Raw genomic sequence first — 115,343 nt, forward strand, 5'->3', positions numbered from 1 at the left:
GATGTGGTGCTGGGTGGTTTACGTACTTATATTTTTTCACACACAACCAGCCGTATAGATGTAGAGCTAGGTGCCAAGTTATTTAGGCATATGCTGGCCTTGCCTATTAGTTACTTTGAAACACGCCGTGTGGGTGAAACCGTAGCGCGTGCGCGCGAGCTGGAGCAAATCCGTAACTTTTTAACGGGGCAAACATTAACTTCTGTTTTAGATTTGATGTTCTCTTTCATTTTTATTGCAGTCATGTGGTACTACAGTGGCTGGCTTACCTTAATTGTGTTGGCATCGCTGCCTTGCTATGCCTTATGGTCTGCCAGTATTAGCCCTATTTTGCGCGCACGCCTAAACGATAAGTTTGCACGTAACGCTGACAACCAATCCTTTTTAGTCGAATCTGTTTCTGCGGTAGGCACTATTAAGGCCATGGCGGTTGAGCCACAAATGACACGCCGTTGGGATAAGCAATTAGCCGCTTATGTTACTTCAAGCTTTCGAGTAGTACGTATTGCTACGATTGGTCAGCAAGGCGTGCAGTTTATTCAAAAGATAGTGACGATTGCTATTTTATGGTTAGGTGCCCACTTGGTGATTAGTGGCGACCTGACTGTTGGCCAGTTAATTGCTTTTAATATGTTAGCGGGGCAAGTAGCCGCACCTATCATTCGCTTAGCCCAGTTATGGCAAGACTTTCAGCAAGTGGGTATTTCTGTAGCGCGCTTAGGCGATATTTTAAACACCCCGACAGAAGCGGCTAAATCTCGCTTAGCCTTGCCACCGATTAAAGGTGATATTCAATTTGAGCATGTAAATTTTCGTTATCGCCCTGATGGCCCACAAATCATTAAAGATTTAAATCTGACGTTTAATGCAGGTGAGGTAATTGGCATTGTAGGACGTTCAGGTTCAGGCAAAAGTACAGTCACTAAATTAGTACAGCGTTTAAGGGCGGTGCTTAATATCTTGTCGTTTCATCATGTACACAGTAGTAATAGGCATCACTGCTGGTGCATAACACATGTAACACACGCAAATGCAAAGATGCTGAAATGAATTTAGCCTCAGCCATCTATGTACACTGAGTGTTATTTATAAATTCAGTGTACAAGAATGTCTGTTATATGTCTGGTTATGTTTGGGCATGTAAAAGCAAAAATACCCGCCTAAACGAGTATTTATAAGGGTTTTAATGTATGTCTGAGGATGTTAAAGCTTAGAAATGGCGCACCCGGCGGGATTCGAACCCACGACCCCTGCCTTCGGAGGGCGGGAGTCATCCATTAAATCAATACTTACAGCGGTGGTCATTTTGTGTATAATGCGCGCCACGCACCAGTAGCTCAGTTGGATAGAGCGTTGCCCTCCGAAGGCAAAGGCCGTGGGTTCGACTCCCGCCTGGTGCGCCACATCTACTTATTTTTACGTCCATTTTATGACCTCCCCCTGTCTTGGTCACAATCTCTTAAAATTGCCGCGGTGACCAAACGGTGACCAAAGTGTGACCAAGTAAAGAAATCTCCAGAATTTCCCTTCCCAAATATTGACCACCACTCAAACTCAGTCACTTTTCTAGTGCCAGCTGTTTTAAGCTGTAAATTTTGAATATATAGCTTACTTTTCTGAGCTGAACTCTTCCTCCGCCCCCTGCGGTTCTTCAATGTACTCAGCCACCTCATTGGTGTTAACACCGAAATAAGCACACAGTTTATCGAGCACATCCGTATTGGTAACGTAACCCTTGATATTTGCAATCCTAGATAAGGTAGTACGGTGTATTCCCGTTTTTCTTGATATTTCCTCGTAAGTGATATTTCTTCCTTCCTGAAACTCTTTTTCAGCCACGAGTTCTTTAAGTCTAAATCTGATCATTACAGCTCTCCTGTTATTCGCTTTATTCTATCCTGACGACCATATTTTCGCACCTATAAAACCTCCTCTGCAGCTTCAGTGGCATCAATGTCGCTTAAAAGCTACAAAAGAGCTTGACAGGCACATTTTTAGCTATTAATGTAGCTTCAACGCTACAGAAGAACCTCGAAAGGAGCTTGGAATGAAAAACACATACTTAACCACTGATGAACTTGCTGCGCGCATTAAATATGACGCACGCACCATCCGTAACCAGCTGAAAGACTCTGTTTTGCTGGAAGGCATTCATTACATTCGCCCGTTTGGAGGGCGGAAAATTTTGTACTTGTGGGAAAAAATCGAACAGGACATGTTCAAGCCACCCGCGCTCGATGTGGCGACGGGTTTACAGTAACTGAGAGGAGGGGGAACTATGGCTTCTATTAATGTTAGAAACGGCAGGCTCCAAGCAGATTTTCGCTATAAGGGCCGTCGATGCCGTGAACTGACCCGGTATACAGACACTGCAGCCAACCGCAAAAAGCTAGAGAAAATCTTAGAGCGCATGGAAGCAGAAATTTTGCTAGGCACATTCGTATACCGAAATTACTTTCCTAAGAGCGCTCGAGCTGACTTGTTTGATGAGCTTGAAAGCAAGCTGCATGCAGCCCGTCAAGGAGCAAACGGTCAGGCTGGCAACATTCCAACCTTCGCTGAGTTTACCGAAATTTGGCTATCAGAGAAGCAGGTGGAGTGGCGAGACAGTCACTACAGGACTGTAACGGGATCCCTTAAATCCTACGCTCTACCTTTTTTCGGGGATAAAAAACTCAGCGACATCACCAAAGCTGAAGTTCTGCAATTTCGTACAAATCTCGCCAAAGAACCGTTACGAAAAGACAGCCCATTAAAAGCTTCCACTGTAAACAAGGTAATCACCCCAATAAGGATGATCATGAATGAAGCCGCTGAGCGTTACGATATTAACTCACCTTTCCGTGGAGTTAAATCATTAAAAATTCAACGCACGGATATAGAGCCCTTTTCATTAGAAGAGGTGAGTAAGTTTTTAACCCATGTGCGTAAGGATTTTCAAGCGTATTACACCGTGCGCTTTTTCACCGGCATGCGTACCGGTGAAATCGACGGGCTACGCTGGAAGTATATCGATTTTGAAAGACGACAAATCCTGATCCGAGAAACAGTGGTCAACACCCAAATGACCTACACCAAAAATGATGGCTCACAACGCGAGATCCACATGTCGCAACCCGTTTTTGATGCCTTGCAGGCTCAGCGTGAAGTGACCGGTGATAAAGAGTTCGTGTTCTGCAACCGTGACGGTAATCCACTGTACCACCGCAATGTGACACGCAGAGTTTGGCATCCGACACTGCGTTACTTGGGGATAAAACGTCGACCCCCTTATCAAACCCGTCATACCGCAGCCACTCTTTGGCTGGCTGCCGGTGAAACACCTGAATGGATTGCGCGGCAAATGGGTCATACCACCACAGAAATGTTGTTTCGAGTGTACTCACGCTATGTGCCTAACCTTACCCGTCAAGACGGTTCGGCATTTGATCGCCTGCTTGCCAGTGAGCTCAATCAAACTGCAAAGGAAGAGGAAAAGGAGACTGCTGATGCTTAACTTGAATGGACAAACTCACCGACGTTTAGCTGAAGCCATGCAGCAAGCCATGCTGATTCCTGAGGGCGATGAACTTGTTTTTGTAATTGGCAGGGGTAATGAGAGTAGCAACCTTGAAGCACTAGAGACATGGGTTAAAGAGTCACTTGATGTGCTCGAAGATGATCTGGCATTAGCCGTGCTACCTCTTTTACTTAATCGTTTAGGGCAAACAATCAATCACTGGAGTCCCGTCTGATGAGCCTATTTGAATGTGGACAAGATGGCCCAGTATTTGAGCATCTAATTCAATCTGAACTTCTGCTGGAGGGGTAGTGTATGCAACAGGTACTCACTAAAAACGAACGAGCGCCGCAATTAACTGCCAGAAATGTTGCGATTTGGCTTATCAACTATTACAGCATTGTGCGCGGCAATGAGCTGTCTCTGTACTGGGGGCTTCCGTACTGGGTAGACAATTACGAGGCTATCAGAATATGGGTAGAAAACTTAATGCAAGAGCCTCGACCTGCAGGGCGCACATTAGGGGATGTGCGGCTGCAGTTTGAAGACAGGCTGCCCATTTAATAAAGTAGACTGTCCTTGCGCCCTGCAACTCACTTACCGCAGGGCGCAGATACTTGTCACAGCAGTTAGGTATTAAACCGCAAAGCTAACAAGAAAAACAGCATGACGCTTTGTAGCCGACATCACTCAGGTAGATCTTGGCTACAAGCGTCATACTCACAAAGGTGCCCGTATGGAATCTACGCAACTAATCAAACTCATTGAGATATTGGCATGGCCGCTTACGGTGCTTGCTATTGCTTCCGTGTTAAGGTCGCCAGTGATAAAGCTAATCGCACGAATTAATGCCGTTGAAGCAGGAGGTGTTCGAGCTGAGTTTGGGGTGGGTATGATTGAAGTGCGTCAGATTAATCAAGAGAATAAATTTGGAAAAAAACCAGGCGTTTATGATTCAAAAGGAAGTCAGTTACAGCGTTTAGCCGAGCACTCTCCTAACGGTGCGGTGGTAGATGCTTGGCGTGAAGTCGAGCTTGCAACAATATCCGCGGCATTGCATAACGGTTTAAATGTCAGAGGTGGCACAGGTCGCGTATCTGGAAACGCAGCAGCGAAACAACTCCAAGCCCAAGGGCTCATAAGCCAATCAGCCTACGACCTGTATACAAAGCTTAAAGACCTTAGAAACAAAGCTGTAAACAGTGCCCAAATAATCGAAACATCGTAAGCGCCCTTAAATCAGCATCTTTTAAGCCAACCTATACAGCTTCACACTAATACCTGTCTTTTTCAAAGAGGTATTAGCGATGACATCACAAGAACGTCAGCAGTTTTGGCAGCAACATATTGATGCCTGGCAAGCATCGGATTTATCCGGTGCTGCGTTTTGCAAACAGCATGATTTGAATTATGCACAATTTAATTATTGGCGTAGAAAGTTTCAGCCGGTAGACGCGGTTGCAAAGTCTGCTGGTTTTGCTCAGGTTACGCAGCTAGCGACCTCGACTAGCAGTGCTGATGGGTTGGGTGTTCATCTGCCCAGCGGCATAAGTTTTTCTGGAGTGAATGCAGGTAATCTCGATGTAGTGCTGGCGATGCTGAGGCAGTTGTAATGAAGGTGCGTTATTTACGGCCAGCCAAGCAGATGCCGGAAATTTATCTGTACCGTGCGCCGGTGGATTTTAGGAAGCAAGCCAATGGCTTGGCTTTGCTGGTTGAGCAAGAGCTTGGTCATAACCCGTTCAGCGGTGCGTTATATGCCTTTACCAATCGCCAGCGCAACAAAATCAAATGCGTGATGTTGGAAGACAATGGTTTTGTCATGTACTACAAGGCGCTGGCCGAGGAAAAATTCAAGTGGCCTAGGCCTGCCGATGAGCTGTTAGCCTTAACGGGCGAGCAAATAAATTGGCTGCTGGATGGTTACGATATCAGCCTCTTTAAAGGCCATAAAAAACTGCACTACAACAGCCTTGGCTAGCCTGATTTCACTGGGTTTTGGCTGCTTTTAAGGGTGCTTTTGGTGGCGGGTTTTGCTATAATTTCGGCATGAAAAAACAGCCCAAACCGACCATTAAAACCCCAGATTTAAGCGGCCTTAGTGCCGCTGAATTGCGTTTGGTTGTGGCACAGTTTCAAGCTGTTATTGATGAGCAGAACACTGCTTTGCAAGATGCCCATCGCCGTATTGAACTGCTGGAAGAAATGAACCGTCTGCTGAAAACACAGAAATTCAGTGCCAGCAGTGAAAAATCTAAATTTCAGCTCAACCTCTTTGATGAAATCGAGCTCGAAGCCCAACTCGATGAGCTGTTTGAGTCCCTGCCTGAATTGCCAGATGAGGGCGAAGGCATTGCCCAGCAACGCAAAGAGCGCCAGACACGCAAGCGTGGTTTTTCTGCAAGCCTTGTGCGTGAGCGCATTGAACATAAGCTCACTGAACTAGAAAAAGCCGGCGCTAGTAAAACCTTCTTCACTAAAGTAAAAGAAGAGCTGCACTACATTCCAGCGCAACTCAAAGTGCTGGAGCACTGGCAAGAAAAAGCCGTGTTTCCCTCTGAAAACAACGCATCAGAAGAACAGATCGTAGCTGCGCAGCGACCAGTGCACCCCTTTGGTAAGTGCTCGGTGACCACTTCGCTGATTGCCCATGTGATTGCCGACAAATACCAATACGGTATGCCGTTATATCGCCAAGAGAGTAAATTTAAAGGCTTGGGCCAGCCGATTTATCGCAATAACATGGCGCAATGGTGCATACGCTTTGCTGACGAAGCCAAGCCTCTGTTGCACTTAGTGCGCGAGGTGCAAAACAGCGGTAATTACTTGCAAGCGGATGAAACCCGTCTGCAGGTGCTGAAAGAAGACGGTAAAACAGCACAATCGGATAAATGGATGTGGGTTATCCGTGGCGGACCGCCCGAAAAACAGAGTGTTCTTTTTGAATACGATCCTTCACGTGCAGGCAGTGTGGCTGTGCGCTTGCTGGATGATTTTGAAGGCGTGCTGCAAGCCGATGGCTATTCTGGTTATAGCACGGTCTGCAAAGCCAATTCGATTACGCGCATTGGCTGCTGGGATCACGCACGACGTAAATTTGTTGAGGCCGATAAAAGCGCTGATTCTAAGGCTAAAGCCAAGACAGGCACCGTAAGCAAAGCCGATGTAGCGCTTAGTTACCATCCGCAAACTCTATCGCATAGAAAGCAACATAGCTGACAAAACCGATGAAGAGCGTTTAAAGGCACGGCAAGAAATCAGCCTGCCAATACTCAACGAGTTTAAACAATGGCTTGAGAAAAACGCTGGCAAAGTGATGAAAGGTAGCGCGCTCAGAAAAGCCATCGACTACACCTTAAACCAATGGCCATACCTGGAAGGCTACTGCGAACGCGGCGACCTTAAGATCAGTAACGCCTTGGCAGAAAATGCCATCCGACCCTTCGCCATTGGCCGTAAGAACTGGTTATTTGCCGACACTCGTAAAGGCGCAGAAGCCAGCGCTGCTTGTTACTCACTGATAGAAACCGCCAAAGCAAATAGCATCGATCCACAAGGCTACATCAAGCATATCCTTGACCACATTGGCGAGGCTGACACATTAGAAAAGCTCGAAGCTCTGCTGCCTTGGAACGTGGAACTGGGTTAAGCTAAGCGCCCGTTTACTGGGGTGCTGATTTAAGGGCGCTTACGAAACATCAGATGCGAAAGAATACTCTTTGGCTGCATTAGAGTTGGCCTCAAAGTTTCGAGAGTTCAGCCATACGCCTGATTAGCACCGTTTGAATCACATTGGCGGTTAATTAAGTCGAACCTATCGGGTTAGGTTGTAGATCTGCGTGGGTCATTGTTAAGGACTTTCACAAGAAGAAAGTGTATCCTCTTCTTTTTTGGTAAATTTCTATACAGTTTTCATTATATCAATGTCTTAGGCTATTTTTTGCTCAATATGCTGGGCTCAACGTAGGCCGCTAGTACTTAATAAATGTCTGGTCTAAATCAGGTCTTGTTCAGGAGGAAAAGTTGAAACTAATACCAGTTATTTTGTCAGGTGGAGTAGGAACTCGACTCTGGCCAGTTTCGCGTAAGGCACACCCTAAGCCATTTATGAATCTTCCAGATGGTGAAAACCTTCTTAGTAAAACATTCAAGCGCGCTTGTGCGCTTAATAATGTTACCGAAATACTGACGGTAACCAATAAAGAGCTTTTCTTTAAAACCGAAGATGAATACAACAAGGCCAATGAGCGCAACTGCTCGCTTAAATATATTTTAGAGCCCTTTGGTCGTAATACGGCCGCAGCTGTTGCCACCGCTGCTCTTCAGGTGCAGGAAATCCACGGTGATGATGCCCAGATTTTAGTTTTAGCTGCTGACCACTTAATTAAAGACGAAGCTAAGTTTGGTCAAGCAGTTGCCAAGGCACAAGTACTTGCTGGGCAAGGTTGGCATGTGACCTTTGGAATCGAGCCAGAATACCCAGAAACAGGCTTTGGTTACATTGAGGCTGACGCAAGCAAGTCACTTGAAGGTGGCTTTGAAGTGACATGCTTTGTTGAAAAACCAGACTTGGATACCGCCAAGCAATATGTTAGTGCAGGCAACTACTATTGGAACTCAGGAATGTTCTGCTTCAGGGTGGGTACGCTATTACAAGACCTTGAAAAGCATGCGCCAGAGATTCTGTCTAAAACCCGTAAAACGATTAGTGCATCAACAACAAGTAATAACGATAATACGGTACTTCACCTTGACGCAGACAGCTTTGCCACGGTGCCTGATACCTCAATTGATTACGCACTGATGGAGCGCTCAAGTAAAGTTGCAATGGTACCGTGCAACATCGGCTGGAGTGATATTGGTTCATGGAATGCGATGAGTGAGCTGGTAGCAGAAGATGACATTCAAAACCGTCTCGTAGGTGAAGTCCTCACCATAAATTCCAGTAACAACTACGTGCACTCTCCTAAGCGCTTAGCGGCATTGGTCGGGGTTAAAGATTTAATTGTTATAGATACTGAAGACGCGCTGCTTGTTGCCCATAAAGACGAAGCGCAAAATGTTGGTTTAATTGCTAAAGAGCTTAAGACTCGACAGCACGAAGCCCACTTGCTACACCAAACTGTTCACCGCCCATGGGGAACCTATACCACCCTAGAAGAAGGTGAGCGCTTCAAAATCAAGCGCATCGAAGTCAAACCCGGTGCCTCGTTATCTCTGCAAATGCATCACCACCGCAGTGAGCACTGGATTGTCGTCAGCGGTATGGCAAAAGTAATTAATGATGTGAAGTCGTTCTACCTCAACACAAACGAATCAACTTTTATTTCTGCCGGTCACAGGCATCGTTTGGAAAACCCTGGTGTCATCGACCTAGTCATGATTGAAGTGCAAAGTGGTGATTACTTAGGTGAGGATGACATTGTACGCTTTGAAGACATTTATGGTCGGGTTGATGCAAATGAATGAACTGACCTGTTTTAAGGCCTACGATATTCGCGGCAAAGTACCGGAACAATTAAACGAAGACATCACCTACGGTATTGGCCGCGCCTTAGTGGCCGAACTGGGTGGCAACAGCTACGTGGTCGGCCGCGATATGCGCCTAGAAAGCCCGGCGTTGGCGCAAGCGCTCATTAATGGCCTTACCGATGCCGGCGCCAATGTCATTGATATCGGTCTGTGCGGCACGGAAGAAGTGTATTTTGCTACCAGCCACTATCAGGCGGATGGTGGCATTATGGTAACTGCCAGCCATAACCCCAAAGGCTACAACGGCATGAAGCTGGTGCGTGAAGGTTCACGCCCCATCAGTGGCGACAGCGGTCTGAATGCAATTCGTGATCGTGTTGCCAATAATAAGTTGGGTGAACCAGCCAGTAATAAAGGCCAGGTTCATCACAACGCTGATAAAGCAGCCTACTTGCAGCATCTTCTTGGCTATGTAAACACCGCCAATTTAAAGCCGCTGAAAATATTGGCCGACCCCGGCAATGGTGCCGCCGGCCCGGTCATTCAGGCCTTACAAAATCTGCTGCCTTTGCAATGGGTGTTGATTAACACAGAGCCAGATGGCGAATTCCCCAACGGGGTTCCTAACCCATTGTTGCCGGAAAACCGTGAACTAACCCAAAAAGCCTTGCTGGAAAACCAGTGTGATATGGCGCTGGCATGGGATGGTGACTTTGATCGTTGCTTCTTCTTCGATGCCAACGGCCGCTTTATCGAAGGCTATTACCTTGTGGGTTTGCTGGCCGAAATGCTGTTAAAAAAACACCCTGGCAGCAAAATTATTCATGACCCGCGCTTAACCTGGAACACCATTAACCAGGTGCAACAGGCGGGTGGTATTGCTGTACAAAGCAAAACTGGGCATGCCTTTATTAAAGAACGCATGCGCAGTGAAGATGCCATATACGGCGGTGAAATGAGTGCCCATCATTACTTCCGAGATTTCTTCTACTGCGATAGTGGCATGATCCCGTGGTTACTGGTCGCCGAACTGATGAGTACCAGCGACAAAACACTGGCTGAATTAGTGGACGAACGTATGGCAGCCTATCCCTGCAGCGGTGAAATTAACTTCACTGTCGCCAACAGTAACGAAGTGCTGAAAAGGGTAGAAACTTACTACGTCAACCAAAAACCGGTAACAGACCGCACTGATGGCCTGAGCATGGAGTTTGCCGAATGGCGTATTAACCTGCGTGCCTCTAATACTGAACCCTTACTGCGGCTCAATATTGAAACCCGCGCTAATCCGGCATTACTACAACAAAAAGTGGCGGAAGCCACGGCATTAATACAAGGTTGATATGTTTACTTATATGCGCAATCTCTGGGCCTACCGTGGGTTTGTATCGTCATCCATTCGCAACGAGTTTGCTGCGCGTTTTGCCCGTAGTCGCCTAGGTGGCTTATGGATGATCATTCATCCGTTGGCACAAGTTGCTATTTACGCCCTGATATTATCCAACGTACTGGCCGCCAAGTTACCCGGCATTGATAATCCCTATGCTTACGCACTGTACTTAACCGCGGGTATTACTGCCTGGAGCTTGTTTGCCGAAATAGTAGGGCGCTGTCTTACGCTGTTTATAGACAACGGCAATCTGATGAAAAAAATGCGTTTCCCCCGCATAACCATGCCTGCTATTACCACGGGCTCCTGCTTGCTGAATTACAGCCTGCTGCTGCTTTCAGTGCTGGTGGTATTTGCTTTGTTGGGCCATACGCCCGGTATAGAAGCCCTGTGGTTATTTCCACTAACGATAATCACCGTCATGCTGGCACTGGGAGTAGGGTTAATTCTGGGCGTTATTAACGTATTTGTGCGTGATATTGGGCAGGTAACCCCCATTGTTATACAAACGCTGTTCTGGTTTACGCCTATTGTGTATCCGCTGGAAATTGTACCGGACTCACTACAAAGCGTTATTGCCTACAATCCCATGCTGCCCATCGTCAGCGCTTACCACGACATCTTGGTGTTTGGAAAAACACCGGCCATGGAACCCATGCTGATAACCTTTACCGTAGCTGCCGTTTTACTGCTGGTAAGCCTGTTTATGTTCCGCCGGGCAGCCCCGGAAATGGTGGATGCGCTATGACCCTGTTAAGCGTACAAAATCTGGGCAAAGCCTACCGCAGTTACCATTCCGAATGGCAACGCTTTGCCAGCTGGTTTGGTATTAAATCGCGCCCAAGGGAAGAGCACTGGGTACTGCGGCATGTCAGTTTTGAAATTCGGCCCGGCGAAGCCATTGGCATAATGGGCCAGAACGGTGCAGGTAAATCCACCCTGCTGAAAATGATAGCCGGTACGCTGCAGCCAACAGAAGGCAGCGTACATATTAACGGTCGCATTGCCGCCATTCTTGAACTGGGCATGGGCTTTAACCCCGAACTGACAGGGCGGCAAAACGTACTGCACTCAGCCGGGTTAATGGGCTATGGCCATGACCATATTATGCAAGCCATGCCCGACATTGAAGCCTTTGCTGAAATAGGCGAATACTTCGACCAGCCGGTACGAACCTACTCCAGCGGTATGCAGGTTCGCGTCGCGTTTGCTGTAGCCACCGCTTTCCGGCCAGAAATTTTAATTGTGGATGAAGCGCTGTCGGTAGGCGACAGCTACTTTCAGCACAAAAGCTTTGAACGCATTCGCCAGTTTCAGGAACAAGGCACAACCCTGCTGATTGTTACCCACGACCCATCATCCATTCTTACCCTGTGCGATCGCACCTTACTGCTGGAAAATGGCACTGTAATTAAAGACGGCCCGCCGCAAGAAGTGATCGACCTGTACAACGCCATTATTGCGGAAAAAGAAAACAGCACCGTGCAAGTAAAGCGTCTGGACGATGGCAGTGCCCAAACCGTATCGGGAAGTGGCGAAGCAAAAATAACCGAAGTAAGTCTGCGCAACAGTAACCACGAACCGGTGGAATACATTGCCGTAGGCGAACCCGTAACTCTGTGCGTTAACGTCACGGTAGAACAAGACATCCCAGAATTGGTCCTAGGCTACCTGATAAAAGACCGCCTGGGCCGCCAGGTTTACGGCACCAACACGCACCACCTGAAACAAACCCAACACAACCTGAATACCGGCGAAACCCTGCAATACCGTTTCAGTTTCCCTATGGCACTAGGCCTGGGTTCCTATTCCGTAACGGTGGCGCTGCATACCGCCGACACTCATCTTGAACGCAATTATCACTGGCTGGATATGGCCTTGCTGTTCAATGTAGTTAACCCTGTGCACCCGCCATTTGTGGGTGTAGCATGGATGCCTCCTGAATTGGAGTGTGCCCGATGAGTTCCGGATTTTATCGCGCCTTTGAAGACCGTCACCGTGGTTCGCGAGAACTGATACTGGGCCGGTTGGAAGTGTATTTGCCCTTTATTGAAACATTGAAGGCATGGCATACGCCCTGTACCGCGCTTGACCTCGGTTGCGGGCGGGGCGAGTGGCTGCAGCTGTTGCAAAATAATGACGTGCAAGCCCGTGGCGTTGATCTGGACGAAGGCATGTTACAAGCCTGTCACGAATTGAACCTGCAAGCCGAGCAGGGCGATGCAATAGCCGCGTTACAAGCCCTGCCCGATAACAGCCTGAGCGTAGTATCGGGTTTTCACATTGTAGAGCACATTGAATTTTCACAGGTTCAGCAAATAGCAGAAGAAGCCCTGCGCGTATTAAAACCCGGTGGGCTGCTGATTCTGGAAACCCCCAACGCCGAAAACCTGGTGGTAGGTACACACAACTTTTACCTGGACCCAACCCACATCAGACCGGTGCCCCATATTTTGCTGGCTTTTGTTACCGAGTTGGCAGGTTTTGCAAGAAATAAAGTACTGCGCCTGCAGGAAGACCCAGCCTTATACCAGCTGCAGCGGCCGGGGTTAATTCAGGTATTAGCTGGTGTAAGCCCCGACTACGCCGTAGTAGCCCAAAAGCCGGCTACTGATGAACTGATGCAAGATTTCGACCCAATGTTTGCAGTGGAATACGGCATTTCCATTAACCACATAGCAGAACGCTACGAACAAGCACTGCAAACCGAACTGAACGAGATAAAGCACCGCATGGAAGAGTTAGCTCAAAAAGAACAAAGGCTGCGCGATACACTGGTTGAAACCGCCGAACGTGTTATGGCTATTGATCAGAATAACCAAAACCTTACCCCGGAACTGTACAAAGCCGAATTACGTGCTGTACAGCTGGAAACCCTTAGCGAACAACTGCGCCAACAATTGTTGCAGGCAACCCAGCGACTCTATCAGGAAGAGGCCCGCACCCGGCAGGAAGAAAACCGCGCCCGCAAGGCTGAAACTGAACTGCGTGAAATCAGTACACGCACCGCTCAGCTGGAAGCGCGCTACGAAATTGCACAAAACCAGCAACAACTGCAAAACGAACAGCAAAACCAGCTTAATCAACAACTGTTGGCTCAAACCCAGCGCATACAAGAACTGCAATACCAGCTTCATATCAGTGAAAAACAATTGGCGGAAACCGCCAAAGAAATTGCTCAACTTTCTGACCAACTAGCCGAAGCTACTGATTGTATCGCGCAACTAAAAAATCAGGCCGAAACCGATGCAGAAACCTGGGCCAAGCAACTTACCGAAAAACTGGCGGAACAAGCCACTGCATTAGAGGCGCAGTATGCAGAACAGCTGAATAGCACAACAGAACAATTCAACCAGCAACTGGAGCACACCACCCAGCAGCTGAACGAATCACTCGGTAACGCACACAATTGGTATATGCGCGCTACTGAACTGGAAGCCGAGCTGAACAGCACAAAAGACGAACTGCACAACGTACACCAGGCCAACCATCAGCATTGGACACAACTGCAGGAATCGTTAGGCAACGCCCATCACTGGTACCTGCGTGCTACCGAAGCCGAGCAACACCATGCAGCAGCCCAACAACGCATCAACGACTTACTACACAGCACCTCATGGAAAATTACTGCACCATTGCGTGGGCTTCGTCGCTTAATAGCCTGGCTGTTAGCCTTACCTTTTCGTGCCATAAAAGCCCTGCTGCGACCGGTGCTAAGCAGAGCAATTCGCTTTGCACTAAACCGCCCCGCATTGCGGCAACGTTGGGCAAACCGCTTGCGTAAATACCCTAAGGTGTTTGCTCACCTGAGACAGTTTGCGATTAACCGAGGGCTTGTGGTCGAACCAGCAATGCCCACGTTTGCTTCTGTGCAAGAGTCGGCGCCAGTGCAAACGGCACAAATTTCGGTAGCTTCAGTAGCTAGACAGAAACAAGAAACTACTAATATTCCACTGATGGAAAACCATATCACTAGACATAGTGAAGGTTATTATTTGAACTTTGATCGAAATGAAGATGGTAATGTTACAGTTGATCAGATTCTTTCTGGTATCCGTCGTGAGCTTATTGATTACCGGGAGGAATCAGAATAATGAATAATAATAAGCATTTTCCAGAAAGCTTTACTGGATTGCGAGTAGCTGTGCTGGCTGCTATGCCAACTACTGGTGTTATCGGTGGTGCAGAAAGATTTTATGACGGTTTAGTTGGTGGCTTGAATAAACTTGGTTGTAAAGCTGAGATTATTTCAATTCCTGCAGATGAGCCTGATTTTGAATCTATTATCGACAACTATGATCGTTGTGCCAAGCTTGACCTGTCTGAATTTGATGTGGTTATTTCAACAAAAGCTCCTACCTATGTTGTAGACCACCCTAATCATGTTCTTTATCTTGTGCATACCGTCAGAGTTTTTGATGATATGTTTGAACGTGTATTTAATAATCCAACGAAAGTGCATTATGAGCAACGAGCCAAAATTCATGCCCGCGATTTTGCAGCATTGAGTAAAGTTAAAGCTCGTTTTGCCATTGGCCATGAAGTGGCGGAACGACTCTTTCGCTGGAGAGGCCTCAATGCTGAAGTATTGCATCCTCCGCTAGGATTCTCGGAATTCAAGTGTAATAAATCTGAGGACTATTTTTTCTTACCAGGTCGTCTACATGATTGGAAGCGTGTCGATCTTGTAATAAAAGCAATATTGCAATCGAAATTACCAATGCGGCTAAAAATCGCTGGAACTGGTGAGGCTGAAGCAAAATTAAAAGATATAGCGAATGGCGATCCACGAATAGAATTCTTGGGTCGTATTGATGATGCTAATTTGGTTGAGCTTTATTCGCGCTGTATTGCTGTTCCATTTACACCAGTTCATGAGGATTATGGCTATATTACACTTGAGGCTTTTGCCAGTAAAAAGCCAGTTATTACGTGTAATGATTCTGGTGAGCCAGCACGAATAGTTGAAAATGGTTTATCGGGCTTAATTTGTAATCCGGATCCGTTTCAGATCTGTCAGGCAATGGAGTACTTATTCACTAATCGTGAAAGTTCAGCAAGCATGGGTGATCGTGGTTTTACCTGGGTTTCAGGCATGGATTGGTCTCGAGTTGCTAGTAAGCTACTAAAAGCGGCGCTTGAGGAAAAAAAAGAGCATAACGATATTAAGCAAGTTGATAAAAAGCTTAAAGTGGCAGTATTTGATATGCAGCCAATAGATCCTCCTGTTGGTGGTGGTCGTCTAAGGTTGTTAGGACTGTACCATAACTTAGGCGATAATATCGACTGCACCTATGTTGGTAGCTATGACTGGCCGGGTGAAAGTTTCCGACAGCATCATATTACTTCCGGATTGCAAGAAATTGATGTCCCGCTTAGTGAAAAGCATCATAAGGCGGCTAGAGAATTATCTTCTCGAGCTGGTGGAAAAACAGTCATTGATATTTCATTCAGCAAGCTCGGGAATCTATCGTCCGACTATTTGAAAATCGCGCGGGAAAATATCAAGGTAGCAGATGTTGTTGTTTTTTCTCATCCGTGGGTATATCCCTTACTTGAACATGATATTCGGCCAGGGCAAACGGTTATATATGATTCGCAAAATGTAGAGGGCTTCTTAAGAGCTCAACTACTTGACGAAGCTAATTCGGTTGAATCAGAACTCTTGCGCAATGTGATTGAAGATGAGTTGAATTTGTGCCGACGGGCTGACATTGTTTTTGTGTGTTCTTATGAAGATGGTTTGAGGTTTAATCGTCTTTATAGGATAAATGCATCTAAGTTGCGCCTTGTACCAAATGGCGTAATGGCTTTCTCATACGATCCCCCTGATCAGACTAAACGTTTACAAGCTAAGCAGACACTTCATATTCAAGACTGGCGGCTGGTAGCGGTTTTCATAGGCAGTGCATACGGGCCAAATGTTGAAGCTGCAAATTTTATTATTGATGATATTGCCCCTAATGCACCTGATGTTTTATTTGTAATTGCTGGTGGGGTTGGCAGTCAGGTTGCAGCAAATCGTAATAACATTCATATAACTGGAATGCTTAGTGAAGAAGAAAAGGCATTGTGGCTCACTGCATCGGATATAGCCATTAATCCAATGTTTTCAGGATCAGGCACCAATATAAAGATGTTTGATTTTATGGCATTTTCATTACCTGTTATTACAACACCTACAGGTGCAAGAGGAATAGATGTCGGCACCACGAGTCCATTTTTGGTTGCTTCTAATGGATTGTCATCATTTTTAGAGTGTATTATTAAGCTAAGTGATGAGGCGGTGCGACAGACTGTGGGGTGTAGCGCAAGAAAGTTTGTTGAGAATAACTATGCTTGGGAGCGTATTAGCCATAGGGTAGGTAAGATAGTTGCTAATAGGCACGTTTATGTCAAACAACCGTTGCCTTTATTTTCTCTTGTTCTAGTAATATCTGATAGTTATGGAGAGTTTGAAAATTTAATTCGTTCGATTTCCGGGCAAATTGATCGTGATTTTGAGTTGATTATAGTTGATTTAAACTCTCAATATAATTCTTCAGTATGTAATGGTTTTGGTTTTCCTGTTAAATATCTAAACCTACCGTATTTGAGTCATGGAGCAGCTAGAAATGCAGGGGCAGAATCTGCCTCTGGCAAGTTTATTGTTTTACTTGATAGTGATTTTTGTCCGGATGATTATTGGCTTCTAAATTTACGATCTCTAGTTTCTGTCGCTAAAGAAAATCAAAATCTAATTGCTTGGGTTCCGTCTTCCTGTAATGGGGGTGGCTTATCTCCATTAAATATAATGATCAGGCAAGACGCGTTATTCTTGGCTAAAGGGTTTGATGGTAACGAAATTATTGATCTCGAAGACCCTAATGCATTTTTATCTCGCTTGCGTATGTTAGGTAGTATTTCTCACACCCATTTCCTGGACTCCAGTGTTAGAGGTAATAGTGGGCGATTACGTATTGCCATGATGTCTACATTTGGTCATAAGTGCGGCATAGGAGAATATTCCTCTTCATTAGTAAAGTGCTTTCGGGACATGGATATAGATGTCAGTGTTATTAGCTGCCGGACAGCTAATGCAGGTTTACCATTGTATTCATTGGGTAAGGAGATGATTGTTGGTTGGTATTACGATGATCTGAACTATGTTGATAGCAGAATTTTTAGTGAAACGGCAAACTTTATTGGCATGCAAAACCCAAGGGTTCTAATTGTTCAGTATCATCCTGCTTTTTATAGTATGGATACGCTCTTTTTGTTTGTTCTTGATTTATCAAATAAAAACGTAAAAGTTATTGTCGATAATCATAAGTATCGAGTTGAAGACAGTCAAGCGCTTATCAAACTTTGTGAAATGGGTGCATCTGTTGTTTTTCATCAGCTGTCAGAGGTTAAATTAGCATATGAGAATGGATTAAGTGCTATTCATAATCCAATCGGTCTTGATAACAATCTCCCAATTAATAAACGAACTATTTATGATAGAGATTGGGGAAGCAAGCCGCCACTACTTATAACCACTGGTTTTTTGCGTGCTCACAAAGGTGTAAGAACACTTTTGAGAGCTATGCCTAAGGTGGTTGATAAATTTCCGGGTTGTAAGTTGAGGATTCAGTGTTCTCTCTATCCAAGTGCTGATTCTTCAGAAGAGCTTGAGTTATGCCTTAAGCTGATTGATGAGCTTGATTTATCATCGAATGTTGAGTTGGATACTTCTTTTTACGAAAAAGATGAAATGCTGAAAAAGTTGAGTGATGCTGATCTTGCTCTCTTGGCTTATGAGAATAGTGATGAAGGAGGAAGTGCAGCAGCTGCAGATTGCCTATCTGTTGGTCTGCCACTTATCGTATCGGATGCGAAGATATTTCATGATATTTCTAATTATTCCACTTCGATATATGGTGACTTTAATGTGTGGGCGAATGCCATTGTTGATACGCTTGTTTGTGCGGAAAAGTATTTATATTTGAGTGCGAGAGCGCATGAATATTCAGAATTAAATGACTGGCGAGTTGTTGCAAAAAATCTTTTAAATAAAACGATAGGTTATAAATAATGATCAGACTGTTGATTGCATTCATTTTGCCTTTTCAGGTTTTTGTTGTTGCGCCTTTTACTTTTTATTTTGGTAATCGTGCGGAGATTAATCTCAGTTTTCAGCAGGTGCTGATTTTCCTTGGTTTTTGTTTTTTCGTATTTAGTGTATTTTTTTATGTTGCTCTTTTGGTGTTGGAGAAATATAGATATGTATCAAGGATTTCTTGGTTTCATAAATTTGCACTTGTTTATATGAAAGGCTCCTGAAGGTTTTGATGCTTTTACTTATTAATTGATTCAGGTCTTGCTATGTCTGGTGTTAATGATAAGTAAAGGTGTGGATAATTTCTATTTTTATAGGAAAGATCTGTATATTTTATGACAATACCTTAACTGATTAAAGTTAGGTGTTGCACTCAAAGTTAGCGCCTAAGAAATTACAAATAATGTTTAAAGATCTAGTTGTTTTAGGTGGTGGTGAGCAGGCTTCTGTAATTGCTGAGATACTTCTAAATGAAGGTAGTAATTTAATTGCGGTTGTTTCACCTGAACCAATTAAAGCTAATAGCCCTTTATCAGGTGTAAAACAACTGGTTAGTGATCAGAGTTTACTGTCTAGCTACTCCCCAGAAGAGGTTGAGCTAGTGAATGGTCTCGGTGCTATTCCTGGGCAAGACTTACGTTGGAAGCTGTTTGATTTTTATTCCAATCGCGGATACCGTTTTGCTAGCGTAATCTCGCCTCATGCTATTTTGTCTAAACACCTAGCATTAGAAGAGGGTGTGCAAATAATGGCTGGTGCAATCATTCAAACCAACGCCACTATCGGAAAAAACTGCTTAATTAATACGGGTGTAATTGTAGAGCATGATTGCAAAATTGGTAACCACAACCACCTTGCGCCAGGTGTCACGCTTAATGGTAGTGTTACTACTGCAGACAGGGTACATATAGGTACGGGTGCAAATATTGTTCAGGGAATAAAGATTGGCCATGGCGCTGTCATTGGTGCTGGTACAAGCATTGTACGAGATGTAGCAGCTGGACAGGTTGTTATACCTGCAGCTAATCGAATTCTACTTTAGAACCTCATTCTGGATGTACCTAGTTAATAGCTTAGTATTGTCCGTTTAATCTTTTAGACCATAGGAAAATGAAATGAAAAAAGCAATTGTTACAGGTGTTACAGGGCAAGATGGTGCCTATCTAACAGAGTTATTACTTGATAAAGGCTACACAGTTTATGGTACTTATCGCCGCACAGCTTCAGTAAATTTTTGGCGTATGGATGAATTAGACGTTACTAAGCATCCTAATTTACATCTAGTTGAATATGATCTGACTGATCTTTCATCCAGCATTCGTTTATTGCAAAAAACAGAAGCTACAGAAGTTTACAACCTTGCCGCGCAAAGTTTTGTGGGTGTTTCTTTTGAGCAACCCATAACTACAGCGGAAATATCTGGCTTAGGTGCTGTTAATTTGCTTGAAGCTATTCGTATTGTTAACCCTAAAGTTAAGTATTATCAGGCTTCTACTTCTGAGATGTTTGGCGAGGTTCAAGCGATTCCACAGCAAGAAGATACGCCTTTTTACCCACGTAGCCCCTATGCCGTTGCTAAACTTTATGCGCACTGGATGACAGTTAATTACCGTGAGTCTTATGGGATTTTTGGTGCTAGTGGTATTTTGTTTAACCATGAATCACCTTTGCGCGGCCAAGAGTTTGTAACCCGTAAAATTACAGATTCTATTGCTAAAATTAAGCTTGGTAAGTTAGATGTGCTTGAGCTAGGCAATATGGATGCTAAACGTGACTGGGGCTATGCCAAAGACTATGTGGATGCTATGTGGCGTATGCTGCAAGTAGATGAGCCAGATACTTTTGTAGTGGCTACTAACCGAACTGAAACAGTACGTGATTTTGTGACCATGGCCGCAAAAGCTGCTGATATTAGTCTTGAGTGGCAAGGTAAAGGGGAAGACGAAAAAGCTATCGATACAGCTACCGGGAAAACCATTGTTCAGGTGAACCCTAAGTTTTATCGCCCAGCCGAAGTTGAGCTGCTCATTGGCAATCCTGCTAAGGCTAAAGAGTTGCTAGGTTGGGAGCCTAAGACTAGCTTAGAAGAACTCTGCAAAATGATGGTTGAAGCTGACTTGCGTCGCAACAAGCAAGGGTTCTCGTTCTAATGACTTTGACAGATTCAGGTAAACGCGTTCTGGTTACTGGAATCAATGGCTTTACTGGCCGCTATCTTGCGGCCAGTTTGCTTGAGGTGGGTTATCAGGTATTCGGAACATCAACCCAGACTGTGCATGAGGCTGGGGTGTTTCAGCTGGATCTCTGTGATAGAGAGGCTGTGTCACGGGTGGTTCAAGAAGTGCAGCCGCACCGTGTCATCCACTTAGCTGCTGTATCTTTTGTTGGTCATGGTGATCCCGCTGCCTTTTATGGGGTGAACCTAGTCGGTACACGCAACCTGCTTTCTGCGCTGGCTGATCTAGATAACCCGCCTGAGGCGGTATTACTGGCGAGCAGTGCTAATGTGTATGGCAATGCGCAGTCTGGAGTATTAGATGAGTCTGCCGCAGTAGCGCCAGCCAATGATTATGCTGTGAGTAAACTGGCCATGGAGCACATGGCCAGTTTATGGCATGACAGGTTGCCTATCATCATTACGCGCCCTTTTAATTACACCGGGGTTGGGCAGGAAGAAAAGTTTCTAATCCCCAAAATAGTCGCCCACTTTAAAGACCAAGCCCCGGTGATAGAGCTGGGCAACTTAGATGTTTGGCGTGATTTTAGTGATGTGCGTGCTTTGGTGGCAGCGTATCTAGGCTTATTGGGCAATCCTTTGGCTATTGGGCAAACGGTGAACGTTTGCTCTGGGATAGCCTTATCTTTACGTGAGGTTATTACTTCATGTGAGTCAATTACCGGCCATAGTATTGAGGTGCAGGTGAATCCGGCTTTTGTTAGAGCTAACGAAGTGCGCTCCCTGTGCGGTAGCCCTAAACGCTTGCAAAGCTTAGTGCCTAATTGGCAGCCTATGCACTTTGTAGAGACTTTAAAATGGATGATTTTAGACAAGTGATAGTTACGTGAAGGTTATAATTTCCATTGACCCGATCCGCTTTCCTTTAACGGGCATTGGTCGTTATACCTATGAGTTGATTCGTCATCTTAAGAAAAATGATGCGATTGCTGACTTAGCCTATTTTTCTGGCAGAAGAGTGGTTAATGAGCTGCCTATGGCCAATCAAACGTCTGCTGGTGTTGAAGGGGTCGATTTTTCTACGTTGAAGCGCTGGGTGCAGCGCAATCCTGTAGCATCTGAGGCTTATCGCCAGTTCCTACCTTTTATTCAGCGTCATGCATTAAAAAACTACGCTGATTACTTGTATCATGGTCCTAACTTTTATTTGCCAGCAACGCCTGGCTTAAAAGTGGCGACCTTTCATGATCTTTCTCCCTTCACTTGGGCGCACTGTCATCCACCCGAACGGGTGCGCTTTATGCAGAAAGAGATTGGCAGAACACTGAAAACTGCAGATGCTTTGATTACTGACTCTGAATATACCCGTAAGGAGTTAGCCGAGTATTTTTCTTGGCCGCTCGAGCGTATTCATACCGTTCCTTTGGCGAGCTCTCCTGAGTTTTTTCCGCGCGCTGCCCATGAAGTTCAGCCTGTGTTAGCTGAGTACGGTTTAGAACCCGGTGAATATTCGCTTTATGTGGGCACTATAGAGCCGCGCAAAAACTTGATAACACTGCTGGATGCCTATTCACGCTTGCCGGTTAATTTGAGGCAACGTTGGCCTTTAATTTTGGCGGGGTATAAAGGTTGGCAGAGTGATGCTATCCATGCGCGGATTCATCAAGCCGAGCGGGAAGGCTGGGCAAAGTACCTAGGTTTTACACCTGCAGAACACTTGCCTTTGCTGTACTCTGGCGCGCGCTTATTTGTTTTCCCATCTCACTATGAGGGCTTTGGATTGCCAGTGCTTGAAGCCATGAGTTCGGGGGTTCCTGTTGTGTGCTCTAACAGCTCTTCTTTGCCAGAAGTAGTCGGTGATGTTGCCTTAATGACTGCTCCAGATGATGTGGCAGGGTTCACTGATTTACTTCGCCGTGGTTTAGAGGATGATAACTGGCGCAGTCAAGCGAGCGCACAGGGTATTGACCGTGCTGCTTTATTTTCTTGGGCTGGTTGTGCTCAAGCAACCACAGATGTGTATCGTTCGGTATTGCAGCACTTATGAAAATTCTACATTTTTACAAAACCTATCAACCGGAGAGTTTCGGTGGCATTCCACAGGTCATTTTCCAGTTGGCGGAAGGTTGTAGCAAGCAGGGTGTTGAGTCGGATGTGCTTTATTTAAGTAAACGAGGGGCGGCACGTAATGAGCCCTTGGGGCAGCACATGACGCATCGTTCCAAGTTAGATATTGAGATCGCCTCTACTGGTTTTTCTTTCTCTGTTATTCGAGATTTTACCGAGCTGGCCAAGCAAGCGGATATTATTCATTATCATTTTCCTTGGCCATTTATGGATATAGTGCATTTTTTATCACGCACTAAAAAACCAACGGTTATTAGCTATCATTCAGACATTGTGAAACAAAAACACCTGTTAAAACTGTATCAGCCACTGTTGCATAAATTTCTGTCTACTGCAGACGCTATTGTTGCAGCATCACCAAACTACGTCTCTTCAAGCGAAGTATTACAACAGCATAAAGACCGTGTTCAGGTTATTCCATACGGTCTTGCGCAGGAAACCTATCTCGCGCCCACTACAGAAAGGCTGGCTTATTGGCGAGAGCGCTGCGGTGAAAAATTTTTCCTTTTTGTTGGTGCCTTACGTTATTACAAAGGACTGTCTTGGTTGCTTAAAGCTGCCGCTATTAGCAAGTTACCCCTAATCATTGCCGGTGATGGCGGTATAGAAGTGCAGTTAAAAGAAGAAGCAGACGCATTAGGCATAAAGCACGTGCAGTTCGTCGGCCGTATTGATGATGAAGATAAAGCGGCATTACTTACTCTTTGTTATTCTTTAGTATTTCCATCTCACTTGCGTTCTGAGGCGTTTGGAATTTCGCTATTGGAAGGCGCAATGTATGGCAAGCCGCTAATTTCATGCGAGATCAGCACCGGAACAACTTATGTAAACCTAGCGGATAAAACAGGTTTAGTGGTCCCCCCTGAGGACTCCTCTGCTCTGTCTATTGCTATGGTAAAGCTGTGGAATGATGAGGATATGGCCAGTGAAATGGGTGCCAATGCTCGTTTACGCTATAAAGAGTTGTTCAGCTCGGAGCAGATGGTATCAGCTTACATCGATCTGTATCATAGTTTGCTTTAAATGCCGGCATGCGTTAGTTACAAGGTAGTGCAACATGCCTGTTGAGTTTTATGGCAAGTCCTATTTTATTTATTGCGGCGGCGCTTAAGAAGCTTTAGCGATTGTTCCATTTGTGAGTATGCTCCCATGCTACGAGTGTTAGATATCTTCTTTGCTCTACTTGGCCTGATCGTTGGAGCGCCTGTGTTAGCGCTGTTATTTATTCTTGGGATGTTCGATACCGGCTCACCATTATTTTTTCAGCAGCGCATGGGGCGCAATCAAAGGGCTTTCACCCTGGTTAAATTCCGTACCATGAAGGTTGGCACACAATCAGTCGCGACTCACCTAGCCCCAGCAGCATCTATAACTCGGCTAGGGAGTTTTCTGCGTAAAACTAAACTGGATGAGCTTCCGCAACTTTGGAATGTGCTCAAGGGGGATATGAGTTTAGTGGGTCCTCGCCCCAATCTGTTTAACCAATATGAGTTGATTGAACAACGCCAGTTACGGGATGTTTACCAAGGCCGACCTGGCATTACTGGCTTGGCCCAGGTACGCGGCATTGACATGTCACAACCAGAAAAACTGGCGATTACAGACGCCAACATGTTAGCCAGTATGAATGTGCTTAAGTATTTCAAATACATTCTACTGACCCTAACCGGTAAAGGCAGCGGCGATCGAGTTAGTTGATAACGCAGTACAAATATTGCTAGAGCCTAAGAGTAGAGTAGCTTTAAAATAAAACCACGGTAGTTACTCTGCAGTGCTACATACATACTTGGACTGTGCGGCTATTTGTCCTGATCAAAAAAACTCACCGCCCAAGTATTCATTGAGAACCTCATCGATGGAGCGTGTTTGCTTTTGTTCTTGTTGATTACGATTGTTTAAGTCCAGTTCGCTGGGCGAACTGGACTGAGCTGTATCATCTGGTCTACTACTGCTATCACTATATGAGTCCGCCTGAGTGGTTGTCTCGACGGATGGTTGCGTCTCTTCACTTGCTGACGTATCAACACTGACAGCCGCATCATTGATGGCTAATTCTCGATCTTCTTCTGGGCCAATCCCAATCATTATCGCCAACATATGGAACACGTACTTCAGCAACGTTGATGAATACTGGTTCATACTTTTCTTGTGGCTTGCAAGAATATTTTTCTCATCCGCGTGGCGTAGTGTTAGGTACGCTTGGATCGTTTTACCGGTTTTTACAGGTTGCTCAACTGGATTGTTTATTCTTCTAATTCGCCATTCTTCTAGGTCTGCCAGTGTTGACTGAGGTGTGACCAGTAACCGGAGATACCAGCGACTGTAAGGAATGACGCTGTGTAGCGTCTTTATAAAACGCTTAAGGTCTTTTGGGTCAGTAAATCGAATGCCTGCTCTGGATTGGCTCGTGTTGTAAATCCAGTATTGCATACACCACAGCATTTCATCGCGGTCATCAATGTATAATTGTCTCAGCTGATTAATCGTTTTATCAACCTCATTGGTTGTCGCTTTATCTTGCACTCTAGCTGGAAGTAGAGGTATACCTAGCACTGTTGCTTTTAAGTTTTTAGGAAACAATCGGCGATTGCCGCGGCTTGTTTTTAAACTTTGTAGCCACTTAGCTGCTTCAAACCAGTTGGTAATTTGTCTTTCTGCTAGGGCATAACGAATAGCGGTGACAGCAATCGAGTCGCCGTCCTCAATATCTTTTAAAGCACTGTAGCAATCGGTGACAGTGGCCTTGTGTCTTTTGCTAGCCTCAATACTTTTTTCAGCAACTGTATGTTCAAGCTCAGTGGCTGCATTGATTACATCGGTAGCGGATGTCAGCCTAGCAATAATCTCAGGTCTTAACTCAGAGAGTTTAAGTGACTGCTCTGATTGTGAAATATGTTTATTAATAAACTCTGTGGACAGACCACTAAAATATCGTGCCTCACTGATATTCAGCTCAGGGTTGTATTGTTTTAGGCGCTCCCAAAGCAGTAGACTGGTTTCATGGATGTAGTGCAGAAAAGTTGTTTCTGGCGTTAAGTGGCCTGCAAGTCCTGCAATAGCACTATAAATATCGCGCTGACTATTCGGGTTTGCACAATAAAGCTCAGCCCGAATCAGTTCTGCATGCTCTAGGCTATACCCAGTCAGTTGTGAGGTAAGGCTATCGCTGCCATGCATGACAACCATTAAATTGGTTAGCGCGCTGTGCCTGAGATGATGAAAGGTTAAATCGCTGAGCCCGTATAAGGTGAGCAGGTACTTAACTAGATTGCTCACCATTGATCCGCTATGAGGAGTAGTGACTGCGTGCGGATCTGAAAAAGCAAGGGTGTTAGTTATATGCTCATTTTGACTGCGACGACGTCCGATATAATTTTGAAACTGCTTAAATTCTCCCTCCTGTAAAAGCAGATAGGTGGGTATTTTGCGTCGAGCAGAATCTGTTTTGTTATTGCCATACCGATTGTTTACCACATAAATCCAAGCCTCAGCTGACTCTTCAATATCGGATAGCCGGATTTTAAGCAGTTCTCCGCGACGCATGCCCGTGCGGTATGCCAAGATCAGTAAAACTTTCAGACCTTCTACTGTGTCTTGTTCTAGGCCAGTCAAAGCATCCATACTTTTTAGCATAGATTGGTAAAAGGCTTCTGGTATATAACCCGCTCGAACTTGAGTTTGTTTTTCAGCAACACTTGTTGTTGAGAAGAAGCTGTTTAGTGGGGGTAGGCCGTAGTGCTCACTAGCGAATTGGTGCATGTCTTGAAGGCGTCCTTGCAAATAGTTGCGAGACTGAGCATCGTCTTTACTTGCTAGAATTTGCCCATAGATATGCTCTAGCTCGCTTTCATCTAGCTCATCAAGTTCTTGCCCGCCTAGTAATTGCTCATTTGTATGGTAAAACCACAAGCTCGATACTTCGATGTGGTAACGGTACACCGATGACAGTTTTAGCGGCCCGATACGGTTGATGAGCCAATGAATAAGAATTTGAGCATTCAAAGATGTGCATTCAGCCAATAAGTCATTGAGCTCATCAATAGCCTGCTCTAGCGAACGCTTCAACCCGTTGTCCTTTGAGCGTAACGCCCGCCTTGTTGCTACGAGAAGAGGGTCGATAATTGCATCTGATACCCTGTGTGGAGCCTGCTCTTTTTTTACTTCTCTGGCTCTCCTCGAATTAAATAAGCTGCTAGCAATAGTTTGAAAGTCAAACGCAGTGGTGTGCTGTTCAGGTTGAACCTGCAGCAACCAGTCCCGCTGCTGTTCTGGCAGTAGTGAGGTGCTTGCGACACGACCAGAAGCGCACTCTAAAAGGGCTTGTGGTATATCCACGTCCTGCAGCATTTCAGTAACAGATTGTGCGCCACTACAAAATGCACGAAGACTATTAATGCTTGTTGTGTGCTTGCCATCAAGCAGTCTTGTTTTAATCAGTGACCACACATCATTCTGTTCTAGTGGCTTATTATGAGCCGCTTGTTGTTCACGTTTGTTTTTATGGTTTTGCAGCGACAATATTAGGCCGAGAGTACGGTTGTCAGGGTAAAAACGATACAGTGTCTGCCAGCCTACGCTGCTGTCCTGCTGGATCTTATAATTTAGGGGGTCTCGGCCACCGCTCCAGACTAAATCGAGCCAAATTATTTCGCCGATTCTTTGCAGAGGCTTGCTGTTGGTTTGCAGCAGGTTAGCCAAGCTTGTAAGAGCTCGAGGGTTGCCTATGCCACCATAATAGGCTGCGGATATCAGCACATCTGCCAATCGACTCTGGTAAGGACTCGGTACTCTAGGACTACGCTCAATTATTCCTAACCAAGATCGATGTAACTTTGCTGCCTCAATCCCGTTTTTGAAGAACTGGTGATTGCGACTGCTTCGTGATCTCGGCACGCTTACAATCGTGGAGGGTATGTCTAAAGCCCAGTAACCTTCATCATTGCCGCGAGCCACTGTTCTTGCAAGGTATTCATAAGCAAGCTTTAGGCGTTGTAGATCATTGTATTGTTCTCGAAGAAAAGCCCTGAAGAGGCGAACTTGGACTAGAAATACGGTGTTATCTGCGTGTTGTCCTTCCAGCAGTACAGGTAGATGCTCTGGTATCCAAAGCTCCATTTGCCTGCGTACTTGCCCTGAGTATCTTTTATGTGCGGTCTTGCTGTCTGTGGCACGTTGTCTTGAACCATACAGTTCTGCTTTATCATTCATAGGCTATGACCACCCCAACCATGCACAGGCTGCACATCCAAATCTTTCATTATTTGATCAATTATATCTGCAATTTTATTTAAGCTCTGCATGCTGAGGCCACTGTACTGGCTGTAGCCTTCTTGTCCTATTTTGGCGTGCCCCATCCAAGAGTCGATGAGCTCTCCGGAGATCTTATTTTTGGCCAGCATAGTTCGTAAAAAATGACGATGCCAGTTTGTAGGGATATCAAACAAAGCACCTAAGTACGCTTTAACTTCCTTAGGTCCAAGTGATTGTATTTGATAGCTACCAAGCTGATTTTCCTGCAGTAAAAACAACAAACGACTGTTTCCTGACAACGTCATTTCCACTGCATCCGCTAATTGGGGGTCTATGCTGTGCAGTAGTAATTGAATGTTTTTTAAGTGTTCTAGATACAACTGAATTTGCTGTATTGCTGCTTCAGGCAACACAAGCACTCGAGCTGAGGATGCAGTTTGACGAGATTCTTTATCTGAAATGTAAATCTTTTTATTTAAAAGATCGATATGACTTAGATCGTCAAAAGCGTCGCGCACAGGCCTGTGACCAGTAGCCAGATTTAACAAATGCAGAATGTAAAAGGTGTACGCATTGTGAAATTCAGCGATACCTTTGTTGGCGTGGACTTTAGCAGTCAAGTGAGCAAACAATGCGGACACAGCTTGATGTTTAACAATAAGCTGAGAGCCGCCACCATCACGATTTATAAGAGGTGTTTTAATGTCATCAGGGATTGCGTTAGAGAAAAACTCTTTTGTAAATAGCTCGTATGCGCTGAGTATTTCTGTGTGGTCGAACTGATGGTAATAGGTACCCGCTTCTTGAATCTCTGGATTTCCCGTTACCAGTGCATTAACAACATCATCCACGCCCTGATGGTGCAGATAATTGCTTAAAAAATCACCTATGCGGTTGCTTGTCAATTTAGTTTTGTAATCACGGTTCACGTCATTAATAAAATCAGCGATGGCCTGCCGTAGCGACTCTGTATTGTCTGGAAGGTATCTAGCCCAGTCCATCGCCGGAGAGAATGGCAGCGGTAAAATCACTGGGTTTTTTTGCTGGTCAACCAATAAGCCTAGGTTACCTGCTAGCTCATGCCTCGGTAGATCAGGTTTGTACATCCAAAAAGCCTTACCGTTTTCCTGAAATGCGATAGCATCCCCCGGCTCGCTTAACTCGTTTGAGTGCTCAACCTGCTGCGCTCGTAAAATCTGTTCCATGCGCCGCCCAGTTGTAAACATTAAATGCAAAACGAGCATCACTTCCGGCTGGCTAGGCGGGTATACCTGCACGGCTTTTTTCAAACTATTGATGTCATGCCGCGTCAAGTGGCTCGTCATCGTAACAAGCCGCTTTTCATTTCGTTCAATATGGCCGGCTACTGTTTTAGCGCGTATTGCGCTCAGCATAAAAGAGCGTTTTAAGCTGGCGGGGGCTGTTTCATCTGGTGCGAGGGTAATGTATGACCGCTCAGGAGCATTGTCAGATGCAAATTCCACATTATTTAATGTGCTATCTGTTTTATCAGGATATTCCTGTACTAGGGTATGTTCAGCTTGATCATCATCTACTCTGGCGCTTTTACTAACACTACTAAACTGCCCTCGTTTGACTGGAGACAGGGGAATATCAGGCTGCTTTACTTCCTGTTTAGGCGTTTGTTTTTCGCTGCTGCTACGTTGCTCCCGCGAGCGTACGTTCTTTTGCTCCTCTTCTTGCACATCCGCTAGTATTCGCCGAATTGGCAGCAGGCGTTGCCGTATATATGTCTCGTACGCGACTGGTGGAGCATCTAAAAACGCTGAAAGTTGAACTATAATCAGACCTGACCATTGTAGTGGGTCTGGAAGATTTCTCTCAATAAGCTCAATTTCCTGGGGATTCTTATTTTCCTGCTTATCCTGCAACAGCAGCCTAAAAGAACTCATTGCACGCAGACTGCGAGCAGTTTCACCAAACAGGCGTTTATGTTCTAACGAGGTAAATAATATAAGTGACTGCCAGTTAGCAAGAGCGTTGCTTTGAATGGGAGGTAAACATAAAAAAGCTTCTGTCTGCGCCAGGGTAATTTGCTTGCTATCTCTCAGATCTTGGGATATTTGGTCAAGTTTTTCATGGTCTGTAACGGCAGGAGTGGTTCGTTCATCAATGAGCGAATAATGCCTATAAATCCTGTTTTGCAGAAACTCATCATCGCTGGCATTTAGAATTCTGATCACAAGTTGAGCAGCACGTAACTCTAATGCATCCCGTACTTCTTTCGGGTGTTCTAAAGTGAAGAAGCTGCTGATCATTGCTTATCCTCTTGCTTATCTGAGCTGCTCAATAAAAGCTCGAGTGGGCTGACCGTCGACTCATCAGAGGCATGCCGCTCCTTAACGCCTCGAGCATAGCCTCGCCCTACATTACAAAGCCGTTGTAAAGCTGCAACGGTTGTGCGGGGTTTGGGAGTGGAAAATATTCTTCTCCAGAGGGGCTTATTTTTATTCAGTAAATCGTAAAAACACTCATGTCTTGAGCTAAGATTTCCCCGAATATAAATCGCTTTACTGAGCTGACTTTGTAGTGCCCACAGCTCAATTTGATCCGGAACTTTTTTATGTATTACAACTTGGGCAGTTGCAATATTTCTACGCCTCAACTCACTGAGCAACTCCCACCCAGCAAAAAACAACAACTGATTAGTGTCGGTTTTAACTGCATGAGCAGGCATACTTTTCTGCATGATTAAAAGCATCTCATCGCTAAAAAACGCGAAGTTTTCCTGCTTATAATCCGCTAGAGACCTGGTCAGAATTTGACCAATGCCTGGATGGGGAGCTAGATTTTTAATTGCTACAGAAGCGTACGTGCCAGCCATTGAATTTACCTCATAAAACCCTACTGGCAGTATGTTAGTAAATTAGGCGGTAGTCAAAAGTGGCTCATATCTGAGCCAGTCTATTGTGACCAAATTTAGTATTGACTTGCTCGATTGGCCTTATATTGCATAGATGTACGTTATGCGTGCTCGCCATTAAGCGGTTGTAAGTTGCTGATATATAAGGGGATATAGGTTAAGGTAGAATGAAGTGGTTTAATATAATTAGGCGGTACCACCTTCGGAGGGCAGTACTCTATCCAGCTGAGCTACGGGTGCGTAGCAGCGCGGCAATGATACCTAGATTAAAGTTCTGCGTCCATGCGCCTGAGATAATTCTGGCGCATTTCGTTATTAGAAAAAAGCTTGGATGCCTGTTTGCGCGCGACCTAGTATTAACGCATGGATATCATGCGTGCCTTCGTAGGTATTCACCACTTCAAGATTAACCAAATGGCGTGCTATGCCGTATTCATCACTAATGCCATTGCCACCCAGCATGTCGCGGGCTAAACGTGCTATTTCAAGGGCTTTGCCGCAGCTATTGCGTTTCATGATGGATGTTATTTCCACGCTGGCACTGCCTTCATCTTTCATACGCCCTAAACGCAAGCAGCTTTGTAGCGCTAAGGTAATTTCTGTTTGCATATCAGCCAATTTTTTTTGAATTAGCTGGTTAGCAGCTAAAGGACGACCATATTGCTTGCGATCTAAGCAGTATTGCCGTGCAGTATGCCAACAGGCCTCAGCCGCACCTAAAGCGCCCCAACTAATGCCGTAGCGAGCAGAATCTAAACACGTAAAAGGTCCTTTTAAACCACGTATTTCAGGAAAAGCATTTTCTTCTGGAACAAATACATCCTGCATTAAAATTTGCCCAGTGATAGACGCACGCAAGCCAACTTTACCTTGAATACTTGGCGCACTTAGCCCTTTGAAGTTTTTTTCTAAAATAAAACCACGGATTTTCTGTTCTTCATCTTTAGCCCATACAACAAAAACGTCAGCAATTGGGCTATTGGTAATCCAGGTTTTACTCCCTGAAAGGCTGTAGCCACCTTGTACTTTTTTTGCGCTTGTGAGCATTGAACCAGGATCTGATCCATGATCTGGTTCTGTTAAGCCAAAACAACCAATATATTCACCACTAGCTAGTTTTGGCAGGTATTTCTGCTTCGCTGGTTCACTGGCAAAACGGTAAATAGGCAAAATAACCAGCGAGGCTTGGACGCTCATCATAGAGCGAAAGCCTGAATCTACACGTTCAATTTCTCGTGCGACTAGACCATAGCTAACATAGTTTAAAGCGCTACCACCATAGCTTTCTGGAATCAAAGCGCCTAATAGGCCAGCCTCACCCATAGCGCGGAAAATAGCCGGATCGGTCTGCTCATGACGAAAAGCTTGCAAGATCCGAGGCGCGAGTTCTGTTTGTGCAAAACGTGCTGCACTGTCCTGCACCATGCATTCTTGTTCAGTAAGCTGTTGGCGCAGCAACAGCGGGTCGTCCCATTGAAAGCTAGTATTTTTTGTCATTGTCATTGCTCATTTTAAATAACTCAAAACTGCTATAGCCTTACCTTAACGTCAAGTTAATTACGACTATTGAGCTACCTTATTGCGCCAAATTCATGAAAGTTCTAAAAACCTGCATTAGTTGTCCATGGCTTAGGCGATGGCCATTGATGGCTAAGTTTCCATTATTGACTGTTATTTCTATCTGAAATTTACCTTGTTCTGGCGACTGAATTAGCCCTGCCTTGATCATACTTTGCATACTGTTGGCATAGGCCGTTAAGTCCATCTCCACGGCTAACGCCTGGCTGATATCCTGCACTGTAGTAAGCGACCAATCTAAGCTAAGTTGCAGTTTATTTGGTGTTTGTTGTTGCAATCTATGTTGAGCAAGCAAGGGCAGTTCAGCTAACAACATATGGCCTTGTAATTGACTGTAAATTTGCTGCGCACGATTGGTTAGACGTAGTTTTACAATATCTACTGTTGGATTGTGCTGAATGAGCTGCCGCCAAAGTTGATCGATATTGATGTTATTGAGTACCCAACTTGGCTCAAGAAGCAAAACAGGTAAAGCATCTAACCGCGCCTTTAACTCAAAAGTGCCAATGCCATTTTCACCAGCTGCAATATCACTCACTAGCAGATCCAAATCTAAGCCAAAGATTTGATTTTGATGAGGTTTTAACATGAAAGAAGCCGAAAAGTGATCAAATCGCCAACCTGCAAAGGTTACTTCATCTGCCTGTATAAATATTAACTGTTGCTGATTATGAAGTGGCTTATAGCTTATTTGTAAGTTCTGTAATCTAAGAAGATGCTGTTGAGCTGATAATTCTAAGTAAGGAATATCTATATTCAACTCTTGCAAAGTTTGGCTTGCAGCCCATTTTATTTTTAATCGACTACTGGCTAAGGCAAGCTTATTATTGTGCTCAATTTGTGCTGTACGAGCTTTTATTTGTCGCGAAAAATCTAAATTTAACCAAGTTAACTGTGCAAATAGGGTTTCAGGAGCATGCTCTAATGCTGTCTCCCGTACATGCTGAGTCTCTGTGGTTAAATCTTGCGGGTTCACACCAATTTGTGAAATGCGCGCTAGCCGAGGTGTAAAATTTCCTGTGCTGAGATCGCTCCATGGAAAAGGCCCGTGCTCTATCTTTGCCTGTATTACTTGGTTAGGAGCCAGCTTAGACTGCCAGCTATTCATTTGAAAATAAGCTGTAGAGGTAAAGATACCGGCTTCAAATCCCAATAGCTCTGCTTCTAATACATTGGCAGGTAGGTTTTGATAAAACTCATGGGTTTTATAACCAAAATACCAACTACAGCCAGTGTATAAGATGGCAAACGTACTTAAAAAGTAAAGCAGTTTACGCATAATCTTTGTGCCCTAAACAAGCTCAGCCTTAAGTAGAACTGAGCTTGAGTGAAATCACTCCTCTGTATAATGTTCCATATCAAGATTCGCTTCGTCTTGTTTAGAATAATCAATTACTAAGCTTTGCTGTAAGCTTGCCTTTTGCATTAGTAAAATAAACGCATCTACAGGAATATCCTGCTCTTGGCTGGATAATACGCCTTCTTTAAATTTCCAGTGAATAGATAAAACATCCTCTTTGTTACTGGCTAGATTTTGACTAACCAAATGCTCTACCCAGAAATCATAATACCGCATTTTTTCTTTAACACTCGCATTATCAGCTACCACTGCTTCTAGTAATTCTTGCACTTGTTCACGCACTAATATTAAGTCAAGTTGCACTGGAGGAAAGTTATTTTTAATTACATCTGGCCCTCCTACCTTCCAGAGCATAAGGGTTTTAGGCGTAAACTCAGTTATCGAAAGTACTAAACTAGATGAACCTTTACTATTAGTCCAAGTTAAAGGGTCAATAATAAAACTTACTTCACTATTTAAAATTTTATCTAAATCTACTACATATTGCGAAGATGGGCTTCTAAATACATTTTGCTGCATTGAGTAAAACTGATAATAAAGATTTGGCATCTGATAGTTAATTAGCAGACTTCCTGAATTATAATTTTTTATTTTAATATTATCTATTTTTAAGCTATGTTTCAAATCAACTAGGGTGCCATTTTTATCTGCTTCAAATGAAAGTAGTGGTTTAGATAACACAGCATCACCAACAATAATTTCATCTCCAGTAATACTGTATTTAAGACTCGCTTTCGATTCTTCATCATTAATAAGATTAAAGTCAGTCATAGCTATACTAACACGAGGATTAATTAATCTAAATTTTAATTCCCCAAATTTTTTAAAAACTATCTCTTTGGCGCTAGCATTTAAATTTAGTTTACCATTATCTATATTAGAATTAAGCCTAATATTATTAGTTTCTAATTGTTCTTCTTCTCCAGAGAACATAGAAAACTGTGATATTGCAGTTTCATCCTTCCCCTTACTAAACCCAAAGTTAAATTCGTATTTATATTCAGCACCAGAAAGATATAATTTTTTATCTTCTGAGCTAAACTCAGAAACAGCCATAGAACCTTTAACTGCCTTAGAAAATGAAAGCGCTGCGCTGTAACTAATAGCCGTAGGGTTATTTTTACTTTTAAGATAAGAGAACCAATGTTGCGTGTCTTCTGTTTCTAATAACTTTCCCTGTATATTCGCCAGCTGTAATAAAAAGCCATCGCCATGCCAAATGAGCGGGCCGTGCTCAATTTTATCTTGGAAGCGTAAAGACAAGGATTCATCTGTAAGCGGCAACAGATGCATAGTCATATCTATAGTTACTGTTGAGCTAAAAATACCACGCTTATACTCAACTATCTTAAATCCCTCTAATCCATAGGCCCCTAGTTCTTCAGCAATTTTAGTATTGCCCTTTTCCAGCATAGCTTCATACCATTGCTGCGTTTGATAACCTGAATACCAAGCAGCACCTGTATAGGCCACTGCACTGGCTATGACTAAATAAGCGAGTGTTTTAATTTTCATACAAATCCCTATGTCCTAGTAATTATGAGCTTTTGAAGAATGACAGTGCTAATTTATACCTGTATTCGTTTTATGCTAGTCAGTTAGCTTTTTGTCTACTGAGTCTGTCAGGCTACGTATTTTTTCGCCCACAGTTTCGATAAATGCGAGGTACTCTTTTAGTGCCATTGTTTGCTCATTAAAGTAAACAGTACCCGATTTTAGTTCCCACTGTGTAGAAATTGAGTTCTCATGTTTAACAACTAGTTTTTCTTGGCTTAATAAATCTACTAATTGGTCATATTTAGCCATAAATTGGTCAATATATTCTGGCGATTTATCTTTTTCTAACAGTTGTGTTAGCTCTTGGATTTGCGCTCTTGATAAATCGAACTCAACTCGCAAATAGGGAACAGTGTCTTCAATAGCTGTACTGTAATCACTCAATGCGGCTACATTTAAATTTTTTAAATTTGTTTCTAAAATTATTGTCGATTTACCTTTTTCATTTTTCCAAATTAAAGGATCAATCGCAACGGATGGATTATAATTAAGTAGTTGCAATGCACTTAAATATGAAGATTGCTGATTACCTTTTTGCTCACCTAGTTTTTTTGCTAGTTGGTACTGAATATTTTTAGTCTTAAGTGTTAAGTCAACTAAACCCGAGCTGTAATCATTAAATAATAAGTTATCTGCTTTTATGCGTAAAATAGAGTCTACAAAGTCATTATTTCGCTTAATATTAACTTCCAATAATGGATCAGTAATATAAGAATCATCTAATCGTGCATTTTTAGAATTGAAATTAAAGGAAAATTCACCATTAGCCAAATCTAAATCAGTCTCCTTTAACTTAATATCTATATTGTCTAGCTCTAAATTTAATTTTTTGCTGCTAAAACTAAATTTACCTACAGTGAACCCTAAATTTTTTTCTATCTTATTTTTAGCAAAGTTAAAGGTTAAATTTTTAATAATAACCTGGCTATAATCATTGCGCTTATCAGTAATATTTTCTACTGCGCCACTACCAAATAACTCAGTAAAGTCAGCATTAGCAGTAACTGTTAGTGTCCCTCCCGAAAACTGCTCCGTATCAACGGCTAAGTTTGACTCGGCAATAGTCACCTTGGTTTCACTTTGTTTATTAAAGCTAAGTGTACGACTGTAAGTAATAGGGTTGTTGTCTTTGGTTCTGGTAAATAGTTTTTGGACTTCCTTATCCGTTGTTTTAAGTAGCTCACCTTGGCTACTGGATAATACTAAAGATATGCCATCATCATTCCACATAATAGGGCCATGTTGAATGCGCTCTTGAAAGCGAAAACTACTTGCTCCGTTTAAATTTGATTCTTGCTTAATTTCAAGAGTAGCTGTAGCACTAAAAATACCTGCTTGATACTCAACAATCTCTACGCCTGTGAAATCTTTAGCCTTTGCTTGGTCGAAATGTTTGTTAATTATTGCAACTGATTGCTCGTACCATACTTTGGTTTGTTGCCCTGAGTACCAGCTTGTACCTGTATATGCTAGTGCAACTGTCGCTACGAGCAAAAAGAGTTTTTTAATTTTCATAGCATTCCCTGTTCTTTATATGTGTAAAAAAGCCACGTTATATAACGTGGCTTTTGTTTCTTATTGCAGAGGCGCTTGCTCTATTGCTTCTGTTTCTGTCATTGGCTCGTCGTAGCCTTCCCAGTCCTCGAAGTCTTCAACCGTTTCAGCACCTTCAGCAGCCTGGTCCAATTGAGATAAACCAGCCATTCTCTGTAGTTTGTCGGCCAACTCTTGTAGCGTCATTTCTACACCATTGAGCGTTACCTTGCCGTTATCTAACGTAAAATCGACCAGCACTTTATTGTCTTTTAACGTGACAAGTTTTTCCTCGCTTAAAATAGCAGTAAAAACATCAAACATTGCCAATTGCGCTTCAGCACTTTCACCTGTTTCTTTTTCTGCAAAAGCTAAAAGATCAGCTAGCATATCACGTGAAAACTCCATTTTATAGCTAGCATGAGGTACTAACCCCATGACAATACCAACGATGGAGCTCTCTACCTTAGCCAAGTCAATCATAGAAAACTGTACTGATAAGCTTGAATTTATTTCGCCTGAGTTATTTTTCCAGTGAAAATTATCAAGGCTAAACTCAGGTTTTGGTGTCAACAACTCGCCCACTATATTCATCGCGGCTGCATTATCCGCAGATCTCATGTAAAGGCGTTGTAACTTATCGACAGCTGCTCGATTAAAGCGAGAAATTCTAATACCAGCTTTCATTGAACCCACGTCATATTCTTTAAACTTTACGTGTTCAATATTGTAGTTAGCTACTATGTTAGATATGCCATCAATAACTTTTTCAGTGCTGTCCACTGTTAGATTGGTTAAAACAGCGGTGTTGTCTAGCTGTATTTTATCAATTTGAAAATCAGTAACATTATGTCCGTTGGGTAATCCATAACCAACGGCAGCTGTGGTTAACTTAATATTCTCAATTGTCATATTAACCTTGGTTTCATCATCACCTTTTACTTCGTTCATGACAAAACTAGGCAATGCACCATCAATATTAAAGTCACGTGCTAATAAATCATAATTAATCGTGAAATGTGCTGGGCTTAACTTTACACTACTGAAGTTTTCTTCAACGTCAATTGGCGAAAAATTAATTTCTGTACGGCCTTTGGTATTAAAACCAATATAAGTAACTGTATTAACTGGGATATTTCCTTGCTTGGCCACAAGATCAAACCATTCTTTAATACTTTCATTTTCAACTAACTGACCTTGCGCACGCGCCAGTACAGGCATTAGTTCTCCACGCATTACACCTTCAAAAGGTAACGGGCCATGCTCAATATGCTCTTTATATTCAAAGGAGCTTTTATCATTACCATTGCCTACACCGATCTCAAAGACAGCATCAGATGAAAAAAAACCGCGGTTGTATTCTTTAATTTCAACAGAAAATTGAATTTCTGGCGTAATGCTGGCGAAGCTAGCCAGCTGTTGGTTAACCTCACCTATTGTTTGCCGGTATGCTTCTTCTGTTTTTTCACCTAAAAACCATGTAGTACCTAAATAACCTGCAGCAACCACAGCTAACGCGACAATTGATTTCTTGCCCATGTACGCCTCAATATGTAACAATTTTTAAAGTACTTAGTATAAACGCTAAGCTGACAAATACTATGCTTTTTAAGCTGCCATACAGCGCGTGATTAATCCACTTAAGAGTAGCTAGCACATTAGCTATGCTAATTAATTTTGGAGTTGTCCTAGATAAGCTTTTTATCTATGTAGATTGAACCTTTACATTGCTTTGAGGCATAAAAAAGCCAGCAACTGAATGCCGGCTTTATACTTCTTATCCTAACCGCCTAACGCAGCTTGGTATAAAGACTAATAATAAAATCTTCAAAACCCATAGTCTCTTTATTGTAGGTGACTTGCTCGTTATCGAGCGCAAAATCCACTGAGACTGTTTTGCCATCCCAAACGACTAGCTCATCTTCTTGTAGTTTTGCAACGTAGTCATCAAAAAAGCTCATATCTACGACAGCGCTGTATTGATGAAATTCATTCTGTTTTTTGAGCAGATCTTCTACCAAGTCTCGAGATAAGCTCAGCTTCAAGTGCGCCTTGGGCGTAAATTTACCCAGTAGTGTAATCAAGTCGCCTTTGGCTTTTTTATCCAGTATGAAGTTGGCATCGGCTTCTAGTACAAAGCGTCCTGAGCTACTTTCCCATACATTAGGCCCTACACTAAAGCTTGGTTTGGGCACCAAGAATGCGGCTACATCACGCTGTTCGGCTTGGTCGGTAGCTATTTTAGTTAAAGCCGTAATATTTAAGTTATCCGCTTTAAGTGAGCTATACGAAGTACCTAAATCAGCTTCACCTAAAAGAATTTTTTCAATCTTGTGCGATGCCTTAAAGGATGATAATCCTTCTTTAACTTGTTCGCTGGCGTTAAATTCAAAGTTATTTAGCATTAGCTTTTTATCAACAGCTAATTGATCAAACTTGATAGCTAAGGTAGTTTTTGGTGTTTCTCCACCATAGCCTGTTATCTGTAATTGCCAAGCCATATTTTTAATGTCAGTTTCATACTGACGCGCCATTTTTTTGGCTAAATGTAATTGCGCAATATACCCTTTAATTTCAAGATTATGCGCCAGCAAGTCGTAGTTTAACTCGATGTCAATTGGAGTTAGTTCTGCTAACTCATTTAGCATTAACACTTTAATTTGACTTTTACCTCTAGCATTAAAACCTATGCGTGTCACACTTGTTAAGGGTAAGCCACCTTTAGCCTCTATTTCTTCAAACCATTGTTGACTCACTTGTGATTCAGCCAATACACCTTGAGCTCTAGCTAAAACGGGCATCAACTCACCACGAATTAAACCTGAAACAGGTAATGGGCCGTGACTAATATGCTCTTTATATTCAAATCCAGGGGCTTCACTGCCTTGTGTTGTAATATTCACTTTTAGTAAAGCATCGGATGAAAAGAAATGACGTGTATAACTATCTAAAACAATAGTCACCTTGGTGCCTTCAGGTAAAGCTAAGCCCGCTAATTGCTCATTCATTTGTTCAATGGTTTTGCCATACGTCTCTTCTGTTTTTACACCGAAAAACCACGTTGCACCTATATAACTCATAGCTACCAAACCTAATGCAACAATAATTTTTTTGCTCATCCTTTGCTCCACATGTTAAAACTAGTCAGCATAACTACTGATATTAAATAGCTGTTTAAAGGCATTCTTTATAAAAATTGCTTATATTTACTCACGAAAAGCAGCTAGTCGATCACCTAATTTAGCGTACAATACTGTGAACGATTGTGAAACAATCGATATTTAACTCTTAATTACCTTCCACTACTTATTACTATGTCATTTTTAAAGCGCTTCGTGCTGTTATTTGTAGGTACCTGCCTTTTGGCCGGCTGTGCTGGTGTAAAAGTAGGCTCTGTTAGTAATAAAGACTACATTTCAAGCCGTCGAGGCGATGTCTTAACCACTAACCAGCTTAGTGGGGCCACTATTAATGCCCTAAGAATTATTGATGTAACAACTGATGTCTGTTTAAAAAACATCCTTGATTGCCAAGCTAAGATTTTAAGTAGTGCTGGTTTAGCCAATGAACAGCGTCTGTCCTCACTTTCTGAGATTTGGCTAAATCTGGCGCTGAAAAACAATACGAACGCCTCTTTAAGCCATGCTGCTCAAGTTGATGCTTACATTGAAAGCGCTCGTTTTGCCTATGCTTATTTATTTATGACCCAGCGTGATACACGGGATAGAGCCTTAGAAGATCGCCAAACACAGGTGCGCGATTACTATAACTTTGCCTCACAACAAGCCTCCACTGGCCTATTTAAGTACTACTACAAGCAAATTGATAAAGACTTTGGCAGCCGTCAAGAATTTGCCTTAGACTCTGGTCGTTGGTCAATTATTGGGCGTTTAAATTACAGTCTACCTGAGGGGCAAGAGCTGCCTAGTGAGCTGATCCCTGCTGGCTCACTGACGTTTCAAGGTTTACGCAATCAATATCGGCGTGATGGCGTAGGCGCCGAGCTGGTGGCTGTAACAGCTAAGAAGGTAGTTTCTAATCAAAATGCAGATATACCTTATAGTGAAACCCCTTTTCCAGCAGTGACTACGGTATTGCGTTTTACTGGTGAATCCTTAGCTGAAGTGTTAAACACCCACGAGGTTATCTTAGAAGTATTTGACCCATACCAAACCTCGCATATTGTTTTGGCTGGCAAAAGTGTACCTCTTGCGGCTAACTTTACCTCAGGTTACGGTTTATGGCTGGCTCGTTCTGGCTTCTCTAGCCAAGCATTATTGACGCTCATTGGCCGTGGCGAAGCATTAGAAAGCCCAAGGGTTTACTTAATGCAGCCCTATGATCCTAATCGTAAGGTGTTAATTATGCTGCACGGTTTGGCCAGCAGCCCAGAAGCCTGGATTAACGTTGCCAATGAGATCTTAGGTGATGAGCAACTTCGTCAACGCTACCAGATTTGGCAGGTGTATTATCCAACCAATATGCCTATTCCAATTAACAATTTGGAAGTGCATCAAGCCATAACAGCTACTTTTAAACACTTTGACCCACAAGGCACAGCTCCTGCATCACAAGATATAGTGCTGCTAGGCCATAGCATGGGCGGTATTTTAGCGCGCTTGCTATCTTCATCTTCTGGCGATGGTGTATGGAATGCATTACTAGAACAGTACCCTAAACGCGCCAAAAAAATAGAAAAAGAGCGAGCTAAAATAGAGCCTTATCTGTACTTTGAGCCTTTAACAGGTGTTACTCGTTCTATTTTTGTAGCGGCGCCGCATCAAGGCACGCCTTTTGCAGAAAATCGTATGGCGCGTTGGGCTTCCAATATTATTAAATTACCTGTTTCAGTAATGGGGCGCCTTAAAGAGATAGGGCAGATTTTAGTATCACCGACCTCAACCAGTACTGAACCATTGAACCGTTCTTTCAATAGTATTGATAATTTAAGCAATCAAGACTTTTTTATCCGTGTGTCTAGCCAAATTAGCATTTCACCTAAAGTGACTTATCATTCTATTATTGGCAACTACACACCAAAAGTTCCTTTAGAAGAGAGTAGTGATGGCGTTGTACCTTACCAAAGTTCACATTTGCCAGGTGCTGCTTCAGAAGTGGTGATTCCGTCATGGCACAGTGTGCAAGAAACGCCGCAGGCCATTATTGAGATTCGACGTATTCTGCATGAACACCTACTCCAACTTACTCCTCCTAGCAACCCTTAAATATGAACATCATGGCTTTGATACTTCGCATTTTGCTGTCACTCACCCTCCTAGTAATGAGTATATGGGGCGCTTTAGCCTTGCATTATCAAGAACCTTTGGAGCCTATTTGGACGCGTGCGTTAATTGCACTATGGTCAATTCTTAGCCTGCTGTCTTTATTTAGTTTGTGGCGTAAACGTTATCTGATTAACTTCGGCTATTTCTTACTGATGTTCTGTATGTTGTTGCTCTGGTGGAGCAGTATTAAACCAACACACGAAAAAGATTGGGCTGACGACGTGATGCACATGGCCTCGGGGGAAGTTAAAGGCAATCTAGTTACTGTGCATAACGTGCGCAACTTTAAATGGCGTGCGGAAGATGCCTATATTCCCAAATGGGAAACACGCACCTATGACCTTACTAAAATTCAATCTATTGACCTCTTTACCTCACACTGGGGAATCGAGGCCATTGCCCATGTTTTGGTAACCTTTGGTTTTAGTGATGGGCAGTTCATTACCTTTACCGTTGAAATTCGCAAAACCAAAGGGCAATCTTTTGATTCGCTTGCTGGATTTTTCAAAGCTTACGAACTTAGCATTATTGCCACGGATGAGCGTGATGCGGTTGGTGTACGCCCTAATGTGCGTGGCGAAGATACCTATTTGTATCGCCTCAATATGCCAAAAGAAACCATGCGCCAACTATTTACGGCTTATATTAAGAAAGCCAATGATTTGGTCGAACAACCACAGTTCTATCATACCATCACAGCCAACTGCACAACGATAGTGTTTGACATGATGGAGCATATCTCTGGAAAAATGCCTTTTGACTATCGTGTGTTGGCGACAGGTTACTTACCTGAGTATGTGCAAGACCTTAACGGTTTTTACGCAAAAGACGTACCATTAGAAGAATTAACACAAAAAGGCTTAATTAATACGCGTTCTAAAGCCGCTATGAATTTAAATACTTATTCACAGGACATTCGCCGAGATGTACCTGGCTGGCAAACGCCTTAATCAAAAAAGCCCAGTTCATAGAGCTGGGCTTTTTATACAAACACCTTAGAAGTTATATTTAATCTTCCACTGCCCATTATCTTTAATCAACATCCCTTTTTCGGTATGGGTTTTATTATTTTTATAGATTATAAGCAAAGTAACATCGGCGCTCAGTTTATCTTCACTGTATTCAATACTGCTGAGCTTCATTGACTTAATACCACCATTTTTACTATTTTCATACTCAATATTTTCTGAAAAAGCCCTTTCAACATTTTGCAGTACCTCTTCTGAAGTACCTTCAGGAAAGTAAATTAATCCGAGCACATCCTTGGTATTATTGTTGATCACTCTAGCTTCTAAATCGCTAAATAGTTGTTCTGGCGTATCTTGATTCCCACCACAACCTGTTAATACAAAAATAGCCACTAACGCACTTACAAACAGTTTTAATTTCATCTTTACTTCTCGTTCAAAAGTTAAACAACGGTTAGTTATTCAATCTTTATTTTCCAATTATTTTGACTTTTTTGCAGTAGCCATTGTTCCTTAATTTTTTTATCGTGGGCATAAATAAAGATCACTTGAGCAATAGCCTGAGTATTGTCGGCTGCATACTGAATATCAGCTAACTCAATAGAAGCTAACGGCCCATGTTCAGCCAATAGCTGGTTGAATTTTAACTGTAGCCCTTGGCTAATTAAGCCAATTAACTCTTGGGGTACATCTTTATCTGAAACATAGAAAAGCAACGCAGCTTTTTGCGTATCCTGTGTCACAACGGCTTCTTGATAAGCCTGAACTAAAGCTTCAGGTGTTTCTGTTACAGGCTGTGAACATGCACTCAGCAACAGCATTAAAAACAAGCTAATAAAGATTTTGCTTTGAGTTAACACACAACTTCTCCCTTGTTTGCAGCCCGCTGACATAACAGCCTATCAGCGAGCCTGACCACTTCAACAAAATAGTTTAAATAGCGTTAGATTTAGCGAGCTGCAACTTTTCGTAGGCGGCAAGTAACGCTGCGTGCATGGGTAAATTGCTAAAATCCTCATGGATAGCGAATAATCCATGGAAACGTTGCTCACCTTCTATATGATCAAGTGCAGTTTCTAATACATCTTCACCATACATTCTGGCAAAAGCAGGTAAGTACTGCTGATAATCACGCTCTTCATCCAAAGCTAAGTTTAAGAGCTGAATTAGGCAGCGATAATAATTGTGGCGCTGCGCACTAAAGACTGATTCATTAAATGCCTGCGCCCATTCTGCCCATGACAAAGCAGTGTCAAGGTCACCACCGGCTAAAGCCAGCATGGATTTTAGCTCACCGATGCGTAAGCTACTCCACGCATTATCTGAACCAAACGCCAGCCCTAATAATTCACCGATAAGCACAGCATCATCAAAGCCTTCTGCATCTAGCTGCTCAATTAAAGCTAAATACTGCTCTTCATCCCACGCTGTAGTCGGCAAATTTAAGAGCGTTTCACGTAAATGCTGCCCCATATTATTGTTTGCTAGGGTGAGGTCTTCTGTCAGATAGATTTCTGACAGGCTAGGCACCAGAATACGGCAAGCATCTACGCCCAGATGGTTATAATCAGCAATATAGACTTCGGCATTATTAGCCGAAAAAATCGCCATTAAGTTAGCAAACTCTTCTTGCGTTGAACCTTTAAAGCTCCAGTCAACAAATGGATAATCAGCTTCTTCTTTAAATAAATCCCAAGATACTAAACCACTAGAATCCGTAAAGTGTGTTTCAAGGTTGGTGTAGTCGGCTACTTGCTCGTTATCAAAGGTAGGCTCAGGGAACACATCCAACTGTTTCAAGCTACGCCCTTGCAGTAACTCAGTTACGCTACGCTCTAAAGCAACACCAAAGTCTGGGTGGGCACCAAAAGAAGCAAAGCAGCTGCCATTATTTGGGTTGAACAGCACAACACAAATAACTGGAAACTCGCCACCTAAAGAGGCATCGTAAGCAAAGATAGGGAAACCTTGGTTTTCTAATGCGGCTATTGACTCTTGTACCTGTGGATAACGCGCTAAAACAGCTTCTGGAATTTCAGGCAGGCTAATGCCTTCACATAAAATACGGTTTTTGACACTACGCTCAAAAATTTCAGACATAGCTTGCACATGAGCTTCCGTAGGATTATTTCCCGCCGACATGCCGTTTGACACATAAAGATTACCAATAATATTCATTGGAATATAAATCACTTGCTGATCACTTTGGCGCACAAAAGGCAGCGCACAAATACCCCGCTGAGCATTATTCGATTGAATATCTACTAGGTTACTGGCTGTTAGTTCATTTTCTGGATCATAGAACTCACGTAGAGCCTCGTCTAAAATGCCTTCTGGCAAACTATCATCAGCAGGAATAGCAAACCACTTTTCTTGGGGATAGTGTACAAAATCCCCTTCTGCAATTTTTTTGCCTAAATAATAATCTGCAAAGAAATAGTTACAGGAAAGACGCTCAAGATACTCACCCAGTGCTGACGCCAGTGCAGCCTTTTTGGTCGCACCTTTACCATTGGTAAAGCACAAAGAGCATTGCGTATCACGAATATGCACTGACCACACATTAGGCACAGGATTCAGCCATGAAGCTTCTTCAATAGTAAAGCCCAAGGCTGAGAGCTGAGATTGGAAACGGGCAATACTATCTTCTAGGGCGGCATCTTTGCCAGGGATAAACGTCTGCATGCGAAAGGCACTCTCAGCTAAAATAACAATAAGCTCAGAGTATATACGTAACCCTCGTGCGGTGGATTAAATTTCCACTTTCCATTGCCCTTGAATATTAACTAAACGTAGTGAGTCGCTATCACGTGTGCCGTCTGCAAACTCAAGTTGAATTTGCGCACGAGCGCGTTTGCCTTCTTCAATATAAGTAACTTGGCTAGTTTTAATACTGGTTAAGCCGCCTTTACTGGCAGATACGGCTTGGGCTTTTTGCACCATAACATCAACAATTTTGGCAATAGGCAGCGTTGTGAGTACGCCTGCTTCTGTGTTTTGCATATAGACAAAACTTTCGGCAGTAGCGGTATCGCCAGCGGCGGCTGCACGGATAAAGCTTTCGGAGACAAACTCAGGTGAAGCAAGTACCTGTCCTGTTAGTAGGAGCAACACAAATACAAAGCACGATTTCAGACGCAGCATAAGACTGTTCCCCTGACAGACTATTCACCTGAACTCTAGCATAAGGATTATATATAAAACTTGTCACAGTCTATCTTTCTGTAACGCAGAGTAAAGCATATCTAAAAAGGCGCGTGTTTTGGCTGGTAGTAATTTACGTCCAGGATAAACAGCCCATGCTGGACTACTGGGAAAACACCATTTAGGCAGAATACGTACTAGTTTACCTTGCAGTATGTCAGGCGTGACATAGTCTTCTGGCACCGCAATAATGCCTCGCCCTGCTTTGCCCAAACGCATAAGAATTTCTAGTGAATTAGCGGTTAGTTGCCCTGGCGGAACATGTTTCCAACGTTCTTCACCACAGCACAAGTCCCAAGCAGCTGGCTCGCCAGTGCGGGCTAGCAGCCGCACGGCCTGATGATGAAATAGCTCATCTGGCGTTTGTGGCTCACCATGCTCATAAATATAGCTAGGAGCTGCATACAAACCAAATGACACATCTAACAGATGCTTGGCTACTAACAGTGAATCATCAGGTAACGCGCCCATACGCACGGCGACGTCAAAGCCCTCACTGAGTAAATCAACCCGACGGGCCGAAAGATCTATTTCTAACAGCACCTTAGGGTGCATGGCGGTAAAGGCCGCTAACATGTCAACCAACATTAAATTGGCAAAATCACTCGGCATAGACACGCGCAACCGACCGGAAGGCTGTGCTTGACGATGCAAACCTAAATCTTGGGCTGCTTGTAATTCATGCGCGATATGTTTGGCATGTTCTAGTACTTGCTCTCCTAGCTCTGTTACCGATAGACGTCTGGTAGTGCGTAATAATAGCCGCTCCCCCATCTGCTCTTCTAGCAGACTGATACGACGAGAAACCGTCGATTTAGGCATTTTTAGCTGCTCACTGGCTTGTGTAAAGCTACTGGCTTCCACCACAGCGGCAAAAATAATAAGGTCATCCGCACTTAATTGTTCCAAATTTGAAACATTGATACCCATTTAGACCCTCTAATCAAGTGTTAAATCCAGATATAGAATAATCCCAAGTTTTACACAGAATCGAGATCATTGAATGAAAATTTTACAAATCAACTCCAGCGCTCAAGGCAATAACGGCAATTCAACAAAGTTAGCTAATCAAATCAGCCAAGCCTTGCTGGCTAAAAACAGCCAAGCTACACATAGTGTGCGCGATTTAAGCATAACACCTGCTGATGTCGTTGATCCTGCGGGGTTGGCTGCGTTATTTACACCAGAAGAACAACGTACTGCTGAGCAACAAGCACGTGTTGCCCGCGATGACGTATTGATTAAAGAAGTGCAAGAGCATGATGTCTATGTAATTGGCGTGCCTATGTATAACTTTGGCATACCTGCACAACTGAAAAGCTGGATTGATGCTATTTGCCGTGCCCGCGTAACTTTTCGCTATACCGAAAATGGCACTGTAGAAGGCTTATTAAAAAACAAAAAAGTGTATTTAGCCTTTGCTCGTGGTGGTGTTTACCGTGATAGCGATCGTGACTCACAAATTACGTATTTACGCGCAGTGCTCGCCTTTGTTGGCATTACCGACGTACAGCCTATCTATGCTGAAGGCTTACAAATGGGCGATGAAATGAAAGCCAAAGGCTGGGCAGTTGCTGAGCAAGAAATTGCTCAATACGTTGCCTAATTAGCCTCTGCACCTCAGGAGAACAGCATGAAAACTCAAGCTGAAGTCGTTACACAAGCTCGCACCATAGAGCAAATTGTTCAAGGACAACTTACTTCCGATGGTGCAGGTGTAAAACTGACCCGTTTCTTTGGCCACCACTTACAACGGCGTTTAGACCCCTTTTTAATGCTGGATGCCTTTGGTAGTGATGATCCTGATGACTACATTGCAGGCTTTCCTGATCATCCTCATCGTGGTTTTGAAACCATGACCTACATGATTAAAGGGCGTATGCTCCATCGCGATAGCCAAGGTAATGAAGGGTTGTTAGAAACAGGTGGCATGCAGTGGATGAGTGCGACCCGTGGCGTAGTGCACTCGGAGATTCCACAGCAAAAAGAAGGCATAATGCAAGGTTTTCAACTGTGGACCAACCTAGCCGCCGCTAACAAGATGGATGCGCCTTGGTATAAAGATTTCCAAGCGCAAGATTTACCACGCTTTGCAACTGCAAACGGTGGTGAAGTCATAGTCATCGCGGGCCAAAGCCATGGCGTGCAAGGGGCGGTTTCTCGGCCAACCACTGAGCCTTTAATTTTAGATATCCATCTAAAACAAGGTGAAACATTCACCCAAGCCATTGGTAGCGCATTTACTATTTTCGCCCAAGTTTACGAAGGTGAAATTGATGTACAAGGGCAACCCCTTAAAGCACAGCAAATGGGCATTTTCGCCCCAGCTACACAAGCTGATGGTGTGGTTTTTACGGCAAAAGAAGACAGTCGAATTTTGTTAGTGGCAGGTAAACCGCTAAACGAGCCTATCGAACAATATGGTCCGTTTGTCATGAACAATAAAGAGCAGATTTACCAAGCAGTAAATGACTATAGAAACGGCTTGTTCGGCTAATTAGCAAGGGGCTTAAAGCCCCTTTTTTACTTTAATAGCCTTACCCAGTGCAAATAGAATTTCATCTACACGCCTTAAAAAATCAGGTTGTTGCACCTGAATATTTTGTTTGATCCAATCTTTATACTCTTGTATGCCCCTTAAATTACTTAAAGAGGTGCCCTGTTTACAGAAACCAACAAAGACTGAATCTTCTTGATCTATATGACGAAAGCAAACAAATGCACGTAATACATGCTGGTCAACAATAACTTCTAGCTCATTTACTAGGTGGCGTCCCAATTGGTTAAACACTAATCCTGTTTTTGCATTTAGTGGTTGATTATGCCCTGCCTCTTTAGCGCCTCGCACAATATGTTTTATTTTTACAAGATCACCATTTTTCCATAGGACAGCATAGAACAGCTTTTCTAGAGGCGTTATCAGCTGTGTCTTAACATCCAATTTTAAAATGCCCTCAACAAAATACTCATCGCATAATGTCTCTATCTCTTTATCACTAAGCGTAAGACCTTCTAGCTCTGGGTATTTAGTGCGATCTAGTTGATTATTTTTTAACACACTATGTACATCCATAATGCTGTCTAAACAGGCTAACGTATTAGCTGTTTTCAGCTTACCAAAAACCGTTGCTAGTAACTTTTTTGCTTCATTTATTTGCATCTTTTAATACCTTTTCCCTAGCTACTTGCAATGATTAGAATTGAACAACTACATTAGTATTCTTTGCGTGTCGCAGCGCTGTGCGCTACTATTCGCCCACTTTTATAAAAGCAAAAGGACGTACGATGACCCGCGTACTCTATCCTGGCACATTTGATCCTATTACATTAGGGCATGCCGACCTTGTTGAACGTGCTGCTCGTTTGTTTGATGAAGTGATCATTGCAGTTGCAGCTAGCCCCAAAAAGAAACCACTATTTAGCTTAGAAGAACGCGTTGCTTTAGCCAAAACGGTAACAGCACATCTGCCTAACGTGCAGGTAGTAGGTTTTAGCAACCTATTAGCGCATTTTGTTAAAGACATTGGTGCAACTGCTTTTGTTCGTGGTTTACGGGCTGTTTCAGACTTTGAATACGAGTTTCAATTAGCGAACATGAATCGCAAACTTGTACCCAATGTTGAAAGCATGTTCCTAACCCCATCAGAAAAGTATTCCTTTATATCTTCGACATTAGTGCGCGAAATTGCCGCACTTGGTGGCGATATTACGGAATTTGTTCACCCCGAAGTTGAGAAAGCGCTTCGCGATCGTTTTAAAAACTGATGTAAAACAAGCATGCCCAGAACTTTAGGTGTGTTTTTTCTCTAGTTGAGGGATAATTTGCTTGTTGATATCTATTTCTTGTCTCATTGTTGAGACACGAGGAGTTTGAGCATGTCTCTCACAATCACTGACGACTGCATTAACTGCGACGTGTGCGAGCCAGAATGTCCGAATAACGCTATCTCTCAAGGCGAAGAGATTTATGAGATTGATCCAAATCTCTGCACCGAATGCGTTGGGCACTATGATGAGCCGCAATGTCAGCAAGTTTGTCCTGTCGATTGTATTCCACATGATGAAAACAACGTGGAAAGCAAAGATGAACTGATGCAGAAGTACTTGATTATTACTGGCAAAGCCTAACCAGTAAGCAATAAAAAATGCCTTCTTAACGAAGGCATTTTTGTTTCTACTCAGCGGTCAGTGGGTCAATTTCTTGTTGAAGAGTTTTATCTGAGGTTTTTGCCGTTGCGCCAGCAGGCGTTCCTCGTAAGAAGCTTTCTTGGTCAAAGCCCAGCTTCATCACATTGCGTAAACCTTGAATAATACGGCTGCAATAGCCTAAGTCATTCATTAATGAACTGGCTTGCATACTGCTAATTTTTTGTTCACGCACATCCGTAAATAAATCTGCGCGGAATTTAGCATCAAAATTAGCAGCTTCTGAGTCCACCCATTCCAGACGGCTTAACCACATATCTTCTGGCATATCTTCACTCACGCCAAGCTCACGAATTTGCCGTAATACCCACATTAAATGGCTGCGTAACTCTATGTATTCATTGTGAATAACAGCCTCTCCCTCACGTAAATAATGCCCAAGATTTTTCTGTAAGTGCTTGGCATCTTTCACTGCATCCACCAACTGTAAAGCCGCTATTTGACAGGTAACCCAAAAACGCTGGTGATCTTCGTCGATTTCAAAATCAATATTCACGCGGCTCATAAAATCTAAGATATCGGCATAAACGCTTTTAATGTATTGCTGATACAAGATTTGTGCATCCACCCCTTGCGCATGAGGCCGAGCATGTAAAATAGCATCATCAATACTAGGGTTAGTGAGCTGCTCAACAGGCTGATAGAGTGCGTGGCAGATCACCTCAAGGCTTAAGCGCCCTAGATGTTTTAACTCCATGACAATAGCACGCATGGCTGTATCTACTGAGGACAATGCCGCTTTGTCTAAATAGCGTGCATGTATTGGCTCCGGCATGGCTACCACTGACTCTGCACTTTCTGCCGCTTGGCTAGCAACTTCTGGCTCAATAAGTACCGCAGGCTCTTCTTTGTTTGGACGTATACGCTCCAAAAAGCGTACTAACATATCTTGCGTTGGCCAAAATAACATAAAGCCAATAATGCCAAAAAAAGTTTGAAACAGTGCCAGTTGCAGCAAGGTATTTTCACCTAGCCCTAACAAACTCATAAGCCAGACACATAGCCAAGCAAGAGGCGTCAGCAGCGCAAAACAGGCAATGCCTGTAATAAGGTTAAAAATCACATGCGCTAACACTAGCTTTTGCCCACTACGATTGCCACCCAGCCAGCCCATAATGGCAGTGGTCACACTACTACCGAGGTTGCCACCAATAGCCGCTGCCATGCCTTGGGTTAAATCAATTTGATTAGTTGCCAGCGCTGCCAAAATTAAAATCATAGTGGCATGGCTAGACTGCAAAACAGCGGTTAATAAAATACCAATGCCCACAAATAAGAGGGAGCCTAACCAGCCTGTTTCAGAGACAGAAGTAAGATCTATTGCATCGCCCAGTTCATTAAAACCATTTTTAATGTTTTCAATGCCAAGAAAAATAAAGGCGATCCCTAATACAATGCGCCCGGCAGCTTTTCCTTTGCTCCCTGTAAAACCAGCTAATACACCAAAAACTAATAGCGGTAACGCTAGCACACTCAGGCTAAAGTTTTGCCCTGCAGCGGCCAGCAACCACATGCCAGGCACTGTGCCTAAGTTAATACCAATTAAAATAGCGATAGAGCTAGAAAAGTGCAGCAAGCCTGTACTTAAAAAAGCAACTGTCAACAACGACATTAAGGTGGTTGATTGCAAAACACTGGTACCACCAGCGCCAAATAAAAAGCTTTTAAACTTGGTTTCAGTACTTTTTGCCAGCAATATTTCTAATTTGCCACCTGCTAGCTGTTTTAAACCTTCCTCAAGGCATTGCATGCCAAATAAGAACAGTGCTAGACCCGCACATAGCGTCATCCATGATGTGCTATAGAAAAAACTCAGGGATAAACCAATAAGAATAATTAACGGCAATACGAGCGCTTTAACTTTCTGCATACATGCATTCCTGCCCAAATTAGCAAGCCGAAATCGCATGATTATTCATGCGAACCAAAGTTTTTTATTTTTGGCAGTTTGGACAGAATACGCTAGAGCGTTGCCCTAGTTTCACTTCACGAAGTGATCGAGCACACACTAGACAAGGCTGATTTGTGCGTCCGTAAACATTAAGTTCCTGTTGAAAATAGCCAGGCTTACCATCGCCCCCTACAAAATCGCGTAATGTAGTGCCACCACGTTCAATGGCTATGGCTAAAATACGCTTTATTTCTTCTGCCAAACGTACATAGCGTGCCTTGGAAATACTTTTTGCTTCACGGCGTGGATCAATACCCGCTGCAAATAATGCTTCAGATGCATAAATATTTCCCACACCCACTACAATAGCGTTATCCATAATAAAGGGTTTAACTGACATTGTTCGCTTGCGCGATAACTGATACAGACGTAGCCCTGTAAACTCCTCAGATAGAGGCTCTGGGCCTAAATTGGCTAGCAAGCTGTGCTTGAGAGGCTCATGATCCCACAGCATGGCACCAAAGCGGCGAGGATCGGTATAACGCAGCGCCATACCGTTATTTAAAACAATATCCACATGTTCATGCTTAGCCGCTGGCGTATCTGCACTCACCATACGTAAACTGCCAGACATGCCTAAATGGCAAATCAAAGTACCCACTTGCGCGTGAATCAAAAGATATTTAGCGCGCCGTTCAACCTCTGTAATAGACTGGCCAGAAAGGCGAATATCTAAATCTTCAGGAATTGGCCAGCGTAAGCGACTATTACGCACAATCACCTGCTGCACACGCTGACCAATAAGATGCGGCGCTATTCCGCGCCGCGTTGTTTCTACTTCAGGAAGTTCTGGCATTAACTGCGCGCCAACACTTTCATTTGCGTTTCAGTATGACCCACTAAAGACAATGCCAAAGTATCGCCTATGTTGAGTGGACCAACACCTACTGGCGTACCTGTAAGCACCACATCCCCAGGTTGCAAACTAAAGTTGCCTGCAATGTGCTGAATTAATGGGATGATTGGGTTAAGCATATCGCGGCTATTGCCGTCTTGACGCACTTCACCGTTAATGCTTAAACGAATACCCATATCGGTTAAGTCGCCTACTTCATCACTATGAATAAACGCAGTTAACACACAGGCACCATCAAAGGATTTTGCCAGCTCCCAAGGTAAGCCTTTTTCTTTGAGCTTACTCTGCACATCACGCAGGGTTAAATCTAGCGCTGCGGCATAGCCTGAAATGGCATCTAATACTTCTTCGTTGTCAGGTTTGCGCGACAACGGTTTGCCAATTAAGACGCCAATTTCTGCCTCATAATGCACAACACCGCGATCAGTAGGTATGCTAAAACCGCCCTCAGGACAAACCACGCAGCTTCCTGGCTTAATAAAGAGTAACGGTTCCGTCGGCACAGGGTTGTTCAGTTCTTTAGCATGCTCAGCATAATTACGACCTACACATACCACTTTGCCCACTGGAAAATGAATACGTGTGCCATCTGTATAGCGGTGTTGATAGCTCATAACACTCCCTCAAAGAAATTAGTTAGACTCAGGCGCGAAAATTTTTCCTGGGTTCATAATGCCGTTTGGATCAAACACTGCCTTAATGGCTTTCATATAGGCAATTTCTTCTTCACTGCGACTGTATTGCAAGTAATCGCGTTTGGTCATGCCAACGCCATGCTCAGCAGAAATTGAGCCATTGTGTTTTTGCACAATTTCAAACACCCACTGGTTAACCGTGGCGCATTTTGCAAAGAATTCATCTTTTTCCATAGTTTCTGGTTTTAAGATGTTTAAGTGCAAGTTGCCATCACCAATATGGCCAAACCATACCACTTCAAAATCAGGGTAGTTTTTCTCTACCACCTCATCAATTTCACGCAAGAACGCAGGTACTTGACTCACAGTGACGGAAATATCGTTTTTGTAAGGCGTCCAATGAGAAATCGTTTCTGAAATATACTCGCGTAGTTTCCACAGATTCTCTAATTGCTGCTCGCTTTGGCTCATCACGCCGTCCCACACCCACTCTTGCTCAACACAATGCTCAAATAGCTCAAGAGCGGTGTTAGATACCTCTTCGCTGGTCGCTTCAAACTCCAGCAATGCGTAGAACGGGCATTCTGTTTCAAACGCCGGCGGCACATCACCACGTGCTAGTACTTTAGCTAAGGCTTTGTCAGAGAAAAACTCAAAAGCAGTTAGATCGATTTTGCTACGAAACGCATGCATAACAGGCATGATGGCATCAAAGTCAGACAAACCTAATACCAATGCAGTTAAGTTTTTGGGTGCACGGTCTAGCTGCATAGTTGCTTCGACTACAAAGCCCAATGTGCCTTCGGCGCCAATAAATAATTGACGCATATCATAGCCAGTGGCGTTTTTTACCAGCCCTTTGTTGAGCTCAAGAATGTCACCTTTCCCAGTAACTACTTTTAAGCCAGCTACCCAGTTACGCGTCATGCCGTAACGAATTACCTTGATACCACCCGCATTAGTGCCAATGTTGCCACCAATTTGGCTAGAGCCTGCTGAGGCAAAATCAACAGGATAGTACAAACCTTTTTCTTCCGCGAAGTTCTGCAGTTGCTCAGTCACCACACCAGGCTGACATACTGCAGTACGATCATATTCGTTAAAGCTCAATACTTTATTCATGTAGTCGAAGGAAACTACAACCTCACCGTTAGCCGCAACGGCAGCGGCGGATAAACCAGTACGACCGCCAGAGGGCACTAGGGCCACCTTGCGTTCATTTGCCCAACGCACAATCGCCTGTACTTGTTCTGTGGTGCGTGGGAATGCAATTGCTAATGGAGCTGGAGCAAAATGTTTGGTCCAATCCTTTCCATGCGCTTCTAGCGACTCGGCGTCCGTAAGGACTTTGCCGTCATCCAATAAACTTTTTAATTCTTCAATTAACGCAAGGTTTGTCATTTCTTTAGTCTCGTGTGGTTCATCCACAGCGTGAATATCCTTCATAATTATTCAGGCTGTTTTCTTTTTAGTATATGTTAGCATAGGCAGCATCCCGCTAGTCGTGCTTTTCGCCGATTCCCGGGCCGGCTAATAAAATTATTTGCCGATCCGGTCAGTTACCACTGTCCACCAATTTGCCATTCACCTCGATAAACAGGTTTACGCAGATGAGCAAAACGTCGCTTGATAAAAGCAAAATTCGCTTTCTACTTCTAGAAGGCGTACACCAAAATGCTGTAGATACGCTGCATGCCGCAGGTTATTCAAATATTGAATACCTAGCAGGTTCTTTACCAGAAGATGAGCTCAAAGAAAAGATCCGTGATGCTCATTTCATCGGTATTCGCTCTCGCACACAGCTGACCGAAGAAATCTTCGACTGTGCAGAGAAGCTAGTTGCTGTGGGCTGCTTTTGTATCGGTACCAACCAAGTTGACTTAAACGCAGCGCGTGAGCGCGGCATCGCCGTTTTCAATGCGCCATTCTCAAATACTCGTTCGGTAGCAGAGCTCGCTCTGGCTGAAGCTATTATGCTATTACGTGGTATTCCGGAGAAGAACGCTTCCTGCCACCGTGGTGGTTGGATGAAGAGCGCATCTGGTTCCTATGAAATCCGCGGTAAAAAACTTGGGATTATCGGCTACGGCTCTATTGGCACGCAGCTTTCTGTACTAGCAGAAGCGCTAGGTATGGACGTTTACTACTACGATGTAGTCACCAAGTTGCCTTACGGTAATGCTAAGCAAGTTGGTAGCTTAAAAGAGCTATTAGCTTTAGCTGATATTGTGTCTTTGCACGTTCCACAACTACCTTCTACTCAGTGGATGATTAGTGAAAAAGAACTACGCACCATGAAGAAAGGCTCAATCCTACTGAATGCCGCTCGTGGCACTGTAGTTGTCATTGAAGACCTAGTTAAAGTGCTAGAAGACGGTCACCTAGCAGGTGCTGCTATCGACGTATTCCCTGTTGAGCCTCGTGCTAACGGCGAAGAGTTTGAAAGCCCACTGCGTAAGTTTGATAACGTAATTCTAACGCCACACGTAGGCGGTTCAACCCAAGAAGCTCAAGCGAATATTGGTCTTGAAGTAGCAGAAAAGCTAGTTAAGTACAGCGATAACGGTACTTCTGTATCTTCTGTAAACTTCCCAGAGTTAGCCTTACCTGCGCATCCTGGCAAGCACCGTATCCTACATATTCACAAGAATATCCCTGGCGTTATGGGTGAAATTAACAAAGTATTTGCTGATAACAACATCAACGTATCAGGTCAATTTCTACAAACCAATGATAGCGTTGGCTATGTAGTAATTGATGTTGATGCAGCGGTTGCAGCCGATGCTTACGAAAAACTACAGCATGTTAAAGGCACTATGCGCTGCCGCATCTTATTCTCTTAAGAAACTGTTGTAGTACAAAAAACGCCTGATTTATATCAGGCGTTTTATTTAGCATTTTAACCATAACTTAACTATTAAATTTTATTTAAGTCTTGCACTAACTGCGCAATAGTCTCATCTGTTAGTGGTTCCTTAGACATAAATTGCACTATTGCTATTTCGTTTTCTAACACCGCTTTAACAATATAAATAACATGCAAATTATGGTTATTCTTACCCAGAATATAATTTACGCCTGCCTGAGTATGAGCCGTAAAATGGCCTTCTTGTGCATTGATATCGGCTAAAAAGCGTTGCTGGAATGGTCTAGGCCCTTGATAGGTAAAAATTTCCTGAGTGATAAGCGTTTTATCATCAGTTGTAGTAAAGGTGCTGTGAATATAACCGCCCTGCCTTTTAATTTGTCGTTCACCTGCCAAAACATAGTGCTTGCCTGCTACCTGATAGGATATATTCAGTAGCTGATTAATTGGGCTATTTAACGGCAAACCTGTTGGTGTCTGTTGAATACCATAGCATTTGACATAATTTTGGTACTCAGGATTAATAATAGGCTGCTTTGTAGGTAGTCCTGTTTTATCAATAAATTGCCCTTGATGATCTTTTAAATATTTCTGTGGCACCTCACCATAATAGCAACGGCCTGTATCCAACGCTGAGCATCCAACCAAACCCAATATACTTAATATTATTAATAGTTTTTCCATTTTGCTTAATCCTTATTTCGCTGCTGCTATACTCTCTGATGAGTATGCTGTTACTCGCCACTATAACTGCTTAGCGCAGATATGTTTCACTACAATTCTAGTCATTCAATTTATACTTTTAACGACTTAGAGCATATATTTACTTTGTAGATCTTTTATGGTTGATCTACATCTACTGAGGACTATTAAGTTATGCGTAAAGCTTTTTTTATAATTGCCCTGTTAGGCGCAGCTCTACTTGGATTAGCTGGCTATTTCATTAATGGCACTAAAAACTTCCTAAATACGGCAACGCAAACAGAAGGTACCGTTATTGAGCTGGTAGGCTCAGATACTAAAGCACCACGTGTTGCTTTTATTGATCAGAACGGTAATGAGCACACCTATAAATCTTCTGTTTCATCTAGCCCACCAAGCTACTATGTAGGCGAGAAAGTCACCGTTTATTATGACCCGTCTAACCTTAATAAAATTGAAATTGATGGCTTCACATCGCTATGGCTTGGTTCCACGATATTAGCGGGTATTGGTGGCATTCTTTTCTTAATTGGAGCAGTGCCTTTTGTAATTTTCTCACGCAAAAATAGCCAAAATAAAAGACTCAAAAGTTCAGGAACTTTAGTACAAGCGACATTTACTGGAACTGAGTTTGGAAATGTAGCTGTCAATAATCGCAGTCCCTATATTTTGTGCTGCCAGTGGAAAAGTCCAACATCCGACTTGATCTATATTTTCAAAAGTGACTATATTTGGTTTGACCCAAACCCTTATATCAAAGAATCGCAAACTATTGGGGTGTACATCGACCCAAGCGATCCTAAAAAACACTATATTGATTTAGGTTTTTTACCCAAGTTAGCCAGTTAAAAATATCCACTTAATGCATAGAAGGATAGCGTTATGGCAGCCGAATACACTAATAGCCAGCATAGCTTTCACTATCAATTACTAGCAGCATGGCTGAAAAGCAGTAGAGTTCTAAGCCTGCTATCCTTAGCATTATTACTTTGTGGTGCTGCACTAAGCGTGCATTATGAACAACTATTTGGCTTGCTTAGCCATATCATCATTGCATTATTTGCTCAGTATTTTGGGCTACGCTTATACATGGACGGCTTAATTTTTCAATCACTGACACACACCAGTGCCTGCGATAAACTTGAACAGTTGGATGCCAGTTTGCACTTCCTATTTGGCAAGCAAATAACGGCAACACGTACACTCTATGAACGTATTTGCGCTTGCCGTCGACTCTATATTTACTTTGCCTTAGCTCTGTTGATTCAGCTGTTATCTATTGTGCGACAAGTTATCTATATCCTGTACTTTTAAAGCCCAGCATACTTAGGTAGCCACTTAAGCATAGCGAAAACCTGTGAGAAAAACGCCAGCGCTGCAAACACCATCACAAAGCCCACCATAAAGTTGCCGCCATATACTCTATAGTTTGCTTTAGGATATTTTTTACGACTTGCAATAACCAGCAATGCAGGCACTAATGCTGCCCAAATAGCAGCAACAGCGCCCACATATCCCATGGCATTAACAAAGCCTGTAGGTGCCACAATAAAGGCAATATAAGGCGGTAAGAACGTGATCAGTGCTGCTTTAAAACGTCCACCAGCCGTATTTGCAAACTTAAACATGTCTGCAATGTAGTCAAACAAACCTAAGGTAACACCTAAAAAGGAGCTTGAAATCGCCATGTAAGCGAAGGCATCTAATAATGTACTAACACCCTTTGTTGAAATGTAAGCCGATAATGCGCCAAGTAGCACTTTTACATCACCATCAGCAGCGATAACAGGGGCAAAGTTATTACGTGGTAAATTTCCTTGCACAGCAAACTGCCACAAAATATAAATAACCAGTGATAAAAACGAACCTAGAAAAATACATTTAACGATCTTTGCTGTATTACGGTTGTAATAATTAACCAAGCTGGGCACATTGCCATGAAAACCAAATGAAGAAACACAAACAGGTAATGCTACCCAAATATACTGCCAATAACTCTGCCCTGAACTCGTGTGGCTATCCAATAATATCGGCAAAGATGCATGACTTAATAAACTGCCGGTAGATAAGAAAAAACTAATAATCATGCCACCAATAAGTACGGTAGAAATACGATCTACTGTTTTGGTAGACAGCCATACCAAAAAGCCCAGCACCAACAAAAAGACGCTAGAACCTAGGACTTCATATACCTTGGTAGGCGTGCCTGTCACAGATGATAGCAGTTTCTCCAGTCCAGCAGCCGTAGCATTACCGCCTACAAAAATATAAGCATAGGTCAGCATGTAGAGAGTAAATGCAACAGCTAAGCCTGTAATAATGTTCCAATGCTTGCCTAGCAAATCATTGACAATGGTATGAAAACTGGCACCCGCTTCGTAATTTAAATTAGCCTCTAAAATCATCAAACCTGAAGTAAACATGCTGAACCACACATACAGCATTAAGACTAACGAGCCTAAAAACCAAACACCCGAGGTTGCAGTAGGATTAGCCAGCATACCCGCCCCAATAGCGGTGCCCGCAATAATCATTGCGCCGCCTAAAAGTGAAGGATGCTTGTGAGGTGCAGTCGCAGTGTTGGGCATAGGTAATTGTGCAGTAACGATAAAAGGCTAAGTGTACCTTGTATTGTTACTGCAATATAGATACAGATGTTTCTGCCTATCAAGCAGGTAATTTGTCTGTAAACATCTTTATTTTTAGTAGCATTTCCCCATTAATTTTATAACTCAAGAATTTATACTGAACTTCCTTAGTTTTTTACCTAATTCATATAGTTAGCGACTAATTTAAAAGAAATTTTCACAATAATTGACAAGATTTGTAGTTATATCTAATGTGCTTGCTGGCTTTATACAGCCTATCTTTTTATCCTATTTGTTGGCCAATATACTCTTATACGGCCCCCAGAAATTGTCATGAAAAATTCAGAGTCATCATCTAACAAACATGAATTTTGGCTAGGCGCTAGCCATTCTATTCCACTGTGTCTGGCTGTTTTACCTTGGGGTATTTTGGCTGGTTCTATGGCCGTTAGTAACGGTATTAGCGCATTACACAGCATTGCCATGTCAGTATTTATTTTTGCCGGCGCAGCACAGTTAGTCACTATTAGTATGCTGGCCGCGGGTAGTGGCTTGCTCGCTATCTGTGTAACTGTATTTATTATTACTGCACAGCATTTACTGTATGCGCTTATTTTACGTGAAAATGTCAGCAAAATGCCTGCAAAACAGCGTCTTTCGGTGGGCTTTTTATTAACGGATGAGCTTTTTGCTTTGGCTGTGGGTAAAAACAAACACAATTACCCATACTTAATAGGTGTAGGCTTAACCTTTTACGTGGCGTGGATTAGTTTTACTGTGCTTGGTGTTGTACTCGCCTCATCCATTCCTAATCTAGAAAACTATCACTTAGATTTTTCCATTGTGGCCACCTTTGTCGCCATCGTAGTACCTATGATTAAACGCTTAAGCACACTTGTAGGGGTAGTTATTTCGCTGACATTATCTTTGATCTTAAATAGCCAAGGTGTTAGCGGCGCCATGGTAATTTCTGGCCTAATTGGCATGATTTGTGCCGTTACTGTGGCGCGTTTAAGAGGTGAAGTGGTATGACATGGCTCTTACTCTTTAGCTTAGCTGCCATTTTGTTTCTAAATAGATACTTATTATTAGAACCTAGATTACCTATTCGCTTACCTGTTATTGTACGACAAACGCTACATTACTCTGCGCCTTGCTTACTCACTGCTATTTGTGGCCCCATTATTTTAAACAAAGGTGGACTCAGCGACTTACCCAGCAACCCTTATCTTTATGCTGCTATTTTTAGTATTGCTTGTGCCCTCTTTATTAGAAATATGCTGCTGTCTGTATTGGTTAGTTTGGCTGGTTTTTATAGTTTGCTGTATTTTTTCTTTTAATGGTAAGAACCATCAAAATTGCCCTTACCGTTAAACTGTTATTGCTGTTGCCACTGATTATTATACAGCAGCTCACTTAGCACTTTTTCACTAGCCCAACCTTCTTCAACAAGCATGGGCTTAGAATAAAATTTATCCACCGCGCCAAGGCATAAAATGGCTACAGGCTTGCTGCCTAGCGGCATCGCCAGTAGCTGTGCAAGTTGTTGTGGATCGAACAAAGAAACCCAACCCATACCTAGATTTTCCGCACGCGCTGCTAGCCACATATTTTGAATGGCACAAGCAACAGAGGCTAAATCCATCTCTGGCAAGGTGCGACGACCAAAAATATAAGATTCACGTTTATCCGTTAATGCCACCACAATAAGTTCAGCGCACTCGGTAATGCCTTCTACTTTTAACCGCATAAACTCATCGTCACGCTCACCCAATGCCTGCGCTGTTTGTAAGCGCTCCTGCTCAACAAGATTTTTTATCGCCTTGCGTAAACTTAAATCAGTAATCCGAATAAAACGCCACGGCTGCATTAAGCCTACACTAGGCGCATGATGCGCTGCTTGTAAAACGCGCGCTAACACTTCTGACTCAACGATACCGCCTGCAAAGTGGCGCATATCACGGCGTTGTTCAATGACTTTATAGATCACCGCTCGTTCTTGGGCAGAAAATACATGGTTAGACAAGTGTTTCTCCTAAAACCACCTTGAAGCTACTTAAAGTGCCTCTGTAATAGCGACCACAATAATACTTAATGTAATCATAAACAATAAAATAGAGGCACTCATTTGTTTTATAACATCTGTTTTATCCATTGAGCTGCGTTGCTTAAATTTCTTTTCCAACCTCGTAATATCAAATACAGCAACAGCTAAAATCACAAAGTATTTGGAAAAAATAGAGACAGCCGATCCTAAGCTAGTTAATACCTGAAACGAAGCAAAAACGTACATAACAAGCAGCAACAAAATAAAATGTAAAATAACACCCAACATCACCCCTAACATAATTTCAGGTTCTGTTTTCTTCCATTTTAGATAGAGAAAAAGAAAAACAGGCCCCATTAACGGAATAAGTAACAAAATACTTATGAGTAATAAAATCCCTGCAACTGTTGCTAGTGCAATCATTATGATGTCTGTTGCTTTTGTATCCATTACAACGCCTTACTCAGTCCTTTTATAACTATCAACAAAAAGCCACTGCTAAAGTTGATGGTTAATTATTGGTAGCATTTAAAATGCAAAACCAATTTTAATATTTAATTTAAAAGTATTTATACAATAAATTAGCTATACAATTTTTAATAATATAAATAAATCTGCCCAGTATTTTTCATTAAACAACTAAAGTATTTACTTTAACCGGACATAGACAACAGACTACTAAAGCAAGATCCCCACTGTCTGTATCAGTATTTTATAAGATTTCTTACCCTTTTATCCCTCGCTTAAGCCAACTTTCTATAACTCGCAAAACAAATTAGATTTTTAAAAAGCTAATTTTAAGTAAAAAAAAGCCCTACAAAGTAGGGCTATAAAAGTTTCAGGGGGATATAGTTATAATGTTACTTTTAGCGCACTTAGCGCTTGCTCAAGCGAGCGTTGCTGCGTTTGTGCATACAGCGCTAGTTCATTGAGTACCTTAGCTCCAAGTGCTTGCTCAAATTTTTCTTGGCTAGACATCTCTACATAGTTTGTTTGCGCACCTTCGCCTAAGTTCGACTGGAAAATGCCAGCCGCACTCACAGGTAAAAAGTCCTCATAAACCAGTGGTTCATACTCTAAGTAACCCGCTTCGATCAGCGCTTCAACCGAGGTTAGCTGAGCTGCCTGTGCTGTTTCAGCTAAGCCTTTTTCGCTCGCAAAATAACGGAAGAAACCAAGTTCTTGCTGACGAATAGCTGGGTACGTATCAGGGAATGCTTGGAAGTGCTGCTGCATAAGCTCAACGTAACGCTCGGCATTGCTTTCATCAGGGAACGCGCCAAGCTCTTTACGTGCCGCATTCAGCAGTTGGTCATACAGCGCGCGACCTTTTGGCGTTAACGCCATGCCACGCTGTTCAATTTCACCAAAGCGTGCTGTGTGGCTGCCCGAAGCAGTACCTTGCTCGCCTATATAGGCTACTTTTTCTTGTAGTGCTTTAAAGCTGGTTTGACGCAGCAAAATAGCGCAATTACGGCGCGGTGGGCCTTCAATTACGGCTTTTGGCGGAATGTTACGCGCACTCATACCTAGCTGCACATCATCAATATCTAATGTGCGTGGCGTTAAGTGGTTAATGTGCGGGCCTTTAAATGCCACAATATCAGCAATTAAGCGATGCGTATCATGCAGCTCTTGGTACTGCTGTGCCGTTACTGTTGCCTCTGTGTGCCAACGGAAAGTTTCTAACGCTTGTTGTACGAACTCATCAGCATCAGTCTCGTTTAACCCACCTTGTGCCTCAAATTGCTCAATAAGAGCAATGGCTTTATCTGTAAAAATATTGCGTTTGGCTAGCACTTCTTCTGCCATTTGGCGAAGCTGCGCATTATCAATCAAGTCTAAACGCAGTAATGATGTAAAGACGCGAAATGGGCTTACTTGCAGTGATTTTTCATGAACTGCACGAAAAGCTGTTGAATGAACAGGTACGCCCGCAGGTGTTAAATCATAGTAACCCACTGCCTGCATGCCCATTACTGCAAATAAACGGCGCATAGTAGTCAGTTCTTCAACCTTACCTAAACGAATAGCGCCATGGCGTTCTTCATTTAAGCGCTCCATTTCGCCTGTTCTTTCTAGGCGCTGAGCTACGTCTGGCTGAGTATCAAGTACATGCTTATTCACATCCTGTACTAGTTCAACAAGCGAGCCATATAAAGGCACTTCAGTCTGATACATGTCAGACATGGCTTGCGCAAACTTAGCACGAATTAAATCTGGGCTGATAAAGGCTTGCTGGTTCATAAAGATTCCCACCATCAACAACTATTCGTTATTAGTAGTTGGCACATAAAGTGCCTTTTGGCGCCATGATGCGCACTCATGCAGGAACACACAAACGAAGTTTTTTGGCTACTTCATTCAAAAAAGGAATAGATAGCTAAAACCTAAGCCAGATAGCCAGCTTGTAATATAAGTATATATTTTCCAGTGTAAACAGCTAATCCTAAGGTCTAATGCGAATTTTAGGAATGACTCAAGCACTTAATTTCGCTTGTACCCTACTGCACTTCTTAGTTTCATAGCCAACATTCAAATATAACATCAAGAACTAAGGACGCTTTATGACACAGCCTTCCATCAGTTCAGCTATTGGCATTGTGCACCCTATTACAGTTGACCACGGTAAAAACGCACAAGTGTGGGATACCGAAGGTAAGCGCTATATCGACTTTATTGGCGGTATTGGCGTGTTAAACCTTGGTCATTGCAACCCAAAGGTAGTTGAAGCCATTATTGAGCAAAGCCAAAAAATGACGCATTCAGCGTTTAATGCTTTGCCTCACGCACCTTATAAAAAATTAATGAATAAACTGGCTGAGTTTATTCCTGTGAGTTATCCGATTAGTGGCATGCTAACTAATAGCGGTGCAGAAGCAGCGGAAAACGCACTAAAAATCGTACGTGGAGCTACTGGTCGTAATGTCGTTGTGGCATTTGATGGTGGTTTTCATGGACGTACCTTAGCCACACTAAACCTAAACGGTAAGGTTGCGCCCTACAAACAAAAACTAGGCGTATTACCAGGTCCAGTTTACCACGTACCTTATCCAAGCATCGACAATGGCATTACGTTCGAGCAAGCCATGCAGGCGATTGAGCGGTTGTTCAGTGTTGAAGTGGATATTAACGAGGTAGGCTGCTTCATCTTTGAACCTATTCAAGGTGAAGGTGGCTTTACACCAATGCTGCCCGAATTTGCCCAAGCCTTGCGTGCTTATTGTGATCAACATGGCATTTTAATTATTTGCGATGAGATCCAATCTGGCTTTGGTCGTACTGGTACTCGCTTCGCCTTTACTCATTTAGGTATTGAACCTGACTTGCTGTTAATGGCAAAGAGTATGGGCGGTGGTATGCCAATTGGTGCGGTGATGGGTCGAAAAGAGCTAGTAGATGCACTACCCAAAGGCGGCCTAGGTGGTACCTACTCAGGCAATCCTGTGGCCTGTGCTGCTGCTCTAGCTTCGATCGAACAAATGAGCGATGAAAACCTAGCTACTTGGGGTCAACAACAAGAAGCTATCATCATTGAATACTATGAAAAATGGAAAGCCATGCAACTACCTTATGTAGGGCGCCTAACAGGTGTTGGTTGCATGCGCGGTATTGAGTTAACCACCCCAGAAGGCAAGCCTGCTTCTGCTCAACTAGGGCAACTCCTAGAAAAAGCACGCGAGCGCGGCTTACTGCTAATGCCAAGTGGTAAATACCGCCATATTATTCGCCTGTTAGCACCACTGACCATAGAGCCAGAGCTAATGCGTGAAGGTATGGAGATTTTCCAAACTTGCCTTGCCGAGCTTTAAATTAACCATTAAAAGCTCCAGTGGCAGATACGCCTTACCGGCTTTCTGCCACTTTCTGCTGTATCCAGTCCACAAAAAGTGCGATTTTTGGCACTTTCGCTGTATTTTCTAAGAACGCAATGTAATGCGCACCATGGCTAGGCAATGCAAACTGCCATGGAATGACTAGCTTGCCTTCCTGTAGCTCGTCCATCACCATAAATTTTGGAATAAGTGCAATACCGCAGCCTGCTTGCGCGGCACGAATGCACATATAGAAGGTATCAAAGCGCGGCCCATGATAGCTATTTAAGCTATGCAGCCCTTGAGCTAAAAACCATTCATGCCAAGATTCAGGGCGAGAAGTACATTGCAACAACTCAAGTTTAGTTAAATCTTGGGCGCTATGAATTAGTTTTCCTTGCAGAATTTCTGGAGCACAGACAGGCACAATTTCTTCTTCAAACAATTTAAGACACGTCGAGCCAGGCCAAATACCCTTGCCAAAATAGAACGCCACATCGGCTTTAGCATGCAAAATTTCTAGAGGTTCAAGCTGATTGTGGATATCTAAATGAATATTAGGATGTGCTTCGCCAAAACCTTTTAAATTTGGAATTAACCAACGTGCGCCAAAGGTAGGTGGGACAGCCACACGTAAGACTTCTGTAGCACCGCCATAAGAAAGAATATAGCGACTCGACATATCCATTTGGTTGAGGATTTTATTTACTTCTGTCAGATATAAAGCACCTGCTGGTGTTAGCTGTAACCGCCGCCGAATACGCTCAAAAAGCTGATTACGCAGCATATCTTCTAATTGTGCAACCTGTTTACTTACCGCGCTTTGGGTTAGATGCAGTTCTTCTGCCGCACGTGTAAAGCTCAAATGACGAGCCGCTGCCTCAAAGCACTCAAGCGATTTTATAGAAGGTATTAAGCGTTTATTCATAACGGGCCTGACACTGGCAAGAAGGCTATCCTTTCCTACAAAAATAATATGTTACCTCTAGAGAGGCGCTAAAAGCACTTTAGCACTACAGATAAATCTAGCGGCAAACCTAATACTAGAGGGATAAAAGAATAAATACATTGTTATCACAGCTTAGCTGTTATAACGCATAATTCATCTAAAGCCATTACCCTGTTTTAGTTATTCCTATAATAGCGGAGTGGATTAAATAGCACTACAGACGAAAAATTCCGTTGCAGAAAATTGCCTAAAATTAAGGCGATAGTGCCACAAAGTAGCAAAGGCGCTTTTGCGCCTTTGCTAACCTTTCACACAGACTACTTGGCGTAATGTATGCACAATTTCCACAAGGTCAGATTGTGCTTTCATCACGGCGTCAATGTCTTTATAAGCCATAGGTGTTTCGTCAATAACATCTTCGTCTTTTCGACACTCCACATGAGCCGTTGCCTTTTTATGGTCATCAATACTGAACACCGATTTTGCTTTGGTGCGACTCATAACACGGCCAGCACCATGGCTGCATGAGCAAAAGCTTTCTTGGTTACCTAAGCCGCGCACAATAAAGCTTTTTGCGCCCATGGAGCCAGGAATAATACCCAACTGTCCAGATCGCGCAGAAACGGCACCTTTACGGGTTACTAGCACATTCTCACCAAAGTGATTTTCACGTTGCACATAGTTATGGTGGCAGTTCACTGCCTCTAAACGACTGACAAAGGGTTTAGTGATAACTGATGCCACTGCCGCCAATGTATGTTCCATCATAATTTCACGGTTTACACGGGCGAAGTTTTGCGCCCAGTCGACTGCTTCAATGTAGTCATCAAAGTAGCTTGTACCTTCTGGCAAGTACGCTAAGTCTTTATCGGGCAAGTTAATCATGTAGCGTTCCATTTCTTGACGCGCCAGCCCAATAAAGTGTGTACCAATAGCATTACCAACACCGCGTGAACCGCTATGCAGCATTACCCAAACAGTGTTTTCTTCATCCAAACACAGCTCAATAAAGTGATTCCCTGTTCCCAATGTACCAAGGTGCTTATGGTTATTGGTTTTCGCTAAATGAGGGTACTTTTGCGTTATTTGCTCAAACTTTGGTAATAACGCTGCCCATTGTTCATCAATATAGTTTGAGGTTTTATTCCAAGCACCTACATCACGGCGAGAACGTCCAGCGGAACGTCCGTGAGGTACCGCCTTCTCAATGGCAGAGCGGATTGCAAATAGATTATCTGGTAAATCACTCGCGGTTAATGAAGTGCGTACTGCCATCATTCCACAACCAATATCTACACCAACGGCTGCTGGAATAATAGCGCCCTTGGTTGGAATCACGCTGCCAATGGTTGAGCCTTTTCCTAAGTGTACATCTGGCATGACTGCCAAGTGCTTAAAGATAAATGGCATACGAGCTGTGTTTAACAACTGCTCTTTGGCTTTATCTTCAACTGGCACGCCATTGGTCCACATACGGATAGGGGCGCCGCCTTTTTCAAACAAGACTTCATGGTTAATCATTTTGCTATTCCTTTTAAATTCACTAAGCCGTTAAGTACTTGGTCTAAACCGCCAAATACGGAAATTTTGTCGATACGCTCACACACACGCTCTAAGGTTTCTAACTCTTTTAAACGCAGCGCCACAGGGTTGTTTTCCATCACTTTGGCGGTATTAAGCAAAGAGCGGGTGGCCGCTGTTTCTTCGCGACGACGAATCACATTGGCTTGTGCTGCTTTTTCAGCCTCTATCACGCTAGATAAAATGGTACGCATTTCACCTGGTAAGATAATATCTTTTACGCCCATTGAGCCTATCTCTAGGCCGTATTGCGGAATACTCTGGCTAAGCTGTTCCGTCACCTGCTGATCGATAATTTCTTTATTTTCTAGCAGCTCATCAAGGGTGCGCGTACCTACTATTTCACGCAGTGCAAATTGTACTTCACGGTATAAAAAAGCCTCTGCATCTTGCATTGCTGCCAACGCAGTTAGCACATCGACATAACGCCAGTTGATGACGAAATTCAGGCGGATGCTGACTTTGTCCTTCGTTAGGATTTCCTGGCCCGACATATCCAACACGCGCAAGCGTGTATCCACGGACTGCACAGCTACCGTATTGTGATATGTCCAAAAACCATAACTACCTGCTGGTAGTACCTGTTTTACTTCATCATCAACTTTTAACACACCCAAATGCCATGCTGGCACTGTAGACAATAAAAGACTCTTGCTGTCGATAGCTTTTTTATTCATCAATGGGCGCAAGCCTTTAAGCAGTTCAGGTTTGATCTCTAACTCAGCTAACGAAACAAACTCAACTTGCTGCTGGCTACCATTTTTCCACCATAAATAGCGGCTATTAGGTTCTAACAGTTCAGTTAAAACACCATCGACATAGCGCAAGCCAACTTGATGCTCAGCAACCTGCACGTCAATGCAATATTGCTTTACCCAATCAGCATGCTGATGGCGCAAGTTGTTCGCTAGCTCTTGACTAATGGCTCGCGTATTTAAGTGATGAACTTCATGTTGCTGTTCAATGCCATTTTTCCAATACAAATGTTGACTTGCCGGCTCAAGCACTTGGGTCAAACGTCCATCAACATAACGTAAAGCAATCTGGTTATTATTTAAATTCACTTCAATGCAATACTTCTCTACCCATGCTTTATGGAAGCGGCGCAACTCTTTAGCTACGTCATTGGGCACAGGTTGATCTAAATTAAATACAACATATGCTGGCTTAATTAGCCAAAAGCGATATTCGCCTGTAGTTAATACATGGCTAAAACCATCCTTGTTTCGAACAAGTGCAATTTCGTTATTCTTTATAGTTACTTTATTCAACATTATTGATTCCTTTTAAATTAACAAAGCAGCGGACTGTGGTGCGAAACATAACGGGGGCTTGCCTAAATCTCAGGTTTGCTTGCGTTTTATTCGGCAGTTTTATCGGCTGCTTCGGTGTTGTGTGTCACTTAGCTCACAACTAAATACAAATTGATATAGTCCAATTAAAAAGCCTTGGAGACTTTTTTGGTGCCGTTTGTAGGAGTCGAACCTACTCTTTCATGCAGAACACAAAGCAGAAACACCATCGCGTCGCTTTGAGCTACCTAAGTTCAAGAACTTATGGTCAAGGCAAAAGCAAAAGAAATACCTCTAACAGCAAAATATATAGAGCGAAAAGCGTGCCAACTTTTAAAAATTAAAATTAACTATTTGATTTATATAAGTATTTTATTTTGTAGCGACTTTTTATCTTGTCTTGGTTATAGTTGCATTTCTATCTTTTTAGATAACTATTTATAAATATGGATAAAAAATCTAACATTCTTATTGGATTACTAGGCGTTACACTAGATATGGCGGGTAGGCACAGGATTAATCGTTGGCGCCCTAGTTATTCCCTTTGTGCCCAACCAGACTTGCCTATTACACGCTTTGAAATGCTGTATCAGCCTCATTATTCGCGGTTAGCCCATCAAGTTAAGCGAGATATAGAACTACACAGCCCCCACACGCATGTGCAGCTTGTGCAAGTAGATATTGAAGATCCATGGGATTTAGAAGAGGTTTACAACCACTTATTGGATTTTTGCCAGCAATATTCTTTTGATACAGATAACGAAAATTACCTGCTCAACATCACTACAGGCACCCATGTTGCGCAAATTTGCTGGTATCTGCTTAATGAAGCGCATTATATTCCTGCCCGTTTAATTCAAAGCTCACCCGCTAAAAACCTACCAGAACGAGGCTATGGCACTTATTCAATTATCGACCTTGATTTAAGCCGTTACGACAAAATTGCCAGCCGTTTTTCTCAGCAAATTGACAACTCAATTGCGTTACTTAAAGACGGCATAGCCACGCGTAACGTGCGCTTTAACAGCCTGATTGATCAAATAGAAAAAGTCGCGGTACGCTCACAAGCTCCCATGCTATTAACAGGGCCAACAGGTGCAGGTAAATCCTTTTTAGCACAGCGTATTTTTCAACTTAAGAAACAACGTCAAGCCTTAAAGGGTAAGTTCGTTTCAATAAACTGCGCCACTTTACGTGGTGATAACGCCATGTCTAGCTTATTTGGTCACAGCAAAGGCGCCTTTACTGGTGCTATTAGTGCTCGCCAAGGCTTACTGAAAGAAGCTGATCAAGGGGTTTTATTTTTAGATGAAATAGGCGAGCTTGGGCTAGATGAGCAAGCCATGTTATTAACGGCCATCGAAAACAAATGCTTTATGCCTTATGGCAGTGATAAGACGGTTGAAAGCGACTTTCAGTTAATTGCTGGCACTAACCGCCATCTTCCTGATGAAGTGGCTGCTGGGCGTTTTCGGGAAGATTTATACGCACGGATAAATCTTTGGTCATTTCGCTTATTGGGTTTAGCTGAGCGCCCTGAAGATATTGAACCCAACCTTGATTACGAGCTACGCAAATACGAACAACAGCATCAAGTCAATATTCGTTTTAGCCAAGAAGCACGTCAGCGCTATCTGGCCTTTGCTTGCAGTAAAGCTGCTTTATGGAAAGGTAACTTTCGTGAACTAAGCGCTTCTATTACGCGCATGGTAACCCTAGCAGAAGCCAGCTGTATTAGTGAAGAGCAAGTCAACGAAGAAATAGCTCGGTTACGTGCTGATTGGTACGCCAGCGTACCTGCCACTACAATTGATCTTCCTGTAGAGCATGAACTGGACTTATTCGATCAGTATCAGCTACAAGGCGTACTAGACACATGCCGCCGCGCCAGCAGTTTATCCGATGCAGGCCGCCAGCTATTTGCTATATCACGCCAACAAAAAGCCAACCCAAATGATGCCGATCGACTGCGTAAATATTTGGCGAGGTTCGGTTTGGATTGGCAAGGACTAGAACAACAGCCTTAGTGCTTTATGCTGAGCCAAACCCTATGTAGCTAAGCGCTGAATAGCTTCATGAGCCTCTTCTTCGCCTTCATCATGCGCCAGTTGATAAAGCGCCAAAGCACGCTCAAGATTTTTATCCACACCCTGCCCTGTTTCATACATAACTGCTAGATTGAACGCCGCCTGTGGATGTTTTTGCTCTATGGCTTTTTCATACCAGAATAAGGCTTGCTGGTAATCAACAGGTATTTCGTCGCCATGTTGGTACATCCAACCAAGGCTGTATTGTGCGCTGGCATCGCCCTGATCAGCGGCCATTTTGTACCAGTGCATAGCCAAGTCAACATTACGCTCAGTGCCATGCGCATAGTCATACAGCAGTGCAAGGTTATACTGAGCATCGGCATCTCCCTTTTCAGCAGCTTTGTTATACCAAAACAGAGCTTGTTGATAATCTTGTGCGACACCTTCACCCTCTTCATATAAACGCGCTAACCTAAACTGTGCAAGAACATGCCCGTTTAATGCTGCTTTGTTATACCACTCACTGGCTTGGGTTAAATCTTGTGCAACACCATCAGCATGTTGGTAGATATGGCCTAGATTGTACTGTGCTTTAGCATCATTTTGCGCTGCTGCGGCCTTATACCATTCGCGTGCTAGGGCCTTATTTTGTTCTACACCTTTACCTGAGGCATACGAGATAGCAAGATTATTCTGCGCTTCGGCAAAACCCAGCGCAGCTGCTTTTGTATAGTACTTTAGCGCCTGCTGAGAATCCTGTGTAACACCTTTACCTTCTTCGTAGAACACCCCTAGGTTATACAGCGCATTGGCTACATTTTGCTCGCCAGCAGCATGGTACCACTTAAGAGCAGTAGCCATATCAGGCTGAACATGCTCACCATTTTTGTACATGACGGCAAGGTTAAATTGCGCTTCACCATGCCCTTGCTGTGCTGCTTGTTCAAACCAACTAAAGCCTTTGGCTAAATCAACAGTAACGCCTCGACCTTCCGTATAGATAAGTCCTAAAGCATTTTGAGCATCTGCATCCTTTTGCTCTGCCGCTTTCAGATACCATTGCAAAGCTAGTTGGCTATCTTGCGCAACGCCTTTTCCATCACGATAACTTTCGCCCAACAAACATTGTGCTGCGGCATTACCTTGGGCGGCCAAACGGTGCGCCAAAGTCACTGCTTTTAGGTAAGCGTCATTGGCTAGCTGAGTGTTTTGTGCAACACCCTGACCTTTTTGGTACAAATCACCCAGCATAAACAGTGCAATAAGGTCATCCTGCTCAGCTGCTTGCTTAAACCAAGCAAAGGCTTCAACCCAATCAATGGCAACTTGCTTTCCTTCACTGTAGATAAAACCTAGACTGCGCTGAGCTATGGGGCTATTCTGGTCTGCTGCCGCCTGATAGAGCTGTATGGCTTTGGCGATGTCTTGCTTAACTCCTTTGCCTTGCTGGTACAAAGAGGCTAATAAACGTTGCGCATCCGCATCACCTTGAGCGGCAGCCTTTTCATACCAAAAAGCTGCTTTTTCATAGCTTTGCTCTACGCCTGTACCTTCACGATGCAGGTCGCCCAGCATACATTGCCCATCAGCATCACCATTCCTAGCAGCGCGCTGTAACCAATATGCAGCTTTGCTATAACTTTGCTCTACGCCTTTTCCATCACGATATAGCCAGCCCAACATCGCCTGTGCGCCTGCATCTTTTTGATTGGCGGCCAGCAACAGCCAGCGTTGTGCTTCAATAAGGTTCTGAGCTACGCCAGTGGCCTCCAGATAACAAGTGCCTAGTGCATATTGCGCAGGCGCGTAATCTTGCTGAGCCGACAGCTGAAACCAATGCACCGCCTGCTCCGCATTCTGTGCTACACCTTCTCCAGCCTCATAGCAACAGCCCAGCCTATATTGTGCCTGCACATGATTGCGCTGAGCCGCTTGGGTTAGCCAAAAAGCTGCATTTTTATAGTCGTTTTGCTCTCTATACAGAACAGCTAACGCCCATTGTGCTGATAAGTTGTGTTTTTTACTTGCTGTAAGAAATAAAGCCAGCGCTTGTTGGCGCTCAGTGGCACTACATTCTCCACCATTGTAAAGGTCAACACCTTGCGCATACTCTTTTTCCGCTGCAACCCTCTTTTGTTCTGTAGGGACTCGTGCGAAGAAGGCTTTCATCGTGTTAATTAGTTGATCTCCAAATCCCATACGATTTTCCTAATTTATGGCTGCCACACTGTGCACTAAATTTCATATAACAATCTAGACTATTCATTACCCAAGATTAAATCTAGTAACTATGTAAGGGATGAGCACTTATGATGAGATATGTTCTCTTCAACTAGATGGGGAATAAACCGCTTTTTGAGCCTGTTTTGACTTGTTTCTGCTGATTTACATAAAAAATCAAGGATACACTCTATATTTTATTGATTTTTGCATTATGACGCGGTTTATTCTTTTATTTTCTAGCATAATACTCAGTTAGTAAAAATGGATTTCCTAGGCAGAATAACAGGCAAGTCATGCGCTTTTTAAAATCAAATTTCCCATTCGTAGCCTTCGTCGGCTTAATTATTATAGAAAGTGCATCGTTATTCTTTTATGCCGCTCTGGGATTTTGCTTTAGTTTTGCGATTGGCTTTATTCTAAATATGCTAACTGAGCAATTATTAAAGCCCATCACCAATGTACTAGCCCGCCGGCCTAACCTGATAGCCAACTTCTTTTTAGGATTTTTCCATAGTTTTTGTTTTTACCTAGGCTCTGCCGTATCAGCCATTGCTTTACTTATCGCTTTTAATGAATTTATTACTCGAAAAGGCTTTAGCTTGTTTTATGCAGTTATTGCTTTGTGGGTTGCAGTATCTGTAGCTATATCTGCTGATTTCTTTCGTGTGCAAAAGCAACATATTTCTATTTTAAGTATCTGTTGTTGGGCATTTATTTTAGCAATAGCTAGCACTTTATTAGGTAACTATAAGTTGCTTTATGACGGTTACTTTATTTATCAATTAACTATTGAATACTTTGCTGGAGTTATTAGTATTCATGAGATGCAGGCAGCACTCATTATTATCGCTGGGCTATTTTTTATCAGTTTCTGTTCTGGCTTAGGCTATATGATTTCAGGGACGCCTGAGCAAGCGCATCTAAACAGCTACTCCTCTGGGGTAAAAGCTAAAAAAATAAAACAGCCACGTAAATGGTAATAACAGCCGATAAAAAACCCCGAAAAGCATGTCCATCTTTTCGGGGTCAGTTCATTTTCGGCGCTTTCTATTAAACCGCATAGCCTAAATAACGCGGCAACCATAAGGCAATTTCGGGAAATGCCATTACCACTAATAACGCAGCAAACATGGTCACCATAAAGAGCATAGCCCACACAAAGGTATGTTCTAATTTAATATTAGCCACCTTGGTAGTTACCATTAAATTCACAGCAACAGGGGGCGTAAACTGGCCGATAGCAATGTTCATAGCCAGCAAAATTCCAAACCATACTGGATTCCAGCCAAAGTGCTGAATCAGTGGAATCAAAACAGGCGTTAAGATCAAATAAATTGAAATAGCATCTAGCAACATGCCTGCAATTAGCACCAACAACATAACTAATAACAGCAAAATCATTGGATTTTCCGAAATACCCAACATAGCTTCAGCCAGCTTAGTGAACGTACCTAAGGTAGTGCCTGCCCACGCAAAAATGCCTGCCAGTGAAATAATTAATAACACTACGCCTGAAATTTTTGCGGCTTCCGTAAAAATCTCAGTTAATACACGCCATGTCAGCATACGGTAGATAAAAGCACCTATTAACAAGCCATAAGCAACGGCTACTACAGCAGCTTCAGTAGGTGTAAATAAACCTGAGCGCAAACCACCTAAAATTAAAATAGGGGCAAAAAGTGCTGGCAAAGCCTCTATAAAGCTTTTCTTGATGGAGATTTTATTCTCTTCATCGCTCTGTTGCTTGCTTTCCCAACCATTGCGTTTAGCTAAGATAAAAACCGGCACCAATAAGGATAAACCAGCCAAAATACCTGGCAACAAGCCTGCGGCAAAAAGCGCTCGCAGATCCACGCCTGGCATCATGACCGAGTACAAAATCAGCGCAATAGAAGGCGGAATTAAGATTGCTGTAGAAGATGCCGCCGCAATGAGTGACGCTGAAAACGGGCGAGGATAGCCCGCTTTAGTCATGCTCGGTAGCATAACCATGGCAACTGCTGCGGCATCCGCAGGGCCAGAGCCGCTCATTCCACCCATAATCAGGCAGACTAAAATCGCCACAACAGCTAAGCCACCATGACGACGTCCAATCAACGATTGAGCAAACCTCACCAAGCTAGCCGCTACGCCCGCTCGCTCAAATATCAAGCCCGTCAAAATAAATAATGGAATGGCAACAAGAGGGTATTTGGCAACGCTGTTATAGGTGTTTGTGCCTAAAGTCGCCAGCATATCTGGTGACAAGCCAATAAGAATACCCGCTGCTCCACCTAATCCAAGCGCATAGGCTACAGGCATGCCTAATAGTAAACACAGTCCGAAAATTAATAGCATCCACATGTCAGGACTCATTGTGCGTCCTCCCGTGTGTCTGCATTTTTCCAGCGACAAATTAAGTTTTGAGTGGTACGAAAAGCAATCATCAAGGCTAAGATGGGTAACCAAATTTGATAAATCCAAATCGGATAACCACCTGGCGATTGTTCCTCCCATTCATAAGCTTCATACACCACAAGGCTGCCGTACCAAATAATTAAACCTAAAACAGCTAGGCTTCCTAACCATTGCAATACGTACAATGCTCGCCTACCAGAGGCAGGCAAACGGTCTTCGAGAACAGTAATGCGTATATGCTCGTTGGTGCGTGCAGCCACCGCAGCACCAGCAAAGGTAAGAACCACTAAAAAGAAAACAGAAAACTCTTCAGTATAAGCAAAGGAGGCATTAGTGAAGTAGCGAACCATTACGTTGCCTAAACTGATGATAGCAATACCAGCCAACGCAATAATGGCTAACCACGACTCAGGTCGAGATTTTGGGCTAGACATAGAAAACTTCTTTTAACGAGGCTGCAAGCCGAAACTTGCAGCAAAAAACTAACGATTTTTAATAGCTGTTTGTGCTTTTTCGACTAAATCAGCACCAATTTTTGGTGTCCATTTTTCGTAAACTGACTGCGTAGCCTGCACAAAGGCTGCATGCTCTTCTGCTGTGAGTTCACGCACATCAATGCCATAGCTACGAATGCGGTCAAGGGTTGTAGCTAGCTCACTGCGGGCTTTTGCAATTTCCCATTGCCCTGCTTCAATCGCTGTTTCTTGTAGAAGCTTTTGATCTTCGGCACTTAAGGTTTTCCACACACGCTGACTCACACCAAAAATCAGTGGATCATTCATGTAGTGCCATTGTGTGAGGTATTTCTGATTAGCACGGTCAATACGTGCAACATCATATACCGCAATAGGATTTTCCTGACCATCTACTGCACCTGTAGTTAACGCAGGTTGTGCATCTGTCCAGCTCATTTGAGTTGGGTTAGCACCCAATGCATTAAAGGTATCAAGGAATAATGGCGATCCTACAACGCGAATTTTAAGCCCTTTTAAATCTGCTGGTTTGGTAATGGCGAGCTTAGAGTTAGAAATTTCACGAAAGCCGTTTTCACCCCATGCCAGTGGTTTTACGCCTCGTTTTTCAATCGCCGCAAAGATTTGCTTACCTGCTTCGCCTTGCGTTACAGCATCCACAGCCGCATCATCTGGCATCAAGAAAGGTAAGGAAAACAAGTTAACTTCTGGAACCTGAGTTGACCAGTTAATTGTTGAGCCAACCGCCATATCAATCAAACCGCTACGCATTGCAGAAAACTCACGGGTTTGATCACCCGAGACTAGCTGAGCGTTAGGATAGACTTTAAGTTTGATACGGCCTTGTGAGCGTTCTTCAACTAGCTCGGCCCATTTGGTGGCTGCTTGCCCCCATGGAAAAGCATCAGATAATACAGTAGATACTGAAAACTCACGCACTTGCTGGGCAAATGCTAAAGACGATGTTAGTGCTAAACAGGCTAAACCCATTGATAATAAACGCTTCATGCTACTTATACCTTTTTTCGAATAATTGGCAGTAAACGCACATCACTAGCGCGATAACACTAAGATATTTGTTTTTAACGCTATTTTGTAGCTTTCTTGAGGCGTTGCACGCAATATTATCTTGATAAACAATTTGAATCGGCAACTAATGCTCGGATAGAGCAACTTAGGATACTAATGCAAACAGATTATCCCTGCAAAGCTTTGTAACAGCTTTGCAAGAAATCTCTACTTATAGGCTTTTAGTTGCTTTCCACTGCCAAGTAATACCAATTACGATACAAAATTGCGCTAATAAATAGCTCAACATCAAGAGTTCTTGTGCCAATGGGAAACTACCAATAAAACGGTCAATTGCTAGCAAGCTATCTGAAACTAAAAAGCAAATAGCGCCAAGCTGAACCATAGTAAAGCTAAAAGGCACAACATGGTCTTTACGTCCAAAAGCAAACCATGCCATAGCCAAAATGACCACTATATAAAACAATACGGGAACCGATAAATCTCCTAGATGTGGCAAAAGAAAGCTATAAACAGCAGCGCCTAGCAAGAGTAAGAAAAAGAGGAAAAGACCAGCATTTCTACTGGATGGATAGCCTTTTTGCTCTAACGCAAAAATCACCACATACAACAGATGCCCAACTAAGAAAAAACCTAAGCCCAACATAAAATTAAGCTGCGAGTCTGGCAGCATCAAAGCAATATCACCCAAAGTACCTAAAATAATTGCGCTAAAAAGTACGCTTTGGATGCGAGGACAGTGAAAACAGCTAAGCAATACTAGAACACTTAAGCTCACGCCAAACATAGGCTTGGTTGCAAAACCTATAGCTTGCCAGCCGCTAGCGATGCTCATTAGATGCACCATAAGCAGAGTTACATACCAATAACCAAAACGCTTGTACGCATGCATGCACATAAGCTTTTCCCTAGATTTTTTCCTTTACTGTACAAAAGTTCAAACTCTGTACCTATTAGGCTATAGCCGTAGAAAAGCGCCAATTAATCGGTATTGCGTAGCCTTTTAAACAAATAGAGGATTATCTGCTCGGCGGCGAAACCAGCCCGCAATTGACAGGCGATCTTTAGTTGCTGCCAAAACTTCGTGCGGCCAGTCTGCTGACATAAAGAACATCATAGTACCCAAGCGCGGGCTAACGTCGTACACTTTATTAGCGCCTAAGTGCATGCGCATTTCACCCCCAAACTCAGGTAACCAGCCTTCATTAAGATAGAGCACACTGGTCACTGTCCGACGATCATCATCACGAAAACGATCTAGATGTTTTTTGTAATAAGCACCTGGGGGATACCATGCAAAATGGCATTCGTAATCTTCCAAACCTAAAAATAAACTTTGGTTAAGCGTATTTTTAAAGCTATCCATCAGATTAAGATAGCGATCAATCGAAGGACTTTGCCCTTCATTTAGCCACATAATGCTATCGCCTCGAATTGACTCTTTAATCACTGGATCAATCCCAGAGCCAATACCTGCTTGATTCATTTGACCTGCTTGTGCGCGATTACGGCACTCTTGTGCTAAGGCCAGGGTCAGATCTTCAGGCAAAAAAATATTTTGTTGAGTCCAACCATGGGTTGCTAAATCATCGGCTACACGCTCAAACAGGGGATTCGACGCGAATGCACTCATAGGTAAAACCTTCAGTGAGGAGTTTTTAATGATTACCTTGAAAAAAATAGCGACTTACAAAAAAGTGTGGTTTTTGCAGGCTCTATTTGCTTGGCTGTGGCTGGGCATTTCTGCACAGGCCCATGCTGATAGCTATGACGATTTATACGAGCTGGCAGGCTGGAAACAACAAGCAGTACATTTTGAGCAAGCTTTGCCATTACTACAACAAGAAATTACACAAAAAACAGGATTTACCCCATCGATTAGTTGGCAACCTCAAGCTTTTCAGCGCAAAGCCACTGAAACCCTACGTCAGCAATTAGTGTCACCACAAGCAGCACTCGACTTTTTTAATTCAAAAGCGGGAATGCAGGTCGTCAAAGCTGAAGTAAATGCGACGCAGCTAAGTAAAATTAAAACATACCGACATCAGCCATCATGGAGTCTTGATGTTACTCGTCAACGTGAACTAGATCGCTTGCGCGCCAGCCTGCCTATTCAAGCAGCACTGAACCAATTGCAAAGCCAAATCATTAAACAGCAAACCAACAATGCTAACTTAAACATTCCAGGGTTAGGTGACCTCTCAACGCTTACCTCAGGTGCACTGCAAAACATCAGCTTATTTAAGCCCAGTACGTATGACATTAACCAAGCAATGATTATTGTCTATGGCGATCTTAGTCATCCTGAACTAAAAGCCTTTGCTGATTTTGCAGAATCAGCTGAAGGGCAAGCCTATTACAATGCCTGCGTGCAAATGCTGCAGTTTTAATCTTACTTGTTCTAAGGAACAATTATGCGTCCTTTGTTCTACCTATGTTTAGCGCTTGTTTTGAGTCTTTCTGCACAAGCTGCTCCATTAGACGAGCTTGCATCTAGTGCAACTCAAGTGCAGTGCAAAGACACTGTATACAGCCCAGAGGGTATAGAGCTCGCAGATGAGTGTTATTACCCTAACACCGCCATTAAGCAAGCCTATGTGCTGTATGTGCAAGCTATGCTAGAGAATATGCCTGAGTTAAAAACTATGCTGTTGAGCGATACCTACCAGTTAACCCAACAGAGCGATATATTTGTCTGGAAAAATAAACATGAACTCATTATTACAGATGACTTTTCAGTAGGAATTTCCCAAGTTATTTTTCGCTTTGATGGAAAAGGCACCCAGGTAGTGACTGTCTACCTGCCAGATTAACTAGCATCATACTCAGCGCTTGCTTAAGCATATAACTGAGCAAACGCTGAGCCGGCTAAGTTAACTGTTGCGCTCAAAAGCGATAAATGCTTGGGCTGTTTTATTAAACCAAACTTCATACCAAGGCTCAGCCTCTTTGAGGGTAATTAAGGTGAAATCTAATTCAGGATCCCACTCTAAAATAGTATCGTCTTCTGGCCAGATAAAACTCCACCCATGACTGATAAAATAAACGTCATCGCTATTATAAAAAGGATCTTGCTGCTGAAACCAACGAACATACCTATCAGCAGCTGGGTCAGGAAAGTTATCGTTGTAGCCTTCATCTGTGTCCCAATGGCAACTTTCTAACCAAGTACTAATAGCTGTATCACCATAATGAAATAGATGATCTATGCTTGGATAGGCTAAAAACTCATGCTTAGTCAGTGGCGTTTTAGATATCACTTGCTCTTGCTTGGCGACGGCAAATAGGAGGTTATCGGCTTTATCTTTACTTAACGCATACCACTGGTCACCAAGTTGCACCGTTAAAATCAACTTATCCTTCCCATGCCAGTAGGCATCTATGTTTTCTCCTCTTTGTGTTTTTCGGTAGGCAAAAGCATTACGCGTCATAGTTTCAGCAAAACGTATTAGATAAGCTAAATCCATTCGGTTACCTCGATAATTGGCGGCTTAAAAAACCAAAGATTTCATCTCTATAGTTAGCACTTTCATTAACTAAATGATGCTTAGCGGTTGGCAAAAATAGCTGTGCTTGCAAATCAAACCAATGAGCTATCAACGGCACATTGTGCTGCCAATCAACAGTGCCATCGTCACCGCCTTGCACCAAAACAATAGGTCGATGACCTTTAGGCGCAGCCTCTACTTTTTCTAGCCATAGATTTAGCGCCCCCACCCAAGTGGTTGGAATTTCCAACGGCTGCAGTGGGTCACGTTGCAGGAAACTCAAGAATTGCGCATCATGAGAATTGTTACTAAATACTCGTTTAACACTAGTAATTACCGACTTAAGCATATGAAAAGCCAGGCGTGAGCGCATCCAAGAACAAGGACGCACTAACGGTGCTAAAAACATAATAGTGCCAAATTCGTCACCAAATGGGCGACTTAACAAATACTCCGTAATAACTGAACAGCCAGTACTTTGTGCAAAAACATGCCATGGCTGAGGTAATTTTTGAATGTACTCATGCTGCACTAACGCTGTAAAAACTTCGCTATACTGCGAGAAACTATCAATACCTGCACGCTGTCCTGAACTTAGTCCATGTCCAGGCAAGTCAAAACACACAACCGAAAAGTTCTCAGCTAATGCCCAGCGTATTGCATTGCCATAGAGCCCCATATGGTCAAAATAGCCATGCAGAATAAACACTGTTCCTTTGGCTTGTGCTTGCTCATAGGTTTGCACAGCCACACGAAAACCTGCCGCATAAATACAACCAAAGCGGTTTGTGACCGAACAAGGTAGCGAGTTTAATTCCAACTGATAGAATGAACGCCACTTTTGCGCCAACTCAGGTTCTTGCATATCTTCTGAGAATGGCTGTAGCTGTTGATGAAGCTGTTGGATATCCTGTTCACTTAGCATAATTATCACTCTATTTTATAGTTGTTCAGCCCTACGCGGAGCCAACTCAATTTATGTCACTACCTTCTCGCAAAGTTATTATTACCACAAGCATTGTTATCGTCTGGGTCGCCATTATGTTGTTTGCATTATGGTGGTATCAATCGCGTTTTATTCGTGCGTTTAATGAAACTACAGCAGTATTTAGTGGCAGTGAACTACAGTTACCTAACGCTATTGCAGGTGAAGGTAAAATTCGTTTTGTACACTTTTGGGATCCTAGCTGCCCTTGCAACGTTGGCAACCAACAACACCTGATAGAGTTACTGGAACATTTTTCTGATCAGGTAGATTTTTACCACGTACAAAAGCCAAATACCAACGGCACATTACCTAAACAGTTAGAAAAGCTTAACCACTTATCAGGTTTGGTGGGTATGGAAAAGCTACCTGCATCGCCTGCCGTGGCAATTTGGGATAAACAAGGCAAGCTCGCCTATTTTGGTCCTTATAGCGAAGGTGCAGTGTGTAATTCGAGCAATAGCTTTATCGAGCCTGTGCTCAATGCCTTAATAGAAAACCGTCCCGTTTCGGCAGATAGCACTTTAGCCGTAGGCTGTTTTTGTGATTGGCAAGCTAAATAACTAAGCCTGAAACTGAGCCTTATCAGCCATTATTCAAGCAAAATATAACGATCTGCCAGCCTTACATCAGCCTCTTCTTCCCACGATAGAAAATGATATCTAACCACTCTAGTAAGCCTTTTGAAGAAAGGATATAACACTGGGTCTATGAGTTTTATATAGGATTGTGCTGTTAACTGACGTATTAACGCTGCCAGCTCTTCATCCGATTTATCAGAACCATAGGTTAAATTGTCAACGTCAAAACCTAATGTTTCACCTTTAGGCCCAAACTCAATCAACGCATTATCTACATCATCGGTTTGAACAAGGCATTCATGGCCAGTAAACAGATAAACCACTTTGCCATCTTGTTTACCAATGCGTTCAATATTGCCTTTTACATATTCATACCAAATATGCTGCCTAGCAATACCTGTGTACTTTTCTAATTGTAAAACAGCTTGGCGTTTTATATATTTTTGCTGTTTTAAATGACTAAGCAGCCTTTCCATAATAGCCTCACTTAGTTATAACGGCGTTCAAACCCTTGATTAGGCCGCTAGCTGTACCATAAAAAACGCCCTCAACCAGCCAAGCTCATTGAGGGTGTTTTGATTTAGGCGTGCTCAGCTATTAATTAAACGCTGGTAAAATCGCGCCTTGGTATTTTTCATTGATGAAGTTTTTCACTTCTTCACTATGCAGTACTTTGATCAGTTTTTGCACATCTTCTGAATCTTTATTGTCTTCACGGGTTACCAAAATATTCACGTAAGGTGAGTCTGCACCTTCAATAAAGAGTGCGTCTTTTGTTGGGTTTAACCCTGCATCTAACGCATAGTTGGTATTAATTAACGCTAAGTCAGCTTGTTTGAATGCACGTGGAATCATAGGGGCTTCAAACTCGCGAATGACTACTTTTTTTGGATTCTCAACAATATCTTTCACTTTAGCGGCAATACCTGCATCTGCTTTAAGCTTAATTACACCGGCTTTATCCAGTAGTAATAAAGCACGACCACCATTAGTCACATCATTTGGGATAATGATAGTTGCGCCTTCTTTTAAGTCATCTAATGACTTAAGTTGGTTGGCATAAATACCAATAGGCTCAATATGTACACCTGCTACGCTAACCAAAGCTAATTTACGTGAAGTGGCAAACTCATCCAAATAAGGTTGGTGTTGGAAAAAGTTAGCATCAATGCCTTTACGTGCTAGCTGTAAGTTTGGCTGAACATAATCAGTAAACTCTTTGATTTTTAATTCTACGCCTTCTTTTTCTAATGCAGGTTTAACAAAGGCTAAAATTTCAGCATGTGGCACAGGTGTAGCGCCGACGGTTAAAGTACCTGCGTTAGCCGATATAGCGGCAAATGCAGTGAGTGCGACTAATAGTTTTTTCATTGCCATGCTCCTAAAAGTTTGCCGTTTTCGGCTTATGTTATTTCCGTGAAAAATGAATCACTAGACGATCACCTATGACTTGCTGCACTTGCACAAACACCAATAGCAACACAACACAAATAATAGTGATGTCCATTTGGTTACGTTGGTAACCATAGCGAATAGCCAAGTCGCCTAAACCACCAGCACCAATAATACCTGCCATGGCGGTATAGCCAACCAAGGTAATACCTGTAACTGTTATTGCTGCAATTAAACTAGGACGTGCTTCTGGCAATAATGCACTCCACACGATTTGCCCAACACGAGCGCCCATGGACTGGGTTGCTTCAATAATACCGCGATCCACTTCACGTAACGCTGTTTCCACTAAACGCGCTAAAAAAGGAACAGCGCCTACAGTCAGCATCACAACAATATCTGCCACACCTGGCAAACTGGTTGGGAAGATAATGGCTTGCACACTCGCCAAGATCACTACCAAAATAATAAAGGGAATCGACCTCAGCAGATTCACGATAAAGCCCACCAACATATACACAGGCTTATTTGACCACAGTTGATCAGGTCCAGTTAAAAACAAAAATATACCTAATGGCACGCCTAATAAGGTAGTTAGCAGCAAAGAGCCCGCTAGCATATACAGGGTATTTAAGCTTTCTGTAGCGATTTCGCTCCAGTCAGTACTGGCAAATAGCTCTGTTATTAATTCAATCATGTGCGTACCACCTCTACATCTACACCAGCCGCACGCAGTTGCTGCTCTGCTTGTTCTGCTTTATCACCTGTGAGTGCCACCATTAACTGCCCACAAGGCGTATCTTTAATACGTCCAATTCGCCCCGATAAAATGCTGTAATCAACATGGGTATCGCGGGCAACCTGTCCTAATATTGGCGAATAGGTTGAGTCGCCTAAGAAGGTTAGACGCACGATACGCCCCTGCACCTTACTAAAATCTTGCTGTTGCTCTGGACTGCCATCCCCTTCGGCTTCATGCACGAAACGCTGAGTTGTCTGATGCTGTGGATGTAAGAATACTTCTGTTACATCGCCTCGCTCGACAATAACACCAGCGTCCATCACCGCAACGCGATCACACACACGGCGAATAACGTCCATTTCATGTGTAATTAATACAATGGTTAAGCCTAACTCGCGGTTAATTTCAGCCAGTAAATCTAATACCTGAGCTGTTGTTTGTGGATCAAGCGCGCTTGTAGCTTCATCACACAATAAAATTTTGGGGTTGGTTGATAGCGCTCGCGCTATACCCACTCGCTGTTTTTGTCCGCCAGACAACTGCGCTGGATACTTCTGCGCATGCTCGCTTAAACCAACTCTAGCTAATAACTCAGTAACGCGTGCCTTAATCTTAGCTTCTGGCAAACTGCCTGCTAAACGCAAAGGTAAAGCAATGTTATCTGCCACTGTTTTTGAAGAAAGTAAATTAAAGTGCTGAAAAATCATTCCCACTTGCTGGCGAAAATGACGCAACTCTGTCTTAGTAAAGGCTGTTACTTCCTCGCCATCAATAATGATCTTACCGCCACTTGGTTCTTCTAGGCGGTTAATCAAACGTAATAAAGTACTTTTACCTGCGCCTGAATGCCCAATAAGACCAAACACTTCGCCTTTAGCAATCTGCAAGTCGATAGGCTTTAGCGCTGCTACTTCTCGCCCTTTAACAAAGTAGCTTTTAAATACTTGGTGAAAACTAATCACAATAAACCTTGGGTATCAGTTGCAGGCTAGTGTGCCGTACAATATTTAGAATTAAAAAGAATATTTGAAAATAAATTCATAACAAAAAAGAATAACTAAAGTTTTTCTGATAGTACAATTTGTGGCACCTGTTCAGGTTTTATCACCTCAACAATCTTTGGTTGATAAAACTGATCATTTTTCTTCACGCGCGGCATCAGTAAGGCTACTACCCAATGAAAATCACGTGTATTACGGACTTCAACAACGATGGTGTAGTGATGCTTAATCACATCTGCAGCGACTTTATCCAGCACATTAAGTAGTTTGCTATCATTACTCGTATCCAGCACTTCTAGTGAAACAATTTTTGCCACCTTTAAACTAGGTACTAATTTTTCTGATGGCTTAGTGATAACTACCGGCTCAACAGGCTCTTCTTTGGCTTTAGGTTTGACTGCCTGCGCGCTAGCTGCTGCGCGACGGTTTTGTAGAGCACGTGATTTTGCCTGAGCAGCACCCAATGCTTTAGACAAATCTACCGTTAATGCGGGAGCATTAGGTAATAGCTGTTTTGCTTGCGTTAACGCATGACTGGCTTGCTCTAGATTCTTGTCATTAATAGCTTGCTGACCACGTACTAGCCAAGCATCCGCCAACTGCTTGCGCATCTGAGCAAGGTTTTCAGCATTATCGGTATTTTCTTCAATAGCGAGCAGCTGCTCAGTCGCAAAGGCTAAATCACCTGCTTGTAAATACTGGTTAAAAACTTGCTGTTCTATAGCAAATTCATCAATTTTTACTGCAGATGGCTGCGAAGTTGTTTGGCAAGCTGTAAGCAGTGCACAAATCAAACTTAAAAGTACAGCACGCAAAGATAAGGTTTTCATTCAGTCATGTTCCAATCAAAAACTGGCGAAAGTCTACACTGTGTCGACCTTAGACAAAACCACAGTTTGTTTAGGCTCGTTTGGGTATCACAAAACTACAGAGAAAAAAGATGGCTGCACAAAGCACAATTGAAGGCCCAGCAGGTGTATCAAACCACCATGATAGGCTCAGACCACCACAAACAGCCAGGGTACCTACTAAGCTAGCACCTACCGCCATCTGCTCAGGGCTACGCGCATGACGCTGGGCACCAGCTGCTGGAATAATTAACAATGCTGTAATTAACAACACACCTACGATTTTCATAGCCACAGCAATCACCATAGCAATCAATAGCATAAGCGCTAAACGCAAACCTGCAACGGGTAAGCCCTCTACTTTGGCCAATTCCTCATGCACAGTAATAGAAAGCAAAGGCTTCCATAATAACAAAATACAGCACATAACAATGACGCAACCTAGCAGAATCCAAAGTAAGTCATCTGGACTAATGGCAAGTAAATCACCAAAAAGGTAACCCATAAGATCAACCCGCACTTCTTTCATAAAGCTGAGCGTTACTAACCCCAAAGAGAGCGTGCTATGGGCAAGAATCCCAAGCAAAGTATCGGAAGCTATAGGCTGACGTGCTTGTAAAGCGACCAGTACTAACGCCAATAAAAGGCAGCCAACGATGACGGCTAAGGTGAGATTAATATTCAATAGCAAGCCTAAAGCTACGCCAAAAAGTGCGGAGTGTGACAAGGTATCGCCAAAATACGCCATACGCCGCCACACCACAAAAGAACCCAAAGGCCCAGCGACAACAGCAAGTGATAAGCCCGCAATGAGGGCATATAACAGAAAGTCAGGCATGATGTTTACAATGTGGTCCATGTTGATGTTGTGCTGGAGATAATACGCAACCATGCAGGTCGTGTTGATGGTCATGCTGATGATGATAAACTGCTAGATTATTGGCCGCTGTACGCCCAAATAGCTCAATAAAAGCAGGGTCTTCACTCACCGCCTCAGGGTGTCCTGAACAGCAAACATGATGATTTAAACACACCACACGGTCTGTAGCTTTCATTACCAAATGCAGGTCATGAGAGACCATAAGTACACCACATTGATAGCGTTTACGTACCTGTGCAATCAACTCATAAAGCTCTAATTGCCCATTAACATCTACACCTTGCACAGGTTCATCCAGCACTAATAATTGTGGTTGACGCAGTAAAGCGCGTGCCAGCAATACGCGTTGTAATTCACCACCTGAAATACGCTGAATAGGGCTGTCAATAACCTTAACAGCCCCCACCTCTGTCAGCGCAGCTAATGCAGATTCTCGCGTTACGTTAGGCACCATGCGCAAAAAGCGAAATACAGTCAGCGGCATAGTCTCATGTACGGCCAGCTTTTGTGGCATATAGCCAATACGCAGCTTAGCTGCTCGCCATACTTCGCCAGAATCTGGTTTAAGCAAACCTAATAAGGTGCGTACTAGGGTTGTTTTACCTGAACCGTTAGGGCCTACCAAGGTGACGATTTCATTATTGTGTATGCTCAGATCAACCTGATCTAACACTTGTTGGTCTGCCAGTTTTAGGTTGACGCCCTGTAAGCGAATGAGCGTGTCACTCATGCGTTGGCCTCACAAGCATAACAAAGCCCTAAAACTTCAACTGTTTGCTGCTCTACAGTAAAACCGGCTTGTTTAGCCGCAGCCAAAATAGCTTGATCAATACTGCTATGGGGTAGTTCTTGGGCAATATGGCATTCGCGGCAGATTAAAAAATGACCTTCATGGGCAACCCCAGGATGATTACAACCCACATAGGCATTTAATGAAGCAATGCGATGAATTAAACCGTTTTCTAATAAAAAATCTAACGCTCGATAGACTGTAGGAGGAGCCGCACGACGGCCGTCTTCTGTACTTAATACGCCCAAAATATCATAAGCGCCCAGTGGCTTATGGCTTTGCCATACAAGCTCTAATACACGCTTGCGCAAAGCGGTTAAACGCAGCCCTTTTTCTGAGCACAACGTCTCTGCATTAGTTAAAGCATTATCAATGCATTGATGATGATTGTGTGGCTCACAAACTGGTATTTTTTTTTGCATGGATGCAGCATCCTCTTAAAAGAGATGTTATTATATAACCTTTCTATTCAGGAGTATAATCTTGTGTTGCGATCATTCTTTTTTTGCGCATTATTACTGCTCAGCAGCACCTCTCAAGCGCAGGTTACCGTACTTACCAGCATCAAGCCGCTGCAGTTTATAGCAGAAGCTATTACTCAGGGGCAGGCAACAACAGAAGTTTTACTTCCGCCTGGCGCTTCCCCGCATCATTATGCATTGCGCCCTTCTGATATTACACGTATTGAGCAAGCCGACCTTGTGTACTGGATTGGCAATGATCTAGAAACCTTTTTAGCTAAACCTTTAGCTCGTCGTAAATTGCCTACTGTAGCTATCCAAAAACTTCCTACAATACAGCTGTTACATTTTTCGACTGAGCATGACGCACATGATGAGCACGATCATGATCATGCTCCCGGTTCTATTGATACCCACTTATGGCTTTCAACGCAGAATGCACTCATTATTGCAGAAAAAATGGCAAATGACCTTGCCAAACTTGATCCAAATAATGCAACACTCTATCAAGCCAATTTAACGCAGTTTAAGCAAGCACTGGCGCTGACAAATACACATATCAAGCAGCAACTGGGCAACACTAAACAAAAACCTTTTTTTGTGTTTCATGAAGCCTTTAATTATTTTGAGCAGGCTTATGGCTTAAAGCATGCTGGTGTATTTGCTATTTCTGCAGAAATTCAGCCAGGTGCACGTCATGTTCAAAAAATGCGCCAGCAACTAGCCGCAGCTGGGGCAAGCTGTGTATTTACTGAGCCACCTTTGCAGCCACGTTTAGCTTCTACTTTATCCGCCGATTTACCTGTTACCTTAGTGGAGTTAGATCCATTAGGTACGCACCTGATCTCCAGCCCATCTGCCTACCCTCAACTATTAGAAAATCTCGCTAAAAATATAAGTCAGTGTTTGAATCAGGAATAATTATCAACATCTTTTAAGCGCCCAACGTATAATTGGGCGCTAGCTAATTGATGACTGATCAAATACGAGGTTTGTGTGGCCCATCCTGCTCAACGTCGCTGGTATCCAATACCTATTATTACAGCCCTGCTGCTTGTACTACCTATTGCAGTATTGTTGTTAAGTTGGCACAGCATTGACCGTGAAATCTGGCAGCATTTATGGGATACCCAGTTAACCCGCCTAGTAGGCAACACCTTAACCTTAGTCTTTGGCGTTGGTATTGGTGTGATTTTGCTAGGTGTCAGCCTAGCTTGGCTCACGAGTTTATGTGAGTTTCCTGGACGTAAATGGCTAGATTGGGCGTTAATGCTCCCTTTTGCTATTCCCGCCTATGTCTTAGCCTTTGTCTTTGTCGGCCTGCTTGATTTCTCTGGGCCCATTCAAACCTTCATGCGTGAAGTGTTAGAAATCAAAATGCGCATGCCACGAGTACGCTCTACTGGCGGCATTATTATTGTCTTTGTACTGGTTTTCTACCCTTATGTATATCTCTTAGCGCGGTCTGCTTTTCTGTCCCAAGGTAAAGGCTTAATGGAAGCGGCACGCGTATTAGGCTTATCACCTTTACAAGCCTTTTGGCGTGTTGCCCTGCCTGTTGCTCGACCTGCAATTGGAGCCGGATTAGCATTAGCACTAATGGAAACCTTAGCCGATTTTGGCGCCGTCTCAGTTTTTAACTTTGATACCTTTACCACGGCGGTTTACAAAACTTGGTACGGATTTTATAGCCTATCTAGCGCAACACAGCTAGCGAGCCTATTGTTGCTATTTGTAGCTTTACTCATATTTGCTGAACGCAAAGCCCATGGTGCCATTCGCCCTAGCAATGAACGCCCTCGCGGGAAGGCGCTTTATCCACTTAAAGGATTAAAAGCAGGGCTGGCCTTTACTTGGTGTTTTCTAGTCTTTTTATGTGCCTTTATTCTGCCTGTGATTCAACTGATAGCTTGGTTCTTTCAGCGTGGCTATCAGGATTTAGATGAGCGCTACTGGTCCTTAATTTCTCACACACTTATTCTTGGTGCCAGCGCCGCTGCCATTACAGTCACAGTTGCATTATTGCTGGCTTTTACCAAACGCTTTGCCGGTCGTTCTTGGGTTAAAGCATTAATTGGCTTTTCTAACCTTGGCTATGCTATCCCTGGTTCAGTATTAGCTGTGGCCATTATGTTAGCCTTTACTTATTTTGATAACTTCTTAATTGATACCTTAGGCTGGAAAGGTCAAGCCTTTCTAATGGGAAGCCTAGGCGCCTTATTAATTGCCTATTTAATTCGCTTTATTGCCGTAGCTTTTAATCCTTTAGATGCTTCACTGGCTCGCATTAAACCTTCTATTCCTGAGGCTTCCCGCAGCTTAGGTGTAGCTGGCTTTTCTTTATTCCGTCGCATTTATTTTCCTTTGTTACTTCCAGGTGTGCTTTCTGCATCCTTGCTAGTGTTCGTGGATGTTTTAAAAGAAATGCCTGCCACTTTAATTATGCGCCCTTTTGGTTGGGATACATTAGCCGTGCGTATTTTTGAAATGACCAGTGAAGGAGAATGGGCTCGCGCTTCACTTCCTGCTTTAACCTTAGTATTAGTTGGGCTATTACCTGTTATTTTATTGATCCGCCGCTCAGCAAAGTCTGTTGGTCACTAAAGTTGCAAGCTATTGCTAATGCGAGCAACGCTTAAGCTCGTTACAATAGGCAGATTACTCAATGGCTCAGCGTTTTAAATAACGCTAACTAGGAGACCCCATGGGATTGCGTACTCCAATGTATGATCTACATGTGGCGCTTGGCGCTAAAATGGTTGATTTCAACGAATGGGAATTGCCTTTACATTACGGTTCACAAATCGAAGAGCACAATCAAGTGCGTAACGATTGTGGCGTATTCGATATTTCTCATCTCACCATTACGGATATTTCTGGCAGCCAAGCAACATCCTTTCTGCAAAAGCTCCTCTGCTCTGATGTCGCTAAACTCGCGACAAAGCAAATGTGCTTTAGCCTGTTACTCGATGAAAACGCGGGCATTATTGATGAAGTTGCGGTCATGCAACTGGATAATGGCTATCGTTTACTTACCAATGCAGCCACCAAGCTTTCCGTACGCCAGTGGCTCACCAAGCACGCTGATGATTTTACTATAAGCATTGAAGCACAGGACGACTTAGCTATTTTAGCTATTCAAGGACCTAATACATACAGCCACCTTAAAACCGTTTTAAACTCCAGCCGCAAAGCTTTGTTAGAGCAACTACAGCCACACCAAGGCGCGGCCGATGGCGACTGGTTTATTGCACGCATGGGCTATACTGGCGAAGAAGGTTTTGAGATTTTTTTACCTAGTGAGCAAGCCGTTAACTTATTTAATGAACTGATGGGTAGCGGAATTTCGCCCATAGGTATTGGCGCACGAGATACCTTGCGCATTGAAGCAGGTTATCCGCTCTATGGTGTAGATATTAATGCAGCTATTCAGCCTGCCTGCCTTGGCTTAAACGACCGTATTGATTTAGAACCAAGCACACGTTCATTTATTGGTCGCAATAAAATTACTAAGCGTGATCAATGTGAACGTGTTCTAGTAGGCTTGGTGTTAGAAGAGCGTGGTGTATTACGCCAAGGACAGCCTGTGCACATTGAAGGCTTTGGTGAAGGGGTCATTACCAGTGGTAGTTTTTCCCCTACGCTAAGCAAAGCGATTGCGCTAGCCTTAGTGCCTGCTGCTGCACAAGATCGTGCTGAAGTAGAGATTCGTGGCAAATGGCATCCTGTGCGCATTGTACAGCCGCCCTTTGTTCGCCATGGGAAAATTCTCGTTTAATATTAATAAAGATAATATCGCCTACTTGCGTTGAGGAGCCTAAAGTATGAGCCTTACCCCTGAACATTTGCGCTATGCGTCCACTCATGAATGGGCTCGTCTAGAAAATGACGGCACTATCACAGTTGGTATTACAGATCACGCCCAAGAAGCCTTAGGCGATGTGGTTTATATTGAGCTACCTGAGCTTGGCAAGACCCTTCAAGCTAAACAGCAAGCCGGCGTTGTTGAATCCGTTAAAGCTGCTTCAGAAATTTACGCCCCTGTAACAGGTGAAGTGATTGCCGTTAATCTTGGACTAGCCGATGCACCGGATAGTATTAACACTCATCCTTATGATAGTTGGTTTTATAAGCTCAAACCTAGCAATGCCAGTGAGCTAGAAGCCTTACTCACTGCTGCAGATTATCAAACTCATGTAGCCGGTTAAGCTTTAACCATTTGAAATGAGGCTATTATGCAAACTGTATTACTGGCATTATGGCCTCTATTTGCCTTAATTGGCTTGGGCTATTACTTACAACAACGAAAAATCTATAGCAGTGAGTTTTGGGCTGGAGCAGAACGACTTAATTATTTTATTCTGTTCCCAGCCTTATTAGTTGGCAGCCTTGCCAAAGCACCATTAGATAACCCTCAACTACCACGCTTAGCCTTAGCTGTTATTTTAGTGGTTACTATTGCATGGATTATTTTACAAATTGCCAAACGCTTACTGAAATGGCCTGCCAGCCGTTTTGGGGTTAAAGCTCAGGGCATTATTCGCTTTAATACCTATCTAGGTTTGGCAGCTGTAAATACATTTTATGGCACCGAAGGCATGGCTATTGCTGCCTTAATTATGGCAGTCTTAGTACCCGCTGGAAATATCACTGCAGTCTGGGCATTATCGGCACAAAATGGTATCCACTGGCGCCAGCTTTTGATGCCCATTTTGAAAAACCCATTAATTCAATCCTGCATAGTGGGTGTACTAATCAACTTAACAGGCATAGGCCTTCCTTTTGGTACAGACGAATTCTTAAAGCTAATGGCCGCCGCAAGTCTACCTTTAGGTCTGCTCTGCATTGGGGCAGCATTACAAACACAAACCATTAAAGATGAAGCCAAACCTATTATTATTAATAGCCTATTACGGCTATGCTTGATGCCTTTATGTGCTTACATCATTGCTCGCCTGTTAGGTCTAGAGCAACTTGAATTGGTTCTACTGGTGATATTTTTTGCCCTACCTACTGCACCTACCGCCTATGTATTAGCCCGTCAGTTAGGCGGTGATAGCCAATTAATGGCAGGCATTATTACCTTGCAAACCATTTTTGCAGCAATAACGTTGCCTATTATTATCAACCTTTTAAATTAAGGAGTTCACATGCAAGGTAGCTGTTTATGTGGCGCGGTCAGCTATGAAGTCGATGAAATTATTAGCATCAAATTTTGTCACTGCCGAACCTGCCAGCTTGCTCAAGGTGCGCCTTATATTGCTGCTGGTGGCGTAAAACGTGAGCATTTCCGTTGGCTAACTGGCGAATCTTTAGTAACACGTTATGAATCTAGTCCTGGCAAGCATCGTTGTTTTTGCTCACGCTGTGGCACGCCACTGCTAGCGGATCGCGCTAACTTACCTCACATAGCGCTACGTGTTGTTACACTCAAAGAAGATCCAAAACTACGCCCAACTGAGCATATTTGGCTAAATGATGACTGCCCTTGGACGTTAGATAGCCCTGACTTACCACGTCACCCTGCATGGCCAACGGTATAAAGTTCTCTGCGTTAGTGCATTGGTTAACAGCCGAGCAAGGCGGTAGGCAAGTCATACCGCCTCTTAGCACAACCTATTACTGCACTACAGAAGCCTTAGAAGGTAAAGATTCAAGCAACAGTTGGAGTATCGCTTGCCTTACAGAACAAAGGCATAACCGCACCAGCTTGGTTAGCGCTTGGTTTTTATTTGAAAATGCACCAGACCCAGCTTACTTAAAGTCCTTTAAATTATATGAAGGTGCTCGCTTAGTGGCTGTGCTTGAGATAATTGACTGAACTCAAAAGCACTATATACTGTGCCTATGGAAAATAATAAATTTGAAAAAGCACTATATAACGTATTTAAACAAGCTACAGAACGTTCTTTAGAAGAATACCTACTCGCGCTCTACCAACTACTCCCCAATAGCCCATCAGCGCCCTGCTCTCATGAGATTTTATTGCAACTATTAGAGCACGCTTTCACTGCGCCTTTTACGCCCTACGCAAACCAATGGGACAAGGTCAAAGTTCCTGTAGATGATGATGAGATGGTCTGGCTTAAATTCACCCATCCAGACGTTAAAAACCATGTGTCTAAACCACAGCTTGATTCTAGCCTCGATTACACCAAGCAGGTTATTCAGTTTCAAGTTAAAGAACTGCATAGTATGCGTGGCAAACAACTCGACAATGAATACCGCTTTTTTGGTATTAGCTCTGACAGTGGACACACATGGTACAACTTCACACCTGTTGATAACTTAAGCTGTGGCTTTGCGGGTTTAAGTGACAATCTAGAGGATGAAGAAACGTCTTTTAATATCTCATGGGGTTTTCTTGGGTTGTGGTTAGAAATGGGCCGTATTTATGAGTAGCCAGCCCTATAATGCGCTTAAACTCAGCCGTTTTTTAAGTTTAATCTTACGTCATGCCCCCGAATCTATTGGTTTAGAACTTGATAGCCAAGGCTGGGCTAAGATTAGCCAGCTACTCCCACTACTTAAAAAACGAGGTTTTAACCTCAGCTTTAACGAATTAGCGTCTATTGTTCAGAGCAACAATAAACAACGTTTCATTATAAGCGAGGATAAGCAAAAAATTCGTGCCAACCAAGGCCACTCTATTCCCATCGACCTTGGTTACGCAGAACAAAAGCCACCAGCCATTTTATTGCATGGCACTGCAACACGCTTTATTGAAAGCATTTTCCAGCAAGGCTTAACCAAGCAAAAACGCCACCATGCTCACTTATCCACTGACTTATCCACAGCCGTCAGTGTAGGTAAACGCTATGGCAAAGCCGTCATTCTATGTATTGATGCGCAAACAATGTACGAGCATGGTTATCGTTTTTATCTTTCCACTAATGGCGTTTGGCTAACCGAGCAAGTGCCCGTAGACTATATTTCCTATTATGACGCCAGATAAATTAAACCTACTCATTAGCGCTTTAGACGCCCAAGGTGTGGTTTTTATTAAAGGTCTATCAGACGCTGAAATAATAGCAATTGAAGCCACTTTTGATCTTTGCTTCCCCGACGACTTAAAAGCCTTCTTACAAGCGGCACTTCCCGTTTCCCCAAGCTTTGTGAATTGGCGAGCAGCACTTAAATCTCCCAAAATAGTCTTAGATCGCTTAAGCATGCCTTTAGAAAGTCTATTATTTGACGTAAGAAAAAACAGCTTTTGGTTAAATATGTGGGGAGAAAAGCCAAGCCTTTTCGCTGAGCAAGCACATATTGTGACGACACACTACGCAAGCTACCCTAAGCTCATTCCTATTTACTCACATCGTTTTATGCCTTGCACACCGAGCAGTGCAGGTAATCCAGTTTTCTCTATGATGGGTACAGATATTATTTATTATGGAACAAATCTATATAATTATTTAATTAATGAATTTTATTTAACCCTAGAAAAAGACAACAACCTCACTAAAACTATTCCGTTTTGGTCTCAACTAGTAGAACTAAATACCTAATTTTTGTTAATTAATGCATATATAAAATACCATCCAATCGACAAATTTAAATCTCGCCTCTATTAATACAAAAAATATTTTCTTAATCTCGTGTCCGTGAACCTATTAACAACTTAATTTTTATCACCTGATATCATCCGCACGCTTTTTTAGTTGTTATGCAGTCGCTAAAAGCTTAAGGAATCACATTAGAATAATTCAGGATAGATTTATGCCGCATGCAGACTGCTTAATTATTTGGATAACAGGCGCATCTAGTGGAATTGGCTTGGCTCTAGCTAAACAGTTTGCAGAGCAGAACGTTGTTGTCATTTTAAGTGCACGTCGTGAAGCAGAGCTTGAAAATGTTCGCCAACAATTAAAAAACCCAAATCGTCATATGGTATTGCCGCTGGATATCACAGATAGCGCTGCCCTAGTTAAAGCAACCTCTAAAGTAATTCAAGAATATGGGCGTATTGACTACCTAATTAACAATGCAGGGGTTAGCCAGCGTGCGTTAATTTTTGAAACCACTGAAAAAACCGATCGACAACTCATGGAAATAGGCTATTTCGCACCTGTTAACTTAACCCGCTGCGTACTGCCTTTCATGGAGCGTCAAGGTAGCGGCAAAGTTGTCTTTGTCTCCAGCGTAGCCGGTTTACTTGGAACACAATACAGAGCTAGCTATTCTGCTGCCAAAGCCGCTATTCATATGTGGGCAAACAGCTTACGTGCAGAGTATGCAACCAAAGGTATAAAAGTGGCGGTATCTTTCCAGGCTTTGTAAAATCAAATGTATCTGTTGCAGCACTGACTGGCGATGGCACCCCGCTTGGCTCAATGGATGACGCACAAGCAAATGCCATGAGTTGTGAAAGTTTCGCCCAGAAAGCTATTCATGCGTTGAAAAATGATAAGGAATATATTGTTATTGGCGGTCTTAAAGAACGCTTAGGCGTACTTGTATCGCGCCTAAGCCCTAGCTTACTTTACCGCCTTATCCAACGTAGCAAGGTCCGTTAAACAGATTAAACTCGCTGCCAAACCTCAAATGTATAGGCTGGTAAACTTTCCCTTGCGGGATAACTTTCTGCTTCTAGCTGATGCCATTGCTGCTCATCTAACTCAGGAAAAAAAGCATCACCCTCACACGTCATATGAATACGCGTGCGATAGACTCTATCCACTATAGGTAATGCTTGTTGATATAATTGAGCGCCACCGATGATCATAACCTCATCAACAGCTTGTTGTTGCGCCCACATTTGGGCTCTCTGGCATGCTTGCTTTAAATCAGCAAAAACTTCAGCACCTTCCAAAGTAAGATCAACCTGACGGCTAACCACAATATTTAAACGACTAGGCAAAGGTCGCCCTAGCGACTCCCAGGTTTTACGTCCCATAATCACAGGTTTGCCTAGTGTGCGACGTTTAAAGTATTTTAGATCTTCTGGCAAATGCCATGGCATTTTGTTATTTAGCCCTATCACATTGTTTTCAGTAGTGGCTACAATTAGCGCTAACGGCAATTTATGACTCATAATTACAACCTGAATATTTAAACCTAAGCCGCATCATACTGGAAAAGTACGAGGTAACGTGACTAAACCACTCACCCAGCTTGAAACTCAGTGGCTCTGTGAGGCAGTTCGCCTACGAGAGGAACAGACTGGTATCTTAGAAGATAGCCAAGCCTGTCGACAAGCCATAGCCCAAGCGTCTACGCTGCAGCAGCGCATAGCGTTAAGAGCACTCTTGCTGGCTCAACGTGACGGGCTGACACAAGCCCTGCAACAGTGGTTACAAGGTGCAAGGTTAGCATCATGGTTAATGATATTGTTAGCGCTTCTTACAGGTATTGGCTTAGCCAAGGCCGCACTATTTGATAACACTCAGGTTAATATATTTTGGACTATAGGTTGCTTGTTAGGTCTGAACTTTCTTAGCCTTATCTTGTGGAGCATGAATTTTACTTTATCAAACAACAGTACTGATTCTCTTGCCCAGTTATGGCTCTGGCTTAGTGGCAAGCTCGCACGTGATGCCAAATCTCTCCAACTTGCTCCTGCACTATTACTTTTATTACAACGTCATTATGCTTTGCGCTGGGGCATTGGTCGCATTATTCATGGCTGGTGGTGTTTAGCATTACTGAGTAGCCTAATAACAGTTCTGCTTCTACTAAGCACTAAACGCTATGGCTTTGTCTGGGAGTCAACCATTATTGCAAGCGATAGCTTTGTTTGGCTTGTGAATACATTAGGATATTTACCCAGCCTGCTCGGCTTTGCTGTCCCCTCTGCTGAACTCATTGCACACAGTGGACAAAGTATACAAATTGAAGAAACCGCACGCCATGCTTGGGCCAGTTGGTTAGTTGGAGCACTGGTTATTTATGGCCTACTTCCCCGCATGCTGCTCTGGTTAATTTGCCAGTGGCGCTGGCTACACACTACTCAGCACATACAGATCAATCCGAATTTGCCTACTTGGCTAGAATTAGCACAACGCCTAATGCCATCAAGCGAGCGCATGGGCGTAATAGATCAAGCACCAAAAAAAATTATTCGCAGCGTTTCAGGTGTGGGAAACCAGAATAACTATACTAATTTAATAGCCTCAATCGAGATTGATCCTGTTCGTCAATGGTCCGTGGAAAGCGCAGCGGCACATAACGCTGGCGCTCTTGATACACGTGAACAACGTCAACTATTACTAGATCAATTAAGCCTGACTCCAGTGCAACGTTTGCTAATTATATGTGATCCTTTACGATCAGTAGACCGCAGTACACTCAACCTGATAGCAGAACTCTCACATTATGCTGCACAGACACGCGTTTGGTTGCTAGAAGCACCCTCAGGATATCAGTTAGATGCAGACCGTCTTGATGACTGGCAAAAATCACTTGATAAACTAGGTATACAAAACAGCACACACTCTCTTTTATCTTGGCTGGAACATGGTTATGACGTCTAATTCACCATTAAAGCTTGCCGTTGTTGGTCATACCAATGTAGGTAAGACCTCATTAATGCGCACCTTAACCCGTGATGTTGATTTTGGACAAATAGCCCAAACCGCCAGTACAACCCGTCATGTTGAAGGTGCTCGCTTGTTTGTACAAGGGCAGATAGTGCTTGAGCTTTATGATACCCCTGGCCTAGAAGATCCCATTGCGTTATACGATTATTTAGAACGCTTAAAACCCAACACAGATAGGCCAGATGGCCCTACTCAAATCAGCATTTTTTTAAAGACCAGCGAGTCAAAACAACGCTTTGAGCAAGAAGGTAAAGTGCTTCAACAGCTACTCGCCAGTGATGCTGGGCTTTATGTTATTGACGCACGCGAACCTGTTTTAAGCAAATACCGTGACGAACTTGCCATACTCGCCATGTGTGGAAAACCTTTACTGCCCGTTTTAAACTTTATTCATGCGCCCGAGCAGCGTGAGCATGAATGGCGAGAGGTGCTAGCCCGTGTTGGTCTACACGCCCATGTGCGCTTTGATACTGTTGCCCCACCTATTGATGGGGAAAAGCGTCTATATGATAACTTAGGTATCTTGCTTGAAAACTACCGCCCAGAGTTAGAACGCCTAATAACTGACCATCAACAACAAGTAAAACAACGCCGTGAAACAGGATATCAACTTGTAGCCGAGCTTCTTATTGACGTGGCCGCCTGTCGTCGCAGCACAAACGACAATAATAGCAAACAAACTATTCAAGACATGCATGAATCCGTACGCAAGCGTGAACAACGCTGTGTGGAGGCTTTACTACGTCTGTATGCTTTTCGGCGTGATGATGTCACAGCCACAGATCTACCCTTACAAAATGGCCGCTGGGGGGATGACCTATTTAACCCTGCCAGTCTTAAGCACATGGGAATTAAGCTAGGCAGTGGTATGGCCGCCGGTGCTGCGGCCGGGGCGGGTATTGACCTTTTAACAGGGGGAGCATCATTAGGCGCGGCAACCGTTCTTGGCGCTCTAATCGGCGGCACAACCCAAACCATTCGAAAATACGGTAATCGCCTAAAACTTAAACTGCAAGGACACCGAGAATTAAGCGTTGAAGATAATATTTTACGCTTATTAGCTTTACGGCAGCAGTGGCTATTACAAGCCTTAGAACAGCGCGGGCATGCTGCACTGAATAAATTAGAGGTGGTGATTCCTAATGACCATCAATGGCGTGAAGGCAAACTACCTACAGCTGTTGAAAATGCCCGTGCTTTCCCTGAGTGGTCCTGCTTAAATCCTGCATTCAATCCACAGGACACAGAGCGTTTAATGAGCATTCAAAGTTTACAACAAGCTTTACTGCAAAAACCCACGTAAACAAAAATGTTCATTATGATTTATGAAGTTTTTCGTTCCAGACGCGATAGAGGATTGGCTTTTTCCGTATTAATTTAGTAACAGCATACTTATCTATAGCACTGTTATTATCTAATAAGGTGCTTTTGATTTCCAAAACAAATTTCATTTTTAAATTATATTTATTTATTTTATTTAAAAGATTAGCTTTAATATCTTCGTCACTTTTAATTTTACTTTTACTTTTAAATAAAGTGGATAAAAAATTATCCTTCCTATTTAAAAAGTAATTAAGCTCGCTTTGATATTTAGCGATTCTGCGATTAATTTTACGCTCTAAACGGCTGACCTTCTCTGCGATGACAGATTGCTCTTTAGCCAAACTAGTCCGATAGAGCCTATTGAGCTCATCTCTACTTAATGCCATGAGTCGCTGTGCTTCACTATTTTCAAGCTTGTTTAATTCTGGGCTAGCAACAATGCGGCCCACTCTATTTTTCACCTGCCCAAAGACATTTACAATTAACAAATGAGCACTACCCTGCCCAGTTGCTAATTGTTTTTCTAAATATTTTGCAGCTTCTATATTTAACTCAGTATTTAAAGCAGCTACAACTTTACTGTCCGTATAGCCTTTCGACTTTAGCTGAGTTATAAGATCGCTATTTATATATTCTTTATACATAAAATATTTTATATTTTTCTAAATAATTTAAAAACTCAAGACTATGCTTAGCTATTATAAGCCTCTTTTATTATTTTATCAGAGCAAATTTTCGAGAAATCTATTGCAAATATTTCAAAAAATTAAATATTATATATTTCAATATATACTTGAATTAAAGGCGCTACTGCGCCTTCAATTAATGTGCAGCCTCTTCGCCCATCTTAGTTTGTAGGTAGTTTTGCAAGCCTACATCTTTAACTAGATTTAACTCTGTCTCAATCTGATCAATATGCTCTTCTTGGTCCTCAAGAATTTCCTCAAGTAAGTCACGGCTAACGTAATCTTGTTTAGTTTCGCAAAGTGCAATGGTGCTTACCAGCTGATCACGAACTTGATGTGCTAACGCTAAATCACACTTTAAAATTTCATTTGTGTCTTCACCTATACGTAATTTTCCAAGATCTTGTAAATTCGGTAGGCCTTCAAGAAATAAAATACGCGCAATAAGATCATCGGCATTTTTCATTTCACGGATTGATTCTTTATAGTCCCACTTCGCAAGGACATTTAGCCCCCAATCCTGATACATACGTGAATGTAAAAAGTATTGATTAATTGCTATAAGTTGGTTGCCTAGCACTTTATTGAGTTGTGCTATGACGTCGCGATCGCCTTGCATGTTAGGTCCTCTATCATGTTTTTTGCACATGATAACAGACCTAACTGAAGAAAATAGGAAAAGAAAAATTTTCACATAAAAAGTGAGAGATACTAGACAGCGTAGGCCAAGTTAGCTGTATCGGCCACTATTGTATCTTTAATGGCTTGGCGAGTAATAGCTTTCGCTTGGCAAGCACATTTTCCACATTGAGTGGCACAACCTGTTTGTTGGCGAACTTCTCGCCAACTACGCGCTCCATCGCTAACGACCTGACAAATCTTACGATCTGTTACGCCTTTGCATAGACACACATACATGCCCTAACCTCAAAATAAGAATTATTTTCAAGAATAGGTAATGTAAATGATTCTCATAAAAAATAGCAATACGTAATTTGTAAATTTTACAAATTTGTAAAATTTTGACATAAAAAAGCCACTTAGTTTAAAACTTAAGCGGCTTTTAGTAACACTTATTAACGTAGTGACAATACTGTCCAGCCCCGCTCTTGAGCAATAGCTCTTAGCGTGTCATCAGGGTCAACAGCCACCGGATAAGTCACTTGCTCTAGTAGTGGCAAGTCATTATGTGAATCACTATAAAAATGGCTGCCTACTAAGCTGGCATTATGGTTACTGAGCCAGTTGTTCAAGCGTGTGACCTTGCCATCTTGGTAGCTAGGAATACCTGACACCTGCCCTGTATAACGCCCATCTTTCATGCCGCATTCAGTCGCAATTAAGTAATCTACACCTAAACGCTTGGCAATAGGCTCCGTAATAAAGCGATTGGTTGCAGTAATAATCATTAATGTATCGCCATCATTGCGGTGCTTATCTAATAAGGCTTCACCTTTCTTTAAAATGATTGGCTCAATACAGTCTCGCATAAAGTCCGCATGCCATTGATTCAACTGTTCCATGTCGGTACGACCTAAAATTTCTTGGCTAAAATTTTGATACGCCACTACATCTAGGCGACCAGCCAAGTAATCGTCGTAAAAAGCATCGTTGCGGGCTTGATAAGAAGTACTGTCTAATATACCTCTTTGGCATAAATAGTCGCCCCAGAGGTGATCGCTATCGCCTGCTAACAGCGTATTATCCAAGTCAAAAATAGCCAAACGCACGTTAAATACCTTTGTGACAAACAAAAATTCGACAGCCCAGCATAGCGACTTTTGCCGCACTTTCCTATGTTAACTGTCATAGCGCATTGAAGCGATGTCCTGCTTTATGGAACAATGCAGGCATAATATTGTATAGGTATGCTGGCATGATTGATGTGGAAGGTTATCGTCCCAACGTCGGCATAATTCTCGCTAATGACTTAGGTCAAGTTTTATGGGCTCGTCGCATTAACCAAAATGCTTGGCAATTCCCTCAAGGAGGGATTAATTCAAATGAAAGCGCAGAAGATGCTCTTTTTCGTGAATTACATGAAGAAGTAGGTCTAAAACCTGAGGACGTTGAAATTCTCGCTTGTACCAGAGGCTGGCTTCGCTATCGTTTACCTACACGATTAGTACGTACACATAGCCATCCCGTGTGTATTGGGCAAAAACAAAAATGGTTTTTGTTGCGATTAAAAGCAGCAGATAACCATGTGCGCATGGATTTGAGCACAAAACCTGAATTTGATGGTTGGCGTTGGGTAAGTTACTGGTATCCTTTAGGCCAAGTTGTTTCATTTAAACGCGAAGTTTATCGCAGAGCTCTAAAGGAGTTAGCTCCACGCCTTTGGGTACGCAGCTAAAAGCATCTTGTTAGATATTAGCGAAACCACCAGTATGCTCAACACGCTACGCAAAATTTCACAAGAAGTGAACGAGGCAAAAGATTTGCCTGGCGCGTTAGCCATTATTGTTGATCAAGTACGAGAAGCCATGCACAGTCATGTTTGCTCTGTGTACTTACGCGACCCCAAAACTAAGCGCTATGTATTAATGGCAACAGAAGGTTTGAATAAGCGTTCTGTTGGCAAGGTTAGCTTGGCTGAGCATGAGGGACTGGTGGGGCTGGTCGCAAGTGAGTCTGAAACGCTAAGCTTAGAAGATGCTACTAGCCATCCTAACTACCGCTATTTTGCTGAAACGGGCGAAGAACGTTTTTCCTCTTTTTTAGGTACACCTATTATTCATCATCGTAAAGTGCTTGGCGTACTGGTTGTGCAACAGCGTGAGCGCCGACAATTTGATGAAGGTGACGAAGCTTTCTTGATCACCATGAGTGCTCAGCTTTCTGGGGTGATTGCCCATGCCGAAGCAACAGGTTCCATTCGTGGTATTGATCAGCAAGGAAAAGGCGTACAAGAAGCCCGCTTTAGTGGTGTTTCTGGCGCTCCTGGCGCTGCCATTGGTAAAGCTGTTGTCATTTTACCAATGGCGGACTTAGACGTTGTACCTGATAAAGTAGTAGAGGATATAGAAGGACAATTAGATCTATTTAAACAAGCACTGGAATCTGTACGCACAGATATACGCACCTTATCAACTCGTTTAAGCCGCCAATTACGCCCTCAAGAGCGCGCGTTATTTGACGTCTACCTGATGATGCTAGAGAAAAACGCTTTAGCTGGTGATGTTATTGCGGTCATTAAGCAAGGACAGTGGGCACAAGGCGCGTTACGGCAAATAGTCAGCGACCATATTCGTCGTTTTGAAGCTATGGATGACGACTATCTACGTGAGCGTGCATCTGATGTAAAAGACATAGGAAGACGCTTATTATCCTATTTACAAAAAGCTGAAAAGCAGACGTTACGTTTCCCTAAAAATACTATTTTAGTCAGTGAAGAGCTGTCACCTGCGATGTTGGGCGAAATTCCAACAGAAAAGCTAGTTGGGTTAGTTTCGGTACAAGGCTCACGTAACTCTCATGTGGCTATTTTAGCCCGCGCTATGGGCATACCAACCGTAGTGGGTGCTAGCAACCTGCCCTATACTCGTTTAGATGGTATTTCTATGATTATCGATGGGTATCATGGAGATATTTTTACAAACCCTAGTTATTTGCTGCGCAAACAATATAAAGATGTTGTTAAAGAAGAGCAGTTAATTAATAAAGATTTAGACCAACTACGCCATCTACCTTGTGAAACCCAAGATGGTGTGAAGATTCCTTTATGGGTAAATACCGGGTTAGTCGCGGATATCCAGCGTGCTCTTGAACGTGGCGCTGAAGGCGTGGGACTTTACCGCTCAGAAGTTGCCTTTATGGGCAACATGCGTTTTCCTAGCGAATCAGAGCAGCTACAAATGTACCGTGAGCATTTACAAGCATTTCACCCAATGCCTGTCACCATGCGCACTTTAGATATTGGTGGCGATAAACCTTTAAACTATTTTCCAATTAAAGAGACCAATCCATTCTTAGGTTGGCGTGGCATCCGCATTAGTTTAGATCACCCAGAAATCTTCACCGTACAGATTCGCGCCATGCTCAAAGCCAGTGCTGGACTTAATAACCTGCGCTTGTTATTGCCTATGATTTCCAGCGTGACTGAGTTAGAGGACGCACTACAATTAATTGATCGTACCTATAATGAGCTGCTTGAAGAAGGCTTTATCATTGAGCGCCCACAAGTTGGGGTAATGATTGAAGTACCTTCAGCCGTTTATCAAGCACGTGAATTAGCACGCCGCTGTGATTTTCTATCTGTTGGCTCTAACGATTTAACGCAATACTTATTAGCTGTTGATCGTAACAATGCGAAAGTGGCTGATATCTATGACTACCTGCACCCTGCGATGCTGATGGCACTAAAATATGTCATTGATGCTGCCAATGCTGAGAATACGCCGGTAGGTATTTGTGGTGAAATGGCTGGAGATCCCGTGGCTGCTGTTTTATTACTGGCACTAGGTTTTGATAGTTTATCCATGAATGCTACCCATTTACCTAAGGTAAAATGGTTACTACGGCAAATTACAGCAGAACATGCTCGTGCTTTGTTAGAGGAAGTCAGCCAAGAAACCAGCTGCCATAGCATACATACCATTTTAAATAGTGCGCTTAACGAGCTTGGCTTGAGTAAAATTCTTAATCCTGCATCACATGTGCATACTAGCTAAGCTAAACGCAATGCAACTGCACCTAAAGCTATTAAAACTACAGCAAAAAAGCGGCTCATACTGATTTTTTCTTTCAGCATCCATGCTGCAAATAGCGTGGCGAATACTATGGATGTTTCACGCAAGGCTGCTACTAAAGCGATAGGTGCATGCAACATTGCCCACAACACCATGGCATAAGCTAAGCTTGAACCAAGGCCAGCAATACTTCCTGACACCCAATGTGTGCAACTATAAACAATAAAAGCTTGTTTATGGTAAGCCAGCGCCCAAATAACAATGGGAATAGTTGATAAAAAAAATAGCCAAACCGCATAGCTAATCGCACTGCCAGCATGACGCACACCTAGGCCATCGACCAAGGTGTACGCAGCAATCACTGTGGCATTTAATAAAGCTAAGATAATACCCGCAGTGCCCGCAGCTTTGCGTGCGCTCCACGCCATACTGACAATACCTAGTGCAATGAGAAAAATACCTAGCCAACCCCACATAGACAAGGATTCATCAAGCAAGCAAACACCAACTAGAGCTACTAACACAGGGGCAGTGCCACGCATCAGTGGGTAGCTTAAGCTCAAGTCAGATAACTTATAATTAAGCGCGACTAAGAGGTAGTACACCACTTGCAGAACAATTGAGACACCAAGGTAAAACCAGCTTTGCGAATGGGGCAATTCAATAAAGGGAAGCGCAAATGCGGTTAAAATACAGGTAGTTAGTGCTAATAATGCTGTACTTTTTAGCTTATCCTCACCATTTTTTACGATGCTATTCCATATGGCATGCAATAAAGCAGCCGCCAAAACTACGACAAAAACACTTAAGCTCATTGGTTATTTAACTAAAAAATCAATCTGAACCTGTGATGTTATCCGCCCATTGTTACCATATGTTTGCTCAAAAAATATAGATGGCTTTGTTCGATTAAGCTGCAGTAGGCTACTGCAGCGTGTGCCATAAGATGCTTCTTGAATAAATATGCTCGACAGTACGCGCTCAACGGCTAAAGGAACGCCTGTTTTCGGTAAGAATTTATCTTCAGCTTGGGTTTTATCTTGCATTAAAGCCATAAAGGCACGAATGTCTGCTTGCGCAAATAGCAATTGGCTAAACTGCTGTCGTAAACGTACTAATTTAGGCCAAGGCGTATCTAAGCTGGCATTACATAACCCATAAACGCCTGCTGGCAATGGGTAGGGCTCATCATCCTCTGAATGATAAAACCAGAGTTCATGTAAATTACCACAAAGAATATTAAAACCACTGTAATGGTCTTTCAGGCGGGCAATGCTATTTACGAAGGTGGCAGGATCTGTGTTGGTATCTAAGTAATCGACCAACAACTGCCCACGTGAGGAGTCACCCTCAGCTAAGTGAGGGTTACGAATATTGGTTAGCGCTGCGAAACTACCGAAGGAGTTAACCCCTAACCATGTGCCTAATGCTTGTAAGTCACGCCCGGCTAGAATGTTATATTCAGGCCACCATGATAGTGGATACGCAGGGCGCTCCAGAACTTCATCTCGGTTAGCTAACAGCACAAGTGGCTGCTCGGTCTCTGGTTGCCAAGAAAAAACAATCAAACACATTGCAGCCACCCATTATTATATTTCTATGACGTTAAGCACAACTCCGTCTAAGCCTACCACTTTAACGCGCGTCCCTTGTGGCAAGTCTTTACCTGCCACAATCCAAAAGCCATCACCCACGCGTACCTTTCCACGACCTAACGTAATCGCTTCATGCAATACAAACTCTTGTCCTAATAATTCTGAGCCACGCTTATTGAGTGATTCGTTTTTCACAGGACAACGTTTAAGACGAAGCCACCAAGCATAAGAGCAAACTAAGGATAATCCAGAAAAGAGTACATATTGCAACGCCCAGTGCAGGTTTGGAAAAATCCAAACAGCAACGCCGACAATAGCCGCTGCACTAGCAAATAACAAAAAGTAACCTGCCGTTCCAAGGACTTCTACCAACAGTAAAAGTCCAGCGAAAATAAACCAATCCCAGTAGCTTAAGCTTTGTAAATAGCTCAACACATCCATATGCGTTTACCGTTTTTCGTCTTTAAAAGTCGCTTTAATAATTTCGCCAATACCGGCTACTGAGCCAACCATTTGGCTCGCTTCTAATGGCATCATGACAATTTTGCTATTATTGGCTGAAGCAACTTTGCCTAAAGCATCAATATATTTTTGAGCAACAAAATAGTTCACTGCTTGCATATTTCCGCTGGCAATAGCTTCAGAAACCATGCGTGTTGCTTCTGCTTCAGCCTGCGCTTGACGCTCACGCGCTTCTGCTTCCAAGAAAGCCGACTCACGCAAGCCTTGAGCGGCTAAAATCTGAGCTTGCTTTTCACCTTCGGCCGTTAGAATCTCAGCTTGACGCTTACCTTCTGCTTCAAGAATTTGTGCACGCTTCAACCGCTCTGCCTTCATTTGGCTAGCCATGGCTTCAACAAGATCCGCTGGTGGCGTAATATCGCGGATTTCAATACGCGTTACTTTTACTCCCCAAGGCGCTGTAGCATCATCTACAGTGCGTAATAGGCGCTCGTTAATTTGATCGCGCTGGCTTAGCATGTGATCTAGCTCCATGGAGCCTAACACTGTACGAATATTAGTCGTTACAAGGTTTAAGATTGAGTAATGTAGGTCATTCACCTCATAAGCTGCACGGGCAGGATCAATAACCTGAAAGAAGCACACAGCATCAATACGCACCATAGCATTATCCGCACTAATAGCTTCTTGTGAGGGTACATCTAAAACATTTTCCATCACGTTAACTTTACGGCCAATACGATCAACTACTGGCACAATTAAATTCAAACCTGGGCTTAATGTTTTGGTGTAACGACCAAAACGCTCAACAGTCCATTCATGTCCTTGTGGTACTACTTTACAGCCCATTACAACAATAGCCGCTATTACAGCTACCAAAATAAAAATAAATGCACCCATTTCCATCTCCTATCTCCTAATTAAACCTGTTCGCTTTCAGGTGTGACACGTAAGATTTCTTCAACCGTAGTTAGCCCAGCCGCTACTTTTTGCGCACCCGATAAACGCAAACTGCGCATACCTGTGCGGAAGGCTTGACGACGTAATAAGGTAGTGTCTGTATCGGCCTTAATCAGTGTTTTGACTTCATCATTGAGTAATAAGATTTCATACACACCAACACGCCCTTTATAGCCTGTTTCACGGCACTCTATACAACCTACCGGCTTATGTACATTGGTAGGCAATGCAGATGACCAAGGTTGTGTTAATAACTTCCATTGTTCCTCAGAAATTTCTGTGGGCTGCTTACAATGCGGACATAGTGTGCGAACTAACCGCTGTGCCATTACCCCAAGAATAGTGGCTCGCAACAAATAATACGGCACGCCTAATTCTAATAAACGCGTAATAGCCCCTACTGCATCATTGGTATGTAGTGTAGATAAAACCAAGTGCCCTGTTAATGCAGCCTGAATAGCCATTTGCGCTGTTTCAAGGTCTCGAATCTCACCCACCATGATAATGTCAGGGTCTTGCCGCATTAATGCTCGCACACCACTTGCAAAGTCTACACCAATATTATGCTGCACTTGCATTTGGTTAAAGGCAGGTTCCACCATTTCAATGGGATCTTCAATTGTACAAACGTTAACCTGCTCAGTGGCGAGCTGTTTTAAAGTGGTATAAAGTGTTGTTGTCTTACCTGAGCCTGTAGGACCTGTTACTAAAATAATGCCATTGGGGCTGCTGGTCATTTTTGTCCAACGCGCCAAGTCATCTTTACCAAAACCTAGTTGATCAAATGATTTTAATAAGACTTCTGGGTCAAAAATACGCATGACCATTTTTTCACCAAACGCAGTAGGTAAAGTAGATAAGCGTAACTCCACTTCACTGCCATCTGGGGTTTTCGTTTTGACTCGGCCATCTTGCGGCTTACGTTTTTCCGCAACATTCATACGTCCCAAGGTTTTTAAGCGGCTAATAACAGCCATGGTGACCTGGGCAGGAAATTGGTAAACATTATGCAAGACGCCATCTATACGTAAGCGCACTGTCCCCTGCTCACGTCGTGGCTCAATATGAATATCACTGGCACGCTGTTGGAAAGCATATTGAAAGAGCCAATCTACAATAGTGACAATATGTGCATCATTAGCATCAGGCTCTTGATTGCTTGAGCCTAAATTTAGTAATTGCTCAAAATTACCAATTCCAGCCATGTAGTTATCATTAGTTGAGGCCCCTGAAACTGAGCGAGCAAGGCGGTAAAACTCAACAGTATAGCGTCGGATATCGGCTGGATTGGCGACTACACGTTTAATCTTACGCCCTAAAACATGCAGTAAATTTGTCTCCCACGACTTAGTAAAGGGCTGTGCACTGGCAATAGTGGCGCTTTCTGCAGTGACTTCAATAGCTAAAATTTGATGCCGTTGTGCGAAAGCATAAGACATCACAGGTGTAACACTTGCAGCATCAATTTTTAATGGATCAATACGCACGTACTCTTGCCCAGCCCATTGCGCCAGCCATGTACACAAGCGTTCCATATCTAGTTTTTTACCCGCAAAAGCGAGGTCATCTAATTGTTGATCTGCAATAAACTCAATAGGATTCTGCTGTGGGTTATGTTTACTTAAGCGTTTTAGATTCATGCATTGCTCAGCCATATTCTGATCAATACGCTTCATACGTACTAATTCAGTGAGCACATCATTTAGTTCTAACCAACGATCGGACATAAATCTAAACCTTAGGCATTTGCTACAATTGGCTAAGCCTATGCAATTTTTTAAAAAAAAGTATTGAGCAGATACACAGCTTGCATGAAAAATAAAAAATACTTAAAACTAATGCCCTGTTTTACTGCCTTGCAAGAACATCCATTGTGCGCATAACAAAGAAAACATACCCCACTGGCGCTTAGTAAGCCATGTTATAAAAGAAGCATGCACTGATTGTGGTGCCTGCTGCGCCCAACTCGATTGGATGATGTGCAATGTGGCTGCTAATTGTGAATTGACTGGGGCTAATAATTGTTGCATTTGTCCTAAGCTCGCCAGCCAAGCAATAAATAAATCATGCTGCGCATACTGAGCAAAATCTTCTGCATAACGCTGGCTACGATGGAGTATTTTTTCTAATAATCGAATGCGTTCGATAGTGCTCAGCTCACGTGGGATCATTGTTACGGCCGCTGCTTTTTCTGCCTCAGCTTGCATTAATAAACGATAGCCACGTTCTGCTTTGCTAATTTCACTGGGTAACACGGGTAAATCTTGTGCTATTTGTACGGCTATATCAAACAAAGCACCCGCCTGCCCTTGCTTGAGTTCTAACTCTACTTCACAAATAATTTCTGTTTGATTTTCGCTAGTAATAGTACCTTCATCTAAGGCCACTTCAATCAGGCTTTGAGCGCCATTTTGTTGCCACTTAATTAGTGTTTTATGACGAGTAAAGTCAGTTCTAAAAATAGGTATAAGCTGATTTTTAACTGAGTCAGCCAACGCCTGCGGCCAGATATCTGGCGTGAGCAGTGTGATATCTAAGTGCTCTGATAAAAGCGGCCATTCCCATTCATAACGCTGAGATAACCCTGCCACACTGGTACCTTGTGTTTTTAGCGTTTGAATAAACTGCTCACCAGTTTTTCGCGTACGTAAAGCGATTTTTTCTTGAGTTAAGGCAAAATTAGGCGTGTCATAGTAAATATTAAATAATTTTTTCTCTTGCCATGTTTCTTGTTGAGATTGGTTGATTAGCGCATGAGATCGCACTCTACCGAGCACTTGAGGCGTCACTTTTAACTTAATTTCGGTTTCAATTGGCATAAACATCTCACTATAAATATGTATCCGATTGACTCTGTTACTGGTCGTTACTGATAACCCACCGTATAATTAGGATTCGTCATTAGAAACTGAGCGCAGCTCTTCCTATGTCAATAAATCCATTTGTTAGCTTATTTGGTCGTTCTCCGATCGGCCCAATGCAACAGCACATAGCCAAGGCGCATGAGTGTGCATCTAACTTGATTCCTTTTTTTCAAGCTGTTATTGCTGAAGATTGGGAGCAAGTAGAACGTGTACAGCAAACGATGTCCAATCTTGAAAAAGACGCCGACAAGTTAAAGCGTAACGTTCGTATGCATCTACCTAAAAGCCTATTCCTACCTGTACCACGCTCAGACCTATTAGAGCTGCTTAGTGTACAAGACAAAGTCGCAAACCGCGCAAAAGACATTGCTGGACTCATGCTTGGTCGTAAAATGACCATACCTCAGCCTTTGCAACTCCCCATTTTAACCTTTGTGCAGCGCACTGTAGATGCCAGTGCACAAGCGTTAAAAGCAATGAATGAGCTCAATGATATTTTAGAAACAGGTTTTGGTTCACGTGAAATTTCACGGGTAACTGAAATGGTTGAAATTGTTGAGGACATTGAACAAGACACGGACCGCATGCAAGTTGAAGTACGCCGCGGCCTATTTGCTTTGGAGAAGGATCTTCCACCTGTTGATGTGATGTTCTTATACACCATCATTGAATGGATTGGCGACGTTGCTGACCGCGCTGAGCGTGTAGGTAACCGTCTTGAACAACTCCTTGCACGCTAAACTTAGCTGCACAAAATAGCGGATTCACTATGTCTACCTTTCTTGTTGAGCATGGCACTCTACTCTTAGCACTTGCCTGTTTGTTTGGTTTTTTTATGGCGTGGGGTGTAGGTGCTAATGACGTGGCTAACGCCATGGGCACTTCTGTTGGCTCTAAAGCATTAACCATTAAACAAGCTATTCTCATCGCAATGATTTTTGAGTTTTGCGGTGCTTATTTTGCCGGTGGTGAAGTAACTGACACTATCAAAAACGGCATTGTTCATACTGATGCGGTTGAGCCGAACTTACTGGTTATAGGCATGCTCTCAGCCTTATTAGCCGCCGGTACTTGGCTACTGATCGCCAGCACTAAAGGCTGGCCAGTATCAACCACTCACACCATCATTGGTGCCGTCATTGGTTTTGCAGCTGTGGGTATTTCTTTTGATGCTGTGCAATGGAGCGCCATTTTACCTATTACGGCTAGTTGGGTCGTTACACCTTTTATTTCTGGCGCTGTCGCCTTTATGTTGTTCATTAGTGTGCAGCACTTAATTATGAACACAGAAGATCCTTTTGCTAATGCCAAACGTTATGTACCTATGTACATGTTCGTGACCGGCTTTATGGTTGCGATCATGACCTTATCAAAAGGGTTAAAGCATGTGGGTATCAACCTCTCTAACGAGCAAAGTGTTTTATTATCCTTAATGGTAGGCGGCGTTGTAATGACGCTAGGCGTTATTTTATTACGCCGTATACGTTTACCTGAAGGCGCCAACCGCTCCCAACTTTATGGCAGTACTGAGAAAGTCTTTGCTATCCTAATGATTTTTACAGCCTGCTCTATGGCATTTGCTCATGGTGCAAATGATGTAGCTAACGCCGTAGGTCCATTAGCCGCTATTGCTAGCGTTGTATCTTCAGCAGGTGATACCGCCATTGATCTTGCCGCTAAAACAGCAGTGCCTACATGGGTACTGTTTTTAGGCGCATCAGGCATTGTAGTTGGACTTGCCACTTACGGTTATAAAGTCATTGCCACCATTGGTGGGCAAATCACCGAGTTAACACCTAGCCGCGGTTTTGCTGCTGAGCTAGCTACGGCATCAACCGTAGTTGGCGCCTCTGCCTTTGGTATGCCAGTATCAACTACCCACACTCTGGTAGGTGCAGTGCTTGGTATTGGTTTGGCACGTGGCATCAGCGCCTTAAACTTACAGGTGATTGGCTCAATCTTTATGTCATGGGCTATTACTTTACCTGCTGGTGCCTTGCTCTCTATCTTATTCTTCACCATCATGCGCTACATTTTCTTGTAAGCCACCCAGTAGGCTATGCTAAAAGCATAGCCTACTTAAAATTTCTTTGGTTTGATTCTAGCTTTTCTACCTAAAGACTCTTATTGTCGAACTATTCGTTTGATTGCCCCATGGTTCAACAAAGATGCACGAATACGTAAACTGGCTTCGTAATGCCTCCCCCTATATTAATATGCACCGTGGTCGCACTTTTGTTATTGCACTACCAGGTGCAGCTTTAGCACACCAGAACTTTCGCAATATAGTGCATGATCTTGTGCTGTTACATAGCCTAGGCGTGCGTTTAGTTTTAGTTCATGGCGCTCGACCGCAAATAGAACAACGTTTAGCCCAAAAAAATATTGCTTCATCTTTTCATAACGCATTACGCATTACAGACAGTCAAACGCTACAGTGTGTGCAAGAAGCTGTTGGTCAGTTACGTATTGCTATTGAAGCGCGTTTTTCGATGGATATGATGTCATCGCCTATGCAAGGTGCGCATGTACAAGTTGTAGGTGGTAACTTTGTAACTGCTAAACCTATTGGCGTAGTAGAGGGTGTCGATTACCAATATACTGGTGAAATTCGTCGAGTTAATCGCAAAGCCATTATTGAGCAGCTAGACCAGCATAATATTGTTTTACTACCTTCTTTAGGCTATTCCCCTACAGCTGAGGTTTTTAACCTGTCCAGTGTAGATATTGCAACAGAAGTAGCTGTATGCCTAAAAGCAGACAAGCTCATTTTGTTTGGTGAGGACAAAGGGTTACTAGATGAACAAGGACAACTGATCCGCGAGCTCTGTCCGCAACAAGCGCCTACTCACCTACAACGTTTAAACGAAGGCAGTGATGCCGCACGCCAACTAAAAGCAGCAGCACAAGCCAGTGCGCATGTTGCTCGATGCCATATGATCAGCTACGCCGATAATGGTGCTTTATTAACTGAGCTTTTTACCCGTGACGGTGGCGGAACCTTAATTGATGAGCAACTCTTTGAACAAGTACGTGAAGCCAATATTAACGAT

Annotated in this window: 111 protein-coding genes, 1 tRNA gene and 1 pseudogene (1 of these 113 running past the window's edge); 58 read left to right on the forward strand and 55 right to left on the reverse strand. The window is 43.1% G+C overall.

The window, feature by feature from the left end; translation table 11 throughout:
- A partial coding sequence (locus VQ643_RS06195; protein WP_414198483.1) for an ABC transporter transmembrane domain-containing protein occupies positions 1-1,050 on the forward strand: 1,050 nt, incomplete at its 5' end.
- A 276-nt stretch (positions 1,051-1,326) separates the two neighbouring features.
- Positions 1,327-1,403: transfer RNA gene (locus VQ643_RS06200), tRNA-Arg, on the forward strand.
- A gap of 205 nt (positions 1,404-1,608) precedes the next feature.
- Here VQ643_RS06200 and VQ643_RS06205 read toward each other — a convergent pair.
- Entirely contained in the window at positions 1,609-1,866 is a 258-nt protein-coding gene (locus VQ643_RS06205) for a helix-turn-helix domain-containing protein (RefSeq protein ID WP_414198485.1), read from the reverse strand.
- Positions 1,867-2,047: 181 nt separating this feature from the next.
- Between VQ643_RS06205 and VQ643_RS06210 the strand changes: the two genes are divergently transcribed.
- The 20 genes and pseudogenes from VQ643_RS06210 to VQ643_RS06305 all read left to right on the forward strand — a co-directional run bounded on the left by VQ643_RS06210 (position 2,048) and on the right by VQ643_RS06305 (position 24,442).
- A complete protein-coding gene (locus tag VQ643_RS06210) occupies positions 2,048-2,260 on the forward strand; it encodes a hypothetical protein (RefSeq protein ID WP_414198486.1) in 213 nt (70 codons plus the stop codon).
- Between the two features lie 18 nt (positions 2,261-2,278).
- The gene (locus VQ643_RS06215; RefSeq protein ID WP_414198487.1) at positions 2,279-3,496 is read left to right on the forward strand and encodes an Arm DNA-binding domain-containing protein; all 1,218 of its coding nucleotides are present in this window, start codon (positions 2,279-2,281) and stop codon (positions 3,494-3,496) included.
- Positions 3,489-3,734 (forward strand): hypothetical protein, encoded by a 246-nt coding sequence (locus tag VQ643_RS06220; protein ID WP_414198488.1) that lies wholly within the window; start codon positions 3,489-3,491, stop codon positions 3,732-3,734. The genes VQ643_RS06215 and VQ643_RS06220 overlap by 8 nt, the downstream gene beginning before the upstream one ends.
- Before the next feature lie 80 nt (positions 3,735-3,814).
- Positions 3,815-4,063 (forward strand): hypothetical protein, encoded by a 249-nt coding sequence (locus VQ643_RS06225; RefSeq protein WP_414198490.1) that lies wholly within the window; start codon positions 3,815-3,817, stop codon positions 4,061-4,063.
- A 172-nt stretch (positions 4,064-4,235) separates the two neighbouring features.
- Positions 4,236-4,727: a hypothetical protein gene (locus VQ643_RS06230; protein WP_414198491.1), complete on the forward strand. Its 492-nt coding sequence runs from the start codon at positions 4,236-4,238 to the stop codon at positions 4,725-4,727.
- A gap of 79 nt (positions 4,728-4,806) precedes the next feature.
- Positions 4,807-5,112 (forward strand): IS66 family insertion sequence element accessory protein TnpA, encoded by a 306-nt coding sequence (tnpA, locus tag VQ643_RS06235; protein ID WP_151183546.1) that lies wholly within the window; start codon positions 4,807-4,809, stop codon positions 5,110-5,112.
- Positions 5,112-5,480 (forward strand): IS66 family insertion sequence element accessory protein TnpB, encoded by a 369-nt coding sequence (gene tnpB, locus VQ643_RS06240; protein WP_414198494.1) that lies wholly within the window; start codon positions 5,112-5,114, stop codon positions 5,478-5,480. Before tnpA ends, tnpB begins: the two co-directional genes overlap by 1 nt.
- Before the next feature lie 68 nt (positions 5,481-5,548).
- Positions 5,549-7,148, forward strand: a pseudogene (gene tnpC / locus VQ643_RS06245) (IS66 family transposase).
- A gap of 374 nt (positions 7,149-7,522) precedes the next feature.
- Complete coding sequence (locus VQ643_RS06250) at positions 7,523-8,968, forward strand: mannose-1-phosphate guanylyltransferase/mannose-6-phosphate isomerase (RefSeq protein ID WP_414198495.1); 1,446 nt, start codon at positions 7,523-7,525, stop codon at positions 8,966-8,968.
- Entirely contained in the window at positions 8,961-10,313 is a 1,353-nt protein-coding gene (locus tag VQ643_RS06255) for a phosphomannomutase (protein ID WP_414198497.1), read from the forward strand. The genes VQ643_RS06250 and VQ643_RS06255 overlap by 8 nt, the downstream gene beginning before the upstream one ends.
- 1 nt (position 10,314) lies before the next feature.
- Positions 10,315-11,109: an ABC transporter permease gene (locus VQ643_RS06260; protein WP_414198499.1), complete on the forward strand. Its 795-nt coding sequence runs from the start codon at positions 10,315-10,317 to the stop codon at positions 11,107-11,109.
- Positions 11,106-12,323 (forward strand): ABC transporter ATP-binding protein, encoded by a 1,218-nt coding sequence (locus VQ643_RS06265; RefSeq protein ID WP_414198501.1) that lies wholly within the window; start codon positions 11,106-11,108, stop codon positions 12,321-12,323. The genes VQ643_RS06260 and VQ643_RS06265 overlap by 4 nt, the downstream gene beginning before the upstream one ends.
- Complete coding sequence (locus tag VQ643_RS06270) at positions 12,320-14,455, forward strand: methyltransferase domain-containing protein (RefSeq protein ID WP_414198503.1); 2,136 nt, start codon at positions 12,320-12,322, stop codon at positions 14,453-14,455. Before VQ643_RS06265 ends, VQ643_RS06270 begins: the two co-directional genes overlap by 4 nt.
- A complete protein-coding gene (locus tag VQ643_RS06275; RefSeq protein WP_414198505.1) occupies positions 14,455-18,417 on the forward strand; it encodes a glycosyltransferase in 3,963 nt (1,320 codons plus the stop codon). Before VQ643_RS06270 ends, VQ643_RS06275 begins: the two co-directional genes overlap by 1 nt.
- A gap of 427 nt (positions 18,418-18,844) precedes the next feature.
- Positions 18,845-19,483 carry an acetyltransferase gene (locus tag VQ643_RS06280; RefSeq protein WP_414198507.1) on the forward strand — a complete coding sequence of 213 codons (639 nt, stop codon included), beginning with the start codon at positions 18,845-18,847 and terminating at the stop codon, positions 19,481-19,483.
- A gap of 73 nt (positions 19,484-19,556) precedes the next feature.
- Complete coding sequence (gmd, locus tag VQ643_RS06285) at positions 19,557-20,591, forward strand: GDP-mannose 4,6-dehydratase (RefSeq protein WP_414198508.1); 1,035 nt, start codon at positions 19,557-19,559, stop codon at positions 20,589-20,591.
- A 5-nt stretch (positions 20,592-20,596) separates the two neighbouring features.
- Positions 20,597-21,496, forward strand: a complete 900-nt coding sequence (locus VQ643_RS06290) for a GDP-mannose 4,6-dehydratase (protein ID WP_414198672.1) — start codon at positions 20,597-20,599, stop codon at positions 21,494-21,496.
- A gap of 7 nt (positions 21,497-21,503) precedes the next feature.
- Positions 21,504-22,664: a glycosyltransferase family 4 protein gene (locus tag VQ643_RS06295; protein ID WP_414198510.1), complete on the forward strand. Its 1,161-nt coding sequence runs from the start codon at positions 21,504-21,506 to the stop codon at positions 22,662-22,664.
- Positions 22,661-23,767 (forward strand): glycosyltransferase family 4 protein, encoded by a 1,107-nt coding sequence (locus tag VQ643_RS06300; protein WP_414198511.1) that lies wholly within the window; start codon positions 22,661-22,663, stop codon positions 23,765-23,767. Before VQ643_RS06295 ends, VQ643_RS06300 begins: the two co-directional genes overlap by 4 nt.
- Positions 23,768-23,893: 126 nt before the next feature.
- Positions 23,894-24,442: a sugar transferase gene (locus tag VQ643_RS06305; protein WP_414198513.1), complete on the forward strand. Its 549-nt coding sequence runs from the start codon at positions 23,894-23,896 to the stop codon at positions 24,440-24,442.
- A gap of 114 nt (positions 24,443-24,556) precedes the next feature.
- Here VQ643_RS06305 and VQ643_RS06310 read toward each other — a convergent pair whose 3' ends face one another.
- From VQ643_RS06310 to VQ643_RS06350, 9 genes are all read right to left on the reverse strand, one after another.
- Positions 24,557-27,952 carry a tyrosine-type recombinase/integrase gene (locus tag VQ643_RS06310; protein WP_414198515.1) on the reverse strand — a complete coding sequence of 1,132 codons (3,396 nt, stop codon included), beginning with the start codon at positions 27,950-27,952 and terminating at the stop codon, positions 24,557-24,559.
- Positions 27,949-30,273, reverse strand: a complete 2,325-nt coding sequence (locus VQ643_RS06315) for a hypothetical protein (RefSeq protein WP_414198517.1) — start codon at positions 30,271-30,273, stop codon at positions 27,949-27,951. Before VQ643_RS06315 ends, VQ643_RS06310 begins: the two co-directional genes overlap by 4 nt.
- Complete coding sequence (locus VQ643_RS06320; protein WP_414198519.1) at positions 30,270-30,839, reverse strand: hypothetical protein; 570 nt, start codon at positions 30,837-30,839, stop codon at positions 30,270-30,272. Before VQ643_RS06320 ends, VQ643_RS06315 begins: the two co-directional genes overlap by 4 nt.
- Positions 30,840-31,193: 354 nt before the next feature.
- Positions 31,194-32,375 (reverse strand): acyl-CoA dehydrogenase, encoded by a 1,182-nt coding sequence (locus tag VQ643_RS06325; RefSeq protein WP_414198521.1) that lies wholly within the window; start codon positions 32,373-32,375, stop codon positions 31,194-31,196.
- 79 nt (positions 32,376-32,454) lie between these two features.
- Positions 32,455-33,735 carry a DUF945 family protein gene (locus VQ643_RS06330; RefSeq protein WP_414198523.1) on the reverse strand — a complete coding sequence of 427 codons (1,281 nt, stop codon included), beginning with the start codon at positions 33,733-33,735 and terminating at the stop codon, positions 32,455-32,457.
- A 54-nt stretch (positions 33,736-33,789) separates the two neighbouring features.
- Positions 33,790-35,331: a DUF945 family protein gene (locus VQ643_RS06335; RefSeq protein WP_414198526.1), complete on the reverse strand. Its 1,542-nt coding sequence runs from the start codon at positions 35,329-35,331 to the stop codon at positions 33,790-33,792.
- 75 nt (positions 35,332-35,406) lie between these two features.
- The gene (locus VQ643_RS06340) at positions 35,407-36,888 is read right to left on the reverse strand and encodes a YdgA family protein (protein WP_414198527.1); all 1,482 of its coding nucleotides are present in this window, start codon (positions 36,886-36,888) and stop codon (positions 35,407-35,409) included.
- A 60-nt stretch (positions 36,889-36,948) separates the two neighbouring features.
- Positions 36,949-38,445: a YdgA family protein gene (locus VQ643_RS06345; RefSeq protein WP_414198529.1), complete on the reverse strand. Its 1,497-nt coding sequence runs from the start codon at positions 38,443-38,445 to the stop codon at positions 36,949-36,951.
- 251 nt (positions 38,446-38,696) lie between these two features.
- Positions 38,697-40,025: a YdgA family protein gene (locus tag VQ643_RS06350; RefSeq protein ID WP_414198530.1), complete on the reverse strand. Its 1,329-nt coding sequence runs from the start codon at positions 40,023-40,025 to the stop codon at positions 38,697-38,699.
- 216 nt (positions 40,026-40,241) lie between these two features.
- Between VQ643_RS06350 and VQ643_RS06355 the strand changes: the two genes are divergently transcribed.
- Together VQ643_RS06355 and VQ643_RS06360 are read left to right on the forward strand one after the other, a co-directional pair.
- Positions 40,242-42,131 carry an esterase/lipase family protein gene (locus VQ643_RS06355; RefSeq protein WP_414198532.1) on the forward strand — a complete coding sequence of 630 codons (1,890 nt, stop codon included), beginning with the start codon at positions 40,242-40,244 and terminating at the stop codon, positions 42,129-42,131.
- An 11-nt stretch (positions 42,132-42,142) separates the two neighbouring features.
- Complete coding sequence (locus VQ643_RS06360) at positions 42,143-43,141, forward strand: DUF4105 domain-containing protein (RefSeq protein WP_414198534.1); 999 nt, start codon at positions 42,143-42,145, stop codon at positions 43,139-43,141.
- Between the two features lie 45 nt (positions 43,142-43,186).
- Here the strand turns inward: VQ643_RS06360 and VQ643_RS06365 are convergent, their stop codons facing one another.
- From VQ643_RS06365 to VQ643_RS06385, 5 genes are all read right to left on the reverse strand, one after another.
- A complete protein-coding gene (locus VQ643_RS06365) occupies positions 43,187-43,582 on the reverse strand; it encodes a hypothetical protein (RefSeq protein WP_414198535.1) in 396 nt (131 codons plus the stop codon).
- A gap of 35 nt (positions 43,583-43,617) precedes the next feature.
- The gene (locus VQ643_RS06370) at positions 43,618-44,019 is read right to left on the reverse strand and encodes a hypothetical protein (RefSeq protein WP_414198537.1); all 402 of its coding nucleotides are present in this window, start codon (positions 44,017-44,019) and stop codon (positions 43,618-43,620) included.
- Positions 44,020-44,092: 73 nt separating this feature from the next.
- Positions 44,093-45,844: a 30S ribosomal protein S12 methylthiotransferase accessory factor YcaO gene (gene ycaO / locus VQ643_RS06375; protein WP_414198538.1), complete on the reverse strand. Its 1,752-nt coding sequence runs from the start codon at positions 45,842-45,844 to the stop codon at positions 44,093-44,095.
- 66 nt (positions 45,845-45,910) lie between these two features.
- Positions 45,911-46,303: a DUF4878 domain-containing protein gene (locus tag VQ643_RS06380; protein WP_414198540.1), complete on the reverse strand. Its 393-nt coding sequence runs from the start codon at positions 46,301-46,303 to the stop codon at positions 45,911-45,913.
- A 63-nt stretch (positions 46,304-46,366) separates the two neighbouring features.
- Positions 46,367-47,293 (reverse strand): LysR family transcriptional regulator, encoded by a 927-nt coding sequence (locus VQ643_RS06385; RefSeq protein ID WP_414198542.1) that lies wholly within the window; start codon positions 47,291-47,293, stop codon positions 46,367-46,369.
- A 73-nt stretch (positions 47,294-47,366) separates the two neighbouring features.
- Here VQ643_RS06385 and VQ643_RS06390 point away from each other — a divergent pair, with 73 nt between their 5' ends.
- Positions 47,367-47,969: an FMN-dependent NADH-azoreductase gene (locus VQ643_RS06390; RefSeq protein ID WP_414198544.1), complete on the forward strand. Its 603-nt coding sequence runs from the start codon at positions 47,367-47,369 to the stop codon at positions 47,967-47,969.
- A gap of 27 nt (positions 47,970-47,996) precedes the next feature.
- Positions 47,997-48,860 (forward strand): pirin family protein, encoded by an 864-nt coding sequence (locus VQ643_RS06395; protein WP_414198546.1) that lies wholly within the window; start codon positions 47,997-47,999, stop codon positions 48,858-48,860.
- Positions 48,861-48,872: 12 nt separating this feature from the next.
- Here VQ643_RS06395 and VQ643_RS06400 read toward each other — a convergent pair whose 3' ends face one another.
- Positions 48,873-49,523 (reverse strand): hypothetical protein, encoded by a 651-nt coding sequence (locus VQ643_RS06400; RefSeq protein ID WP_414198548.1) that lies wholly within the window; start codon positions 49,521-49,523, stop codon positions 48,873-48,875.
- A 125-nt stretch (positions 49,524-49,648) separates the two neighbouring features.
- Here VQ643_RS06400 and coaD point away from each other — a divergent pair, with 125 nt between their 5' ends.
- Positions 49,649-50,128 carry a pantetheine-phosphate adenylyltransferase gene (gene coaD, locus VQ643_RS06405; protein WP_414198551.1) on the forward strand — a complete coding sequence of 160 codons (480 nt, stop codon included), beginning with the start codon at positions 49,649-49,651 and terminating at the stop codon, positions 50,126-50,128.
- Positions 50,129-50,239: 111 nt separating this feature from the next.
- Positions 50,240-50,491, forward strand: a complete 252-nt coding sequence (locus VQ643_RS06410) for a YfhL family 4Fe-4S dicluster ferredoxin (RefSeq protein ID WP_414198553.1) — start codon at positions 50,240-50,242, stop codon at positions 50,489-50,491.
- A 46-nt stretch (positions 50,492-50,537) separates the two neighbouring features.
- On the opposite strand, the gene VQ643_RS06415 is transcribed toward VQ643_RS06410, so the two are convergent.
- From VQ643_RS06415 to VQ643_RS06430, 4 genes are all read right to left on the reverse strand, one after another.
- Positions 50,538-52,439 (reverse strand): Na/Pi cotransporter family protein, encoded by a 1,902-nt coding sequence (locus VQ643_RS06415; protein WP_414198554.1) that lies wholly within the window; start codon positions 52,437-52,439, stop codon positions 50,538-50,540.
- Positions 52,440-52,503: 64 nt separating this feature from the next.
- Positions 52,504-53,316, reverse strand: coding sequence for a bifunctional DNA-formamidopyrimidine glycosylase/DNA-(apurinic or apyrimidinic site) lyase (mutM, locus tag VQ643_RS06420; protein WP_414198556.1), 813 nt, complete (start codon positions 53,314-53,316; stop codon positions 52,504-52,506).
- Positions 53,316-53,990, reverse strand: coding sequence for a fumarylacetoacetate hydrolase family protein (locus VQ643_RS06425; protein ID WP_414198558.1), 675 nt, complete (start codon positions 53,988-53,990; stop codon positions 53,316-53,318). Before VQ643_RS06425 ends, mutM begins: the two co-directional genes overlap by 1 nt.
- Positions 53,991-54,008: 18 nt before the next feature.
- Complete coding sequence (locus tag VQ643_RS06430) at positions 54,009-55,412, reverse strand: FAD-binding oxidoreductase (RefSeq protein ID WP_414198673.1); 1,404 nt, start codon at positions 55,410-55,412, stop codon at positions 54,009-54,011.
- Positions 55,413-55,621: 209 nt separating this feature from the next.
- On the opposite strand from VQ643_RS06430, the gene serA reads away from it, so the two are divergent.
- Entirely contained in the window at positions 55,622-56,854 is a 1,233-nt protein-coding gene (gene serA, locus VQ643_RS06435; protein WP_414198560.1) for a phosphoglycerate dehydrogenase, read from the forward strand.
- Positions 56,855-56,928: 74 nt separating this feature from the next.
- Here serA and VQ643_RS06440 read toward each other — a convergent pair whose 3' ends face one another.
- A complete protein-coding gene (locus VQ643_RS06440) occupies positions 56,929-57,561 on the reverse strand; it encodes a hypothetical protein (RefSeq protein WP_414198561.1) in 633 nt (210 codons plus the stop codon).
- Positions 57,562-57,753: 192 nt separating this feature from the next.
- On the opposite strand from VQ643_RS06440, the gene VQ643_RS06445 reads away from it, so the two are divergent.
- Together VQ643_RS06445 and VQ643_RS06450 are read left to right on the forward strand one after the other, a co-directional pair.
- Complete coding sequence (locus tag VQ643_RS06445) at positions 57,754-58,428, forward strand: DUF3592 domain-containing protein (protein WP_414198563.1); 675 nt, start codon at positions 57,754-57,756, stop codon at positions 58,426-58,428.
- Between the two features lie 33 nt (positions 58,429-58,461).
- Positions 58,462-58,893, forward strand: coding sequence for a hypothetical protein (locus tag VQ643_RS06450; protein ID WP_414198564.1), 432 nt, complete (start codon positions 58,462-58,464; stop codon positions 58,891-58,893).
- On the opposite strand, the gene VQ643_RS06455 is transcribed toward VQ643_RS06450, so the two are convergent.
- Positions 58,890-60,167, reverse strand: a complete 1,278-nt coding sequence (locus tag VQ643_RS06455) for an aromatic amino acid transporter (RefSeq protein ID WP_414198566.1) — start codon at positions 60,165-60,167, stop codon at positions 58,890-58,892. The two genes, VQ643_RS06450 and VQ643_RS06455, sit on opposite strands and share 4 nt — an antisense overlap.
- A gap of 333 nt (positions 60,168-60,500) precedes the next feature.
- Between VQ643_RS06455 and VQ643_RS06460 the strand changes: the two genes are divergently transcribed.
- Positions 60,501-61,199 (forward strand): AzlC family ABC transporter permease, encoded by a 699-nt coding sequence (locus VQ643_RS06460; RefSeq protein ID WP_414198568.1) that lies wholly within the window; start codon positions 60,501-60,503, stop codon positions 61,197-61,199.
- Positions 61,196-61,507, forward strand: a complete 312-nt coding sequence (locus tag VQ643_RS06465; RefSeq protein ID WP_414198569.1) for an AzlD domain-containing protein — start codon at positions 61,196-61,198, stop codon at positions 61,505-61,507. Before VQ643_RS06460 ends, VQ643_RS06465 begins: the two co-directional genes overlap by 4 nt.
- Positions 61,508-61,545: 38 nt before the next feature.
- Here VQ643_RS06465 and bluB read toward each other — a convergent pair whose 3' ends face one another.
- The 3 genes from bluB to VQ643_RS06480 all read right to left on the reverse strand — a co-directional run bounded on the left by bluB (position 61,546) and on the right by VQ643_RS06480 (position 64,461).
- Complete coding sequence (gene bluB / locus VQ643_RS06470; protein WP_414198570.1) at positions 61,546-62,193, reverse strand: 5,6-dimethylbenzimidazole synthase; 648 nt, start codon at positions 62,191-62,193, stop codon at positions 61,546-61,548.
- Between the two features lie 30 nt (positions 62,194-62,223).
- Entirely contained in the window at positions 62,224-62,664 is a 441-nt protein-coding gene (locus VQ643_RS06475) for a hypothetical protein (protein WP_414198572.1), read from the reverse strand.
- A gap of 402 nt (positions 62,665-63,066) precedes the next feature.
- The gene (locus VQ643_RS06480) at positions 63,067-64,461 is read right to left on the reverse strand and encodes a VOC family protein (RefSeq protein ID WP_414198573.1); all 1,395 of its coding nucleotides are present in this window, start codon (positions 64,459-64,461) and stop codon (positions 63,067-63,069) included.
- A gap of 320 nt (positions 64,462-64,781) precedes the next feature.
- Here VQ643_RS06480 and VQ643_RS06485 point away from each other — a divergent pair, with 320 nt between their 5' ends.
- Positions 64,782-66,026 carry an aspartate aminotransferase family protein gene (locus tag VQ643_RS06485; protein ID WP_414198575.1) on the forward strand — a complete coding sequence of 415 codons (1,245 nt, stop codon included), beginning with the start codon at positions 64,782-64,784 and terminating at the stop codon, positions 66,024-66,026.
- A 34-nt stretch (positions 66,027-66,060) separates the two neighbouring features.
- Here the strand turns inward: VQ643_RS06485 and gcvA are convergent, their stop codons facing one another.
- From gcvA to VQ643_RS06500, 3 genes are all read right to left on the reverse strand, one after another.
- Positions 66,061-66,957 carry a transcriptional regulator GcvA gene (gcvA, locus tag VQ643_RS06490; protein ID WP_414198576.1) on the reverse strand — a complete coding sequence of 299 codons (897 nt, stop codon included), beginning with the start codon at positions 66,955-66,957 and terminating at the stop codon, positions 66,061-66,063.
- A 321-nt stretch (positions 66,958-67,278) separates the two neighbouring features.
- On the reverse strand, positions 67,279-68,499 hold the full coding sequence (locus tag VQ643_RS06495) for an RtcB family protein (protein ID WP_414198578.1): 1,221 nt from the start codon (positions 68,497-68,499) through the stop codon (positions 67,279-67,281).
- Positions 68,496-69,833, reverse strand: coding sequence for a slipin family protein (locus tag VQ643_RS06500; protein WP_414198579.1), 1,338 nt, complete (start codon positions 69,831-69,833; stop codon positions 68,496-68,498). The genes VQ643_RS06495 and VQ643_RS06500 overlap by 4 nt, the downstream gene beginning before the upstream one ends.
- 464 nt (positions 69,834-70,297) lie before the next feature.
- Between VQ643_RS06500 and rtcR the strand changes: the two genes are divergently transcribed.
- Positions 70,298-71,878 carry an RNA repair transcriptional activator RtcR gene (gene rtcR, locus VQ643_RS06505; RefSeq protein ID WP_414198581.1) on the forward strand — a complete coding sequence of 527 codons (1,581 nt, stop codon included), beginning with the start codon at positions 70,298-70,300 and terminating at the stop codon, positions 71,876-71,878.
- Positions 71,879-71,899: 21 nt separating this feature from the next.
- On the opposite strand, the gene VQ643_RS06510 is transcribed toward rtcR, so the two are convergent.
- Complete coding sequence (locus tag VQ643_RS06510; RefSeq protein ID WP_414198583.1) at positions 71,900-74,080, reverse strand: SEL1-like repeat protein; 2,181 nt, start codon at positions 74,078-74,080, stop codon at positions 71,900-71,902.
- 317 nt (positions 74,081-74,397) lie between these two features.
- Here VQ643_RS06510 and VQ643_RS06515 point away from each other — a divergent pair, with 317 nt between their 5' ends.
- Positions 74,398-75,084: a hypothetical protein gene (locus VQ643_RS06515; RefSeq protein WP_414198585.1), complete on the forward strand. Its 687-nt coding sequence runs from the start codon at positions 74,398-74,400 to the stop codon at positions 75,082-75,084.
- A 70-nt stretch (positions 75,085-75,154) separates the two neighbouring features.
- Here VQ643_RS06515 and VQ643_RS06520 read toward each other — a convergent pair whose 3' ends face one another.
- From VQ643_RS06520 to VQ643_RS06540, 5 genes are all read right to left on the reverse strand, one after another.
- Complete coding sequence (locus VQ643_RS06520) at positions 75,155-76,459, reverse strand: TRAP transporter large permease (RefSeq protein WP_414198587.1); 1,305 nt, start codon at positions 76,457-76,459, stop codon at positions 75,155-75,157.
- Complete coding sequence (locus tag VQ643_RS06525) at positions 76,456-76,935, reverse strand: TRAP transporter small permease (protein WP_414198589.1); 480 nt, start codon at positions 76,933-76,935, stop codon at positions 76,456-76,458. The genes VQ643_RS06520 and VQ643_RS06525 overlap by 4 nt, the downstream gene beginning before the upstream one ends.
- Before the next feature lie 48 nt (positions 76,936-76,983).
- Positions 76,984-77,982 (reverse strand): DctP family TRAP transporter solute-binding subunit, encoded by a 999-nt coding sequence (locus VQ643_RS06530; RefSeq protein WP_414198590.1) that lies wholly within the window; start codon positions 77,980-77,982, stop codon positions 76,984-76,986.
- A 232-nt stretch (positions 77,983-78,214) separates the two neighbouring features.
- The gene (locus tag VQ643_RS06535) at positions 78,215-78,838 is read right to left on the reverse strand and encodes a lysoplasmalogenase (RefSeq protein ID WP_414198592.1); all 624 of its coding nucleotides are present in this window, start codon (positions 78,836-78,838) and stop codon (positions 78,215-78,217) included.
- Between the two features lie 168 nt (positions 78,839-79,006).
- Complete coding sequence (locus VQ643_RS06540; RefSeq protein WP_414198594.1) at positions 79,007-79,636, reverse strand: 2OG-Fe(II) oxygenase; 630 nt, start codon at positions 79,634-79,636, stop codon at positions 79,007-79,009.
- Positions 79,637-79,664: 28 nt separating this feature from the next.
- Between VQ643_RS06540 and VQ643_RS06545 the strand changes: the two genes are divergently transcribed.
- Together VQ643_RS06545 and VQ643_RS06550 are read left to right on the forward strand one after the other, a co-directional pair.
- The gene (locus VQ643_RS06545) at positions 79,665-80,393 is read left to right on the forward strand and encodes a hypothetical protein (protein ID WP_414198596.1); all 729 of its coding nucleotides are present in this window, start codon (positions 79,665-79,667) and stop codon (positions 80,391-80,393) included.
- A gap of 24 nt (positions 80,394-80,417) precedes the next feature.
- Positions 80,418-80,816, forward strand: coding sequence for a hypothetical protein (locus VQ643_RS06550; RefSeq protein ID WP_414198598.1), 399 nt, complete (start codon positions 80,418-80,420; stop codon positions 80,814-80,816).
- Positions 80,817-80,876: 60 nt separating this feature from the next.
- Here VQ643_RS06550 and VQ643_RS06555 read toward each other — a convergent pair whose 3' ends face one another.
- Complete coding sequence (locus tag VQ643_RS06555; protein WP_414198599.1) at positions 80,877-81,470, reverse strand: hypothetical protein; 594 nt, start codon at positions 81,468-81,470, stop codon at positions 80,877-80,879.
- A 4-nt stretch (positions 81,471-81,474) separates the two neighbouring features.
- Entirely contained in the window at positions 81,475-82,416 is a 942-nt protein-coding gene (locus VQ643_RS06560) for an alpha/beta hydrolase (protein WP_414198601.1), read from the reverse strand.
- Between the two features lie 53 nt (positions 82,417-82,469).
- On the opposite strand from VQ643_RS06560, the gene VQ643_RS06565 reads away from it, so the two are divergent.
- Positions 82,470-83,039, forward strand: coding sequence for a DUF6436 domain-containing protein (locus VQ643_RS06565; protein WP_414198603.1), 570 nt, complete (start codon positions 82,470-82,472; stop codon positions 83,037-83,039).
- Between the two features lie 29 nt (positions 83,040-83,068).
- Here the strand turns inward: VQ643_RS06565 and VQ643_RS06570 are convergent, their stop codons facing one another.
- From VQ643_RS06570 to VQ643_RS06605, 8 genes are all read right to left on the reverse strand, one after another.
- Positions 83,069-83,533, reverse strand: coding sequence for a hypothetical protein (locus VQ643_RS06570; RefSeq protein ID WP_414198604.1), 465 nt, complete (start codon positions 83,531-83,533; stop codon positions 83,069-83,071).
- A 121-nt stretch (positions 83,534-83,654) separates the two neighbouring features.
- Positions 83,655-84,428, reverse strand: coding sequence for a MetQ/NlpA family ABC transporter substrate-binding protein (locus VQ643_RS06575; protein WP_414198606.1), 774 nt, complete (start codon positions 84,426-84,428; stop codon positions 83,655-83,657).
- 37 nt (positions 84,429-84,465) lie between these two features.
- Positions 84,466-85,146, reverse strand: a complete 681-nt coding sequence (locus tag VQ643_RS06580; protein ID WP_414198607.1) for a methionine ABC transporter permease — start codon at positions 85,144-85,146, stop codon at positions 84,466-84,468.
- Positions 85,143-86,153, reverse strand: coding sequence for a methionine ABC transporter ATP-binding protein (locus VQ643_RS06585; protein WP_414198609.1), 1,011 nt, complete (start codon positions 86,151-86,153; stop codon positions 85,143-85,145). Before VQ643_RS06585 ends, VQ643_RS06580 begins: the two co-directional genes overlap by 4 nt.
- 95 nt (positions 86,154-86,248) lie before the next feature.
- Positions 86,249-87,022: a hypothetical protein gene (locus VQ643_RS06590; protein ID WP_414198611.1), complete on the reverse strand. Its 774-nt coding sequence runs from the start codon at positions 87,020-87,022 to the stop codon at positions 86,249-86,251.
- Positions 87,023-87,092: 70 nt separating this feature from the next.
- A complete protein-coding gene (gene znuB / locus VQ643_RS06595) occupies positions 87,093-87,878 on the reverse strand; it encodes a zinc ABC transporter permease subunit ZnuB (RefSeq protein ID WP_414198675.1) in 786 nt (261 codons plus the stop codon).
- On the reverse strand, positions 87,871-88,650 hold the full coding sequence (gene znuC / locus VQ643_RS06600) for a zinc ABC transporter ATP-binding protein ZnuC (RefSeq protein ID WP_414198613.1): 780 nt from the start codon (positions 88,648-88,650) through the stop codon (positions 87,871-87,873). The genes znuB and znuC overlap by 8 nt, the downstream gene beginning before the upstream one ends.
- Positions 88,647-89,132 (reverse strand): Fur family transcriptional regulator, encoded by a 486-nt coding sequence (locus VQ643_RS06605; protein WP_414198614.1) that lies wholly within the window; start codon positions 89,130-89,132, stop codon positions 88,647-88,649. Before VQ643_RS06605 ends, znuC begins: the two co-directional genes overlap by 4 nt.
- A gap of 24 nt (positions 89,133-89,156) precedes the next feature.
- Between VQ643_RS06605 and znuA the strand changes: the two genes are divergently transcribed.
- The 12 genes from znuA to VQ643_RS06665 all read left to right on the forward strand — a co-directional run bounded on the left by znuA (position 89,157) and on the right by VQ643_RS06665 (position 97,687).
- Positions 89,157-90,092 (forward strand): zinc ABC transporter substrate-binding protein ZnuA, encoded by a 936-nt coding sequence (gene znuA, locus VQ643_RS06610; protein WP_414198615.1) that lies wholly within the window; start codon positions 89,157-89,159, stop codon positions 90,090-90,092.
- Positions 90,093-90,167: 75 nt separating this feature from the next.
- Entirely contained in the window at positions 90,168-91,775 is a 1,608-nt protein-coding gene (locus VQ643_RS06615) for an ABC transporter permease (RefSeq protein ID WP_414198616.1), read from the forward strand.
- A 100-nt stretch (positions 91,776-91,875) separates the two neighbouring features.
- Positions 91,876-92,949, forward strand: coding sequence for a glycine cleavage system aminomethyltransferase GcvT (gcvT, locus tag VQ643_RS06620; protein ID WP_414198617.1), 1,074 nt, complete (start codon positions 91,876-91,878; stop codon positions 92,947-92,949).
- A gap of 46 nt (positions 92,950-92,995) precedes the next feature.
- Positions 92,996-93,379 carry a glycine cleavage system protein GcvH gene (gcvH, locus tag VQ643_RS06625; protein ID WP_414198618.1) on the forward strand — a complete coding sequence of 128 codons (384 nt, stop codon included), beginning with the start codon at positions 92,996-92,998 and terminating at the stop codon, positions 93,377-93,379.
- Positions 93,380-93,406: 27 nt separating this feature from the next.
- Positions 93,407-94,312, forward strand: coding sequence for an AEC family transporter (locus VQ643_RS06630; protein WP_414198620.1), 906 nt, complete (start codon positions 93,407-93,409; stop codon positions 94,310-94,312).
- A 9-nt stretch (positions 94,313-94,321) separates the two neighbouring features.
- Positions 94,322-94,714: a GFA family protein gene (locus tag VQ643_RS06635; protein ID WP_414198622.1), complete on the forward strand. Its 393-nt coding sequence runs from the start codon at positions 94,322-94,324 to the stop codon at positions 94,712-94,714.
- Positions 94,699-94,992: a hypothetical protein gene (locus VQ643_RS06640; RefSeq protein WP_414198623.1), complete on the forward strand. Its 294-nt coding sequence runs from the start codon at positions 94,699-94,701 to the stop codon at positions 94,990-94,992. The genes VQ643_RS06635 and VQ643_RS06640 overlap by 16 nt, the downstream gene beginning before the upstream one ends.
- A 26-nt stretch (positions 94,993-95,018) precedes the next feature.
- Positions 95,019-95,573, forward strand: a complete 555-nt coding sequence (locus VQ643_RS06645) for a hypothetical protein (RefSeq protein ID WP_414198625.1) — start codon at positions 95,019-95,021, stop codon at positions 95,571-95,573.
- Positions 95,566-96,126, forward strand: coding sequence for an RNA 2'-phosphotransferase (locus VQ643_RS06650; RefSeq protein WP_414198627.1), 561 nt, complete (start codon positions 95,566-95,568; stop codon positions 96,124-96,126). Before VQ643_RS06645 ends, VQ643_RS06650 begins: the two co-directional genes overlap by 8 nt.
- Entirely contained in the window at positions 96,113-96,679 is a 567-nt protein-coding gene (locus VQ643_RS06655) for a hypothetical protein (RefSeq protein ID WP_414198628.1), read from the forward strand. Before VQ643_RS06650 ends, VQ643_RS06655 begins: the two co-directional genes overlap by 14 nt.
- Before the next feature lie 211 nt (positions 96,680-96,890).
- On the forward strand, positions 96,891-97,451 hold the full coding sequence (locus tag VQ643_RS06660) for an SDR family NAD(P)-dependent oxidoreductase (protein WP_414198630.1): 561 nt from the start codon (positions 96,891-96,893) through the stop codon (positions 97,449-97,451).
- 77 nt (positions 97,452-97,528) lie between these two features.
- The gene (locus VQ643_RS06665; protein ID WP_414198632.1) at positions 97,529-97,687 is read left to right on the forward strand and encodes a hypothetical protein; all 159 of its coding nucleotides are present in this window, start codon (positions 97,529-97,531) and stop codon (positions 97,685-97,687) included.
- A gap of 5 nt (positions 97,688-97,692) precedes the next feature.
- Here the strand turns inward: VQ643_RS06665 and VQ643_RS06670 are convergent, their stop codons facing one another.
- Positions 97,693-98,205 (reverse strand): dihydrofolate reductase, encoded by a 513-nt coding sequence (locus VQ643_RS06670; RefSeq protein WP_414198634.1) that lies wholly within the window; start codon positions 98,203-98,205, stop codon positions 97,693-97,695.
- Positions 98,206-98,263: 58 nt separating this feature from the next.
- Between VQ643_RS06670 and VQ643_RS06675 the strand changes: the two genes are divergently transcribed.
- Together VQ643_RS06675 and VQ643_RS06680 are read left to right on the forward strand one after the other, a co-directional pair.
- Positions 98,264-99,643, forward strand: coding sequence for a DUF2868 domain-containing protein (locus tag VQ643_RS06675; RefSeq protein ID WP_414198636.1), 1,380 nt, complete (start codon positions 98,264-98,266; stop codon positions 99,641-99,643).
- The gene (locus VQ643_RS06680; protein ID WP_414198638.1) at positions 99,627-101,012 is read left to right on the forward strand and encodes a GTPase/DUF3482 domain-containing protein; all 1,386 of its coding nucleotides are present in this window, start codon (positions 99,627-99,629) and stop codon (positions 101,010-101,012) included. The genes VQ643_RS06675 and VQ643_RS06680 overlap by 17 nt, the downstream gene beginning before the upstream one ends.
- Positions 101,013-101,025: 13 nt before the next feature.
- Here VQ643_RS06680 and VQ643_RS06685 read toward each other — a convergent pair whose 3' ends face one another.
- The 4 genes from VQ643_RS06685 to VQ643_RS06700 all read right to left on the reverse strand — a co-directional run bounded on the left by VQ643_RS06685 (position 101,026) and on the right by VQ643_RS06700 (position 103,448).
- The gene (locus VQ643_RS06685; RefSeq protein ID WP_414198640.1) at positions 101,026-101,676 is read right to left on the reverse strand and encodes a hypothetical protein; all 651 of its coding nucleotides are present in this window, start codon (positions 101,674-101,676) and stop codon (positions 101,026-101,028) included.
- A gap of 178 nt (positions 101,677-101,854) precedes the next feature.
- Positions 101,855-102,337, reverse strand: a complete 483-nt coding sequence (gene bfr, locus VQ643_RS06690) for a bacterioferritin (RefSeq protein ID WP_414198642.1) — start codon at positions 102,335-102,337, stop codon at positions 101,855-101,857.
- A 92-nt stretch (positions 102,338-102,429) separates the two neighbouring features.
- Entirely contained in the window at positions 102,430-102,636 is a 207-nt protein-coding gene (locus tag VQ643_RS06695; RefSeq protein WP_414198644.1) for a (2Fe-2S)-binding protein, read from the reverse strand.
- Positions 102,637-102,794: 158 nt separating this feature from the next.
- Positions 102,795-103,448 (reverse strand): HAD family hydrolase, encoded by a 654-nt coding sequence (locus tag VQ643_RS06700; RefSeq protein WP_414198646.1) that lies wholly within the window; start codon positions 103,446-103,448, stop codon positions 102,795-102,797.
- Positions 103,449-103,594: 146 nt separating this feature from the next.
- Here VQ643_RS06700 and VQ643_RS06705 point away from each other — a divergent pair, with 146 nt between their 5' ends.
- Both VQ643_RS06705 and ptsP read left to right on the forward strand, forming a co-directional pair.
- Positions 103,595-104,074, forward strand: a complete 480-nt coding sequence (locus tag VQ643_RS06705; RefSeq protein ID WP_414198647.1) for an RNA pyrophosphohydrolase — start codon at positions 103,595-103,597, stop codon at positions 104,072-104,074.
- Positions 104,075-104,108: 34 nt separating this feature from the next.
- Complete coding sequence (gene ptsP, locus VQ643_RS06710; RefSeq protein ID WP_414198676.1) at positions 104,109-106,391, forward strand: phosphoenolpyruvate--protein phosphotransferase; 2,283 nt, start codon at positions 104,109-104,111, stop codon at positions 106,389-106,391.
- On the opposite strand, the gene VQ643_RS06715 is transcribed toward ptsP, so the two are convergent.
- The 6 genes from VQ643_RS06715 to VQ643_RS06740 form a co-directional block, all read right to left on the reverse strand.
- The gene (locus tag VQ643_RS06715; RefSeq protein WP_414198650.1) at positions 106,388-107,224 is read right to left on the reverse strand and encodes an EamA family transporter; all 837 of its coding nucleotides are present in this window, start codon (positions 107,222-107,224) and stop codon (positions 106,388-106,390) included. The genes ptsP and VQ643_RS06715 overlap by 4 nt on opposite strands.
- A 3-nt stretch (positions 107,225-107,227) precedes the next feature.
- A complete protein-coding gene (locus VQ643_RS06720; protein WP_414198652.1) occupies positions 107,228-107,983 on the reverse strand; it encodes an NRDE family protein in 756 nt (251 codons plus the stop codon).
- Between the two features lie 15 nt (positions 107,984-107,998).
- Positions 107,999-108,445: an NfeD family protein gene (locus VQ643_RS06725; protein WP_414198654.1), complete on the reverse strand. Its 447-nt coding sequence runs from the start codon at positions 108,443-108,445 to the stop codon at positions 107,999-108,001.
- A gap of 6 nt (positions 108,446-108,451) precedes the next feature.
- The gene (locus VQ643_RS06730; RefSeq protein ID WP_414198655.1) at positions 108,452-109,372 is read right to left on the reverse strand and encodes an SPFH domain-containing protein; all 921 of its coding nucleotides are present in this window, start codon (positions 109,370-109,372) and stop codon (positions 108,452-108,454) included.
- 14 nt (positions 109,373-109,386) lie between these two features.
- A complete protein-coding gene (locus VQ643_RS06735; RefSeq protein WP_414198657.1) occupies positions 109,387-111,153 on the reverse strand; it encodes a GspE/PulE family protein in 1,767 nt (588 codons plus the stop codon).
- 108 nt (positions 111,154-111,261) lie between these two features.
- Positions 111,262-112,245: an inorganic triphosphatase gene (locus VQ643_RS06740; RefSeq protein ID WP_414198659.1), complete on the reverse strand. Its 984-nt coding sequence runs from the start codon at positions 112,243-112,245 to the stop codon at positions 111,262-111,264.
- A gap of 107 nt (positions 112,246-112,352) precedes the next feature.
- Between VQ643_RS06740 and VQ643_RS06745 the strand changes: the two genes are divergently transcribed.
- From VQ643_RS06745 to argA, 3 genes are all read left to right on the forward strand, one after another.
- Positions 112,353-113,030, forward strand: a complete 678-nt coding sequence (locus tag VQ643_RS06745) for a TIGR00153 family protein (RefSeq protein WP_414198661.1) — start codon at positions 112,353-112,355, stop codon at positions 113,028-113,030.
- 29 nt (positions 113,031-113,059) lie between these two features.
- A complete protein-coding gene (locus tag VQ643_RS06750) occupies positions 113,060-114,334 on the forward strand; it encodes an inorganic phosphate transporter (RefSeq protein ID WP_414198663.1) in 1,275 nt (424 codons plus the stop codon).
- Positions 114,335-114,458: 124 nt separating this feature from the next.
- Positions 114,459-115,343: the 5' portion of an amino-acid N-acetyltransferase gene (gene argA / locus VQ643_RS06755; RefSeq protein ID WP_414198664.1), read on the forward strand. Its footprint extends 426 nt past the window's final position; 885 of the gene's 1,311 nt are visible here — the first part of the coding sequence; the start codon lies at positions 114,459-114,461; its stop codon lies off the right edge, out of view.

It is taken from the genome of Pseudomonas sp. F1_0610 (genome assembly GCF_047470865.1).
In the GTDB taxonomy this organism is placed as follows: Bacteria; Pseudomonadota; Gammaproteobacteria; order Pseudomonadales; family Pseudomonadaceae; genus JAZDRH01.

Excerpts from the sequence above, each read along its gene's own strand:
- VQ643_RS06205 (WP_414198485.1), bottom strand. The coding sequence starts at position 1,866 with ATGATCAGATTTAGACTTAAAGAACTCGTGGCTGAAAAAGAGTTTCAG.
- VQ643_RS06210 (WP_414198486.1), top strand. The coding sequence starts at position 2,048 with ATGAAAAACACATACTTAACCACTGATGAACTTGCTGCGCGCATTAAA.
- VQ643_RS06215 (WP_414198487.1), top strand. The coding sequence starts at position 2,279 with ATGGCTTCTATTAATGTTAGAAACGGCAGGCTCCAAGCAGATTTTCGC.
- VQ643_RS06220 (WP_414198488.1), top strand. The coding sequence starts at position 3,489 with ATGCTTAACTTGAATGGACAAACTCACCGACGTTTAGCTGAAGCCATG.
- VQ643_RS06225 (WP_414198490.1), top strand. The coding sequence starts at position 3,815 with ATGCAACAGGTACTCACTAAAAACGAACGAGCGCCGCAATTAACTGCC.
- VQ643_RS06230 (WP_414198491.1), top strand. The coding sequence starts at position 4,236 with ATGGAATCTACGCAACTAATCAAACTCATTGAGATATTGGCATGGCCG.
- tnpA (WP_151183546.1), top strand. The coding sequence starts at position 4,807 with ATGACATCACAAGAACGTCAGCAGTTTTGGCAGCAACATATTGATGCC.
- tnpB (WP_414198494.1), top strand. The coding sequence starts at position 5,112 with ATGAAGGTGCGTTATTTACGGCCAGCCAAGCAGATGCCGGAAATTTAT.
- VQ643_RS06255 (WP_414198497.1), top strand. The coding sequence starts at position 8,961 with ATGAATGAACTGACCTGTTTTAAGGCCTACGATATTCGCGGCAAAGTA.
- VQ643_RS06260 (WP_414198499.1), top strand. The coding sequence starts at position 10,315 with ATGTTTACTTATATGCGCAATCTCTGGGCCTACCGTGGGTTTGTATCG.
- VQ643_RS06265 (WP_414198501.1), top strand. The coding sequence starts at position 11,106 with ATGACCCTGTTAAGCGTACAAAATCTGGGCAAAGCCTACCGCAGTTAC.
- VQ643_RS06270 (WP_414198503.1), top strand. The coding sequence starts at position 12,320 with ATGAGTTCCGGATTTTATCGCGCCTTTGAAGACCGTCACCGTGGTTCG.
- VQ643_RS06275 (WP_414198505.1), top strand. The coding sequence starts at position 14,455 with ATGAATAATAATAAGCATTTTCCAGAAAGCTTTACTGGATTGCGAGTA.
- VQ643_RS06280 (WP_414198507.1), top strand. The coding sequence starts at position 18,845 with ATGTTTAAAGATCTAGTTGTTTTAGGTGGTGGTGAGCAGGCTTCTGTA.
- gmd (WP_414198508.1), top strand. The coding sequence starts at position 19,557 with ATGAAAAAAGCAATTGTTACAGGTGTTACAGGGCAAGATGGTGCCTAT.
- VQ643_RS06300 (WP_414198511.1), top strand. The coding sequence starts at position 22,661 with ATGAAAATTCTACATTTTTACAAAACCTATCAACCGGAGAGTTTCGGT.
- VQ643_RS06305 (WP_414198513.1), top strand. The coding sequence starts at position 23,894 with ATGCTACGAGTGTTAGATATCTTCTTTGCTCTACTTGGCCTGATCGTT.
- VQ643_RS06310 (WP_414198515.1), bottom strand. The coding sequence starts at position 27,952 with ATGAATGATAAAGCAGAACTGTATGGTTCAAGACAACGTGCCACAGAC.
- VQ643_RS06315 (WP_414198517.1), bottom strand. The coding sequence starts at position 30,273 with ATGATCAGCAGCTTCTTCACTTTAGAACACCCGAAAGAAGTACGGGAT.
- VQ643_RS06320 (WP_414198519.1), bottom strand. The coding sequence starts at position 30,839 with ATGGCTGGCACGTACGCTTCTGTAGCAATTAAAAATCTAGCTCCCCAT.
- VQ643_RS06325 (WP_414198521.1), bottom strand. The coding sequence starts at position 32,375 with ATGACAAAAAATACTAGCTTTCAATGGGACGACCCGCTGTTGCTGCGC.
- VQ643_RS06330 (WP_414198523.1), bottom strand. The coding sequence starts at position 33,735 with ATGCGTAAACTGCTTTACTTTTTAAGTACGTTTGCCATCTTATACACT.
- VQ643_RS06335 (WP_414198526.1), bottom strand. The coding sequence starts at position 35,331 with ATGAAAATTAAAACACTCGCTTATTTAGTCATAGCCAGTGCAGTGGCC.
- VQ643_RS06340 (WP_414198527.1), bottom strand. The coding sequence starts at position 36,888 with ATGAAAATTAAAAAACTCTTTTTGCTCGTAGCGACAGTTGCACTAGCA.
- VQ643_RS06345 (WP_414198529.1), bottom strand. The coding sequence starts at position 38,445 with ATGGGCAAGAAATCAATTGTCGCGTTAGCTGTGGTTGCTGCAGGTTAT.
- VQ643_RS06350 (WP_414198530.1), bottom strand. The coding sequence starts at position 40,025 with ATGAGCAAAAAAATTATTGTTGCATTAGGTTTGGTAGCTATGAGTTAT.
- VQ643_RS06360 (WP_414198534.1), top strand. The coding sequence starts at position 42,143 with ATGGCTTTGATACTTCGCATTTTGCTGTCACTCACCCTCCTAGTAATG.
- VQ643_RS06365 (WP_414198535.1), bottom strand. The coding sequence starts at position 43,582 with ATGAAATTAAAACTGTTTGTAAGTGCGTTAGTGGCTATTTTTGTATTA.
- ycaO (WP_414198538.1), bottom strand. The coding sequence starts at position 45,844 with ATGCAGACGTTTATCCCTGGCAAAGATGCCGCCCTAGAAGATAGTATT.
- VQ643_RS06380 (WP_414198540.1), bottom strand. The coding sequence starts at position 46,303 with ATGCTGCGTCTGAAATCGTGCTTTGTATTTGTGTTGCTCCTACTAACA.
- VQ643_RS06385 (WP_414198542.1), bottom strand. The coding sequence starts at position 47,293 with ATGGGTATCAATGTTTCAAATTTGGAACAATTAAGTGCGGATGACCTT.
- VQ643_RS06390 (WP_414198544.1), top strand. The coding sequence starts at position 47,367 with ATGAAAATTTTACAAATCAACTCCAGCGCTCAAGGCAATAACGGCAAT.
- VQ643_RS06395 (WP_414198546.1), top strand. The coding sequence starts at position 47,997 with ATGAAAACTCAAGCTGAAGTCGTTACACAAGCTCGCACCATAGAGCAA.
- VQ643_RS06400 (WP_414198548.1), bottom strand. The coding sequence starts at position 49,523 with ATGCAAATAAATGAAGCAAAAAAGTTACTAGCAACGGTTTTTGGTAAG.
- coaD (WP_414198551.1), top strand. The coding sequence starts at position 49,649 with ATGACCCGCGTACTCTATCCTGGCACATTTGATCCTATTACATTAGGG.
- VQ643_RS06410 (WP_414198553.1), top strand. The coding sequence starts at position 50,240 with ATGTCTCTCACAATCACTGACGACTGCATTAACTGCGACGTGTGCGAG.
- VQ643_RS06415 (WP_414198554.1), bottom strand. The coding sequence starts at position 52,439 with ATGCAGAAAGTTAAAGCGCTCGTATTGCCGTTAATTATTCTTATTGGT.
- mutM (WP_414198556.1), bottom strand. The coding sequence starts at position 53,316 with ATGCCAGAACTTCCTGAAGTAGAAACAACGCGGCGCGGAATAGCGCCG.
- VQ643_RS06425 (WP_414198558.1), bottom strand. The coding sequence starts at position 53,990 with ATGAGCTATCAACACCGCTATACAGATGGCACACGTATTCATTTTCCA.
- VQ643_RS06430 (WP_414198673.1), bottom strand. The coding sequence starts at position 55,412 with ATGACAAACCTTGCGTTAATTGAAGAATTAAAAAGTTTATTGGATGAC.
- serA (WP_414198560.1), top strand. The coding sequence starts at position 55,622 with ATGAGCAAAACGTCGCTTGATAAAAGCAAAATTCGCTTTCTACTTCTA.
- VQ643_RS06440 (WP_414198561.1), bottom strand. The coding sequence starts at position 57,561 with ATGGAAAAACTATTAATAATATTAAGTATATTGGGTTTGGTTGGATGC.
- VQ643_RS06445 (WP_414198563.1), top strand. The coding sequence starts at position 57,754 with ATGCGTAAAGCTTTTTTTATAATTGCCCTGTTAGGCGCAGCTCTACTT.
- VQ643_RS06450 (WP_414198564.1), top strand. The coding sequence starts at position 58,462 with ATGGCAGCCGAATACACTAATAGCCAGCATAGCTTTCACTATCAATTA.
- VQ643_RS06455 (WP_414198566.1), bottom strand. The coding sequence starts at position 60,167 with ATGCCCAACACTGCGACTGCACCTCACAAGCATCCTTCACTTTTAGGC.
- VQ643_RS06460 (WP_414198568.1), top strand. The coding sequence starts at position 60,501 with ATGAAAAATTCAGAGTCATCATCTAACAAACATGAATTTTGGCTAGGC.
- VQ643_RS06465 (WP_414198569.1), top strand. The coding sequence starts at position 61,196 with ATGACATGGCTCTTACTCTTTAGCTTAGCTGCCATTTTGTTTCTAAAT.
- VQ643_RS06475 (WP_414198572.1), bottom strand. The coding sequence starts at position 62,664 with ATGGATACAAAAGCAACAGACATCATAATGATTGCACTAGCAACAGTT.
- VQ643_RS06480 (WP_414198573.1), bottom strand. The coding sequence starts at position 64,461 with ATGAACCAGCAAGCCTTTATCAGCCCAGATTTAATTCGTGCTAAGTTT.
- VQ643_RS06485 (WP_414198575.1), top strand. The coding sequence starts at position 64,782 with ATGACACAGCCTTCCATCAGTTCAGCTATTGGCATTGTGCACCCTATT.
- gcvA (WP_414198576.1), bottom strand. The coding sequence starts at position 66,957 with ATGAATAAACGCTTAATACCTTCTATAAAATCGCTTGAGTGCTTTGAG.
- VQ643_RS06495 (WP_414198578.1), bottom strand. The coding sequence starts at position 68,499 with ATGATTAACCATGAAGTCTTGTTTGAAAAAGGCGGCGCCCCTATCCGT.
- VQ643_RS06500 (WP_414198579.1), bottom strand. The coding sequence starts at position 69,833 with ATGTTGAATAAAGTAACTATAAAGAATAACGAAATTGCACTTGTTCGA.
- rtcR (WP_414198581.1), top strand. The coding sequence starts at position 70,298 with ATGGATAAAAAATCTAACATTCTTATTGGATTACTAGGCGTTACACTA.
- VQ643_RS06510 (WP_414198583.1), bottom strand. The coding sequence starts at position 74,080 with ATGGGATTTGGAGATCAACTAATTAACACGATGAAAGCCTTCTTCGCA.
- VQ643_RS06515 (WP_414198585.1), top strand. The coding sequence starts at position 74,398 with ATGCGCTTTTTAAAATCAAATTTCCCATTCGTAGCCTTCGTCGGCTTA.
- VQ643_RS06520 (WP_414198587.1), bottom strand. The coding sequence starts at position 76,459 with ATGAGTCCTGACATGTGGATGCTATTAATTTTCGGACTGTGTTTACTA.
- VQ643_RS06525 (WP_414198589.1), bottom strand. The coding sequence starts at position 76,935 with ATGTCTAGCCCAAAATCTCGACCTGAGTCGTGGTTAGCCATTATTGCG.
- VQ643_RS06530 (WP_414198590.1), bottom strand. The coding sequence starts at position 77,982 with ATGAAGCGTTTATTATCAATGGGTTTAGCCTGTTTAGCACTAACATCG.
- VQ643_RS06535 (WP_414198592.1), bottom strand. The coding sequence starts at position 78,838 with ATGAGCATCGCTAGCGGCTGGCAAGCTATAGGTTTTGCAACCAAGCCT.
- VQ643_RS06540 (WP_414198594.1), bottom strand. The coding sequence starts at position 79,636 with ATGAGTGCATTCGCGTCGAATCCCCTGTTTGAGCGTGTAGCCGATGAT.
- VQ643_RS06545 (WP_414198596.1), top strand. The coding sequence starts at position 79,665 with ATGATTACCTTGAAAAAAATAGCGACTTACAAAAAAGTGTGGTTTTTG.
- VQ643_RS06550 (WP_414198598.1), top strand. The coding sequence starts at position 80,418 with ATGCGTCCTTTGTTCTACCTATGTTTAGCGCTTGTTTTGAGTCTTTCT.
- VQ643_RS06555 (WP_414198599.1), bottom strand. The coding sequence starts at position 81,470 with ATGGATTTAGCTTATCTAATACGTTTTGCTGAAACTATGACGCGTAAT.
- VQ643_RS06560 (WP_414198601.1), bottom strand. The coding sequence starts at position 82,416 with ATGCTAAGTGAACAGGATATCCAACAGCTTCATCAACAGCTACAGCCA.
- VQ643_RS06565 (WP_414198603.1), top strand. The coding sequence starts at position 82,470 with ATGTCACTACCTTCTCGCAAAGTTATTATTACCACAAGCATTGTTATC.
- VQ643_RS06570 (WP_414198604.1), bottom strand. The coding sequence starts at position 83,533 with ATGGAAAGGCTGCTTAGTCATTTAAAACAGCAAAAATATATAAAACGC.
- VQ643_RS06575 (WP_414198606.1), bottom strand. The coding sequence starts at position 84,428 with ATGAAAAAACTATTAGTCGCACTCACTGCATTTGCCGCTATATCGGCT.
- VQ643_RS06580 (WP_414198607.1), bottom strand. The coding sequence starts at position 85,146 with ATGATTGAATTAATAACAGAGCTATTTGCCAGTACTGACTGGAGCGAA.
- VQ643_RS06590 (WP_414198611.1), bottom strand. The coding sequence starts at position 87,022 with ATGAAAACCTTATCTTTGCGTGCTGTACTTTTAAGTTTGATTTGTGCA.
- znuB (WP_414198675.1), bottom strand. The coding sequence starts at position 87,878 with ATGCCTGACTTTCTGTTATATGCCCTCATTGCGGGCTTATCACTTGCT.
- znuC (WP_414198613.1), bottom strand. The coding sequence starts at position 88,650 with ATGAGTGACACGCTCATTCGCTTACAGGGCGTCAACCTAAAACTGGCA.
- VQ643_RS06605 (WP_414198614.1), bottom strand. The coding sequence starts at position 89,132 with ATGCAAAAAAAAATACCAGTTTGTGAGCCACACAATCATCATCAATGC.
- znuA (WP_414198615.1), top strand. The coding sequence starts at position 89,157 with ATGTTATTATATAACCTTTCTATTCAGGAGTATAATCTTGTGTTGCGA.
- gcvT (WP_414198617.1), top strand. The coding sequence starts at position 91,876 with ATGGGATTGCGTACTCCAATGTATGATCTACATGTGGCGCTTGGCGCT.
- gcvH (WP_414198618.1), top strand. The coding sequence starts at position 92,996 with ATGAGCCTTACCCCTGAACATTTGCGCTATGCGTCCACTCATGAATGG.
- VQ643_RS06630 (WP_414198620.1), top strand. The coding sequence starts at position 93,407 with ATGCAAACTGTATTACTGGCATTATGGCCTCTATTTGCCTTAATTGGC.
- VQ643_RS06635 (WP_414198622.1), top strand. The coding sequence starts at position 94,322 with ATGCAAGGTAGCTGTTTATGTGGCGCGGTCAGCTATGAAGTCGATGAA.
- VQ643_RS06640 (WP_414198623.1), top strand. The coding sequence starts at position 94,699 with ATGGCCAACGGTATAAAGTTCTCTGCGTTAGTGCATTGGTTAACAGCC.
- VQ643_RS06645 (WP_414198625.1), top strand. The coding sequence starts at position 95,019 with ATGGAAAATAATAAATTTGAAAAAGCACTATATAACGTATTTAAACAA.
- VQ643_RS06650 (WP_414198627.1), top strand. The coding sequence starts at position 95,566 with ATGAGTAGCCAGCCCTATAATGCGCTTAAACTCAGCCGTTTTTTAAGT.
- VQ643_RS06655 (WP_414198628.1), top strand. The coding sequence starts at position 96,113 with ATGACGCCAGATAAATTAAACCTACTCATTAGCGCTTTAGACGCCCAA.
- VQ643_RS06660 (WP_414198630.1), top strand. The coding sequence starts at position 96,891 with ATGCCGCATGCAGACTGCTTAATTATTTGGATAACAGGCGCATCTAGT.
- VQ643_RS06665 (WP_414198632.1), top strand. The coding sequence starts at position 97,529 with ATGAGTTGTGAAAGTTTCGCCCAGAAAGCTATTCATGCGTTGAAAAAT.
- VQ643_RS06670 (WP_414198634.1), bottom strand. The coding sequence starts at position 98,205 with ATGAGTCATAAATTGCCGTTAGCGCTAATTGTAGCCACTACTGAAAAC.
- VQ643_RS06680 (WP_414198638.1), top strand. The coding sequence starts at position 99,627 with ATGGTTATGACGTCTAATTCACCATTAAAGCTTGCCGTTGTTGGTCAT.
- VQ643_RS06685 (WP_414198640.1), bottom strand. The coding sequence starts at position 101,676 with ATGTATAAAGAATATATAAATAGCGATCTTATAACTCAGCTAAAGTCG.
- bfr (WP_414198642.1), bottom strand. The coding sequence starts at position 102,337 with ATGCAAGGCGATCGCGACGTCATAGCACAACTCAATAAAGTGCTAGGC.
- VQ643_RS06695 (WP_414198644.1), bottom strand. The coding sequence starts at position 102,636 with ATGTATGTGTGTCTATGCAAAGGCGTAACAGATCGTAAGATTTGTCAG.
- VQ643_RS06705 (WP_414198647.1), top strand. The coding sequence starts at position 103,595 with ATGATTGATGTGGAAGGTTATCGTCCCAACGTCGGCATAATTCTCGCT.
- ptsP (WP_414198676.1), top strand. The coding sequence starts at position 104,109 with ATGCTCAACACGCTACGCAAAATTTCACAAGAAGTGAACGAGGCAAAA.
- VQ643_RS06715 (WP_414198650.1), bottom strand. The coding sequence starts at position 107,224 with ATGAGCTTAAGTGTTTTTGTCGTAGTTTTGGCGGCTGCTTTATTGCAT.
- VQ643_RS06720 (WP_414198652.1), bottom strand. The coding sequence starts at position 107,983 with ATGTGTTTGATTGTTTTTTCTTGGCAACCAGAGACCGAGCAGCCACTT.
- VQ643_RS06725 (WP_414198654.1), bottom strand. The coding sequence starts at position 108,445 with ATGGATGTGTTGAGCTATTTACAAAGCTTAAGCTACTGGGATTGGTTT.
- VQ643_RS06730 (WP_414198655.1), bottom strand. The coding sequence starts at position 109,372 with ATGGAAATGGGTGCATTTATTTTTATTTTGGTAGCTGTAATAGCGGCT.
- VQ643_RS06735 (WP_414198657.1), bottom strand. The coding sequence starts at position 111,153 with ATGTCCGATCGTTGGTTAGAACTAAATGATGTGCTCACTGAATTAGTA.
- VQ643_RS06740 (WP_414198659.1), bottom strand. The coding sequence starts at position 112,245 with ATGCCAATTGAAACCGAAATTAAGTTAAAAGTGACGCCTCAAGTGCTC.
- VQ643_RS06745 (WP_414198661.1), top strand. The coding sequence starts at position 112,353 with ATGTCAATAAATCCATTTGTTAGCTTATTTGGTCGTTCTCCGATCGGC.
- VQ643_RS06750 (WP_414198663.1), top strand. The coding sequence starts at position 113,060 with ATGTCTACCTTTCTTGTTGAGCATGGCACTCTACTCTTAGCACTTGCC.